Source organism: Flavobacterium sp. TN-1 (assembly GCF_052828645.1).
In genome coordinates, this window is the sequence record NZ_CM128253.1 from 1441787 (window position 1) to 1557129 (window position 115343).

Sequence of the window (115343 nt, forward strand, 5' to 3'; positions counted from 1 at the left end):
ACCCGCATCTGGTTGTAGCATAATGAGACCTATGGGTATAAAAAGGATAGCAAGTCCTAATACTTGATGATTAAAGTTTTTTAAATTAATCTGACTATCACTTAAAAATTTTGCAAGAGCCAAAGCTGTTGCTGACTTAGCAAATTCGGAGGGTTGTAATGTAAAAGACCCTATGGCATACCAACATCTTTGTCCAGCAATGGTTTTACCAGCTATAAATAACCCAATTAAGGAAAGTAATGAAATCCCATAAAGTACACTCGAAAAGCGTTCGTAAAATTTAGCTTCAATAGAAAGTACAACTATGATTACTAGTACGGTAAAGGAGATGAAAATTAATTGTTTTCCATAATTTTGTTTAATGTCAAAAATATAACTTGAATCAGGTGTTACATCAGCTGAATAGATGTTGGCCCAACCTATTAGTACTAATAGAATATAAATTAATACTGTAATCCAGTCAATATTTTTTCCAATACTTTGATTTCTCATTAATTTGTTTTTGTAACTGAGTTAGTATTTTTTTCTAATGAATCCAGCTTTTGTTTTGCTTTGACTCTATTTAAAGAATCTTTGCGTAACTTAATTCTGTACATGGAGTCTATGTATTTTCTAGTAAATTTATTATATTGATGTTGAAGACTTCTGTTTATAATGTTTTCTTCTCTAAATTTATTAGTAATCTTTCCTTTTAGATATTTTTCAATCATTAATGAGGTAATAGGGCCTGCAATGGTAGCTCCATAGCCTCCGTTTTCAACAAAAACAGCCATGGCTATTTTAGGGTTGTTTTTAGGAGCAAAAGCTACAAATATAGAATGGTCTTCTAATTGGACTTTTTTCCCGTTTATTCTTGCAAAATTTTCTGCGGTACCTGTTTTTCCGCATATTTCAATACCTTCTACGCCTAAAAAATAAGCAGTTCCTGTTTTAAAAACCTCTGCCAATCCCTCAATTACTGGAGGGAAATGTTTTTTGTTTATGGTAGTAGTATGTTTGGTTCTGAATTTAGCGTCAATTGGTCGGCCTTTAATTTTTTTAATAATATGAGGTGTATAATAATAGCCTTTATTGGCAACGGTTGCCATCATGTTTGCTAATTGAATTGGGGTCATAAGTATCTCGCCTTGCCCAATAGAATTAGAAACTATCATGGTTGATTTTAAGCTGCCATTAGGGTAATAACGTTCGTATGTTTTAGAGGTAGGGATATTACCTTTTCTTCCCGTAGGTAAATCATATCCCATAAATTGTCCTAATCCAAAACTCTTTAAATGATCACTCCACGAATCAACTCCTTTAGAGGCATTAGGGAACATACCAAGGGTTCTTAGATAAGTTGTTCCAAAGTAAGCATTACAGGATTTAGCAATACCCATGTGTAATTTTCGAACACCACCTCCACAGTGACACCGCATAAATCGTCGACCATAACTAAATCCATGATGACAGCCTACAGCTGTTTCAGTATTTATTGCGCCAGATTGAAGACCAACTAGAGCAGTTAGGATTTTAAAAGGAGATCCTGGAGGGTATTCAGCTAATAAACCTCTGTCGTACAAAGGTTTTGCTAAAGAATCATTGTATAATTTAGTGTAGTTTTTTGAACGCTGACGACCTACTAAAATAGCAGGGTCGTAAGTAGGAGCTGTTACTAAGCATAGTATTTCGCCTGTTTTAGGTTCAATAGCAATAATTCCTCCTCTTTTGTTTTTCATTAATAATTCACCATATTCCTGTAGTTTGGAATCAATGGTTAAGGTGATGTCTTTACCTTGAATGGCAATTGTATCGTATTTGCCTTCTTTATAAAGTCCAATTTCGCGATTAAAACGATCGCGTTGGATATGCTTTACTCCTTTTTGACCTCTTAGTATTTCCTCATACATTTCTTCTACTCCTTGTTTACCCAGTAAGTCACCGCTTTTATAATAAGGGTTTTTGGTAATTGTAGCTTCATTTGCTTGTGTTATAAATCCAAAAATATTAGCTCCATGATGAAATTGATAATCTCGTAAGGAACGTTTTTGAATATAAAAACCATCAAATTTGCGCTCTTTTTCTTGAAAAGCAGCATACTCCATCTTATTTAATTGTCCCATAAAAACAGAAGGTAGTAGAGGAGAATAAACGACCGCTTTTTCTAAACGTTTTAAAAAATCTTTTTTAGTGATATTTAATAGTTTGCAAAATTCAATCGTGTCCAGTTTTTTTACTTCTCTGGGTACGACCATAATGTCATAAGAGGGTTGGTTGGCTACTAGTAAGTTGCCATTACGATCATATATATATCCTCTTTCGGGATAGTCATATTTTATTTTAATAGAGATGTTTTCTGATTTTAGTTTTAGTTCATCATCTATTACTTGTAAATAAAAAAGCCTTGCTATGATTAGAATAGCAGAAACTATAATCATACCAGGTAAAAGAAGCTTTCTCATTTTTTAACGTTTACTAGGCTTAAATAAATAAATAAATATAATGCTTACTATTAATGTAAATAGGGAAGCAAAAAGGGTGCGAATCAGAGCATCTAACATAAATATGAATTTAAAAAATTCAAGTGTAAAAAGAATAATATGATGCGTTATGATTGAAATCAGTATAAAAGTAAATCGTTCGGGTGATAGGCGATCATTTATTCGTATTGTTTGGTATTCATAACTTAATCCAAAAGCAAATTTAAAAAAGCTAGGTCTCAAATAGGCGAGTATTAAACAAGCTGTAGCATGAACACCTCCTGAATTTTCAAAATAATCAATAGAAAGGCCTAATAAAAAACTACTTATTAATAATCCTGCTTGATTTGTATTGACAGGATATAAAAGTATAAAAAGAATATATGGAAAAGGGTTTACAAAACCAAATAGGTTTATTTTGTTGAAAATGATTACCTGAACCGCAACTAGCAGTACAAAACGAACTATATTTGATATAAGAGTATTATTCATCTTTTTTTACTGTTTCAGCTTCCAGTTTATTGATTTCAGTAGCATCTTTATTCTTAATTATATATACGTGGTTTAGGTTCGTCATATCTGTAAATAAACGAACGTCTAAGGTGTAATAATTAGTTTCTGTATCCATATAGATACGGTCAATAATACCTACAGGTATGTTTTCAGGAAAAATAGTTGAACGACCACCTGTTACTATTGTGTCACCTTTTTTAACACTTGCTAATCTAGGTATTTCAATAAGTTGTGCATAACCAGCATTTTTTGCTTTCCAAATTAAAGAACCGAAATGGTTCGTTCTTTTAACTTTGGCGTTTATTTTAGATTTTAAATTCAATACACTAATTACGGTTGAGTAATTGGGAGAAGTTTTTTCAATAACTCCTACTATGCCTTCATTGCTAATTACTCCCATGTCTGGTTTTATTCCTTTTGTTGAACCAGAACTTATGGTTAGATAATTTTCAGTTTTGTTGTATGAATTATTAATAACTCTAGAATTTATTACCTCTAGTTTGTCATATCCTTTAATAGAATCTTTTGGTAGGATTGAAACGCTATCTTTTTTATTGAAAAGGAGTTTTCTTAAATAAGCATTTTCCTTTGCTAATTTGTCATTTTGATTTTGTAGACTAAAGTAGGTTTCTACTTCATTTACTTTTTCGTATACACTTCCTGTAACGGCATTTGCTGAATTTACCATCTGACTTCTATGGTAAGAGTGGGACTGAATGGTAAGTGTTAACGAAATTACCAAAAGCAGCAAAAACAGCAATCGAGTGCTGTTTTTTATAATGAAATTTAGAATTTGCTGCATCGTAAAATAATAGTAAAGGTTGTTATACTATGTTGTGTTTTTAATAAAATAAGATTACGTAATCTTATTTTATTAAAATGCTACGGAATCTATTTAAGTTTTTAAGGGTCATTCCTGTCCCTCTAACGACAGCTCTTAAAGGATCTTCTGCAATAAAAACAGGGAGGTCTGTTTTTTGAGAGATACGTTTGTCTAAACCTCTTAACATTGATCCTCCACCTGCTAAATAAATACCTGTGTTGTATATATCTGCTGCTAATTCAGGAGGAGTTTGGGATAAAGTTTCCATGATGGCATCTTCAATACGTTGAATAGATTTATCTAGGGCTTTGGCTATTTCGCGATATGATACTTCTACTTGTTTAGGTTTACCTGTTAAAAGGTCACGACCTTGAACCGACATATCGTCTGGAGGAGAGTCTAGATTTTCGATTGCTGCTCCTATTTCGATTTTTATTTTTTCGGCTGTTGTTTCTCCTACAAACAAGTTGTGTTGTGTACGCATGTAATAAATGATGTCATTTGTAAACACATCACCAGCAATTTTTACTGATTTGTCACAAACAATTCCTCCTAATGCAATTACGGCAATTTCGGTAGTACCTCCACCTATGTCTACAATCATGTTCCCTTTTGGTTGCATAATGTCTAGACCAATACCTATAGCGGCTGCCATTGGTTCATGAATTAAGTACACTTCTTTGCCGTTTACACGTTCTGCGGATTCTTTTACTGCACGCATCTCTACTTCTGTTATTCCTGATGGAATGCAAATTACCATACGTAAAGCAGGAGTGAATAATTTTTTTTGCAATGCAGGAATACTTCTAATAAGCATTTTGATCATTTGTTCAGAAGCATCAAAATCTGCAATAACTCCATCTTTTAAAGGACGGATTGTTTTTATGTTTTCGTGGGTTTTCCCTTGCATCATATTAGCTTCTTTGCCTACGGCAATAATTTTGCCAGATATACGGTCACGCGCTACTATGGAAGGGCTATCGATAACAACTTTGTCGTTGTGTATAATTAGAGTGTTTGCGGTACCAAGGTCAATTGCAATGTCCTCGGTCATAAAATCAAAAAATCCCATATTTCCTTTTAAGGGTTACTTAGTTTTTATAAAATATACTAAGTTGCAAAAGTATGAAAATATTTTGGTTAATACGAAAATAAAAATTGCGTTAAAATTTTTTTTAACGCAATTTTTATTTTTAATTAGAGAATTGTTTGCTTAACAATCGGGATAGATACTTTGCCGTACTGATTCTGTCGTTTTTAAAAGTTTCTTTTCCTTTTTCCCAGTTAGCAGGACAAACTTCTCCTGTTTCTTGTATGCTTGTATAGCCTTCTATTAATCTCATGAATTCTAATACATTTCTTCCCAGAGACATGTTGTTTAAACTTTGGTGAAATACAATGCCTTTTTCGTTGATTAAATAAGTAGCTCTGTAACTTATATTGTCATTAATGATGATCTCATGGTTATTTTCCATGCTTTTATTTCCATCTAATATACCTAATATATTAGAAAGATTTCTATTTGAATCAGAGATTAAAGGATATGTAATTCCTTTGATTCCTCCTTCAGACGCATCGGTTTGTAGCCAAGCATCATGTGTTTCTACAGTGTCGCATGAAGCTCCAAATAATAGTACATTTCTTTCTTCAAGTTCTTTTGAGATTTCTTGAAAAGCAAATAACTCAGTAGGGCATACGTATGTGAAATCTTTTGGATAGAAAAATAATAATATTTTTTTGTTTTCTTTTTTTGCTAATTCAAAAAGGTTTACTTCTGAAACACCTTTGTTTTTTTGAATTGTTTTTACGGAAATACTAGGGAATTCTTTGTCAATTAATATCATATTGATCTAGTTTTAATGTTTAAAAATGTGAATATTGTTTTTTTTAAATCTTAAATTTGTGATATTTTTTATTAGTATATCTAATATTAATGATGATGTTTATTGTGGAGTTTATTTGTTTGTGCTGTTTATTCGTTTTTCTAAATCTATTATTCTTTTGTTTTGTTCTTCAATTTTCTTGTTTTGTTTTTCAATTTTCTTGTTTTGTTCAATAGAATAAAGAGTTAACTCTTCAATTTTTTGAAGAAGTTTTATTTGAAATTCGCCTATATTTACTCCTTCTTGTTGCATTTGCTTTGCAGAGGCTATTTCGGGTAGATGTTTTTTTGTTTTAATATGTTTTTCTACTTCTTCTAATTTAGGGAGATTATAATTTTCCTCAAATACAAAGTCCGCTGTAGGAGTAGTTGTTATTTTTATTTCTTTTACTTCAAGTCTACCTTGTAAGGCAGTGTCTCCGTTGTTTCGTATTATTGCGCTTTTACCTATTCTTGTTCCTCCTTCAAAATCGCTCATGTAATTAACCCATAATTCATCGTTATTCCCATGTACCAAAGCTCTTTGATCTAATATTTTACCTTGATCCTGACCGTCACTCATTCCTAATTTTAAATCAGCTCCTCCTATAGATGTGTTTCCATAAACTTCAAATTTATTATTTGATGATTTGCCACCAATTCCTACATTACCATTTTCACCTATTAGTAAAGCATCTATATATTTGTGTGGTATTGTTTCGTTGTGTACTCTAAATAAATACCCTCCACCATAGTGTTTTTCATTTGAATTGTCAGAAATGATATTGTCATTTGCATTATGACCAATTTTTATATGTGTATGATTGGATGACTGATTGTCAAAAATAATATTTCCATTAACCTCAAGTTTTTGAGAAGGAGTTAGTGTTCCAATTCCGGTATCTCCATTTGTAAGTATGGATATTCTGGGAGTGTAGCCTGTTATTAAATGGAGGTTGTGGTTACTTTCGGTTCCTAAGAAGCCTCCTCCTCCATGCCAGTTATTGTGTGAAAAGATTCCTGTTTTGTATGTAGCATTCGAGTTGGTAGCTAATATTTTAGAATGATCATTGCCTGCTACATCAAGTACTCTAGCCCAGCCTTGATCATTAGAAGGAGTTAGTGTTCCAATTCCAGTATCTCCATTTGTAAGTATGGATATTCTGGGCGTATAGCCTGTTATTAAATGAAGGTTGTGGTTACTTTCGGTTCCTAAGAAGCCTCCTCCTCCATGCCAGTTATTGTGTGAAAAGATTCCTGTTTTGTATGTAGCATTCGAGTTGGTAACTAATATTTTAGAATGATCATTGCCTGCTACATCAAGTACTCTAGCCCAGCCTTGATCATTGGAAGGGGTTGCTGTGCCTATTCCTATATTACCATTTTCACTTATTAGTAAAGCATCTATATATTTGTGTGGTATTGTTTCGTTGTGTACTCTAAAGAAATATCCTCCGCTATAGTGTTTTTCATTTGAATTGTCAGAAATGATATTGTCATTTGCATCATGACCAATTTTTATATGTGTATGATTGGATGACTGATTGTCAAAAATAGCATTTCCATTAACCTCAAGTTTTTGAGAAGGAGTTAGCGTTCCAATTCCGGTATTTCCTGAAGTAGGAAAAATGTTTTGAGAGTTTGTGTTATTAAAAATAAATAATGTAAAAAGAAGGAGTAATGAATTTCTCATTATAATGATTTGTTTTGTTTAAAAAGTATTATGTTTTTTGTTTGATCTAGATTTTGATAATTAGATTTTTAAAATGTTTAGTATTGTTCTTTAGCTACAATGGTTGGTTTTGTTTGGAATTTTTCCTCTTTTTTAAGGATTTTTTTGTGATTTTTAAGTTATACAAACGAGTATTGTGATATTGATGCTAGTGTATACACGTGTTTAGAAATTGTATTAGACAAATTTCAATGTAAAAATCATTTGAGGTATTTAAGGGCGTTGCAAAAATAAGTTATATAGAGGAAATAACGGTTATTTATGGATATATATATTGTTAGTAAAAAGTTAAAAATGTTATTTTTTTTTAAAACCCTTGTCAATTTAAATTGACAAGGGTAGGATGTTTGTTTTAAAAATTATTTTTAATGTTTAAAATGTCTCGTGCCTGTAAAGACCATGGACATTTTGTTTTCATTGCAGTATGCTATGCTTAATTCATCTTTTATTGATCCGCCTGGTTGGATTACGGATGTAATACCTGCTTTATGGGCAATTTCAACACAGTCAGGAAAAGGAAAGAACGCATCACTTGCCATAACAGCACCTTGTAAATTAAAATTAAATGATTTTGCTTTTTCTATTGCTTGGCATAAGGCATCTACACGTGAAGTTTGTCCTGTGCCTGAGGCATATAATTGTTTGTTTTTAGTTAAAACAATAGTGTTTGATTTGGTGTGTTTACAGATTTTCGAAGCAAATAATAAGTCTTCTATTTCTTTTTCTGTAGGAATAGATGTTGTTACTGTTTTTAAAAATTCTTTAGAATCTGTTATTAAATCTTTTTCTTGAACTAAGGTGCCATTTAAACAGCTTCTTACATTAGTTTTGGGTAAATCAACAGGATTTTGTATTAATATGATTCTGTTTTTCTTTTCTTTTAGTATTTCTATTGCCTCATTGTTGTAAGCAGGGGCTATGATTACTTCGCAGAATAGTTTATTGATTTCGTTTGCAGTTACTACGTCAATTGTGTTGTTGGCTATTAGAACGCCTCCAAAAGCAGAGGTAGGGTCGCCAGCCAAAGCATCTAAATAAGCTTCTTTTATAGTTGTGCGAGTAGCTATGCCGCAAGCATTGTTGTGTTTTAAGATGGCAAATGTAGGAGCGTCATTTTTAAATTCACTTATTAGATTTACTGCTGCATCAATATCTAATAAATTGTTATATGATAATTCTTTGCCATTTAATTTGTTAAACATTTTGTTTAAGTCGCCAAAGAAAAATCCTTTTTGATGAGGGTTTTCCCCATAACGAAGAACTTCTCCTTTGGTGTCACTAATTTTTAAAACAGGTTCTTCGAGATTTTGGTTAAAATAATTAAAAATAACCGAATCATAATGAGAAGAAATATTAAAGGCTTTAATAGCAAATTTTTTGCGTTGTTCTAAAGTGGTTGCTCCGTTTTGATTACTAATAAGTTCTAATAATAAATTGTATTCGCTAATAGAAGGAATGATAACTGTATCTTTGAAGTTTTTAGCAGCTGCTCTTATTAGAGAAATTCCACCAATATCTATTTTTTCAATTATCTCAGCTTCACTAGCTTTTGAAGCAACGGTTTTTTCAAAAGGATAGAGATCTACTATTACTAAGTCAATTTGAGGAATTGCATACTCTTGCATTTGTGCTACATCATTCTCGTTTTCTTGACGGTTTAAGATACCTCCAAAAACTTTAGGATGTAAAGTTTTAACACGACCTCCCAAGATAGAAGGGTACTGAGTTATTTCTTCTACAGGTACAACAGGTATTCCTAAATTTAAGATAAATTCTTCAGTTCCTCCTGTAGAGTAAATTGTAACATTTTGTTCGTGTAATTTTTTTACGATAGGTTCAAGACCCGTCTTGTCGAACACTGAAATCAATGCCGATTGAATTGTTTTAGTAGTATTCATTGTGTTGTTGTGATTAAAGGACAAAAATAGTTTTTTTTGAGAGCTATTCAAAATTAGATTTTAGAATTGTAACAAAAGAGAATAATTTAGTACCAATAAATAAAAACGTTATGATCATATACCTACGATTGCTTCAAGAGAGCTTTAGTTTTGCTGTGAATGCGTTGCGCAATAATAAGTTAAGAACATTACTTTCTTTATTAGGTGTTACCATTGGAATTTTTTCTATTATAACTATTTTATCAGCTGTAGATTCATTGGATCAGAAAATTAAAAAGGATGTGGGGAGTTTAGATAATAGTGCAGTGTATTTATTTAAGTATTCTTTTTCACCTACGGATGTTCCTGATTGGAAAATAGAGCAATTTCCTAAAGTTACCTATGATGAATATCGTTATTTGAAAGAGAATACCTCTAAAATAGAAGGGATTTGTTATCAGTATTTTACCAAACGTGAAACTGTGAAGTTTGAGGATAAAACAATGACTAACGTAGGAATTGTACCTTGTACTTATGAGTATATAGATATTAACAAATTAGATTTTTTAGAAGGACGGTTCTTTAATGAACAAGAGTCTAATTCGAGTACTGGTGGTGTGGTAATTGGAGCTGAAGTAGCACAAACTCTTTTTGATGGTATGTCAGCAATAGGGAAAGAAATTAGAATATACGGACAGCGTTTTAAAGTGTTTGGGGTTTTAAGAAAAGTAGGGAATCGTATGATTAATTTTGGGGAAAATCCAGATGGGAGTGTATATCTTAATTTAAATAAAGTACGAGCTCTTTATAGTGATAATAATGAAAAGTTTATGCCTGTTATTATTATTAAACCCCTTGAAGGAGTAAGTGAAGCGGAAGTGAAAGGTGAAATTGTTCAAAAAATGAGAACTTACAGAGGGTTAAGTCACGGGCAAATCAATAATTTCTTTTTGAATTTTATAAAAGGAGCAACTGATATGTTGGATGGGTTAATTTCGCAGATGAATTTGATAGGTTGGATAATAGCTGGTTTTTCTTTACTAGTTGGTGGTTTTGGTATTGCTAATATTATGTTTGTATCGGTAAAGGAACGTACAAATTTAATAGGAATACAGAAATCCTTGGGAGCTAAAAATCGTTTTATTTTACTGCAATTTTTGTTTGAAGCAATTGTTTTATGTTTAATTGGAGGTGTAATAGGGATTATATTTGTTTGGTTAGTTACTTTAGGGTTGACACAGGTATTAGATTTTGATTTTGTTCTGAGTTTCTCAAATATCTTATTTGGAACATTTTTAGCTATTATTATTGGTTTAATAGCTGGGATATTACCCGCTATTTCGGCCTCAAAATTAGATCCTGTAGAGGCAATTAGAAGTGGAATGTAGTTTTTCTTAGATTTGGTTGATTCTTAAATCTTGTTTTACATCAAGTTTATATTGAAATTAGTTATTTAAAAAAAATATATTGTCGAGGGTCAGCAGTATGTATTACCGTAGCTTTAATATATTTGAAGAAATAAAGGTGTTTTTATACCATTTAAACTTTGAAATACCCTTATAATATTATTTTTTTAACCTTGGGACTGTCTAAAAAGTTCGCAATCTTTCGCCCAAAAGGAGAAATTACATAATGTTGATTGTGGGACTCCTCCTTACGTAGGAGTAACAAACTGCATGTTGATTTAGGTACTATCCTACAAAAGCAATAAGAATTAGTGTTGATTCTCGATGCGCTTCGCACTCGAACTAATGATGATTTCAATTATATACTCAATCGTTTGTTAGGGTTGTTTTAAAATGAAAAAAACATATCGAGAATTTTATTTTTTAATCTAGTATATTTTAAGTTTAAATGGTATTAGAATTAGAGTAGGGAAACACAGATATCTTTAAAAGAAGAATTGTCGTTAAAAAAAATACTTCGTTTGATTCTTTTTATAGATAGAGATTCAAACGAAGTAATAAAGGTGAAGCAAAAAACAGAATGTTGATAATGAACCTTCTTTTGATTATTGAAGATGTAATTAAAAATGTTAAACTGCTTTTTGGATAACTTCTTTAATTATCGTATTTCTTGATTTAAAATCAAATCAATATATAGATTTATTTTGTTTTTAAGATCTTTTCTATGTGAAATAAAATCTAAAAATCCATGGTCTAGTACAAATTCAGATGTTTGAAATCCTTCAGGTAAATCTTTTCCTGTAGTGTCTCGTACTACACGAGGTCCAGCAAAACCTATTAACGCTCCAGGTTCAGCTATGTTAATATCTCCTAACATGGCGTATGATGCAGTGGTTCCACCTGTTGTAGGGTCTGTACATAATGAAATGTAAGGGATTTTTGCGTCTGCCAATTGAGCTAATTTAGCAGATGTTTTGGCTAATTGCATAAGTGAATAAGCAGCCTCCATCATGCGCGCTCCTCCTGATTTTGAAATCATGACAAAAGGGATTCTGTTTTTGATAGCATGGTCAATACCACGTGCAATTTTTTCGCCCACAACAGCTCCCATAGATCCACCAATAAAGGCAAAGTCCATACAACAAACCACAAGATCCTTTCCTTTTGATTTTCCTACTCCTGTGCGTACAGCATCTTTAAGTTGCGTTTTTTTAATGGTATCAACTAAACGATCAGAATATTTTTTAGAATCGACAAAGTTTAAAGGGTCTTTAGCTGTCATATTAGCATCTAACTCAGTAAATTGATTGTTGTCAAATAGTATCTGGAAATATTCAGCACTTCCTATACGTACGTGGAAATCATCTTCAGGACTTACCCATAAATTTCTGGCTAACTCATCAGCGTCTACAATTTTTCCTGTAGGCGATTTGTACCATAAACCTTTAGGCACATCCATTTTTGCCTCAGTAGGAGTCGTAATTCCTTTTTCTTTTCTTTTAAACCAAGCCATAATTAGTTATGAGTTTAAAGTTATAAGTTTGAATTGTTGGTTTAATTCATAACTATAACTGATAATTAAAGAGTATTTATGTTATTTAAGTCGGCAAAAGCCTGTTCTAATCTTTTATTGAAAGTTATTTCGCCTTCACGAACCCATTTACGAGGGTCATAGTGCTTTTTATTTGGAGCATCAGTACCTTCTGGATTACCAATTTGAGTTCGCAAATAGTCAATTTTAGAAATTACATAGTCGCGTATTCCTTCGGTGAATGCAAATTGTAAATCAGTATCGATATTCATTTTAATTACCCCATAAGAAATAGCTTCTCTTATTTCTTCAAGTGTAGAACCTGATCCTCCATGGAAAACAAAGTCTACAGGGTTATTTCCTGTATTGAATTTGTTTTGAACGTATTCTTGTGAATTTTTAAGTATTTTAGGAGTTAGCTTTACATTTCCAGGTTTATATACACCATGTACATTTCCAAAAGCAGCAGCAATTGTAAAGCGGGGCGATATTTTCATTAATTCTTCATACGCATAAGCTACCTCTTCTGGTTGTGTATAAAGTTTTGAGCTATCCACATGCGAATTGTCTACGCCATCTTCTTCACCACCTGTAATACCTAATTCTATTTCAAGAGTCATGCCCATTTTGCTCATTCTAGCTAAATATTCTTTGCATATTTCTATATTTTCTTCTATAGGTTCTTCTGATAGGTCAATCATGTGTGAAGAAAATAAAGGTTTACCTGTTTCTGCAAAATGTTTTTCAGAAGCGTCTAATAAACCATCAATCCAAGGAAGTAAATTTTTAGCGCAATGATCCGTATGTAATATAACGGTAGCTCCGTAAGCTTCTGCTAAAGTGTGAATGTGTTTTGCTCCAGCTACTGCGCCTAAAATGGCGGCTTGTTGTCCGTCATTAGAAAGACCTTTTCCTGCGTTATAAGCAGCACCTCCATTAGAGAATTGAATAATTACAGGGGCTTTTAATTTTGCGGCTGTTTCTATAGTTCCATTAATAGTACTAGAACCTACTACATTCACCGCGGGTAAAGCAAACCCTTTTTCTTTTGCATAGTTAAAAATTTCTTGTACTTGATCACCAGTTGCTACACCTGATTTTATGTTGTGTGTCATTTGTTTGTTTTTTTAAAAGATGGACAAAATTACAAATTTATTTAGAATGGATAATTAATGCCTATATTAAATTGAGATTTATTTATGTTGAATTCTGTTAACCAACGACTTCCTTGATTAAGATTGGGTGAATATGTTTTGAATCCCCAATCTAATCGTAGTATGAAAAAATTAAAATCATAGCGATAGCCTATTCCTGTTCCTAATGCAAGACCTTCTAAAGATTTAATATTTTTAAATACTTTTTCTTCGTCTATTTCGTATGCTTTTCCAATATTGGCATTCCAGATGTTGCCGCAGTCAGCAAATAAAGCGGCATGATGCTGACCTAAAATGTTAAAACGGATTTCAGTGTTAAATGCTAATTTCATATTTGCTTCGTTGAAATCATTTATTGTGTTTGATATTCCTGGGCCTAAACTATATGATTGCCAAGCGCGATTATCATTAGCACCTCCTGCAAAATAACTTCGAGTAAAAGGGATAGAGTTTGAATTTCCATAGGGTATTGCAAGTCCTCCAAAGGCTCTGAAAGCTATATATACATTATTTCTTAAATCCCAGTGTTTAATATATTCTAATTCTCCTTTTATATATTGTGAGTATTCAAGTCCTAATATATTTCGATGTCCATTAGCATTTTTAGGTCTTTTACTTATGTCAGCTATGAAGGACATAATATTTCCTGTTGATTCCAGTTTTGTCTTAATACTGTAAAACTCTTTATCAGAAATATCTGTTTGGGAGGTTTTGTTGTAACTGATGCTACTAGACAGAATGAGATTGTTTTCGGTTAATCTTTTTTTTCTTTCTAGAATACTTTGAATTGTTCGTAAGTCTTGAATATTTTCATTTAGTTCAGGATAAAGCCCTTCAAAAACATATTTCATGAATAAATCAGGTCCTCCATTTTCTATTGATAAATTATTTTGATCGTCGACTATTTCTGGATAATGATTGTATCGTTTAGCAAGCTGATTGAGTTGTTCATAACTTGATGTGTATACATTGAAGTAATTATTGATGTTAACGTTTTTTATATATTGTAAATTCGCTAAATCTAATTTAAAATTAGTTTTAGGAGAAGGAGTCCAACTGTAATTTATAGTTCCTGTAACACTTTCTTTATCCAAACCAATATTAAGTTGTTTTGAAAAACCAGCACTTATAAGAGTACTAGGAAACATAGATTTAGGGATAATGGATTTTGTGTTAAGAGGAAAAAATATTCTAGGAAATGATAATTTTAAATCTGCTCCATATTCTTGAATATTGAAAAATAATTTTTTTGGATTTGCAAAATCTTTAGATGATCCTAGATTTCCTTTTATTCCAATTTCTAAAATTTCAGCCCCTCTAAAAATATTATTTATAAGAACAGATGTGTTTCCTGTAATACCAAAATCTTGTATGTTAGAATGAGTAAAATCAGCACTTGCTCTAAAACTAAATCGTTCTTTAGGGATAAGTGTAATGTTAGTTGTAAGAGTTTTATCTTTAGAATTTTCTGTAAAGATGATATTAGGGAAATTAAATACACGTAGATTGCTTAAAGAACGTAATGTTTGTGTTCTATTAAAATCGCTAAAAACACTATCTTTTTGTATGAAAATAGCATCTGTTATAGCTTTGGCTCTATGTCTAATTTTTTCGTTACTATAAAAATTGTAACTTTTATAGGCTAGACTGTCTTTGATCTCCTTTATAAAAAAACCTTTTTTAGGTTTGTTAATTATATTGATTTTTATATTTCCTATTTTTTTTATTTCATAAGGTTTTGTAATTGTAGAATCTCCTTTTTTTACTTTTCGATCGGTTATTTTTATTGTTACAGGTACTTTGTAATCAGCTGTGTCAATTTCAAATTCAATATTTTGTTGTTGAAAATCATATATGCCATTGTTTTTGAAGTACTGAGTGAGCCTATTTATTTCATTGCTAAAATCACTTTCTTTATACTGTTTTTTTTGTTTAGTATAGGATTTTTGTGTTGTTTTTTTATATAAAGAGTCAATAGATTTATTGATTATGTTTGTATGGATTGTATCTAAAATATAAGGTCTGCCCTTTTTTACGGAATATTCAATAGTTGCTTTTTTGTTTTTTAGATAATTAATTTTATAGGAAGATTTGGCGCGCAGATAACCTTGGTTTTGATACCAAGCTTCTATGTTTTTTGCATTTCTAATTGTTTTAAGAGAATCTACCAAAAAAGGAGGCTCTCCTGTTTTTTTAAGAAAATTATGAATCCCAGAATAAAAAAAAGATTTTCCTAGTCTATGAACCTGCTTTTCGGATAGCCATTTGGATAATCTTTTGTATTTTTTTGGATTATCTAATGTATTTTTTTTAAAAAGAGAGTCTGTATGTTCCTTTGCTAAATTATATAGATGTAATCTTAAATTAAAACCTAAAATAAAGCTGTTAGGTTGTTGATTTATTTGTTCAATAATTCCATCTTCATTAGTTTTGAATTTGATACCATCAACTTCTAAAGTGTTCTTAATTAATAAATGTCTTTTAGCAGGAACTTTTTTTACCGTGCTACATGCGGTATAAAGTACTGCTAATACAATAATTATTGATATTTTTGTAGGGATTTTGTTCAAATCAAAAAAATTAATTCAAAAATACATTTATGCTTAGCAAAAACCAAATAAAACTTGTCTCTAGTTTACAACAAAAAAAATACAGGAAAGAATACGGCTTGTTTTTAGCGGAAGGAATCAAGGTTATTCGTGAACTTTTAGAATCTAAGTTTGAGCTAGAGTATTTGTATATGACAGAAAATTTATTTGAAGAATTGCCTGCTAAATTTAAAATGTTAGTGTCTGTTGCTGAATTAAATAAAATGAGTGCTTTAAGTACAGCAAATAATTGTTTAGCTTTATTTAGAATTCCAAAAGATCAATTGTTGAAAGAAACAGGACTTATAGTAGCACTGGATGATATTAGAGATCCAGGTAACTTGGGTACGATAATTAGACTTTGTGATTGGTTTGGTGTTGCTCAGATTGTATGTACTAAAGAAACGGTAGATTTATATAATCCAAAAGTGGTACAGGCCACCATGGGATCTATAGCTAGAGTTGATGTTCATTATATTGATTTAGAATCATTTTTGAGTACAACAAAACTTCCTATTTATGGGGCTTTTATGGAGGGTAATAATATATATAAAGAAGAGCTTTCTAAGCAAGGTATAATTGTTTTAGGTAATGAAGCAAACGGTATTTCCAAAAAAATAGAAAATAAAGTTTCGCATAAAATAGCAATACCTCAATTTGGCGATTTACAAAAAACGGAAAGTTTGAATGTAGCTACAGCTACTGCAATAGTTTTAAGTGAGTTTAAGAGGACTTTTTAATGAAAAGCAAAATTTATGAAAATACCCCTTGTATTCATACTATCAATATTTCCAGTCCATGGACTATTAGGATTGTTGTCAGGGATTATTTCATTATTAAACCCGAAAATGCCTCTTATAGAAGGTGAAAATTTAAAATATTCAAGATAAATGTCAATACCAGCTCCTAACTCATAGTTATTACTCTGTTTAATCATTCTAAAGCGGTTAGCAAAATTATCATCTAGAGATTCAGCGTTGCTAGATAAATTGATAGATCTAGAAATACCGCCTACTATATAAGGTTTGATATTTCCTGTACGTTTTGATGAAAATTTCAAAAGAAGGGGGAAATGAATGTAAGTTGATTTTGCTTCTCTGAGTTCATCTCGACTTTCTTTCATATTAGGAAAATGAAGATTTCTTTGTCCGTAATGTAATCCTGGTTCAAAACGTAAATCAATATGTTCGTGTAGCCTTAGGTTGGCTATTAGTCCTACATTAAAACCTGTTTGACTATCTACAATAACATCTTGTCCATTTTGCTTTTTGCTGATTTTAAAATCATAATTATTAAATCCTAAGAAAAAACCAAAATGAATTCGCTGTTTATCAAAATTAGCTAGATTGATTAATGGTTTTTTTGCAAACATGTGTTTGGTAAAAGGAGATTGACCTAAAACAGGAAATGCAAATAGTAATAATATTAAATATTGTTTCATTTTTTATTTTTTTGAAGCAGAATAAATTGTCGCAACTCCCATAGTTTGTGGAGCATGCTTTACATCTATAAACCCAATTTTTTGTAAAATATTGTTTAACGTTTCTCCATAAGGAAAAATAGATGCTGAATCTGCTAGATAACGATAAGCTACTTTGTCTTTAGAGAATATTTTTCCTATTAAAGGCATAATCGTTTGAGTGTAAAAATGATAACCTTGTTTAAAAGGGAATTTTTCAGGGACAGAAGTTTCTAGAATAACAAAAATACCTTCTGGTTTTAATACCCTGTAAATTTCGGAAAGACCTTTTTCTAAATTCTCAAAATTTCGAATGCCAAAACTTACTGTTATAGCATCAAAGCTGTTCTCCTCGAAAGGAATATTTTCAGAATCGCCTAATATGAGTTCAATTTGATTAGATAACCCCTTTTTGTTTATTTTTTCTCGACCAACTTCTAGCATTCCTGCAGAAATATCTAAACCTATAATTTTTTCAGCTTTTGTATCTTTCATTAAGATGGCTAAATCCCCTGTTCCTGTAGCTATATCTAGTATTTTTTTAGGACGAATAGTGCTTACTAATTTTACAATATTTTTTCGCCACTGCACATCTATCCCGAATGAGATCACGCGATTTAAGCTGTCGTATTCATGAGATATCGTATCAAACATTTTAGATACTTGTTCTTTTTTGCTTGAGTCAGAATTTTTATAAGGTTTTGTACTAATTGACATAAGAAAATATTTGAAGCAAATATAAAATTTAATTTTGAATGAGGAATAAGGTTGTTGATTGATAAATAAGAGGCGTGAAAATTGAGGCTTATTTATTGTTGTGTTCTTTTGGAGAAGAAAAGTTTTTTGAAATGTTAAACTCAATTAATGTTATTTTGAAATAATACATATTTAACCTAAATTATGAGTAAAGAAGGGGGGAAATAAAATGAAGGAAATTTTTCTTTTGTAGATGTGGTTTTATTATACTAAGGATAAAATAAGAGTGCTTTTTAGGTTCAAAAATTTTTTGTTTGTGATAAATTTTTATCACCTAATACCATCTAACTTTGAAATTTCCTCATAATACTTTTTTACCCCTGAGACTGCCCAAAAAGCTGACAATCTTGTCATTTCGACCAAAGGGAGAAATCACATAATATTGATTATCAAACTCCTCCTTACGCAGGAGTGACAAACCGCATGTTGATTTATACCATCTAACTTTGAAATTTCCTCATAATACTTTTTTACCCCTGAGACTGCCCAAAAAGCTGACAATCTTGTCATTTCGACCAAAGGGAGAAATCACATAATATTGATTATGAGACTCCTCCTCACGCAGGATTACGCAGGAGTGACAAACCGCATGTTGATTTATACTATTTAAACTTTGAAATTTCCTCATCATACTATTTTTTTAACCCTGAAACTGCCCAAAAAGCTGACAATCTTGTCATTTCGACCAAAGGGAGAAATCACACAATGTTGATTATAAGACTCCTCCTCACGTCGGAGTAACAAACCGCATGTTAATTTAGACACTATCCTACAAAAGCAATAAAAATTAGTCTTGATTCTCGATGCGCTTCACGCTCGAACGAACGATGATTTTAATTATATACTCAACCAGAATCCTCCGAAATTTAAGATCAACATCAAAGATTATTTTTTGTAAATTTGACAAAGAAAACAAGTTGAGAACATGAAGGCAAAATACATCAATCCCTTTACGGATTTTGGGTTTAAGAAGATATTTGGGGAAGAAGCCAGTAAAAACCTACTTATCGACTTCCTCAATGCCTTGTTGCCAGAATATGACCAGATCAAAGAACTTTCTTTTAAAAACACCGAGCAACTCGGGCAGAGTGACCTCGACAGAAAAGCCATCTACGACATCTATTGCGAAAACGAAAAAGGCGAAAAATTCATCGTAGAACTCCAAAAAGCCAAGCAAAACTACTTCAAAGAAAGAACCATCTATTACTCCACATTTCCCATTAGAGAACAAGCCGAAAAAGGCGAATGGAACTATAATTTGAAAGCGGTTTATTGCGTAGGTGTTTTAGATTTCACCTTCGACGATTACGAAACAGAACCCGAAAGAAGCGAAGTAGTGCATACCATCAAACTAAAAAACCAAAACGGAAAAGTATTTTACGATAAACTGACCTATATCTACTTAGAAATGCCCAATTTTGACAAACAGGAAAACCAATTAAATTCCCGTTTAGACAAATGGTTATATTTCATCAAAAACTTGGAAGATTTTCAAAATATTCCCACAATTTTCAAAGACGAAGTATTTACCCAAGCCTTTGAAAAAGCAGAATTGGCAAATTTCGGGCAATTAGATTTAGACAAATACGAGAGCAGCCTTAAAGTTTACCGAGATCTAAAAGGCGTTATCGACACTGCTTTCGACGAAGGAAAGATGGAAGGATTAATTGAAGGAAAGATGGAAGGATTAATTGAAGGAGAAATAAAAGGAGAAATAAAAGGAAAAATTGAAGGAAAAATTGAAGGAAAAATTGAAGGAAAAATTGAAGGAAAAATTGAAGGAAAAATTGAAGGAAAAATTGAAGGAAAAATTGAAGGAAAAATTGAAGGAAAAATTGAAGGAAAAATTGAAACGGCTAAATCCTTAAAAAGATTAGGTGTTTCAGTAGAAATCATTACGCAGGCAACAGGCTTAACCAAAGAAGAAATCAACAAATTATAATAAGGCACTACCGCCAACAGCTAAGGTTTCGTTGGGCTCGAAGAGCTAACAATCAAACTCGTGTTGAAAGCAACTGCTTACACTTTCGCTCACTATGGGGATTTATAGGTAAAAATTTAAGAATATACAAGAGGCATAAACGCCTCTTTTTTTGAAGTTATTTTATTTTGTTTTTTTACACCATCTAACTTTGAAATTTCCTCATAATACTATTTTTTTAACCCTGAGACTGCCCAAAAAGTTCGCAATCTTGTCATTTCGACCAAAGGGAGAAATCACATACTATTGATTATAAAACTCCTCCTTACGCAGGAGTACAAACCGCATGTTGATTTATACCATCTAACTTTGAAATTTCTTCATCATACTATTTTTTTAACCCTGAAACTGCCCAAAAAATTCACAATCTTGTCATTTCGACCAAAGGGAGAAATCACATAGTATTGATTATAAGACTCCTCCTCACGCAGGATTAAGCAGGAGAAACAAACCGCATGTTGATTTATACCATCTAACTTTGAAATTTCCTCATAATACTTTTTTACCCCTGAGACTGCCCAAAAAGTTCACAATCTTGTCATTTCGACCAAAGGGAGAAATCACATACTATTGATTATAAAACTCCTCCTTATGCAGGAGAAACAAACCGCATGTTGATTTATACCATCTAACTTTGAAATTTCCTCATAATACTTTTTTACCCCTGAGACTGCCCAAAAAGTTCACAATCTTGTCATTTCGACCAAAGGGAGAAATCACATACTATTGATTATAAAACTCCTCCTTACTGAGTAACAAACCGCATGTTGATTTATACCATCTAACTTTGAAATTTCCTCATCATACTATTTTTTTAACCCTGAAACTGCCCAAAAAGCTGACAATCTTGTCATTTCGACCAAAGGGAGAAATCACATACTATTGATTATAAAACTCCTCCTTGTGTAGGAGTGACAAACCGCATGTTGATTTATACTATTTAAACTTTGAAATTTCCTCATCATACTATTTTTTTAACCTTGAGACTGTCCAAAAAGTTCGCAATCTTGTCATTTCGACCAAAGGGAGAAATCACACAATGTTGATTATAAGACTCCTCCTCACGTCGGAGTAACAAACCGCATGTTAATTTAGACACTATCCTACAAAAGCAATAAAAATTAGTCTTGATTCTCGATGCGCTTCACGCTCGAACGAACGATGATTTTAATTATATACTCAACCAGAATCCTCCGAAATTTAAGATCAACATCAAAGATTATTTTTTGTAAATTTGACAAAGAAAACAAGTTGAGAACATGAAGGCAAAATACATCAATCCCTTTACGGATTTTGGGTTTAAGAAGATATTTGGGGAAGAAGCCAGTAAAAACCTGCTTATCGACTTCCTCAATGCCTTGTTGCCAGAATATGACCAGATCAAAGAACTTTCTTTTAAAAACACCGAGCAACTCGGGCAGAGCGACCTCGACAGAAAAGCCATTTACGACATCTATTGCGAAAACGAAAAAGGCGAAAAATTCATCGTAGAACTCCAAAAAGCCAAGCAAAACTACTTCAAAGAAAGAACCATCTATTACTCCACATTTCCCATTAGAGAACAAGCCGAAAAAGGAGAATGGAACTATAACTTGAAAGCGGTTTATTGCGTAGGTGTTTTAGATTTCACCTTCGACGATTACGAAACAGAACCCGAAAGAAGCGAAGTAGTGCATACCATCAAACTAAAAAACCAAAACGGAAAAGTATTTTACGATAAACTGACTTATATCTACTTAGAAATGCCCAATTTTAACAAACAGGAAAACCAATTAAATTCCCGTTTAGACAAATGGTTATATTTCATCAAAAACTTGGAAGATTTTCAAAATATTCCTACAATTTTCAAAGACGAAGTATTTACCCAAGCCTTTGAAAAAGCAGAATTGGCAAATTTCGGGCAATTAGATTTAGACAAATACGAGAGCAGCCTTAAAGTTTACCGAGATCTAAAAGGCGTTATCGACACTGCTTTCGACGAAGGAAAGATGGAAGGAAAGATGGAAGGAAAGATGGAAGGATTAATTGAAGGAGAAATAAAAGGAAAAATTGAAACGGCTAAATCCTTAAAAAGATTAGGTGTTTCAGTAGAAATCATTACGCAGGCAACAGGCTTAACCAAAGAAGAAATCAACAAATTATAATAAGGCACTACCGCTAACAGCTAAGGTTTCGTTGGGCTCGAAGAACCAATAATGAATTGTAATCACTGAACACAAAAAAACAAATAAAAACAAAGTGAAGTAAACCCGTGTTGAACGCAACTGCTTACACTTCCGCCCACTATGGGGATTTCAAACTAAAATATATTCACTACTGTTATCATCAAAATAAGTGGTTTTTTTATTATAAATATAATACTCATTAGATGCGCCTCTAAAAATCACCTCTTTTTTAGGTGTGATTTCTAGGGCGCAATAACTATGTAAATAGTTTATTCTAAAATCTGGATCATATTTGTATTTTTCATATACATAATACGTGCTTTTGCCACAAGCTATTAATGTCATAAAAGTAAGTAATACAACAATTTTTTTCATTGTGTTATAGTTTTTAAAACGGTAATTTCAACGCCTTTTTCTTGTATGATGCGCCATTGTTTTTGGGTATAGGATTTGCGTTCAAAATCGGGGTTAATATCCGATGAATTTGCTTTTTGGTAATAATCCATATAGTTGTCTAAGGTTTCTGATTGGGTTTTCCAGTTAGGATAAACGACTAAACCATCAGCCGTTTCTTTTTCTGTTTTTAAAACTTTAAGTTTATTTTTTAACTCCTCTTTGGTTTCTGTCTGTATTGCACTCAATTCTTGATTTGAATCTAAATAAAACTGATGGTTTTGTTCGGATATTAATGCGCCTTCATTTTTAGGTTTTTTTTAAGGTTAATACGGTTTATCAACGTGTAATACTTTGCCCGCAAATTTTCTAGGATCTTTAAAATGTGTGTATTTTAACCTACGACATTTCCTTTTAAATTTATTATAGTCTATCTTTTTTACTTTCACTAAATAAGGTGGAAACCAAGGGATATTAGCACTTCTAAAAGCAACTTCACTTTTAATAAAATCGATCACATTATTAGTTTTAGAAAGCACTAATGAATCTTTGTTCTTTTCATCAAATCCATATTTTATATATTGTTTATTCCAATTTTTAGCATTATAGTAATCATTGATTGAGATAGATTGAAATTTGTATTTTTCAGTTTCTATTTCATAAACATCAGGTGAGAAATAAAAACACTCGGAAGGTCTTTGACAAAAATAGATTCCATATTCATCTATCCAAGTAGCTTCTTTATCGCTATATATATATATATATGAACTACTATTATCATCAAAATAAGTGGTTTTTTTATTATAAATATAATACTCATTAGATGCGCCTCTAAAAATCATCTCTTTTTTAGGTGTGATTTCTAGGGCGCAATAACTATGTAAATAGTTTACTCTAAAATCTGGATCATATTTGTATTTTTCATATACATAATACGTGCTTTTGCCACAAGCTATTAATGTCATAAAAGTAAGTAATACAACAATTTTTCTCATTGTGTTATAGTTTTTAAAACGGTAATACGTTCTCCTTTTTCTTGCATGATGCGCCATTGTTTTTGGGTATAGGATTTGCGTTCAAAATCGGGGTTAATATCCGATGAATTTGCTTTTTGGTAATAATCCATATAGTTGTCTAAGGTTTCTGATTGGGTTTTCCAGTTGGGATAAACGACTAAACCATCAGCCGTTTCTTTTTCTGTTTTTAAGACTTTAAGTTTATTTTTTAACTCTTCTTTGGTTTGCGCTTGTGTTGCACTCAATTCTTGACTTGAGTCTAAATAAAACTGATGGTTTTCTTCGGATATTAATGCGCCTTCATTTTTAGGATTTTTTTAAGGTTAATACGGTTTATCAACGTGTAATACTTTGCCCCCAAATTTTCTAGGATCTTTAAAATGTGCGTATTTTAACCTACGACATTTCCTTTTAAATTTATTATAGTCTATCTTTTTTACTTTCACTAAATAAGGTGGAAACCAAGGGATATTCGCTTTTTTAAAACCTATATCTTCTTTAATAAAATTCTTCATCATATTATTATTTAATGCAAAAAGGGTATCCGTTTTAGCATCTCTATACATATAGGATATATATTCTTTATCCCAATTTTTACCATTGTATATATTGTTAATTATAGAGAATCTAAATTTAAATTTTCTAGTATTTATTTGATAATCATCAAGTGAGAAATAATAACAATCAGACTGTCTTCGACAAAAATCTACATCATATTCACTTATATAAGATGCTTCTTTATCGCTATATATATATATATATGAACTACTGTTATCATCAAAATAAGTGGTTTTTTTATCTTTAATTACATATCGTCTAGATGATCCTCTAAAAATCACCTCTTTTTTAGGTGTGATTTCTAGGGCGCAATAACTGTATAAATAATCTTTTCCTGAATCAGGGTCGTAATCATACTCTTCAAAGGCATAATACGTGCTTTTGCCACAGGATATTAACACTGTAAAAATGAGTAAAATAATAATTCTTTTCATTATTGTATAGTTTTTAAAACGGTAATTTCAACGCCTTTTTCTTGCATGATGCGCCATTGTTTTTGGGTATAGGATTTGCGTTCAAAATCGGGGTTAATATCCGATGAATTTGCTTTTTGGTAATAATCCATATAGTTGTCTAAGGTTTCTGATTGGGTTTTCCAGTTAGGATAAACGACTAAATCATCAGCCGTTTCTTTTTCTGTTTTTAAAACTTTAAGTTTATTTTTTAACTCCTCTTTGGTTTGCGCTTGTGTTGCACTCAATTCTTGATTTGAGTCTAAATAAAACTGATGGTTTTGTTCGGATATTAATGCGCCTTCATTTTTAGGGTTTTTTTAAGGTTAATACGGTTTATCAACGTGTAATACTTTGCCCCCAAATTTTCTAGGATCTTTAAAATGTGCGTATTTTAATCTTGAACATTGTTCTTTAAATTTATTATAGTCTATCTTTTTTACTTTCACTAAATAAGGTGGAAACCAAGGGATGTTAGCGTATTTAAGACCTGTATCATTTTTAATAAAATTACTTACACTATTTGCTTTAGAGAGTATAATAGAGTCTTTATTTTTTTCGTCATAGCTATACATTACATATTGCTTATTCCAATTTTTTATATTGTAGAAATCATTAATATCTACTGATTTAAATCTAAATTCATTTGTATTTATTTGAATATCGGTAGGTGAAAAATAAAAACATTCAGAAGATTTTCTACAAAATAATATACCATATTCACCTATATTAGTAGCTTCTTTATCGCTATATATATATATATATTCACTGCTATTATCATCAAAATAAGTGTTTTTTTTGTCTTTAATTATATACCTACTCGATGATCCTCTAAAAATCACCTCTTTTTTAGGTGTGATTTCCAGGGCGCAATAACTATCTAAGTAGTTTATTCTAAAATCTGGATCATATTTGTATTTTTCATATACATAATACGTGCTTTTGCCACAAGACAATAAGATACTAAACGTTAGTAATGCAATAATTTTTCTCATTGTGTTATAGTTTTTAAAACGGTAATTTCAACGCCTTTTTCTTGCATGATGCGCCATTGTTTTTGGGTATAGGATTTGCGTTCAAAATCGGGGTTAATATCCGATGAATTTGCTTTTTGGTAATAATCCATATAGTTGTCTAAGGTTTCTGATTGGGTTTTCCAGTTAGGATAAACGACTAAACCATCAGCCGTTTCTTTTTCTGTTTTTAAAACTTTAAGTTTATTTTTTAATTCCTCTTTGGTTTGCGCTTGTGTTGCACTCAATTCTTGATTTGAGTCTAAATAAAACTGATGGTTTTCTTCGGATATTAATGCGCCTTGTGTTTGCAAATTCCCTAAAATGGCACCTATAAAGTTGTTTTCAAAAGCTTCTCCCATTCGGTTCATCTTAATAGTGATTTTAATCGCATTGTATAAGTGTTGTGCATTAGTTCCTGTTTGCATGGGTTGTATTTCATTTATTGTTTGTAATTTCCCCTCTAACTCTTTAATTTCAGCTTCAATATCTTCTTTATACCGTTTATTCTTGATTCTTTTTTCATAGTTCCCAAGCAATTCTTCAAACGGATGTTCCAATCCTAAACTATGTCCTAGCTCGTGCAGTATCGTCGTAATATTATCAGCGGCTTTAAGCCCTGAATCAAATATATAACATACCCCTGTACCAAGCAAAGAATAGGCCTGTACTAGTCTAGGCAGTACTAAGGTTCCATTGTCATCTGTTTCTATAGTGCTACTATCGCCCCCGCCGTGTATATCTTTACTATAAAACAAATGAAGGGTATTCTGTTTGTTAAGGGGCATTGTACCGCCGCCCTCACTGCTTTGTTGTTTTAGTTTTAGATACTTACTATACTCAGCTTGTACCTTAGGATGGTTCCAAGCTTTAGTAACAATTTTTTCTTGGTGTTTTTTTTGTGCATACACTAAATCTTGGCCTAGTTTATAATCAAATTCTTTGTCAAAAGTTTCCAGTAGCTTAATTTCTTGTTTCTCTATTTGATTTTTTAGTTCTTCGGGATTGCCCGTGCTTATTTTGTTTAACGCACTGGTGTATTTTGACTCGATTAATGAGTTAAACTCTTTTCTTAATTTATCTTTATTGTCTTTTTCTACTTTCCTTCCGTATAACAACCCATTTAGCTCAAACAAATACTGTTGGTCTAAAAATTCCTTTTTGTTAACTATAATTTTTTGGGTTTGGGGGGCTAACTCGCCATAAATATAAGCTTGGTTAAAAGAGTTGTTGTTAAACTTTTTTTCCAGTTCTTTAAAAAGTGGGGCATTGGGTATGCTAACAACATTTAGATTTTCTTGGCTTGAAAAAACAATTTCTACAGGTTGTATAATGGTACTATACCGTTTAGCATTTGCCTTTATAATTAACTGTCCTAATACAAAAACATCGCCTTCTGCAATAGCCGTGATAACCACATCTTTATCAAAAGGTTGTAAACACTCAAGCGTTAAGGCTTGTGGGCTAACATCATTTATTGTAAGGGTCAGGGTGTCATTTCCTACTATTTTTATGGCAGTAGGGTTTGAACTGCTAAAGCGTACTTTGCTAGCATTTTTTAGTTTTGTTTTGGATTCTTTTGCTAGTACATATACAGTTATCGTACTTTTTTTGTTGTCTTGATTGCCTTCTACACCTGGCGGATACATACTGGCGTAGGCACTCAGGTGTATTTTTTCGTCTTTTACAAGTTCCTCTTTAGGAACAGTATGTAGTAAAGGCTGATAGTCTGAATAAGTACCCTCTGCACATACTTGGCTCTCAAATTTGTCAAAGCCAAATTCTCCTTTATAAAACAAGTCTTTGTTGCCATATTTTCCCTCTGAATGCAGTTTTGAACGGTAAAAATGTATACAAGCAGGAAATATACTGGATTCTATTTCTAATTTAGGAGGTTGTTGGGGTTCTCCATATATTGTCCCTTCTTTTGCGTTTTCTATAATTTTACCGTTAGAGTGAAACTCTATACCTTCTTTTGCAAATATCCTATACGTGCCGCCCGTAATCTTAATTAGATTACCGCCTACAATTCTTGTTCTTGACATAATTAATGGGTATTGGTTTTTTCAGCAGCATTCTTTCTTAACCCAGCGTCGCTGTGTAGTTCCGTGTTTTGTTCGCTTTTACTTATTGCTTTTCCTGCCGCTACTTCATTTCTTTCCTTTTTAGATTCGGTATGCACATCCCCTTGAATGACCTCTACTAATTTACCCGTTATATGAGTCATCATATCCATTCCTATATACGTGTTTTTTACACCTCCTATACTTTCTGTAGATGTACCACTTATGGTATCATTTTCGTTCAATGCTACCAGTTTATACAAATTCCCTCCTATGGTTATCGTAACATCATTACCTACCATTATATTAAAGTTTTTAGGGATATTAAGTGTAGCATTGCCTTGTCCATCAAATTGTAAGTAGTTACCATCTGGGGTGCTTTGTTTCCAGCTTCCCTCGGCATCGTTTGCAAGGGTTTCTATACCGCTACGGGTTTTTATGGCTTTTACATCATTGCCGCTAGTATGGTACCCACTGGTTTCGCTTCCGTTATAATGAGTGCCTAGTACGAAAGGTTTTTCCGCATTGCCGCTTTCAAAACCTACAAGGACTTCTTCGCCTATTTCGGGGATAAAATGAAATCCTTTGCCTGCTCCTGAATGGGGTTGTATTAGGCGAATCCATGGGGTTTTTTGGTTTTTTCTTTCTTGCCATGGAAATTGTACGCGTACACGCCCCATGCTCATAGGATCGTTGTTGTCTACTACCCGTGCGGTTTGTTCTTCGCAATTAGGATAGGTGTTGTCGTCAAAATAAGGAGGGGTCCATAAATCGGGAATGGCTACGAACTCGTTGTAATAGCTATTGCCATCATGAAAATGTTGAATTTCTATGATGCGATAGGTTTCCATAGGGCGGTCGTTTATATCAACTAGTTTGGTTAGATCGCCTTGTTTGAGTTGGGGGTCTTTGCTTTTGCCTTTTACGATCATCAGGTTTTCTCTGAGTTCTTTTTGTTTTCGTACGGCATCTTGTAACTCTCTATCGGTTCGGTTGTTGATACCCGTGGGGTTGTGGAGTTTGTTGGGTTTTTTATGGAATACGTTTTTTGAGGCTTTTAGGGCTACTTGTTGATAGGGGTTGACTTTATTTTGTAATTGAGCCGAGGCGCTATCTCGTTGTAGGCTGGTGCCTGATTCTACATCGTAGGTGGTGTAGGTAAATTGTTGTGGTTTTACTGATATTTCAAAGGATACGTGTACTAGGTCTACACTTTCGTCTAGGTTTATGATTTTAGGGCCTACTTTGTTGCCTAACACTAGGCTCTGTCCGTTGTAATACAGGTATTCGCCATAGCGTATGGCAAGTTGTTGTAAAAATTGATAATCTGTTTGGTTGTATTGTACGGTGTAAGGCAACACATTTTGGGTGTTGTTGTTTCGGACAATGGTATGAAGGGTGTCTTTGGGGTATTGGGCGGTTATGTCTTGAAAGATTTCTTCTAGGGTTTTGTTTTCAAAACTTTGGGATTCAAGTCCTTGTTCTAACATAATGGTAGGAGCGTGTCCTGTAATATATAGTCTGCCGTAACCGTCTTTTTTTAAAAGGTTTAAATGGGTTATAATGCCTGTAAAGGTTTGTTTTATTTCTCCAAATCGGTGTAGGTGGATGTGTATGGTTTTTCCTAGGTAGCTTTTAGAATGTTCCATGATGTAGGCTTCTTCGTTGTCTAGGGAATCGGCACGGGTATCTAGGGTAAAGGTGTCGTGTTCGTTGGTTTTTTGATGGAACTGTAGGTTAAAATGGGATTTTTCTAGGAAGGATTTGCCTTCTATGGTAAGGGTGCAGTAGACTAATGGACTGGATTTGTCGGCTAAAAAGTCTTTAAAGGAACGTAATGAGGCGTATTTTGCTATGTCGTCAGGATGGTTGAGTCTTCCATAATCGCTGTTGTAAGTATCCATATCGTTTAGTTATTTGTTACAATTTATTTGATTTGTTTTTTTTGTATTATTTATGTTATTTTTTCATTATTCAAATATAAAAAAAATATATAATATTTGATTTTTTGTTTTTATACTTTTAATCGGGTTCTTGTCATCCCGACACAAGGAGGGTTCTCATAAAGGGCGTGACATTCGGAGGAATAATCAAGAGGCATTTTACTTCGGGTTCTTGTCATCCCGATCTTAGGAAGGATCTCATAAAATGTGTGACATTCGGAGGAATAATCAAGAGGCATTTTACTTCGGGTTCTTGTCATCCCGATCTTAGGAAGGATCTCATAAAGTGTGTGACATTTGGAGGAATAATCAAGAGGCATTTTACTTCGGGTTCTTGTCATCCCGATCTTAGGAAGGATCTCATAAAGTGTGTGACATTTGGAGGAATAATCAAGAGGCATTTTACTTCGGGTTCTTGTCATCCCGACGTAAGGAGGGATCGCATAAAGAGCGTAACATAACGTTTTTTAATTCTGATGAGACTCCTTCTTACCAGAGAGACAAACTGCATGTTGATTTAGACACTATCCTACAAAATCAATAAAAATGGGTGTTGGTTCTCGATGCGCTCCACGCTCGAACTAACGATGATTTCAATTATATACTCAACCCTTTGTTCGAGTTGTTTTAAAATGAAAAAAACAGATCGAGAATTTTATTTTTTAATCCAGTATGTTTTAAGTTTAAATGGTATAATTTAGGATTTAAAGAGAATTGAATTTGAAAAAAACTACCCAAAAAAAGGAGGTAAACATTTTATTTGACTTCGTTGAACAGATTCAATTAAAAAAGTGATAGAACGCTGATAGCGTAATTTATCGTCTTATAGAAGTAAAACTGAATGTTAAAGTATTCCTTTTTTGGATAGTTTTTAAAATATTTAACTATTTGTAATGAAAAGTTTATAGTTTAATTAAGAGATAAAAACTATTTTATGCTAAATAATCCATCAGGTTTATTTTCTAAAGCATTAAAACGATCAATACATTCTTTTATAAGTTTTTGAGCATCATTGATATCACCCCATCCTTGCACATCTACTTCTTTGTTTTCTAGATCTTTGTAAACCTCAAAGAAATGTTCGATTTCTTTTAATAAATGTGGATTTATGTCAGACAAATCATTTAATTTGTTCCAAATAGGGTCAGAAATAGGTACACAAATAATTTTTTCGTCCGATCCTTTATCGTCCGCCATGTTGAAAACACCAATAGGCTTTACTTCTACGACACAACCTGGAAAAGTAGGTTTAGTAACTAAAACTAAAACATCTAGAGGATCACCATCTAAAGCTAGAGTTTCAGGAATAAAACCATAATCTGCTGGATACATCATAGAAGAGTACAGCATACGATCAAAACGCATTCTTTTTAAATCGAAATCATACTCATATTTATTACGGCTTCCTCTAGGAATTTCGACTAACACGTCAAATGTAGTGATTTTATCAGTAGTCATTATTTTATATATTTAATTTTGAGGGTACAAAGGTACGTTAAAATTTGGAATATAGAAATTGGAAATACTAGTTTTTCAATAAATAGTATCTTGTTTGTCTTGAAAACGAGTTAATTAGTGTTGATATGTGGTTTTTATTTTACGTTTTTGAAGATAATAAGACCATATAAAAAAGAGATATAACTTTTATAAGGAAATCATTTTGAGTATATACGATTATTTTTTCTTTTGTTTCTAAGTTCAATACTTTAAGGGTTTTTAGAATGACGATGTTTTCCAAAGGTAAAAGATTTAGATTGTTGAGGTAAAATATCAGGTAAATACAATAGTCCAATAATTAATTTCCTTTAACTGAATCAGTTCTTTTCTAATATCTTTTGTTGATTTGGATGCTAATGTTGTTGTATTATTTTTTATTTATAAAGACTCCTGCTAAATGTTTGATGTATTTTGATTTTTGTTTGCTGATATGGCAATTTCTGAAATTTTTGATAAATTTTCTGGAGTAATACCAATTAAACTTTGAAATTTCCTCATAATACTATTTTTTTAACCTTGAGACTGTTCAAAAAGTTCGCAATCTTTTCATTTCGACTAAAAGGAAAAATTATATAATGTTGATTTAGACACGATCTTACAAAAGCAATAAAAATTGGTGTTGGTTCTCGATGCGCTTCGTGCTGGAACTAACGACGATTTCGATTATATACCAACCGTTTGTTCGAGTTGTTTTAAAAATGGAAAAAAACAGATCGAGAATTTTACTTTTTAATCCAGTATATTTTAAGTTTAAATGGTATGATTTTTCTGAAAGTTTTTTTAATCGCAAAAAAAGTGGCTTTTGCAGCATCAATAGATATTTGTTGTTCTAATACTAAGATAACAAATGTTTTAAATTGGGGAGGTCGGGAAGGCGTTAATTTAGGCAAACCATATTGGTTTGTGATTTGCCTAAAAATAACGTCTTTTTTTGTAAATATTTAAAAGCGAAAGCTATTAAAATTCAGGAAAGAATCCAAAACGTACCCCAAAAGTAGGAGGAGTGTTACCATTAATATCTGTAAATGCTGAACGCCAAATAAAATCAATTCGGATAGGTTTAAAATTTCCTAAGCCAATATTTTCAATTCCAAAACCATATTCTGAATACCCGTTAGTTGGAGCATTGTAGTTTATAGATGATTGATTGATCGATTTGTTGCTTTGTGAAATACTTCCCCAAATCGTTTTGTAAAATAAAACTTCTCTTAATTTTAGTTTTTTAAGCAATGGAATTCGATTGAATAGATAACCGTTAAAATGATGTTCAAAACGTAAAGAAAAATACTGGTCTGTAACTAAATCATAATAATCTAATAAAGAAAATGAGTTAGGAGAAATGGAATATGCTTGATTAACAACAATGGGCGTTAGTAGATTAAGAGGTAGTTTTTGAAAAACTTTAGCTCCTTCTAATGTGGTTCTCAGTACTCCAAAATTACTTAATTGTAAGGGTTTTTCGTATAATAACTGAATTTTGTCATAATTATATTGTCCGTTAAATGCTCCTTTTAGACCATGAGTATATTTAAGAGCAAATGTGCTATATAGTTTTCCTGTATAAGTTTGGTCTACCCCAAAACCATAAACATCTCGTTTAGGTGTATAAAAAAGACCACAGGTGATAGCAAAATCAGTTAATGTGTTTTTGATTTCGCCATTGTAATCGTATGCTAATGAAAATCTATTAATATTGGCAGATTTCATGAAACGATGCACCAAACTTAAGTTGAATTTTAAGTTATTATGAGGTTGATAATCAGTACTTATTACGCTTTTTTCAATATTTGTTAGACTGTAATTTTCACCTCTTGCAATAATTACATTTGTGCTAGGACCTGTTGCAATAAGTTCGGACTCTTCTAAGCCAACACTGCTTAGTTGTAGGTTGTCTTTTAGGAAGCCTAATCCTAATGTAATACGAGGACTACTGTTAAGTAGATAACGTGTGCTAAGACCGAATTTTAAAGCGTGATCTAGTGTTCCATACGCCATATAGCCGTTTACTCTAAAGAGATCATTAGGGCTTGTAAATGTTCTAAAGCCAGCTTTCAATCTAAAACCTTCTATGTTGTTGTTTGAAAAAGTTTGGTATAGAGAGCCGTATTGTATATTTCTGAAAACAGTAAAGTAACCAGAGGTAAGTATTGTAATTAGATTGGTAACTCTTCTTATTCTTTTGTTATTTCCTAAATCTGTAATGATTTTTCTTGTATTGTTTATTCCAGCTTCACGAGTAGTAAGTTTTTTCCAATAGTCATCTTCTTTTTCAAATTGATTGGCTACTGTTTGAACTTCAACTTGATCGTAGAAACTAGTTGTTAATTCTTGATTAAATATATAGTCAGAGTAGAGTATATTTTTTTTCAAATACATACCTTTTTCTCCATCTTCTTTAGAGAAAAAAGTAAAATCACCTTCATAAGTTTCGCGTTCAGGAAGGTACACGTCATTATCTTGTATGGAATAAATTTTTTCGATAGAAAGGTTTCTCACGAAATTTAAATTTACTTTAGGATTATTACGTAGGTAGATTTCTGTGATTGCAAAATTCTTATCGCTTACTTTAAAAGATCCTTGAAAAAGCAAATCTTGATTGTTTTTAGGGAAATAAAAAATTTCATATATTTTTTTGTTTCCATCTTGGATGCTATCTTTTAAAACATATTCATATTGGCTGTATCCGCGTACTGATAAAGGACTCATAAATACCTTGTTTAGTATTACTACATCATCATCATATACGTCAAAGGGTTTTATAAAATTGCCTATTTTTTCCATCATAAAACCTTTGTCTGCTAATCCAGTAGTTCGTTCTCCTTCGATAACTTCTTTATACCTACTGTTAATATTGTCGCCATAAACCTTCTCATTTGTTTCCTTTAAATAAGTGGGGATTATGTAGTTTGTTTGATTTCTTTTTTGTTCAGCAATTTTTATGACACTGTCATAATGATTTCCCAAGACTCTTTTTAAAAAGACACTGTCTAAATTGCTTAAACCATTTGCTATTGAAGTATATTTAGTGTATTGATAAGATTTAGAAGATACTAAACCGTTTTTCTTTTTGTTTTTCCAGATTTGTTGTAAGATTTTATAGGCAGGATTTTCTTCTTTTTTTAAATGTTTTTTAGGTTTAGCAACTACAACAACTTCCTTTAATTGTTTAGTTGTAGACATGACCACCTTTAAGTTGGTTATAATGGCTGTGTTTAGTTCTACCTCTTTATCTTCAAAGCCTGCATATTTAATAATAATTGTTTTATAATCGTTTGGGGATTCAATATTGAAACTCCCATTTACGTCAGAAGAAATACCCGTTTTATTGCCTTTAAAATAAATGTTGGCAAACGGTAATTGTAAGTTTTGGTCATCATATACTATGCCGCTAACTTTGGTTTGAGCGTTTGTAAATAATGTAAAAAACAATATTATAAAAAAACTAACTTTTTTTTGCATATTTTTTAAAATTAATATATATGTAAAAATAAAGCTCCATCATTTTTTCAAAGATGGAGCTTTATAATGTGTAACATGTATATATAGTTATTATTTATATAATACTTTCTTAACTGCTTTGATCACGTCCTGAGCGTTTGGTAACCATTCTTTTAACAAAGTTGGTGAGTAAGGAGCAGGTGTGTCTGCTGTAGTAATTCTTTGAATAGGCGCGTCTAGATAATCAAAAGCTCTTTCTTGAACTATATAAGTAATTTCAGAAGCTACTGATGCAAAAGGCCAAGCTTCTTCTAGTACCACTAATCTGTTTGTTTTTTTGATAGAGCTTAAAATTGTATCATAATCCATAGGGCGAACTGTGCGTAAATCAATAATTTCAACAGAAATACCTTCTTTTGCTAGTTCGTCAGCAGCTGTATAAGCTTCTTTGATGATTTTTCCGAATGATACTATCGTAACATCCGTGCCCTCGCGTTTGATGTCAGCTACTCCAATAGGAATTGTATATTCTCCTTCGGGTACTTCGCCTTTATCTCCGTACATTTGTTCTGATTCCATGAAAATAACAGGATCATTATCACGAATAGCCGATTTTAAAAGACCTTTAGCGTCATAAGGGGTAGAGGGAACAATAACCTTTAAACCTGGGCAGTTGGCAAACCAGTTTTCAAAAGCTTGTGAGTGTGTGGCAGCTAACTGACCTGCCGAAGCAGATGGTCCTCTAAAAACCATTGGCATAGGAAATTGCCCTGCACTCATTTGTCTCATTTTTGCGGCATTGTTAATAACCTGATCTATACCTCCAACAAGACAAAAGTTAAATGTCATATATTCTACAATTGGTCGGCAACCGTTCATAGCACTACCAACCGCTATGCCTGAAAATCCCATTTCAGCAATTGGTGTGTCTATAACGCGTCTAGAACCAAACTCGTCTAACATTCCTTTTGATGCCTTATATGCACCATTATATTCAGCCACTTCTTCACCCATTAAATACACCGACTCATCACGACGCATTTCCTCGCTCATAGCTTCACAAATGGCTTCTCTAAACTGTATCGTTCTCATAAAATTTTATTAGATTCTACAAAATGAATCGCAAAAGTATGAAATTTTAGACCATCATCAATGAAATTAAAAGAGAAACTATCGAAAAAATCATAAAAAAATATTATGCACGCATAATATTTGTATCTATATTTTAGTTATATTTGTAATTCTATAAATTTTAAACCAATTTGATTAACAATGAAAATATTAGTTTGCATCAGTCACGTACCTGATACTACTTCAAAAATTAATTTTACCAATGGTGATTCAGAATTTGATACTAATGGGGTACAATATGTAATTAATCCAAATGATGAATTTGGATTAACTAGAGCGGTAATGTTTCAAGAACAACAAGGTGCTACAGTTACGGTGGTAAATGTAGGTGAAGCTGATACAGAGCCAACTTTAAGAAAAGCATTAGCCATTGGAGCAAATGATGCAATTCGTGTGAACGCAAATCCTACAGATGGTTTGTTTGTTGCAAAACAATTGGCAGAAGTAATTAAAAATGGTGGTTTTGACTTAATAATTGCAGGGAAAGAATCATTAGACTACAACGGAGGAATGGTTCCTGGTATGACAGCTGGCCTATTAGGATATAATTTTATTAATTCATGTATTGACCTAAAAATTGAAGGTAATGCAGTAACAGCCGCTCGCGAAATTGATGGAGGAAAAGAAGTAGTTACTACATCATTACCCCTTATTGTGGGAGGACAAAAAGGATTAGTAGAAGAAAAAGATTTACGTATTCCTAATATGCGTGGAATTATGACTGCCAGAACAAAACCTCTTAGCGTTGTAGAACCTGTAGGAGCAGATGTTGCAACAAAAGCAGTGAAGTTTGAAAAACCAGCACCAAAACAAGAAGTAAAACTAGTAAGTCCAGATAATTTAGATGAACTTATTAATCTATTACACAACGAAGCTAAAGTTATCTAATTTTAAATTTTGAATTTTAAATAGTACTTTATAATGGTGTATTTAAAATTTATAATTCAACGTTCAAATAAAATAGTAAAATATTATGTCAATTTTAATATATGCAGAATCAGCTGAAGGGAAATTCAAAAAAGTAGCATTTGAATTAGCTTCATACGCAAAGAAAATAGCAGAATCTACTGGGACAACAGTGACGGCCTTAACAATTAACGCAGGAGATGTTTCAGAATTAGGTAAATATGGTGTAGATAAAGTATTGAAAGTATCTAATGATAAATTAAATAATTTTAATGCTAAAGTTTATGCAGATGTAATTAAACAAGCAGCGGTAAAAGAGACTTCTAGTGTAGTAGTATTGTCTTCTACTACAGATTCTTTGTATTTAGCACCTCTTGTGGCAGTAAACCTAAGTGCTGGTTACGCTTCTAATGTAGTGGCTCTACCTGTAAGCACATCTCCATTTCAGGTAAAAAGAAATGCTTTTTCTAACAAAGCCTTTAATGTAACACAAATTGATACCGATGTAAAAGTATTAGCTATTGCAAAAAATAGCTTTGGATTAGTAGAGTTAGCGGGTTCTGCTACAGATGAAGATTTTGCTCCAGTTATTTCTGATGCAGATTTTGGAGTACAAACTCAATCAGTAGAAAAAGGATCGGGAAAAGTTACTATTGCAGATGCGGACGTAGTAGTTTCAGGAGGTCGTGGATTAAAAGGACCAGAAAATTGGGGAATGATTGAAGAATTAGCAACCATTTTAGGAGCTGCAACTGCATGTTCTAAACCTGTTTCTGATTTGGGTTGGAGACCTCATAGTGAACACGTTGGACAAACAGGTAAACCTGTAGCTACTAACCTATATATTGCCGTTGGTATTTCAGGAGCAATTCAACACATTGCAGGAGTTAACTCTTCTAAAGTAAAAGTAGCAATTAACTCAGATCCAGAAGCTCCTTTCTTTAAAGTTGCAGATTATGGAGTTGTTGGAGATGCTTTTCAAGTAGTTCCCGCTTTAATTGAAAAATTAAAAGCATTTAAAGCTCAAAATTCATAGTTAGGTCATTTAAAATAATCTTTAAAAGAGCCATATTATGGCTCTTTTTTTATTAACAGTACAAAGTTTTTTGTTACTTTGCAAGATATATTCACAGCCAAAAAAATGAGTTTAGTTAGACTATCTATTAAAGGAATTTCATATAGCCAAACACAAAATGGAGCTTATGCCTTGATTTTAAATGAAGTAGAAGGAGATCGAAAATTGCCTATCGTTATAGGAGCTTTTGAAGCACAGTCAATTGCTATAGCTTTAGAAAAAGAGATTCGGCCTCCAAGACCTCTTACCCATGATTTGTTTAAAAATTTCGCAGATCGGTTTGATATAATCGTCAAACAAGTAATTATACATAAATTAGTAGATGGGGTTTTTTACTCAAGTATGATTTGTGAACGTGATAAAATTGAAGAAATTATAGATGCCAGAACTTCTGATGCTATAGCATTAGCATTGCGATTTGATGCCCCAATTTTTACTTATAAAAATATTTTAGACAAAGCAGGGATTTATTTGAGTACTTCTTCGGAGGAAAATATGGCAACAGATGAAGATGTGCTTTCAACACCTGAAACTTTTGGAGCTTCACAAGAAGAGGATAGAACATCTGCTTATTCAAAGTTGAGTTTAGCGGAGCTAAATGATCTGATGGAAGAAGCTGTTCAAGATGAAGATTATGAAAAAGCAGCTAAAATTCGTGATGAAATAAATAAAAGAGAATCTTAAATAAAAAGAGATTCATTTATGTGAATTAGACTAATAAAAGTATAAATAAATCAAAAATGAAACAATATTTAGATTTAGTTAAACATGTTTTAGAAAACGGGAATCAAAAAGGAGATAGAACAGGAACAGGTACAAAAAGTGTTTTTGGTTATCAGATGCGTTTCGATTTAAATGAAGGATTTCCTATGGTAACAACAAAAAAACTACATCTAAAATCTATAATTTATGAACTCCTTTGGTTTTTAAAAGGGGATACAAATATTCAATACCTAAAAGAAAATGGGGTGCGTATTTGGGATGAATGGGCAGATGAAAAAGGTAATTTGGGTCCCATATACGGTCATCAATGGCGCAATTGGAATAATGAAGAAATAGATCAGATAACAGAGTTGATAGAAACTTTAAAGAAAAATCCTAATAGTAGGAGAATGTTAGTATCAGCTTGGAATCCTTCAGTTTTGCCTGATGATAAAAAAAACTTTGCTGAAAATGTTTCATGCGGAAAAGCGGCCTTGCCTCCTTGTCATGCTTTTTTTCAGTTTTATGTAGCTGATGGTAAGTTGTCTTGCCAGTTATATCAAAGAAGTGCAGATATCTTTTTAGGAGTACCTTTTAATATTGCATCCTATGCTTTGCTAACTATGATGATTGCGCAAGTATGTAACTTACAGGTTGGTGATTTTATTCATACCTTTGGAGATGCTCATATATATAATAATCATTTAGAACAGTTAGAGCTACAACTTTCCAGAGAACCACGTTCATTGCCTAAAATGATTTTGAATCCAGAAATTAATAGCATTTTTGATTTTAAATTAGAAGATTTTACTTTGGTAGATTATAATCCACACCCACATATTAAAGGACAGGTAGCAATTTAAGATAATAACAGATGGATGTTAATCAGTATGAACTATATGAATATGCTCGTTTGAGAATCAAACAAAAAAAACGCTTATATATTCATTTTGTAATATGGTTCACGGTTAGTTTGTTTTTATTGTTTATTAGTTACATATTAAATACATTTTCCAATCCTAATAAAGTCTTTTGGATTATAGTTATTTGGACTTTTTTCTTAGTCTTACATTTTATTCGTGTCTTTATAACAGAGCGTTTTATGAATAAAAAATGGGAACGAGAGCAAATTGAAAAATTAGTTTTTAAACAACAGCGAAAGTTAGAACAACTTCAAAAAGAGATTCAAAAGAATGCCTAAAAAAATTATATTAATTGCAGCAGCAGGAGAAAAAAACGAATTAGGAAAAAATAATAGTTTACTTTGGCATTTGCCAGATGATTTTAAGCATTTTAAAGGGTTAACAAGTGGTCATTATATTATTATGGGACGTAAAACTTTTGAAAGTTTTCCTAAGCCACTTCCTAATAGAACCCATATTATTATCACTCGAAATAAAGAATATATTGTTTCAGAAGAATGTATTGTTGTAAATCATGTTGAAGAAGCATTAAAAACTTGTCCTATAGATCAAGACGTATATGTAATAGGAGGAGGTGAGATTTATAAACAATTTATAGAATTGGCAGATGAAATAGAGTTAACAAGGGTGCATAGTCATTTTTTAGAGGCAGATACGTTTTTTCCAGAAATAGATCAAGATAAATGGGAACTTAAAGAGTCTGTTCTTCATCCTAAAGATGAAAAGCATTTGTATTCTTTTTCTTTTGAAAAGTATATTAGGATTTGAATTTACTTTGATTCTTTTTTTGAAAACGTTTTATATTTTGTTGTTGTGCAATTATCTATAAAAGGGTTGAATTAAACCGTTTTTATAAAAAATCAGAATAAAAAACATAATTCTATTCTGATTTTTAATTGCTTGTAAAAGATGTTAGTTTTTGATATGATGCGTTTTAGAACTAAAATAAGCCGTTAATTTTAGCATCAATTTTATTGATAATCATTCCTAAGTCTTCAGGATTATCAACGAAATTAATATTGTCAACGTCAATGATTAATAAATTTCCTTTATTGTAAGTTTGAATCCAAGCTTCATAACGTTCATTCAATCTACTTAAATAATCAATAGAAATTGAATTTTCGTAATCACGTCCGCGCTTGTGAATTTGTCCAACTAAATTAGGAATAGAGCTTCTTAAATAGATTAACAAATCTGGAGGACCTACTAAATTTTCCATTAATTCAAACAAAGAAGTGTAATTTTCGAAATCACGATTACTCATGAGTCCCATGGCATGTAAATTGGGAGCAAATATATGGGCATCCTCATAAATGGTTCTATCTTGAATGATTTTTTTACCACTTTCCCTGATCTTTAAAATTTGTCGAAAACGGCTATTTAAAAAATAAATTTGAAGATTAAAACTCCATCTGTCCATAGAGTGATAAAAGTCGTCTAGGTAAGGGTTTTCATCTACATCTTCAAAATGGGGTTCCCACTTAAAATGTTTAGATAGAAGTCTGGTTAATGTGGTTTTTCCAGCTCCTATATTTCCAGCAACTGCTATATGCATTAGGGTAAAATGATTTTATAATTGGTAATTCCTTGAGCTGTAAAAATAGCTAATTTTTGGTTTTTGTAATAAAAACTTATGAATGAATTTTGGATATTTTCAATCGGAATTGTTTTTTGTTGTTTAATGTCAAAAAGAAAAAGTTTTTTATTTATTTGATATAGAATTATTTTTTCATCACTGATTGAAATTTTATCATATTCAGGTAATTTGCTTAAAAATGTTTTCTTTCCAAAAATGTTGCATTGATAAAAATTATTTTCTGTGTCTATCCAGAAAAAGAGATTATAAGTAGAAAAATAATTTTTGATTGGTTTTTCAAAAATTACACCAATCGTTTGCGTTGTGTTTGTAGTATAGTTGTAGCGTAATAACTGTTGATTGTTTTGGTTAAAAAGCCAATAATTATTTAGACTGGAGATTCCAATGGCTTGTAAGGTAATTGTGTTATTAATATTGTTAAAGTCTGATTTTAGTACTTCATTAAATTGATTGTCTAAAGCAATAATGGTATTAAAGTTTTCAAAAAAAATAAGAATTTTTAAAGGATTTTGTAAGTCAACTTTAGATATTTTTCCTAATGTTATGTTTTTGTATTGGTATTTTTCTGAATCTTTTATCTTAAATAAGGTGTTGTCTTTAATAAAGTATAAAAAGCCTGTATTGTCTTCGCCGATATATTCTTCTGCTTCAATTAATTTAGAATTTATTAATGATACAGTGATTTTTGAAGATTGTGTAAAAGTGAAAATATTTGATAATAATAGTGTTATACATAGCAGTTTTTTCATACTAGAAAGATATATAAAAATAAACAGCCTTACAACTGTAATTTGCAAGGCTGTCTAATTTTGTATTTAGGTTATTATAAATTAAAAGCAGTTTTAATTTTATCAACGAAATCTAATTTTTCCCAAGTAAATAACTCAACTTCTACTTCTTTAATTTCGCCAGTTGGCGATGTGAAACGTTTAGTAATTATTTCGTTTTTACGTCCCATGTGTCCGTAAGCAGCTGTTTCGCTATAAATAGGAGTTCTTAATTTTAAACGTTGCTCAATCGCATACGGTCTTAAATCAAACAACTCATTAACTTTTTCAGAAATCTGAACATCAGTTAAACCATTTTTAGCTGTTCCGTAAGTATTAATGTACACATTACATGGTTTAGCTACTCCAATAGCGTAAGAAACTTGCACTAAAACTTCGTCAGCTACACCAGCAGCTACTAAGTTTTTAGCAATATGACGAGTGGCATAAGCAGCAGAACGGTCAACCTTTGAAGGGTCTTTACCAGAAAAAGCACCACCACCATGAGCACCTTTACCGCCATAAGTATCTACGATGATTTTTCTTCCAGTTAAACCAGTATCTCCGTGAGGACCTCCAATCACGAATTTTCCAGTAGGATTAATATGATACTCAATTTTATCATTGAATAAATGAGCATATTGCGGATATTTAGTAATAATTCTAGGAATTAAAATCTCAATAATATCTTTCTTGATTTTAGCTAACATTTCTGTTTCTTCAGCAAAATCATCATGTTGTGTAGAAATTACGATAGCATCAATTCGAACCGGTTTGTTGTTGTCATTATATTCTAAAGTTACTTGCGACTTAGCGTCTGGACGTAAGTAAGTAATCGCTGAATTTTCTCTACGTAATTCGGCTAATTCTTGTAATAATTTGTGTGATAAGTCAAGTGCTAATGGCATGAAATCTTCTGTTTCATTCGTGGCATAACCAAACATGATACCTTGGTCGCCAGCCCCTTGTGCGTTCGCTTTAGTTTCAAAATCAGCTTCAGCAGTAATTCTATCTACCCCACGATTGATGTCGTCAGATTGTTCATGAATGGCTGATAAAACACCACAAGAATTAGCCTCAAACATATACTCGCTCTTCGTGTAACCAATTTTTTTAATTACTTCTCGAGCAATATTTTGAACATCTAAATATGTTTTTGATTTTACTTCTCCTGCTAAAATTACTTGACCAGTAGTTACTAAGGTTTCACAAGCTACTTTAGAGGTAGGGTCAAATGCTAAAAAGTTATCAATTAATGCGTCACTGATTTGATCAGCTACCTTATCAGGGTGTCCTTCACTCACTGATTCTGAGGTAAATAAATAGGCCATATACTAGTTTTTTTTTGTAATAATTCGTGAGGAAAATTTTGTAGCGATTGCCTAAAGAGTAGTAGTTACTGCTTTAGCATTTTTTTATGAGGTTGCAATCAGTTCAAATTTTTCCTCTTGTAAACTTGGTACAAATGTATAAAAGGAAATTGAATTCTAAATGATTATTAACTTTTTTTTGGATAAACTATGGTTTTGAGATTTTGTTGTTTTTCAGATTTTTAATTGGCTTATTTAATTTTAATTAGATTTTATTTTTATATAAATATTTTTTATTAATAAAAAACAGAAAAATAAATTATTTATTTTAATTTTATAGAATATTAATCTAATTTTGCTTTGTTTTTGATTTGAGATGAAAAGATATTTTAAGAAGATGATGAATATGATGAGAATAACTTTCTCCAAAGTTACTATTATATAGTGTTATCCACATTTATGAGAGTGCCTCTGCATTTGCAGAGGTTTTTTTTTGAATTAATTTTTTACAATATGATTATTATATATACGACATGAAAATAGAAACTCTTTTAGCTAATTTAACCCAGCACAGTGGTATCAAAGATGCTTATGGTGCTACCCATTTGCCCATATATAACACGGCTACCTTTGATTATAAGCGTCAGCAAGATTCTGATTTTTTATACGATTATTCACGAACAGATAATCCTACGCGCAATGCGTTGGAAGCTATTTTTGCTAAAGCGGAAAATGGTTTTGGGTGTATTTGTACAAATACAGGTATTGCAGCTATAGCTTTATTGTTTGAAACTGTTTTAAAGACAGGAGATAGGGTGTTGGTAGAAAAAGATTGTTATGGAGGTACTTATAGGGTGTTAAATATTTTATTTGAAAAAAATAATATCAGCGTTTTTTATGCGGATTTTACGAATCAAAATGAAGTAGAATTTATTCTAAAACACAATGATATAAAGTTAATATTATGTGAATCTCCCACGAACCCTGGATTAAAAATTGTAGATATAAATTCTATTGCTAATTTATCTAAAAAATATAAATGCGTTTTTGCAGTAGATAACAGTATGGCAACATTTGCTTGTCAAAAACCATTAGATTTAGGTGCTGATTTTTCAGTTTTTTCGGCCACTAAGTATGTATCAGGTCACGGAGCTTGTGTGGCTGGTGCAATTGTTGTAAAAGAAGAATTTTGGTATAAAAAAGTTCATTATTATTCTAATGCACAAGGTCGTGCGCAAAGCCCTTTTGATGTTTTTTTAGTTTCTTTAGGGTTACCTACACTAACCTATAGAATGAAAGCACAAGAACAAAGTGCTTTTCAGATAGTTGAAGAGTTATTAAAGTGCCCAGAGGTAAAATCGGTTAGATTTCCTGGGTTAAAAACACATCCGCAACATAATTTAGTTAAAAAACAAATGAAAATAATACCAGCTATTTTAACAGTTGATTTTGAAAATGAATTTATAACTCAATCAGTAATTGAAAATACAAAATTATTTGGCGAAAAAGTTTCATTTGGAACAACAGATTCAAGAGTAGAAATTCCTTCTAAAATGAGTCATGCAACTTTTTCAGAATCAGCTTTGCAAGCCATAGGTTTAACCAAAAATACGGTACGATTTTCGATTGGTTTAGAAAATACAAAAGATTTAATTCAAGATATAAAACAAGCAATTGCTTGCCCAACTTTAAAAAATATTGGTCATGTATAATTATTTAAAACCTATTTCTTGTGGGAAATCAATACCGTACGATAATCCACATGCTGTTTCAGTTAGTTTACCTACTATTGATGATGTTGTAGGGTATGAAGAAGGAGATGAAAATATTATTGAAAAGATGGAATCTGGGTACCCTCGTTTTTTTCGAAATAGATTAGTACAACGACTAGTTGATTATGTTCAAAAAAAAAATGAACTAACGGAAGAATATTTGATTTTGCCTCTCTCTTCTCAAAAAGCATACGAAATTCTTTGCAAGATGATCCATATAAGATTGGATTTTATACCATTATTAGATTGTGTTTTTTTGAAAATAAAATCAGATCATTATTTGTTAAAAACAATTCATGCTTATATCCGAAATACAGGACTTATTATGAGTTCTAGAAAAGCTGAAAAAATATTATTTGATTTAGGTTTGATTACACATATATATAAAGAAGAAAAAAAGGAATTATTTCAAGCAAATGAAAATATTTATGAAATCTTAAGTAAAGCATATAGAGTGAATTCAGATTGTATTGTTTTAACGAACTCTGGAGCTAATGCCCTTTTTGCAGTTTGTGAAGCTATTATTCAAAAAGGCATTTTAGAAGGGAAAAACGGAGTTGTACAATTAGGTTGGTTGTATCTAGATACAATGGAAGTAATTCAAAAAAGAAGTCCAAATAATTATTGGCAAGTAGATGTGTATGATTTAGAAAACTTAGAACTTTGGTTAAAAGAAAATCATCAAAATATTTCATTGTTAGTAACAGAGGTAGTGTCTAACCCTAAGTTAGATTGTGTAGATGTTAAAAAACTTTATTCTATATGTAAAAGATATAAGGTTAAATTATTACTAGATGTTACACTTATTACACCTTTTAATCTAAATGTTTTAGAATACTGTGATATAGCAGTCGAAAGTTTATCAAAGTTTGCTTGTGGAAATGGAGATCTATTGATGGGAGGAATTGTTTCTAGAGATTTAAAATTGTTGAAAGAAGTAAAAAAATACATAATAAAACCTTTTGTAGGAGAGATAGAGCGATTAGGATTTCAAATATTACAATATCAGGAAAGAATCGAAAAAATGTCTTCATCCACACAGGCTGTAATAGATTTTTTTTCTAATGAGCCTCAAATCAAACAAGTTTTAAGCGTTAATAGTGGAAAAGCATATGAGAATTATAAAAAGATAACTTGTTCCAATAACATTCCAGCATTGGTATCTGTAGTGTTTAACAGAAGATTATCAAATTATTATGATTGTCTAGAATTGGCTAAAGGACCTAGTTTAGGAACGGAATTTACTTTAGTAATGCCTTATGTTTATTTAGCGCATTACGATTTATTAAAAACAAAAGAAGGGCAAAAATATTTGGAAGTGAATGGTTTAGAGAGTGAAATGTTACGTATTTCAGTCGGACTAGAAGTAGTTCAGGATATACTTGTTAAATTTAAAAAAATATTCACATATAATTGTTAAAATAACGTTAAAATAACGTTATTAAAAAATATATCCCTTTAATAAGCGTTTTCTTGGCAGTCAAATTATAACACTTTGTGGTGTTATGGTTTTCTATAGGCTGTATTACAAATAAAGTAAAATACTTTGGTAAATGGGTAAAATTATTTTTGTTTTAAAAGATTTTTATTTTTCAATTTCAGAATTGCCTCCTGTGTTACAATTGGCAATAATTTTGAGTTTCATATTTATATGTGTATACTTTGTGACGTTTCTCAATTTAATTTATTTGAATTGGGAGAAAAAATCAGTTGCAATTCAAAAAAAAACGCTTAATCTAATTTATTTACAAAAAATAAAGGAAATAGTTTATTCGCCTAAAGATTACACATTGGAAGATATTAAGCTTGTTTTTGAAAATAAAAAAGATTTTAAAAAGACACACAAACTACTAATTACAGAAACTATTATTGAGTTAATAGACGAAGATGAGGTATATGATTTACATAATTTTAATGAAATTTTGTACTTTTTTGATTTAAAATCTTTTTGGGAAGAAAGATTATTAAAAGGAAATCTCAAGACAAAATTAGAAGGATTATCACAAATTATAAAATTACGATTAACAATATCGGAATCCGTTATAATATCATTAGTTTATGATAAAAATGAAGCATTGCGTAAAAAAGCAAGAAAAGCATATATTTATTTAAGTAAACATGATCCCTTTCGTTTTTTTAATGAAGATTTTGATAGTGAATTTACAGAATGGGATAAAATTCAAATTCATGAAATTCTTTTAAAAAGATCAAAAGAGTTTATTCCTAATTTTGCTCAATGGATTACGAGAACAGAAAATATAGACTTAAAATGTTTCTTTATATACGAAACATCTTTCTATAAACAACATGAAAATCTTCCCTTTTTATTAACGCTTCTAACGCAAACTACCCATTCTAAAGTTAGAAAAGCCCTTATAGAGGCAATAGGAATTCTTCAAAATAACAATATAGAAGACGCATTAATTGCAAACTATGACTTTGAACCTATATCAGTTCAACATAGTATTATAAAAACAGTAACAGAAACAAAACCTGAGAAAGGATTAGAGTTTTTAAAATCAGCTTTTTATAAAACATTTGATACTAGTTTGAAAATTAGAATAGGACGTGCTATTTACAATTATGATAACGAAGGAGTGAATTTAATTAATGAAATGGAGTCTAAAATTGAAGATGGTTTTGAAAATTTAATATTTAAGCACATCAAAAACCCACTAATAAAAGTTTAAAAAAATAAAATATCTTATAACAACTAACTGTATGTCAAAAAACTACGGAAACTACAACTACTAACATGGCAGATATCTTTCAAAATGTAATTTTTCTTTACGCCTCAATGCTCACCATTATTTATTTTATGCTCATTATTTATGGTTATAAAGAAATAAAAAAGTATAAAGAGAATCAGAGTAAAGAAATGGATGAAAACTTTTTAAAAACGCCCTTTGCTCCAGGAATTTCGATTGTAGCCCCAGCATATAATGAAGAAATGACTATAATTGACAATGTACACTCCATGCTTACTTTAAATTATCCAAAATTTGAAGTAGTTATTGTTAATGATGGGAGTAAGGATAGTACATTAGAATTATTAATAGAAAATTTCGAGCTAGTTGAAACACCATTTGCCTACGTAGAAAAAATAAAAACAAAACCCTTAAAAAGGATTTTAAAATCCACGAATCCAGCTTATTCTAAGTTGACGGTTGTAGATAAAGTAAATGGAGGTACCAAAGCAGATGCCTCTAATGCGGGAATAAATGCGTCTAGTTATCCTTATTTCCTATGTACTGATGTAGATTGTATATTATCTCGTGATGCACTTATAAAAATGATTAAACCCATCTTAATTAATAAAACACAAGTAATAGGAGTAGGAGCCACTTTGCGTATGGCTAACAGTTGTGTAATTCAAAATGGGGTAGTTACACAAGTTAAAGTCCCTAATAGAATTATTCCCCTTTTTCAAGAAGTAGAATATTTAAGAAGTTATCTAATCGGAAAAATGGGATGGTCAAGAATAAATGCCATAGGGAATATATCAGGAGGATTAGGTATGTTTGATAAATCCGTAGTTATTGCCGCTGGAGGATATGACCCTTCATCACATGCAGAAGATATGGACTTAACTACCCGTATCATAGGATATATGTGTAATTTTAATAAAGATTATAAAATTGTTCAAATACCCGATACTTGCTGTTGGACAGAAGGACCTCCTAATATTAAAATATTAAATAGACAAAGGACAAGATGGGCTCGTGGGTTATTGCAAATTTTTACAGTTCACAGAAAATACCTTTTCAATCCTAAATATAAACAATTAGGAATGATTACCTTACCATATACTCTATTTTTCGAATTTTCAGCACCACTTATAGAACTAATAGGATATTTATACACCATATATTTATTAATAACAAGAGGAATAAATTTTTATACAGCAAGTATAATGTTAACCTTTGTTTACTTGTTTGGAATTTGTCTTTCATTAATAACCATTTATTTAGATAAATTAGTACAAGAACAATACAGAACCTTTAATGAATATCTAAAACTATGTTTTTTTACTTTAGTAGAACCTTTTATATATCATCCACTTATCGTTTTTTATAGCTTAAAAGGATACGTAGATTTTTTATCACGTAAAAAATTCGAGTGGGGGCAAATGACCCGTCAAGGTTTTGCACAAAATAAAACAACACCTACTGCTCTAGAAAATCAAGAAGTTGAATAATTGTATTAATAAAAAATGATTTCAAAAAATTACCACTTATTACTAGTTCTTTTCCTATCAATATGCTCCTTAAATGCCCAAGATACAATGGAAGATTATGCCATTATGGCTAAAAAATATTTTAAAAAACAAGAATGGCAAAAAGCCAAAGACATTATAGATGAAGGCTTAAAACAAGACGAAACAGATTCTAATCTCAGAATGCTTTTAGGAAGGTATTACTATATTAAAAAAGACTTTCAAAATGCAAGATATCATTTAGTTAAATCCTTGCAATACGATAAAACAAATTTCGATGCAAAACAATTGCTTGTAAATGTAGAAATGAACTCTAAACACTATTCTAGTGCCATTTGTTACATAAATGAATTATTAGAAGTAAATCCCTATTGGAAACAATTATTGATAAAAAAAATAGAAATATACAGATTACAAGGCAATCTTACTGAAACAACTCGAATGCTGAAAAGATTAAATCAGATATATCCAGAAGATGCGACTGTTCAAAAAGATTATATATACAATACACAACAAGAAATAGCACGCCTTAAAAAAGAAGGAAAACTGAATGAAGCCGTTACTCTAGCAGAAGAATTAGCAAAAATAGATAACCAACAAGTTGATATTTATGTAGATATAATAAATAGCTTATTAACAGCTGGAGACAAAGAAAAGGCCCTTTTGTATGCTGAAAAAGGGAGCCAAAAATTTCCAGAAAATAAAATCTATATAACCAAAAAAGTTGCTATCTTATCTGAAATGAATAGAAATGCAGAAGCATTAGAGTTTTTAAAAAGAAAGATGTCAAAAAAAAATGATTCTCAACTTCAGAAAAGTTATGACGAATTAATAGTAGAATCAGCAAGAACCCAAAGTAATAATGATCCGTACACATTATATGGTAAAATTTTAGAAAAAAACCCAAAGGACGAAGAAGCACTAATATATCTCTTAAATAACGCAATAAGTAAAGGATATTATAATGATGCACTTGATTTTATATCTAAAGCAAAAAAAATAAAAGGAGATACAAAAGAAATTTTATCAAAAGAATATTTTGTTTACAAACAATTAGGAAACGAATCAAAATCAAATCAAATACTACAAAAATTGCATTCAAAATTCCCTAATGATTCCGATATTAGAGATGATTTTACAGCATTTCAGTATAAAACAGCCAAACAACTCATGCTAGAGGGAAGCTATTTAGAGGCTATTGACTTATTACGCACTGTTTCAAATCAAAGAAAACAAAATGATTATTATGAACCCGCAAAATTAGGTCTATTTCAATGTTACCTGAAAACAGGTTTACATGATCAAGCCCTTCTTATTATCAATGAATTTTTAAAAGAAAAACCAAATGATGATGCTAGAAATTTAAAAAAAATAAATGCTTTAGTAGCCTCTGAAGATTATACAAATGCGTTTGATATGTACCTACAACTAATAGAAAAATCTTCCGAACCTAAAAAAACGATATATGCAAATGGTTTCGAAGAGGAAGCATTAACATTCATAAAAAAAGCAATAGAAGAGCAAAATATAGAAGAAGCATACGAAGTAGTCAAAAAAATACTGCTAGTAAAGCCTACTAGTAAATTAGGATTACAATACGCAATCAGTCTTGCTTATCAAATGGAAGACCATTTAGCTATGTTAGATGCCGCAAAACAATCTACAACAATATATCCAGATAACTTGCCATTTAAAGTAAAATTAGCAGAATCCTATACAGCGCAAAAAGAATATGATAAAGCTATTGCCCTTACTTTACCCCTTTTAGAAAAATTTCCACGTAATAAATCACTGGTAAATGTATATACAGAAAATGCACGCATTAAAACCAAAGAACTAGTTAAGAAAAAACAACACAATGACGCGTTACAATTAATAAATTCCGCTCTGTATTTTGATAAAAATAATAAAGATTTAAAATTTGATAAAGGAGTATTGCTAGAAACAAAAAAAGTTTTTGATTCAGCTTATTATTATCAAAAACAATACGAGCCTTCTCTTATGGAATTCTCAGATTTCAAAAAACATTTAGAAGCATTAAAAAATAAAACCTTTAAAAATGAAATAGGAATATATCATTTGAGAAGCAGAATTCAAGGAAGCCAAGAATATTCATCTATTTCTACAATAGAATACGCTCATAAAGAAAATAAAAACACCTATACTTTTCAATTGAATTATTCCGGTCGAGAAGAAGGAACAGGGATCCAACCCATAGTTGAGTGGTACCATCCCTTTAGTGATAAATTTTATGTTAGATTAAATGCAGGATACGGAACAAAATATTTTTCTAAAATTCAAACACAAATATCACTATACAAAGCCTTTGGTAACGACTACGAGGTAGAATTAGGTATAGGTTTTAGACAATTACCAAGCCAGGTTAATATGATTCAAGGAATTTTAGGCTTATCAAAAAATGAGCAAACTATTGGGTGGAATATAAAAGCAGGAATCTTTTCTATAGATAATACAATGTTCTATAACGTCAGTACAGACACTAGGTTTTATGTCTTTAACGAAAAAAAAAGTTGTATACAAGTAGTAGGAGCCGTAGGGACAGTTTCAGACTTACAAACACTAAATTTTAATTTATACAATACTTGGAATGCTTTTAATACAATGGTAGGAGCAGGACCTAAATATATGATAAATTCACATTTTACAGTTGGGTTTCTCGGAAGCTGGAATACAATAAAAATAACGGAAAATAAATATACCAATATGTATAACTTATATTTTCAAACCCAAATTTCGTTTTAAATCACTATTTATATAATACTCTATTAATATGATGAGAGAAATATTTTCCTTTTATATTGCCCTATCTAAACTCTGTTTAGCAATAATTTTCTTTTTTGTATTATGTAGTTGTTCTTTAAAACCTTATACGGATTTAGAAGATGTAAAATTATATTCTGATAAATACAAAATAATCTTTGATTATAAAACTAAATTAGAAAATCTAGAAAAAGATTATTTCTACAATGAATTAAAGACAAGATCTTCAACCCCAGAAATAATATCTAAAGATGAAAACAAAGAAGGATTACTAATAAGAGTAATACTATCTTCACAACAAATATTTGATTATCAGATAAAAATAGAAGAAAAAAAAGAAATTCAATTAATTGCAAACTCAGAAAAAAATCTAAAATGGCTATTTAATCAGTTTTTAAAAAAACTAAGTATCCAAGATGATAGAATCAAAACACAAGATTTATTACCCGCTATTATAACCATAAAAGAAAGCACCGTTAGTTTTCCTTTTGAATACAGAGAACCTCATTTTAGTCCTGTTTTACAACCCAATGCAGATGTACTCTATAATTCTAATAACATTGAAAATGATTGGGGAATTTGGGGACATAATTTAGGGAAATTACTAGCCAATGAAGGAAATATTCAAACATTTGCCTTAGTAGAAAATAAAAGAAATACCACACAACTCTGTTTCTCTTCAGAAGCAACCTATAATTATATAAAAAATTATATAATAGATAATTATGGTATTAATACACATAAAAAATATTCATTTATGCTGGTTCCCAATGATAACAAGTTAGTTTGTTTGGATCCCAAATGCAAACGATTAGGGAATACCCTTTCAAATGCAACACCTTCTGTTGTATATCTAATGGAAAAATTAGCAAAAGAATTTCCACAGTATAATTTTTTTACTACTGCTTATCTTACAACAGAAACACCCCCAGAAAAAGAACTTCCCAAAAACACAGGAGTAATGATCAGTACCATTAATTTTCCAAAAAATGTATATTTTGAAAACAAAACGCAAGTAAACCCGTTTGAAGAAAAAATATTAAAATGGAAAAATAAAGTAAATAAAGTCTATTTATGGGACTATGCTTCTAATTTTGATGATTACCTAACACCATATCCACTTCTTTACAGATTACAAAAACAACTAGAGTATTTCAAAAAAATGGGTATAAAAGGTGTTTTTATAAATGGAAGCGGTTATGATTATACCAGTTTTCAAGGATTAAAAACATTTGTTATCTCTTCATTACTCATGAACTATGATCTAAAAGTAGAAGATTTAATAAAAAAATACTTTAAACAAGAATTTCCTCAAAATCACCAGTTACTATCAGAATATTATATAGATTTTGAAAAATCAGCAGAAAAAGAAAACCTCCCTTGCTCTCCTTATGAAAAAGGAAGTAAAAATATAAACGCATCAAAATTTTTTAATTTTTATAATCAATTAAACCAAGCAATAAACTCTAGTCAACCTAAAGAAAAATCAAAAATAAAAGAATTAATAACCGCCTTAAGTTTTACCTATCTAGAACTTTTATTAGAAAACGAAGAAAACGGTTACTACATAATAGAAGAGAATACAATTACTATAAAACCAGAAGTAATACAAGCATACAATCGTTTGAAAAAATACACAAACTATGAAGGCTTAAAAAACTTTAAAGAACAAGATGGAGCTATTCAAGATTTCTTAAAAGAATTTGAAGAAAAAATTATAAAAAACAAACAACCATTAAATAAATTATTAGGTAAAAAAATTGAAGTACTATCAACCTTAGATGAAGATTATACCAACATTAATATACTAACAGATAATACAATTGGCTTCATCTCTGATTATCATCATGGATGGTTTTTGACAAGTCAAGAAGATTTAGTAGTAAGACTTCCAAGTATAGAAGTTTCTAACGACACTTTAAAAATAAATTTTTTAAATAATCCAAGTCTTAAGATATTCCTCCCAATAAAAATTCAAATTTATAAAAATGGAAACTTATATACCGAATTAACAGACGATTCAGAATCTAAAAACGAAAAAAGAATTGGGGTTTTTAAAACAAAAATATCGATTCAGAAAAAAGATGATGTAATGATAAAAGTAATAACTAATGCTAAAAACAAAAAGACAGCTTGCGATGAAATACAATTATTTTAATCTCTTAAAAACGTGTTTATTTCAAAAAAAACTACTAATTTTTTTATTCCTATTAGTCTTTATTAGCTGTGAAGAAGAAGGGCAAATTACAACTATTGAAGTAAAAGACCCTCAACGACATTATTTCCCAGTCGCACAAGGAGAAAAACTCCATATTATATACCCTATCAAAAATATAGGAAAGAATTTGTTAGAAATAAAAGAAATCCAAACCTCATGTGGATGTATTATAGCAGATGATTCCAATATAAAAAACATAGTGCCACAATCTACAGGCTATTTGCATTTTGAATATGATACCAATAAAAATACAGGATATGTACAACATCAGATTTATGTATATGGTAATTTTCTCCCAAAGTATAAAATAGAACTAAATTTTGATACCCATGTAGTACCAAATAGTTTACATTCAAAAGACTACGAGGAAATTTATAAAGAAATTCAAGATTCTGAATTAGATATAGAAAAGACAAACTATGGGTTAGAGAAACAAAAGAATTATTATACAGGCGATAAACCCGAAGAATAATGTAATTTTTTCGGTAAACTAATTTATTTATAGATAATAAATAATGAAAATAGTTTAATACCTTTAAAGATTATGGAAATAAGATTTAATGTTTTAACTTAAAAAATAAGGTCTTATATTTGCCTACAATTATGAAAACAAATATTAAAAATATCAACTGTTGTATCTGCTGCTCAAAATCTTGAGGAGTAGAATTGTTGTATATTTAAAAAAGATAAAAGCAATAAATAAAACTCCTCACTTCGTGGGGAGTTTTTTTATATCCAAAATTTAGAAAATTTAAAATGAAAAAAAATAATAAAATAGTAGTAAAATTTAATGCAAACACTTCTTGCTGTTGTTGTTGCCAACTTCGGTGGGAGGTCGTGTGTACTATTTATTAATCTTTAGTTATATATATAATTGTACGGGCCTCTTGAATTTCAAGGGGCCTTTTTTATTCTAAAACACTATGACAGAGCAAATAAAAAACTTTTTGAACTACTCAAACGATTTAGGTGAAAGCCTGAAGTTTTTGAGCGAAAATTTTACAGGGAAAATAGTATTCTCAACGAGTTTTGGTATTGAAGACCAAGTAATAACTCATGAAATTTTTACTAACCAATTAAAAAATATAAGTGTTTTCACGCTCGATACAGGAAGGTTATTTGCAGAAACCTACGCCCTGTGGGATAAAACACTTTTGCAGTACAGTAATACTATACAAACATATTATCCAGAGGCACCTACGCTAGAGTTGTATGTAAATCAAAATGGGATTAATGGGTTTTATGGCAGTGTTGAAAATAGAAAAGCGTGTTGCCATATTCGAAAAGTTGTACCGTTACAAAGAGCCTTGGAAGGAGCTAACCTTTGGATAACAGGATTACGAGCAGAACAATCGCAAAACCGTCAACATGTACCGCTGTTAGAATGGGACCAGAATTTTAAATTATTTAAATATAATCCATTGGTGAACTGGTCGTTGGAAGAAGTGATGAGTTATCTCAAACAGCATACAGTTCCTTATAATGTTTTGCACGACAAAGGCTATGTGAGTATTGGTTGTGCTCCTTGTACCCGAGCCATCAAAGAGGGGGAAGATTTTAGAGCAGGAAGATGGTGGTGGGAAGACCAATCAAAAAAAGAATGTGGATTACATAAATAATATAATAACGCCTTAGGCATAAGAAATAAAAAAATGAGTCATACAAACGATTACTTAGAACAATTAGAAAACGAGGCAATTTATATTCTTCGTGAAACAGCTGCTCAGTTTGAAAAACCTGCTTTATTATTTTCAGGAGGTAAAGATTCAATTGTTTTAGTCCATTTAGCATTAAAAGCTTTTCGTCCTGGTAAATTTCCATTCCCTTTGGTACATATAGATACTGGGCATAATTTTCCTGAGGCTATTGAATTCAGAGATAAATTAGTAAACCAAATTGGAGAAAAACTAATCGTAGGTAATGTTGAAGAAAGCATCAAGAAATACAATTTAAAAGAAACTGCAGGTAGATTCCCATCTCGTAATGCTTTACAAACTTATACTTTATTAGATACTATTCAAGAAAATGAATTTGATGCTTGTATAGGAGGAGCTCGACGTGATGAAGAAAAAGCTAGAGCAAAGGAAAGGATATTTTCTGTTCGTGACGATTTCGGAGCCTGGGATCCTAAATTGCAAAGACCTGAATTGTGGAATATCTTAAACGGAAAAATTCAAAAAGGTCACAATGTAAGGGTATTTCCTATTAGTAATTGGACTGAGCTCGATGTGTGGAACTATATCAAGAAATATAATATTGAATTGCCGAGTTTGTATTTTGCTCACTATAGAGAATGCATTCTTCATCAGGATAAATTAGTAGCTACTTCTCAGTTTATCCAACCACAAGAAGGTGATACCGTAGTCGTTGAAAAAGTACGTTATAGAACCGTGGGAGATATGACGTGTACCGCAGCAGTACCATCGCAAGCAGCAACTATTGATGATATCATTAATGATATTATCCAAACCAGAATCAGCGAAAGAGGACAAACTAGATTGGACGACCAACTCTCAGAAGCGGCCATGGAAGACAGAAAAAAGCAAGGATACTTTTAAAGAAGAGAATAGAATATAGAGGATAATTGCAAGACTTTTGACTTTCGACTTTAAAACTTTAAGACATAAAACAATGAACACATTACGATTTATAACAGCAGGAAATGTAGATGATGGTAAAAGTACTTTAATAGGAAGACTTTTATATGATTCTGATAGTATACATACAGACCAATTAGGGGTTTTGCAAAAACAAACCAAACAAGAAGGTGTTGACATCGATTTGTCTTTAATCACTGATGGACTTCGTGCCGAAAGAGAGCAAGGAATTACTATTGATGTAGCGTATAAATATTTCTCCACTTCAAAAAGAAAATTCATTATAGCTGATGCACCTGGCCATGAGCAATATACTCGTAATATGATTACGGGAGCGTCTAACTCTGATTTGATTATAATTTTAGTTGATGCACGAAAAGGAATAACAGAGCAAACAAAACGTCACGCAAGTGTCGGGTCGCTAATGGGAATCAAAAAGGCAATTATTGCCATCAACAAAATTGACCTAGTGAATTATTCGGAATCTGTTTTTAATCAAATTCAATCGGATTTTGAGCAAATTAAATCAGAATTACATTATAACGAAATTATCTACATCCCCGTAAGCGCTTTGGTTGGAGATAATGTAGTAAATACATCTGAAAATACGCCTTGGTATAACGGAAAATCCATCTTGGAAACTTTGGAAAGTATTGAAGTTGAAACGGCAGAAAGTCTAGAGTCACGTTTTCAAGTACAATGGGTAATCCGACCTAAAGACGAGGCGAATCATGATTATCGTGGTTATGCAGGTCCTGTGCTAAGTGGAAGTTATAAAGTAGGCGATAATGTAACCATATTGCCAGCTCGAATAGAAACTACTATTGTTAAAATAGAAAGAAACCAAGAAGAAGTAAATCATGTTGTAGCAGGCGATAATGTAGTGTTGCATTTTGATAACAATATTGATATTAGCCGAGGAGACACTGTGGTACTTAGTCAGGAATTACCAACAGAGTCGAGCTTAATCAAAACATGGATTTCATGGTTGGATAATGCGTCTCTGCAAGTAGGTAAAACATATTTATTACAACACCGTTTTAAAAATGTTAGAGTAAAAGTGCAAGAGGTTAATAACAAATGGAATATTAATCAATGGCAGTTTACCGAAGGAGACTCGATTCAGTTAAATGATATCGCACAGGTTACCCTAAAAACCAATCAGCCCTTATTTTATGATGCTTTTGATAAAAATGCAAAATCAGGAAATGCGATTTTAATCGATGAAACAAGTTATAATACTGTTGGAGCTTTAATGTTTTTGTAATATGTCGTACTCAATTTATTTAAAAAATCAGGAAAGAACCAGAAATCCAATTAACAAGAAAAATGTGGAAGATTGGATAGATGAATTGATTAATTGGTTGTTTGATATCGATCAGGAGTACCATAATTATCGATTTTTTCAAAACAAAGAAAAGTTACTCCAAATAAAGTTGCAAGATATTCTAGCAAAAACTGTAGAGGAAACAAATCAAATAGTAGTGTATTCCAATTATTTTTTTGAACAGATCGAACAATTGCATTATGTTTTGGATAATGATTTAGAAACCATAGTGAATTTTGACCCTGCGGCTAAATCTAAAGAAGAAGTTTTAATTGCTTATCCTGGTTTTTTTGCCATCACGGCGTATAGGATTGCGAATGTGTTTTGGAAATTAAATGTGCCAGTAATTCCGAGAATAATTTCGGAATATGTACACGCAAAAACAGGAATCGATATTCATCCAGGAGCAGAAATTGGTGAAAAATTCTTTATCGATCATGGAACTGGAATTGTTATTGGGGAGACTTCTAAAATTGGTAACAACGTAAAAATTTATCAAGGAGTGACTTTAGGAGCTTTATCGGTTTCTAAAGAAAGTGCTTCGGAAAAACGTCATCCAACGATAGAAAACAATGTGACCATTTATGCGAATGCAACGATCTTAGGAGGAAACACAACTATTGGGGCAAATTCGATTATTGGTGGAAATGTTTGGTTAACTCATTCAGTGCCAGAAAATTCTTTGGTCTATCATAAAAGCGAAATCGAAATCAAGAAAAAAAGTGAATTCCCAGAACCACTTAATTACGTGATTTAACCCGAGACATTTTAATTACGAATTCATAACTCATAACTAAGAAAATGAAAACAAATAATATTTTAGAAACCATAGGAAATACTCCAGTAGTAAAAATCAATAAATTATACGAAAACAAAAACGTATATATCAAATTAGAAAGAACCAATCCAGGTAACAGTATTAAAGATCGTATTGCTTTAGCAATGATTGAAGATGCGGAAGCAAAAGGATTATTAAACCCAGATAGCGTAATCATTGAGCCTACTTCAGGAAATACAGGAATTGGTTTAGCATTAGTAGCAGCAGTAAAAGGCTACAAAGTGATTTTGGTAATGCCTGAATCCATGAGTGTAGAGCGTAGAAAATTAATGGAAATCTATGGTGCTACCTTCGATTTAACTCCTCGCGAAAAAGGAATGAAAGGCGCTATTGAGCGTGCTGCCGAACTAGTTGCTACTACTCCAAACGCTTGGTCGCCTTCACAATTTAACAACCAAGCGAATGTTGAAGTACACAAGCGTACTACAGCTCAAGAAATTTTAGCCGATTTCCCTGACGGATTAGATTATATCATCACAGGAGTAGGAACAGGCGGACATATTACAGGAGTGGCTGAGGTACTAAAAGAAAAATTTCCTAACCTAAAAGTAATTGCGGTTGAGCCTGAATTATCACCTGTATTAAGTGGTGGTAGTCCTTCTCCACACCCGCTACAAGGTATTGGAGCTGGTTTTGTTCCAGAAATTTACCAAGCAGGTTTAATTGATGAGGTAATTCAAGTAAGCAAAGACGAGGCTTTTGAATACGCTAGAAACATCGCTAAAAACGAAGGGATTTTGGTTGGAATTTCTACAGGCGCCTCTTTAGCCGCAGTAGCTAAAAAAGTAGCCACATTACCAGACGATGCAACCATATTAACTTTTAATTACGATACCGGAGAACGATACCTTTCAATTGAAGGATTGTTTTAATCAATAAAATTTTACAAAGTTGTCATTTCGACCAGCGGGAGAAATCACATAACCTAAATCAATTATGTGACTCCTCCTTTGTCGGAGTGACAAACAACAAAAAGTAACTCTCATCGAGGCAAATTTGCCTCGATAGGGATAACTCATACCTAAAACAATGGAAAGAAGTATAAAAAATATAGGAAAAGTAATCTTAGCGGGAGCAGGACCAGGGGATCCAGAGCTCATTAGTTTAAAGGCTTTGAAATACTTGCAAAAGGCGGATGTAGTCTTAACTGACCGACTCGTTTCGCCTGAACTTATTGAGGAATATGCGCGTAAAGACGCAGAAATTGTCTATGTAGGTAAACAATGTTCTAAAGGTGTTTGGACACCGCAACAGGATATTAACGAATTAATTGTGCTTTTTGCCCAACAAGGAAAATTAGTACTTCGTTTAAAAGGTGGCGATTCGACCTTGTTCTCTAATATTTTAGATGAGTTGCAAGTATTGGTTGCCAATAAAATTCCGTATGAAATTATTCCTGGGGTTTCTGCCGCTTTTGGTGCTGCTGCTTATACTGGAATGCCTTTAACAGCAAGAGGATATTCCCGCGGACTTCGTTTCTTGACTTTGTATGAGTTGGAAAATGTGGAAAGTCAACAATGGACCGACTGGGCAACGACGAGTGATACGTTGGTGTTTTATATGAGTGGTCAAAAACTAAAAGTGTTGGCACAAAAATTAATCGAACAAAATATCGATGCTGAAAAAGGTGTCGCAGTCATTCAACAAGCCACTACGCCTAATCAAAAAACAAAGGTATTTAGTTTTGAGGATATTGCCACAAAACCGTTACCTGAATTTGAATATGTGCCAACATTAATTGTGGTGGGTAAAGTGGTGGGACTTCACCAACAATATGCTTGGTTTGCCGAAAAATCTAATACTGAATCTTATTTCGATAATCATAAAACTATTTATCAAAATGCTATCTGAAACTAAAAATATCTTATTACAACAATTGGTGCAGAACGCCACTAATGAAGAGCTGATTTATGCCAATGGTTATTTGGCAGGATATTTAGCCAAGAATTTCGGAATTCAAGCAACAGGGGTAATTCCTCCTGCTCAAAGTGCAGCTGTAGCCGTAAAACCATTAATCGTATATGGTACCGAAACAGGTAATTCTAAAAAAGTAGCTTCACAAATTCAAGCCACTTTCAAAAAGAATAAAATTCAAGCTAAAAGTGTGGATGTTGCCCAATTTGATTTGGCGAAACTCCAAAAAGAAACCTTGGTGTTATTTGTGGTAAGTACACAAGGCGAAGGCGAATTCCCGCAAAATGCCGTTGGTTTTTACGAAGCCATCAAAGCATTCAATGGGAAATTAGATAAATTGTCGTTTGCAATTTTCGGTTTGGGTGATTCTTCGTATCCTTTATTCTGTAATGCAGGTGTTCTATTAGATGAAGTTTTAGCCGAAAAAGGGGCAACACGTTTATTGCCATTGGTGAAAGCCGATGTGGATTATGCCAGTTTAATTCCAACTTGGGAAACTGATTTACAAAATGCATTCGGAAATGCTTCAACGGCAACTCCAACTGTAGCAAAATCGACAGTAGCAACAACATCGCACAAGCAGAATTTTACCGGGCAAATTTCACATAAAGTTATCCTGAATGATAGAGGTTCGAATAAAGAAACCTATCATATCGAAATTACACCTAATGAAGAAGTAGCTTATGAACCTGGAGATGCTTTAGGTTTAATTCCAAAAAATAACGAAACGGAATTACAAAGTATTGCTGCTTATTTTAATGTAACCGATGTGGCTACACTTCAGGATAAAAATATTCGTGGTTTATCTAAAAAATCCTTAGAAAATGTAGCTAAAGTTTTAGATATCGAAATTACAGAAGAAAAAGCCGATTTGGTAGATATTATCCAAAAATACCAACCTAAAAAAGGCACTTTGGAAGAAGTGGTAGCTCTATTACATCCTATTGCGCCTCGTTTGTATTCTATTTCTTCTGCTGTCGAAGCACACGACGGGCAAGTGCATTTAACGGTAAACCTAAATAGTTTTAAAGTGGGTGATGCTATAAAAACAGGATTGACTTCTCAGTTTTTAGCTGATTATCCTTTGGATACCGATTATGATTTCTATATCCACAAAAACAACAATTTCCGTTTACCTGCTGACGATGCTGATATTATTTTAATTGGTCCAGGAACAGGAATTGCACCTTTTAGAAGCTTCTTAGCACAACGCGATGCAACAGGAGCTGAAGGTAAAAACTGGTTATTCTTTGGAGAACAACATTTTGCTTTCGATTTTTATTACCAAACCGAAATTCAGGAATGGTTATCTACAGGGGTGCTAACTAAGTTAAGTACGGCATTTTCCAGAGATCAAGAGCGTAAAATTTATGTACAAGATCGCATCAAAGAAAATGCAAGCCAGTTCAACGAATGGTTAGAAAACGGTGCTTCTATTTACATCTGCGGACAAAAAGATCCTATGAGTAAAGATGTCGAAAACACGATTATAGAAGTAATCGCTTCCCAAAGAAACATCTCAGTAGAAAAAGCAAAAGAAGTGTTAGACCAATTAGAAGAACAAGGAAAATATCAAAAAGACGTGTATTAATCGTACACCTGACAGGTTTTAAAAACCTGTCAGGTGTAAACAACAAGAAAAAGATGAGCGACAAATTATCACCAGTAGAATATATAAAAATCAATAGCGACGGATTAAGAGGGACGCTAAAAGAAAGCATCGATATCGATAACCATACCGGAAATGTACGACCAGACGATGAAACACTAGTAAAGTTTCACGGAATGTATGTACAAGATGATCGTGACCGTAGAGCCGAAAGAGCAGCGAAAAAATTAGACAAATTATATTCGTTTATGATTCGTTTGCGTATTCCAGGCGGTGTTATCAATGCCGAAAAATGGATCGCCTTACATAACATATCAGAACAGTACGGAACAGGAACCTTAAAAATTACCACTCGCCAAACGGTACAGTTACACGGATTATTAAAACACGAACTGCGCCCAACGATTCAAGGATTTAATCTAGCACAATTAGATTCTATTGCAGCGTGTGGCGACGTAAACCGAAATGTAATTGCTAGTTCGCATCCGCAATTGTCTCCGCTACACGCACAAATTCACGCGTATGCCGATAAAATTTCAACCCTTTTGTTGCCTAAAACACAAGCGTATTATGAAGTATTTATCGACGGAGAAAAAATTTACGAGCGTTCGGCAGAAGCTGATCCGTTATATGAAAACAGATACCTGCCTCGTAAATTCAAAATTGCCATTGCAATTCCGCCAAGTAATGATGTTGATTTGTTTACAAACGATTTGGGACTCATTGCCATTATCGAAAACAATGAATTAAAAGGTTTCAATATTGTTGTAGGTGGAGGTTTAGGAACAACCCACGGAAATACTTCGACGTATCCACGTTTAGGTGATGTGTTAGGGTTTACAGATACCGAAGAAAAAACCTTAAAAGCGGTGTATGAAGTATTAACGGTGCAACGTGATTTTGGAAATCGTGTAGAACGTAAATTATCTCGTTTAAAATATACCGTAGATAAAATGACAGTAGAAGGTTTCAAAGCGGAACTAGAAAAACGCATCGGATTTCAATTAGAACCAGCACGTCCTTACACGTTTACTGAGCGTAATGACCGTTACGGTTGGGAACAAAGCGCCGACGAGCAATGGTATTATACCCTTTTTGTAGAACACGGTGTAGTAAAACCTGAGCAAAAAGCCTTTTTGTATGAATTGGCACAATTGAATATAAATAATTTCATTTTTACAGGTAACCAAAACTTGTTATTAGGCGAAATTTCAACGGAAAACAAAGCAAAAGTCGAGGCTTTATTGAGCAAATACGACATAGAGAAAAACGTAAGTAACATTCGTAAAAGTTCCATGGCGTGTGTAGCAATGCCTACTTGTCCGTTAGCGCTTGCCGAAGCACAACGTTATTTACCTGTATTAGTTACTAAAATTGAACTGCTTTTGGCAAAACATGGCTTATCGGAAGATGCATTGACCATACGTATGACAGGCTGTCCTAATGGTTGTGGTCGCCCTTATGTAGCCGAACTAGGTTTCATAGGCACCGGTCCTGAACAATATAACTTTATGCTGGGTGGTGATAGATACGGTTTACGATTAAATAAACTATATAAAGAAAAACAAACTGAAGCGCAAATCTTAGCAGAAATAGATGTCTTGTTAGGACGTTATACCCAAGAAAAACAAGAAGGGGAAACCTTTGGGGATTACGCTAACCGAGTGATATTAAATTAAGAATGAAGCGGGTGTCCGAAAAGCCGCAATCTTGTCATTTCGACCAGCGGGAGAAATCACATAATGCTGATAATGCGACTTCTCCTGTCGTCGAAGTGACAAACTAGATGCTTATTTATTACTTTTCAGACAGCCTCAAAAGAAAAAAATGAAAAAGATTATAATACTACTATTTATACCCACTTTCACTTTTGCGCAAAAGAAAGTAGAAAGCCAACAGTTGTTGTGGTATGGGTATTATAACCAATTAAAATTTAATGCTAATTGGGCACTCCATTCGGAAATACAAGAAAGACAATTTTACAATCCAGCAGCACAACATCAGTTAGTATTTCGAACTAATTTAGATAGGAAATTAATTGATAATATCAATGCTTCGGTGGGAATGGTTCTGTTTTTACAAAGTCCGCATAACCCTGAATCAAATAGTAAATTGATTGTGCCTGAATTGCGTCCTGACATCGGATTTAATGCTAAGAAAAAATATAACTTCTTTTCGATTAGTCATAGGTATAAACTAGAAGCTAGGTTTTTTCATCAAACGAAAAATGAAGAACTAAGAGGCGGATTTGTATTTTCAAATTTTAGATTTAGATACCAATTAGGATTTGATTTTCCATTGGTTAAAAAAGAAAATGAAGAAAAGCTGACTTTTAAAATCAAAGATGAGGTCATGTTTAATTTGGGGAATAAAATTGTGAAAAATGTGTTTGACCAAAACAGAATTTATACCGCATTGAATTATAAATTAAATAAAAGTTTTGCTGTGGAGGTAGGATATATGAATTGGTTCCAACAAAAAACATCAGGTAACGAGTTTTATGATAGGAGTATTATTCGTTTTTCTATTTTTCATAACATCGATTTAAGCAACTAATAATTATGGATACTAACACACTTTTTCCTGTTTTTTTAAAAACTGAAAGCAAACGATTTCTCATCGTAGGCGGTGGTAATGTAGCGTTAGAAAAAATGGAAACATTATTAAAACAAAATCCAAATGTTTCTATCAAATTAGTGGGAAAAGAAATTTTTGATACTACGTTACTAAAACTTAGAAATGAACCTTCTGTTCAATTTGAAGAAAGAAGTTTTCAAGAGACTGATTTAGAAAATATCGATTTTGTGATTGCGGCTACTAATGATAAAGAGGTCAATGCAAGCATTAAAAAGTTGGCAAATGCTCGTCAAATATTAGTCAATGCAGCAGACCAACCCGATTTATGCGACTTTTATTTAGGGTCGATAGTCAATAAAGGGAATATGAAAATAGCGATTTCTACCAATGGGAAATCGCCTGTGTTAGCTCGTAGAATGCGAGAATTTTTTACCGATGTTATTCCAGATTCTATAGAAGAAAATTTAGACAGTTTAAATGCTTTACGAGATTCTTTAAAAGGCGATTTTCAAGAAAAATTAGAGGTGCTAAATCAAGCTACTCAAGCATTAAATCCTAAAAAAGAGAAAAAGGCCAATAAAAAATACCAACGATTAGCGTTCCAACTATCCATTGTGTTTTTTGCCGTTTTTGTAGGCTACGGATTTTCGGGGATTGTTTCTATTCACCAATTGCTTGATTTTACAAGTCAAATACCATTTGCTTTTTATATCATGTTGGCTGTAGGTTTCTTTGCACAATTGGTTGATGGAGCTGTAGGATTAGGCTATGGATTAACTTGTTCAACCAGTATGATGCTGTTTGGGGTGAACTTGACGGCTATAAGTGGAAGTATACATACCGCCGAAATGTTTTCTAGTGGCATCAGCGGATATTCGCACTATCGTTTCGGCAATGTGAATAAACGACTGTTGTTTTGGTTGGCAGTGCCAGGGGTTATAGGAGCTGTAGCTGGAGCTTTGCTATTGGTATATCTAGGGAAGACTTACGAAAAAGAGACCTATATGCTCTTGTCTGCCTATACAATGATAATGGGCTTAAATTTGTTACGACTAGCGTTACGCCGTAAACCTTTAGAACGTAAAAAAAGCGTCGCCACGGGAGTATTAGGGTTTTCTGGAGGATTTTTAGATGCTTTCTCAGGAGGTGGTTGGGGACCTATTGTTACTTCTACCTTGTTGTCATTAGGGAAAAAATCTAAATATGTAATTGGAACCGTAAGTTTAGCGGAGTTTTTTGTGACGCTAGCCGTTTCTGTAACATTCTTTTTAGCGATAGGAGTCAGTCACTGGTATATTATAGCAGGTTTAATTCTTGGAGGTTCTCTAGCTGCACCATTGGCGGCCAAGCTTGTAGGGAAAATTCCGCAACGAACAGCTTTGCTATTAGTGGCTTTATTGGTTATCGTGTGGAGTTTGAAAATTATGATTTCTAAAGTGCATATTTTGGAGGTTTTAGGGATAATTTGTTAATTTCTAGATTGTTTGCTTGTCTAGGGTGAAAACCAAATTCTATAACAATTCTATTTTCTAGTTTTTTAAATGCTCTTTATTTCTTTTTTAAGTAATTAAATCTATTTTAATGATTTTTTTTAACAAAATTTAGAAAAATAATCTGAAAATTTTATTTACACAGAAAAAGCGTCTAAGTTTGTCCTGTGTAAAAAAATAAAAAATAAAATGAGTACAACAATTTGCAATATGGATTTTATGATGTGGAAGTTTCCGCAGGGGTGAGTATTGCATAAGTATTTGTGATTTCTATAACCTCTGCCTCGCAGAGGTTTTTTTGTGCATAATTTAAAAGAATAAGAGATGTTAACAATAAAAAAAGCGATGTGTTGCTACTTTATGATGTGCTGTTGTGCGGCACCTAGCTATTACCAGTATATAAAGACTTAAATCTTGGTTGTTTGTGTTTATAAGTCCTTTTGGTAATACTTTCAAAAGGGCTTTTTTTTATCCGTAAGTAGTGTATTATTTAAACGTAAAACGATTAGTCAAATGTTAAATGAAATTGATGTCTTTAATTATAAATTAGGAATTGGGAAAACCATTCCGTTTCTAAAATTATCCTATCAGGTTTTTGGTCAGCCACTTGGTACAGCGCCCGTTGTGGTGGTCAATCACGCATTAACGGGGAATTCAAATGTTGCTGGTGAACAAGGATGGTGGAAGTCATTAGTGGGGCTAGATAAAGTAATCGATACTCAATTTTTTTCTGTTGTTGCTTTTAATATAATTGGTAATGGGTATCAGCAAGGGAGTTTGATTCAAAATTATAAAGATTTTACTACTCAAGATATTGCAAAATTATTTTGGGAGGGTTTAGAGTCAATAGGTGTTCATGAAGTTTATGCGCTTATAGGTGGGAGTTTAGGAGGTGGTATTGTATGGGAAATGGCTTTTTTGAGGCCTAAGGCCATAAAATATGTAATTCCTATTGCATCTAATTATAAAGCTAATGATTGGTTAATCGCTCAGGTGAAAATTCAAGATGATATATTAAACCATTCTGCTTTTCCTGTTGAAGATGCTCGTAAACTGGCTATGATGCTTTATCGTAGCCCGCTAGCTATCGATTTGAAATTTCAAAAAGAACAAATTAAAGGGATGTATGCTGTCGAAAAGTGGTTGGATTTTCATGGGCAAACATTAGGAATGCGTTTTTCCCTCTCGGCTTATAAATTAATGAATCATTTGTTGAAAACAATTGGGCAATTTGTTGACGATGTTGCTCTTGAATCTTTTTTTAAAGAAACCACTGCGGTGATTCATCAAATAACTATTGATTCTGATGGGCTTTTTATGGCTTATGAAAATATGAATTTGCATCAGCGCTTTAGTACAAAATATGAAAAACTTTTTATTCATACCCTTAATTCCGTTCATGGGCATGATGCTTTTTTGATAGAATATGAACAATTGGGGCAACTTTTATTGCCAATTTTTAATTTAAAAACAACTAAAAATGTCAGTTATCAGAGTTAATGTTATTTTGTTTGGAATAGGAAATGTAGGAAGTACATTCATCCAACAAGTATTAGAAAGTCAGCAGTTTTTTCTACAACAACGTAATATCGATTTACGGATTCCTATAATTACGAATGCTACAGTTGCTTTTTATGAAAAAGAAGGAGTTAGAAATCAATGGGAAGCCGACTTTTCTAAGAATGCAGTCCCTTTTCATTTGGATGCTATTTTTGATTATGTGATAAATAATGAATTGGAAAACTTAATTGTAGTAGACGCAACTGCAAGTTCAGATATTATAAAACGTTATATTCCTTTGGTTCAAAATGGATTTCACATAGTTTCTGCCAATAAAAAGGCAAATACAATTCATTTTGATTTTTATAAAGAATTACGTCGTCAATTAAAGAAATTTGATAGGCTTTTTCTTTATGAAACCAATGTAGGAGCTGGTTTACCAGTCGTTCAAACGATTCAAGATTTGCATTTAGCTGGAGAAAAAATTACTAAAATCAGAGGCGTTTTTTCGGGGACAATTAGCTATGTTTTTAATCGTTTTGGAGTGGAAGACCGTTCTTTTTCGAAAATTTTAATGGACGCTGAACAAGCTGGCTTGACAGAACCTGATTCTCGTGAGGATTTGAGTGGAAATGATGTCGCTCGTAAACTTCTCATTCTTGCTCGTGAGTTGGGCTATGATTTTGAATTTTCAGATATTAAAATTCAATCGCTTGTATCGGAGGAGATGGCAACTTTACCTGTAAAGCATTATAATAAATCAAAAGTGCTTTTGGATGCAGTATTTGAAAATAAAAAAATTGTAGAAAAAGAAGGGAATGTACTGCGTTATGTGGGTGATTTTGATGTTTTGAAAAAAGAATTGTCGGTCAAATTAGTTTCGGTTCCAGCCAGTTCAGCTTTGGGACAATTACGTGGAGCTGATAATTTAATCGAAATCTATTCGGATTCGTATGGAGCTATTCCTATGGTCATACAAGGTGCAGGTGCTGGTAAGCAAGTAACCGCTCGTGGTGTTTTAGCTGATGTACTTAAAGTAGCGGAACAACTCAAAGTAAGAGAGGGCGTTGAGGTTTAGTTTTATGGTTTCAATTTCAATGTGAAAGCGTATGAAGATTTAATGATTTAGGAATACTGATTCGTAAAAAAGAATGTCAATTTGTGTTTTAATTAACTTTTAAACATGAAACGCTTACGGTGTTTTTGCTGTAAATAATTCATGTTTGTTTTTTAATGCTAAAAATTATTTTCTTATAATGTGATTTATTAGAAAATATATAATTAAATTTAAGGATAATTAGTAAAATTCGGAATAATTTTCTTTTTAAAATTGTACGAGTTATCTTTGCCCTGTTCATAAGTTTATTGTTGTTATCAAGAAAGCGGGAGGGAATAGACCCAACGAACGCTTAGCAACCTCCCAATTTGGAAAGGTGCTACATTCTATCTGTATATAATTGATTTAATATATAGAAAAGATAACTTTTGTTTTTTTTCTCCCACTTCAGGATAACATCTTTCATGAGCAATTTTTTGTAGTCAAAATTTCAATGGTATACCATTCAACTAGAATGATAAGAAAGAATATGAGTAATTTTCAACTAGACGCTGTTCCCCCGTTGGGGGCTAGGGGGCTCCTTCAAGATATTTTAAAGCAACGCATCCTTGTGCTCGATGGCGCAATGGGAACCATGTTGCAACGCTATAAATTTGAGGAAGAAGATTTTCGAGGTGATCGTTTCAAGGATTTTCCACATCCGTTAAAAGGAAATAACGATTTACTTTCTTTAACACAGCCAGAAGCCGTTAAAGAGGTACATCGTTTGTATTTTCAGGCAGGAGCTGATATTGTAGAAACCAATACATTCTCTGGAACAACCATCGGAATGGCAGATTATCACATGGAAGATTTAGTGTATGAGCTAAACTACCAGTCGGCAAAGATTGCCCGTGAAGTAGCAGATGAATTTACAGATAAACCAAGGTTTGTTGCAGGTTCCATTGGTCCTACAAACCGTACAGCATCCATGTCGCCTGATGTTAATGATCCTGGTTATAGAGCAGTAACATTTGATGATTTGCGGATAGCTTATAAACAGCAGGTAGAAGCCCTTTTAGATGGAGGATGCGATTTGTTATTAGTAGAAACAATTTTTGATACACTAAACGCTAAAGCAGCTTTATTTGCTATTGAAGAAGTTAAAGAAGAACGTAATATTGAGGTGCCAATCATGGTTTCTGGAACAATCACAGATGCTTCAGGACGAACTTTGTCTGGGCAAACTGTCGAAGCATTTTTGATTTCTGTATCACATATACCGTTATTGAGCGTTGGTTTTAATTGTGCTTTAGGAGCTGACCTGCTAAAACCGTATTTAAAAACACTAGCACACAATACGTCATTCAACGTTTCGGCGCACCCTAATGCTGGATTGCCTAATGCTTTTGGAGAATATGATGAATCGCCAGAACAAACACAAGCATTTATAAAAGAGTATTTAGAAGAAAATTTAGTAAATATAATTGGAGGTTGTTGTGGGACAACTCCAGAACACATCAAGTTAATGGCAGAAATTGCTAAAAATTACAAGCCTAGAACCCCACAAGTAGTAGATTGATACAATGAGTCAGGAAAGAAGAAACTTACTATTGTCAGGATTAGAGCCTTTAATAATTACGCCTACTAGTGTTTTTGTAAACGTGGGGGAACGTACTAACGTAACAGGTTCAAGAAAATTCCTTCGATTAATAAAAGAAGAAAAATACGATGAAGCACTAGAAATTGCCAGACAACAAGTTGAGGGTGGTGCTCAAATCATAGATATTAACATGGATGAAGGAATGCTAGATGGCGTACAAGCCATGACTAGATTCTTGAATCTCATTGCCGCTGAGCCAGATATTTCAAGAGTTCCCATAATGATTGATAGTTCAAAATGGGAAATCATCGAAGCAGGACTTAAAGTGGTTCAAGGCAAGTGTGTGGTAAATTCAATCTCTTTGAAAGAAGGAAAAGATACCTTTGTAGCCCATGCTAAATTGATTAAACGATATGGAGCGGCAGTAATTGTAATGGCTTTTGACGAAATTGGCCAAGCTGATAATTATGAACGTCGTATCGAAATTTGTCAAAGATCGTACGATATATTAGTTAATGAAGTAAAATTTCCACCACAAGACATTATTTTTGATTTGAATATCTTCCCAGTAGCCACAGGAATGGAAGAACATCGATTAAATGCCTTAGATTTTTTTAGAGGCACTAAATGGGTGCGTGAAAATTTACCGCATGCACACATTAGCGGTGGGGTGAGTAATGTATCCTTTTCATTCCGTGGTAATGATGTAGTGCGTGAAGCCATGCATTCTGTTTTCTTGTATCATGCCATTCAACACGGAATGACCATGGGAATTGTAAATCCAGAAATGTTGACCATTTATGATGATATCCCAAAAGATTTACTTGAACACGTCGAAGATGTTATCTTAGATAGAAGAGACGATGCAACAGAGCGTCTCTTGGATTTTGCCGAAAGTGTAAAAGGAGAAGTTAAAACCGCAGAAAGATCAGGACAAGAATGGCGACAAGGTTCTGTTCAGGAACGTTTAACACACTCATTAGTCAAAGGTGTAGATGAATTTATAGAGATTGATGTTGAAGAAGCTCGTTTGACAGTAATTCGTCCTATTGAAGTGATTGAAAATCACTTGATGAACGGAATGAATGTAGTGGGTGATTTATTTGGAAGCGGAAAAATGTTTTTACCACAAGTAGTAAAATCAGCTCGTGTAATGAAAAAAGCCGTTGCCTATTTATTACCTTTTATTGAAGCATCAAAAGATGGAAGTTCTTCATCAGCTGGAAAAGTGTTGATGGCAACAGTAAAAGGCGATGTACATGATATAGGTAAAAATATTGTTTCGGTAGTATTAGCCTGTAATAATTTTGAAATTATCGATTTAGGGGTAATGGTGCCACCAGAAAAAATAATTGAAACTGCTGTTAAAGAGAATGTAGATATTATTGGTTTAAGTGGTTTGATTACCCCTTCGTTAGACGAAATGGTCTATCTAGCGAAAGAACTAGATAAACTAAATATCAAAATTCCAGTCATGATTGGTGGTGCAACAACTTCTCGAGCACATACAGCAGTGAAAATTGCACCAGAGTATAAAGAAACAGTCGTGCATGTAAATGATGCTTCTCGAGCGGTAACTGTGGCGACTAATTTGTTGCAAACGGAGACTAAAGTAAATTATGCTAAATCGTTGCGTGAAGAATACAATATCTTACGAGAAGGATATTTGAACAGAAGTCGGGAGAAGAATTTCTTATCAATTAAAGAGGCGCGCCAAAATAAATTGAAAATCGATTGGAAAGTGTATGAACCTGTTAAACCAAACTTTATAGGTAATAAAACCATTGAAGTGGATTTAGCAGAATTAGTTGATTTTATCGACTGGACACCGTTTTTTCAATCTTGGGAATTGTATGGTAAGTTTCCAGCAATATTAAAAGATGAAGTAGTGGGAGAACAAGCTACAGCATTGTTTGCTGATGCACAAGAAATGCTATCCCAAATTGTAAAGGAAAAATGGTTTGTTGCTAAAGGAATTTTGGGAATTTATCCCGCAAATCAAATCAATGATGACGATATTTTAGTGTCTGATGAAAAAGGGGTACCATTGGTTCAATTTTTAACCCTTCGCCAGCAATCACAAAAAACGGTTGGGGCTCCTAATATAGCCTTAGCTGATTTTATAGCGCCAATTGAAGAAATTCAAGATTATATAGGGTGTTTTTGTGTAACTACGGGTTTTGGTGTTGATGAAAAAGCAGCCGAATTTGAAAAGGAATTAGATGATTACAATGCCATTTTAGTTAAAGCGTTAGGTGATCGTTTTGCCGAGGCTTTTGCAGAATATCTTCATTTGAAAGTTCGTAAAGAAATTTGGGGCTATGATGCAAATGAAAATTTGACTAATGACGAATTAATCAAAGAAAATTATAAAGGAATTCGACCAGCACCAGGATATCCTGCCTGTCCAGATCATCTCGAAAAGCCTATCATTTGGGAGTTGCTAAAAGTAGAAGAAACCATAGGGGTTAAACTCACAGAAAGTATGGCAATGTGGCCTGCTGCATCCGTTTCAGGCTATTATTTTGCAAACCCACAAAGTAAGTATTTTGGGCTTGGTAAAATAAAAGAAGACCAAGTATGCGATTATGCTAAACGACGAGGGATTTCAGTCGAAGAAGCAACGAAATGGTTGGCACCTAATATAGCAGATTAAATTAGTCCAAAGTCAAATGTCTAAAATCATAACGTATAATGTGATTTTCGACTTTCGACTTTCGACTTTAAGACTTAAATTTATGAAAGTAACAGAACATATAGCAAAAGCGAGTGGGAAAACGCAATTTTCCTTTGAAATTTTACCGCCATTAAAAGGACAAAACATTCAATGTATCTTTGATGGGATTGATCCGTTAATGGAATTTAATCCACCTTTTATTGATGTTACCTATCATCGCGAAGAATATGAATATAAGGAGTTAGGCAATGGTTTGTTGCAAAAGAAAATTGTAAAAAAACGTCCAGGAACTGTAGGGATTTGTGCTGGCATACAAAACAAATATAATGTTGATGCTATACCGCATATTTTATGTGGTGGTTTCACAAAAGAAGATACAGAAAATTTATTGATTGACCTTGATTTTTTAGGAATTGATAATGTAGTAGCGTTACGTGGCGATGCCGTGAAAAGCGAAATTTATTTTAAACCAGAAAAGGACGGAAACGGATACGCATCAGAATTGGTAAAACAAATCAGTGATTTGAATAATGGAAAGTATCTCGATGCTGATTTACAAAATACAAATGCCACAGATTTTTGTATAGGAGTGGCGGGATATCCTGAAAAACACATGGAAGCTCCTAGTTTAGATAGTGATATTCATTTTTTAAAACAAAAAATTGCAAATGGGGCAGATTATATCATCACTCAGATGTTTTTTGATAATAAAAAGTTTTTTGATTTTGTGTCAAAATGTAGAAAAGCAGGAATCAATGTTCCTATTATTCCAGGGCTAAAACCTATTGCTACAAAAAAACAATTGAATCTTATCCCGCATCGTTTTAGTTTGGAATTGCCTGATGATTTAATCATGGCGGTCGTGAAAGCAAAAGACAATGAAGCGGTTAAACAAATTGGTATTGAGTGGTGTATTGCTCAAAGTAAAGAGCTCGTAAAAGCTGGAATTCCAGTATTACACTATTATTCTATGGGTAAAGCTGAAAATATTAAGGCAATTGCTAAGGAGGTTTTTTAATTTTTAGGATAAAAAGAAAAAGGATAGATTATAATTAATAATCTATCCTTTTATGGTACATGATTATTTTCTAAGAGTGATTTGATAATTTACACCATTGATTGTTAAGGAAGCTTTATTATCACACTCTCCGTTTCCAAAATCTAGAGTAGCAGCTATTTTGTCTAATTTTGAATAAGAAATAATTCCTTTTACAATATATTGACAATTTAATTTTACAATTAAAGGAGAAGTTATATTGGCTATTCTTACTGTTCCGCTAGGAAACACAGTTTCCCAGTTACCCGTAATTTGGTAAACATTATCGGATAATTCGGGTGTACCTTGTCCTTCAATAATTTCTCTTGTTTTAGTTCCTGTTATTTTTAAAGTTTTACCATTTTCTAAAGTAACTGTTAGGTTTAAGTCAATTTTAAAAATTAAGTGTTCGTTAGGATTGGCTGTTGAGGTACCTCTTGTTATTGTAATCGTTCTGGTACCTTCTACTTTTATACCATTATGATAAAAATTCTCAAAGGAATAGGTAAGTGTATGAGAAGTTGATTTAGGCTGATAGGTAAATTTAATGATGATTTTCCCTTTTAATACGTTGTTATTTGGCATAGTGCAACCTACTGTTCCAAAATCAACGGTTTTGGTAATTACTTGCCCAGGAGTGTAGGGAGCTTGAGGAGATACGCTTATTATAGCACAAGCAGGGGTTTGTCTTTCTGTTGATATTGTTCTTGCTGCTAGATTGAGTTCTCCCAATTGTTCAAGTACAACACTTGAAAGATCTTCAACAGCTGCATCTGTTTTTGCTGAAGCAGACATATCATCCTCAGTAACCTCTGGGGTGTATAAATTTTCATTTTCTTCTTTGTTGCAACTCATTAGTACAGTAAAAGCACTAAATAAGGCAATGATAAAATTTTTAGTTCTCATAATCAAAAGTTTTAGGTTTTATAGGTTAGACCAAATTACTAAAAAAAGGTTTAATTATAGTCTAATAAAAAATCTTTTTTATATACCGAAATTATTTTAATTTTGAAACCTTAAATGGATATTACTTCTCAAATAAAACAACCGATACTTAAGGAAATGGAGCTTTTTGAAAAAAAGTTTCATTCCTCTATGTCTTCTAAAGTAGCATTATTAAACAGAATTACTTACTATATTGTAAATAGGAAGGGAAAACAGATGCGTCCTATGTTTGTTTTTCTTACTGCTAAGATGATTTCAGAAGAAGGGGTTTTAGATCGAACTTATCGAGGAGCATTAGTAATAGAATTGATACATACCGCTACTTTAGTTCATGATGATGTGGTAGATGATAGTAATCGCCGTCGTGGTTTTTTCTCTATAAACGCACTTTGGAAAAATAAAATAGCAGTTTTAGTAGGAGATTACTTATTGTCAAAAGGGTTGTTACTTTCAATAGATAACGGAGATTTTGATTTGTTAAAAATCATTTCAGTTGCGGTTCGTGAAATGAGCGAAGGAGAATTACTTCAAATAGAAAAAGCTCGTCGCTTAGATATAACAGAGGAAATATATTATGAAATTATTAGGCAAAAAACAGCAACTCTAATTGCGGCCTGTTGTTCTTTAGCGGCGTGTTCCGTTAGACCTGATGACTCTGTATTAATAGAAAAAATGAGGAAATTTGGAGAGCTTATAGGGATGGCATTTCAAATAAAAGATGACCTTTTTGATTATTCAGAAGAAGCTATAGGCAAACCAACAGGAATTGATATAAAAGAACAAAAAATGACACTTCCGCTCATTTATGTTCTTAATACATGTAGTTCCAAAGAAAAAAAATGGTTAATTAATTCTATAAAAAACCATAACAAAAATAAAAAGCGTGTAAAAGAAGTTATAACATTCGTGAAAGAAAATAATGGACTTGCATACGCTGAAAAAAAAATGATTGAATTTCAAGAGGAAGCATTAATGTTGCTTGCTGACTTCCCTGAATCAGATTACAAAAAAGCCTTGATCTTAATGGTTAATTATGTAATTGAAAGAAAAAAATAATTTTTTAAAATACAATACAAACTTTTTCAATTTTTTGTCCTCATTATAAATAGACGATAATTGAATCATTACCGCTTTTATGAATCTTAAAAAAAATGAACATAAAGGGAGTTTTGGAGGTTAAATAAGAAAAATAATGGTTAATGAATGTGTTTCTTTTCTCAGAGTAAAAAAAGAGGTCGTATTTCTAGAAGATGAAGCTATAATAGAAGATACATACAATGATATTGAAAGCAAATTATCTGTAGGAGCTATTCAAGTTTTTGATAGACAAATTACCATTAGGATACAGATGGTTTTAATCTTTATGTGATAGACGGATATGAACATCAGGAAATAGCCCAAATGCTAGAGATTACATGAGATGCTCAAAATAAACACAGTTTATTTTGATCAAAGGGAGAAATCACATAATCTTGATTATGAGGCTCCTCCTTACGTAGTGATAAACTGCATGTTGATTTAGAGACTATCCTACAAAAGCAATAAAAATAAGTGTTGGTTCTTGATGCGCTTCGCGTTCGAGCTAACGATGAATCCAATTAATACTCAACCGTTTGTTAGAGTTGTTTTAAAATGAAAAAAAACAGATCGAGAACTTTACTTTTTAATCCAGTATATCTTAAGTTTAAATGGTATAATTTATTACATTTTAAATATGGTTTTTCAGTTCAGTACAATAATTTAAGACCAACAAATAATCGTTTTTTATAGAAGGAGAGCATCAAACGTTTCTGGATAACTTTTCTAAACCAGTAGATGACTCAAGATTTAAAGTCGTAAATTTAGTTTTTCCTCTATATTTAGAGTTAGATTTTTCAAAATCACCCATAATAAATGGAAAAAATATTTTTCACACATAAAAAAGTTTTCGTTTTGAAATAGGAGGATTTTTAAGATTTAATTTAAAAACAAAACATAGGATATAAAGAAAATAACCATAACTGTATTTTAGAAGAGAAAGGCAGTTTTAATGTAAATAAATTTGTTTATAGTTTAGGAACTTATATAGGTTACAAAGAAATTAGTTTATATCTAAAACATGATATAACGCCTTCATTTAAGAATAACATGATTAATCAGAATAATATTTCCTTAGTATTAAGATTTGATTTAAATTAAATTTAGCTTATTTGGTATAATTATTGATAATTTTTCATAGATAAAACATTTTTAAATTATTATTTAACAATTTTTTGTTAATAGAAGGGTTGTTTATTAATAAACTAAAAAGTAGTTTTGTCACTATTTTTTATAGATAAAACCCCAAAAAATGAAAAAAAAGTTATTAAGTGTACTATTATTAGTATTTGCTTCCAGTCAAGCACAAAATGTACAAGGAGTTTATGGTGATTTCAATTGGTTTAATAATTGGACAAATTTTAAGCCTAAGACACAAGATTATGCAGCACCTAGTAGAATATTAAATGGAGAGATAGGGGAAAATACAACTCTTAAAAAAGGAACTTATCTAATAATGGGGTCTGTATATGTAGTTAATGGAGCAACTCTAACCTTAGAGCCAGGTGTAGTGATGCGTGGTGATTTTGACTCTAATGGAACTTTAATTGTTACTAAAGGATCAAAAATAAAGGCAGAAGGAACTGAAACAGATCCTATTGTGTTTACATCAAGTAAAGGAACTTCAGATAGAAAATCAGGAGATTGGGGAGGTATTATTATTTATGGAGATGCACCCGTTAATCGTTATGGAGGTATAGTTTCTTCTATTTATGATCCAAACCCTAAATATAATCTTTTTGGAGGGAATAACGAAAATAGTGATTCAGGTGTTTTGAAATATGTACGTATAGAATTTGCAGGAAAAAAATTAAATGAAAAAACCATGTTAAATGGTTTGACTTTAGGAGCCGTAGGAAAAAAGACTAAAATAGAAAACATCCAAATTAGTATGGCTAAGGATGATGGATTAGAAGTTGTGGGCGGAACCTTTGATATGAATAATATTATCTCATTTCAAAATGCAGATGATGATTTTGACTTTTCTATGGGGGCTATTTGTACAATGAGTAATTCAATAGCCATACGAAATCCTTATATTTCAGATAATACTCGTTCAAGAGTTATGGAAATAGATACTTATGATAAACTAGAAAATTTTGATCCCACTCGTAAAAAAACAGTTATCAAACTCAATAATGTAACAATGGTTAGCAACGAGGATAACGCTATGGGATTAGTAAAAGAAGCTATTTCCGTAAAAACAGATTCATTTGTTGAAATGAATAAATGTGTCATTTCTGGTTTTGCAAGCGTTGTTGCTATGGACGATAAATATTTAGAAAAAGAAAATTATAAACAAATAAAAATAGTCAATTCAGTTATAAATAATTGTACTGAAGTTATTACGAATGAAAATTTGGTAAAAGCAGAAACACCATCAGATTGGTTTACGCAAAAGGACAAAGTAAATAGTATTACAAAAATTAGTAATATCAATATGTTTAAAAGTAATGATGTGCGAAAAAAACCAGATTTTAGATTAAAGTAACAAAAAAGGTGTCCGGAAAAAAAGGACACCTTTTTTTGTTAAAAATACTTAGGTATTATTAGAAACGGTTTTTTATATAAACGATATCCAAAAACAAGGTTTTCTTTTTTATATAGATTCGTTTTATTATATAATAAGACGATCTTTTTTAAAATTGTATATTTGAACCTTTTTTAAAACATTAATCGTGATTTCCAAAAATACAATAGAAACTGTTTTTGAAACCGCTAGAGTAGAAGAGGTTATAGGGGACTTTGTGCAACTAAAAAGAGCAGGTACCAATTTAAAAGGTTTAAGCCCTTTTTCAGATGAAAAATCACCGTCTTTTATGGTGTCTCCAGTAAAACAAATTTGGAAAGATTTTAGCTCAGGAAAAGGAGGAAATGCAGTCACTTTTTTAATGGAACATGAGCATTTTTCTTACCCAGAAGCCATTAGGTATCTAGCAAAAAAGTACAATATAGAAATTGAAGAAACGGAGCAATCTACAGAAGAAGTAGCGGTAGCAAATGAAAAAGAAAGTATGTATCTCGTGTCTGAATTTGCTCAAAAATTTTTTCAAGAAACAATGTTTAATACCAATGAAGGACAAGCAATAGGACTCTCTTATTTTAAAGAAAGAGGATTTACATTAGAAACAATTAAAAAATTTGGTTTAGGATTTTCACCAGAAGGCTGGGATGTTTTTACAAAAGAAGCTTTAGAAAAAGGGTATAAATTAGAATTTTTAGACAAAACGGGGTTGACAATAACAAAAGAAGATGGTAGACATTTTGATCGTTTTAAAGGACGTGTTATGTTTCCAATACAAAGTATGTCCGGTCGTGTTTTAGGTTTTGGTGGGCGTATTTTAACTAACGATAAAAAAGTAGCTAAATATGTCAATTCCCCAGAAAGTGAAATTTATCATAAGTCCAAAGTCTTATACGGAATCTATTATGCTAAGCAAGCTATAGCTAAGCAAGATAATTGTTATTTATGTGAAGGATATACGGATGTAATTCAAATGCATCAAGCAGGTATAGAAAATGTAGTAGCCTCATCTGGTACTGCTCTAACTCCAGATCAAATTCGTTTGATTAATCGTTTGACCAAAAACGTTACTGTTCTTTTTGATGGAGATGCAGCAGGGCTAAGAGCTTCGATCAGAGGAATTGATTTAATACTAGAGGAAGGAATGAACGTAAAAGTATGCACTTTCCCAGATGGAGATGATCCCGATAGTTTTGCAAGAAAAACACCTCATGATGATTTATTGCGCTATCTAGATGAAAATGCTATGGATTTTATACAGTTTAAAGCCTCTCTTCTTATGAAAGAAGCCAAAAATGATCCTATTAAAAAAGCAGACTTAATTCGTGATATGATTATTAGTATAGCCAAGATACCAGATCGAATTAAAAGAGAAGTATACATAAAAGAATGTTCGCGTATTATGGATATTTCAGAAGAAGTATTATTTAATACATTAGCACAATTGATTCAAAAAGATATTACAGAATCAAATAAAAAAATAAAACAAGAACAAAAAGCATTTACGGTTGTAAAAAATGAAGATCAGCAAACCAAAACAAAAGTAGATGTTCAATACCAGCTAGAACGCAAAATAATAGAAATTCTTTTGCTCTACGGAAACGCAGAAGAAGAATTTGCGGATTATCTCTATAAAGCCACTCCAGAAGGAGAGTTAAAAGAAATAAAAGAGTTTAGCAAATACAAAGTTTACCAGCGAATTTATTTAAGCCTTCAAGAAGACGAAGTAGAGTTAGCAAATCCTTTATTTAGAGCAATCTACAATGAAGTGATGAATTATTATCATCAAAATGAAAAATTTGAAATTGAGCATTTCTTGATGCAACTAACACCAGAATTAGCACAAGAGGTAACTTCTATTTTAATGGAAGATGAAAAAATGAGTTTGCATAATTGGGAAGTTAAATTGATTTATGTAAAATTAAAAGATCAAACAATTGGACAATATGTAACCGAAACAATTTTGAGTTTACGATGGTTTTTAGTAAATAAAATTATAGAAGAAGTAAAAGGACAATTATCGCCTGATCCACAGGCTGATAACTCTGAAATTTTATATACGGTAATGGATTATTCTAAATTAGTAGGTAACTTTTCTAGTAAATTAGGACGTGTTATGTCTCGTTATTCTTAATTTTTTAAGAAGGAAACGTCCGAAAAGTAAAAATATTATTTTGTTTATTTTTAATTTAAAGTAATAAATAGCAAGCTTAGTCTATTTAAACAAAAATGGCAAATTTTATTTTAATTAGTGAGATTAAAAGGATAAAATAAAATATGAAATTTTAGACTTTTCGAACATTTTCCTTTATCGGGGAATTTTAAATTTTAACAATATAAACAGCTCCTTCTCCCATTGCAGGTATAAATAAATAGTTGTTATAACTGCTAATATCCGCAGGGCCATTAAGGTATTTTTTTCCTATTTTATTAGTAAGATCTATTAATTCGCTCTTTTGTGTTGTTGGATTATATTTAAAGATAGATCCTACTTCATTTGATCCATTGTAATCTTTACCCCAATCAGATATATATAATTCATTATTGATAAGAGTTATGCCATCTAAACCTCCTGAAGCATTTGGGCTGTTAAGAGCATCAGTATTGTTTTTAGAATTTAGATCTAACTTTTTTAATGACAATCCGTTTGCAAAGGCACAATTCCATAGTGTATTATCCGTTAAAAATAAGCCATTTACAAAGTTGCTTTCACCTATTTTTTCTTTGCTTTTTTCTTTTAAATTAACTTTGTAAATACCGCCATTATTGGTAATACTTGCATATAAAGTATTATTGTCATTTCCTTTAACAAGATCATTTAATCCTGTGCCTCCTTTTATTGTTAAGTCAATTCCTAGATCATTAAAAGAAATTCGATCGGTAAGTTCTCCTGTATTAATATCTATTCCTTTTAGCTCATCTATGTCGTTTATCCATAATGTATTGCCTATAAGAACACTGCCTTTTGGAGCGTTTAAAGAAACTTTACTAATATTTTTAGAAATTAGTTTACCGTTGATATTTACTTTTGTAATCATTCCATCTCCGTCTTTTACGTGAGGAGCTAATTGTGTTCCGATATCTGAAATATAAAAATATTGTTTGCCATCAAAAAGAACGCTTTCAGGATGGCCTAACTCTACTGCTAATTTTCCTGTTGGAAATGTAATTTCGTTGCTACTAGGGCTTGGAGTATTGTTATCTTTTGAACAACCTATTAATAAAGTACTTCCTATAAGAGAAGAAAGTAAAAAACTCTTTTTCATAATTATCTATTTTTGTTAAGACAAATTTATGAATAAGAGTTTTTGTAAGTTTTTTGTGATCGTTCAAAAAGTTATTCTAAAAGTCCAATTTTTAGAATTAGACAATTTCTAAAGTTTTAGCTTTATTGACAAGGTCTACAAGATTGGTTACATTTAACTTGGCTAATAAACGGAGTTTATAAGTGCTAATCGTTTTTTCGTTTAAATTCAAAGCCTCTGCTACTTCTTTGTTTTTTTTACCATTGGATAGATAACGTAATACTTCGATTTCTCGACTTGATAATTTTCTGTAGGGTTGTTCTGGTTTAGATTGCTTTGATATTAAAGCAATATTGCGTTTTACGGCATCGCTAAAAACAACAGATCCTCTGTTAACCTTTATGATTGTTGAGGCAAGATTTTCTAGTTTTTCTGATTTTTCAACAAATGATGAAACTCCTGCTTTTATAGCATTGGGAGCATATATTTGTTCGTTTAAATTAGAAAATAAAACAACTTTAAGTTTTCGGTAATTTTGTAATAAGTTTTTAATATTATTAATACTGTTTAACCCATTTAGCTCCATATCCATGACTAAGATGTCTACCTCTTTTCGTTTTAACATCTCTTCAATCATGTCAAAGTTATCCACGATTCCTACTAATGTAATATCAGAATGTTCTTTGAAATATGATTTAATACCATAATGAACCACTGGATGATTATCCGCAAGACCTATCTTTATCATACATTATTCGTTTAAAATTGTGTAAGTACAAAATTACAAATAAAAATATAAAGGCTTGATTATCAGTTGTAGAAAATATTTTACACTTTTGTAGAAATTATTTGAATTGTTTAGGAATTACACATACAGGTATTGGATTTATTTTATGTTGATTAATGGTGTTTAAGCGTAAGTAAATATTAAAAACCTCTTTTTCTCTGCCTTCAAAATCATTACTCGTTTTTCCGTTCTCTAATTGTTCCATAGCCCATTCTAATTCGTCATAATTGGCTCCTAATTGATCTTCATCACTTCTGTCATCACCAAATAACCCATCAGTAGGTTTTGCATTTAAGATAGATGCCGGTATTTCTAGATAAGTTGCTAGAGCGCGAACATCACTTTTTAGTAAGTCTGCTATAGGACTGATGTCTACACCTCCATCTCCATACTTTGTAAAAAAACCTACCCCAAAATCTTCTACTTTATTTCCTGTTCCTGCGACTAACAAACTGTTTAAACCTGCTAAGTAATACAAAGACACCATTCGTAAACGTGAGCGAGTATTTGCTAAAGCCAAATAAAGCTTGTCTTCGATTTCCGATGTAGGAACCTCTTTTTGAAATGTCTCAAAAATAGGAGTCAAGTTTATTCGTGTATCGGATACGTTTGAAAATCTTGATTTTAATAAATGAATATGCTCGTATGCTCTACTTACATGGCTTTCAGTTTGATGTATAGGCATTTCTACACATAAGGTGGTAAGTCCTGTTTGAGCACATAATGTAGAAGTTAGAGCAGAATCTATTCCGCCTGATATACCTACAACAAAGCCTTTTACTCCTGCTTTTTCAGCATATTCTTTTAACCAATTTACGATATATGTGTTTACTTTTTCTACATTTAGAGTGCTTATTTTTTGCATAGTGAGGATAGTATTAAAAACGAATGTATATTTGCAAAAATAATAAAATTACGTCATAAACCGTTTTGAGGTGATCTTAATACAATTATAGTAAAATGAAGAAACATATAGCATTAACTTTTATAATCCTTTCCCTTTTTTCTTGTAAAAAAAACGAAAAAGTAAAAGATCAAGCAGAAGAAATGAATGTAAATGTTGTGGTAGATCGTTATGATAAAGCCTTTTTTGAATCAAAACCCTCTGATTTACCCAATTTAAAACAAAAATATCCTTTTTTCTTTCCTCCTCAAGTTGATGAACAATTTTTAGCCGAAAAGATGGTAAACCCACAATGGAGAGCACTATATAAGGAAGTGGAAAAGAGATACGATAATTTTGATCTTGAAAAGAAAAATATAGAAACTCTTTTTAAATATATAAAATACTATTTTCCAAAAACCAGAATACCTAAAGTATATACAGTTATTCAAGACATGGATCCTGATTATAAAGTTATTTATGCTCCCGATAAGAATATGTTAATTATTTCTTTAGAATTATATTTAGGTAAATCACATCGTTTTTATGAATACCCTGAATTCTTAAAAAGAAGATTTGAACCCTTACAAATGATGCCTGATATAGTAGACGCATTTGCTCTATATAAAGTTAAACCGCCTACTGATCGTGATTTTTTGTCACAAATGATTTATGAAGGAAAGAAACTTTATTTAAAAGATGTTTTGTTACCTACAACCTTAGATGAAGATAAAATTGCATATACTACAGAAGAGTTAAAATGGTGTGAGGAAAATGATGAAAATATTTGGCGATTTATGATAGAACAAAAAATGTTATATGATACAAACCCTATGTTAGTTCAGAAATTAATAACGCCAGGACCCTTTTCTAAATTTGGACTAGAAAGTGATAATCAAACCCCTGCCCGTATAGGAGCGTGGATTGGTTGGCAGATTGTTCGTACTTATATGGATCAGAATGACACTCCTCTGCAAAAGATGCTTGTTTTAGATGCAAAAGAACTTTTTAAAAAGTCGAAATATAAACCTGTAAAGAGTTAGTCGTTAACTCATTATTTAATGAAATGTTTAATAAGAATTTAGTTAATTAAATTCTAAAATTCTAAAATTTAAAATGCCAATAACAAAAACATCCGATATTAAGTTTGAAATCTCGTTAGATGAAAATCATATTCCTGAAAAATTGCATTGGACAGCAAAAGATGGAGGAGTGGAAAAGCAAGAAGCAAAAGCATTCATGCTGAATATTTGGGACAGCAATGTAAAAGAAACAATGCGTATTGATTTGTGGACAAAAGATATGCCTGTAGATGAAATGAAGATATTCTTTCATCAGACATTGGTAGCTATGGCAGATACTTTTGAACGTGCAACCGCTGATGAAAAAATGAGTGCAACGATGCGCGATTTTTGTGATTATTTTGCTGAAAAATTAGAATTAAATGAATAGGAAAATTATGAAAATCTTGAAAAGAAAGTTATCCTTATTTTACATCTGTTTGTTTTTAGTTTCTTGTAGTAAAGAAAATAATATAGGTGTAGCACCTGATAGTAGTAATGGAAATTGTGAGTCGTCAATACCTTTTTTGAAAACGGGAAAAGAACTTGTATTTGATTTTTTTCAATTTGGAATAAATTCAGGAACAATGAAAATGACTTTTGGTAATTGTAATGGAGAAGGGTTTTTGGTTACAAGAGGATTTTATGACACATTTGGTAAATTACATAGGTCTAGTGTAGATTTAATGAAACAAGAAGGTGATTTTCTTTTGATTGATTCTAATAATGATAAAGATTATTTTTCGAAAAACTATAAAAAAAATGCTAAGTTAAATGAAGAATGGAAATATACTAGATCGGATAAAGCGGTTGTAACACATAAAGTTATAGATATAGATTCTGTGATTACGGTGCCAGCAGGAACATTTCATTGTAAAGTATTTAAGTTTTCCACAACAACAGCTATTAATGATTCTTATGTTTTTTGGAACGATGATATTGGTAATGTTTATGAAGATACAGGATTCTTTAAGATGGAGCTTAAGTCATTTAAATAAAAAAACGATCTGAAAGATAAAAATACTGTTATGTCGGTAAAAGGGAGAAATCACATATCTATATTATGTGATTTCTCCTATTTTAGAAGAGATAGGCTAGATGTTGAGTTTCGATTTTTTGGATCTCTTTTCTATTAGATAAAATTATCATTGTTTTTAAAGATTTCCTGATTTACGTTGTCTATAAACTCTAGAACATCGTCCCGACCTATTGTATCTAATGATGATGTTATAAAATGTTGTGGCATTTCTTCCCAATTGTTAGCTAATAATGCCTTGCGATAAGCAGCAACATTTTGTTCGGTTTTACCTTTGCTTATTTTATCAGCTTTTGTAAAAATAATACAAAAAGGGATTCCAATTTCGCCAAGATATGTAATAAATTCTAAGTCTATTTTCTGAGCCTCATGACGTATATCTATTAATACAAAAGCGCAAACTAATTGCTCTCGTTTTTCAAAATAATCTGTAATGAATTTTTGAAAGACTTCTTTTGTTTTTTTAGAAACTTTTGCATAACCATATCCAGGTAAGTCAACTAAAAACCAATTGTTGTTAATTTTAAAATGATTAATTAGTTGGGTTTTGCCTGGTTTTGAAGATGTTTTTGCTAGATTTTTATGATTGGTTAACATGTTTATTAAAGAAGATTTTCCTACGTTAGATCTTCCTATAAAAGCATATTCAGGTAAACGTTCCTGTGGACATTTACTAACAATCGAGTTACTTATGATAAATTCAGCGGTATTAATTTTCATATATACAAAATAAATCCCCTTATACGAAGGGGAAAGTTATTATTTATGCTCTGCTTTTGTTTCTAGCCATTCTTCTAGAATTCTGTTAAATTCTTTAGGATGTTCCATCATTGCAGCATGTCCACATTGGTCTATCCAGTATAAAGTAGAATTAGGAAGTAGTCTGTGAAATTCTTCTGCTACTTCTGGAGGTGTTACTTTATCTTGTTTACCCCATATAATTCCTGTAGGAACGTGCATTTTAGGTAAATCTTTAGCCATGTTATGACGTATGGCACTTTTGGCAATTGTAAGTGTTTTTAAAAGTTTAATGCGATCGTTTACTGTTGCATATACCTCATCAACAATTTCTTTTGTAGCAACAGCAGGATCGTAAAAAACATCCTCTGATTTTTTTTTAATGTATTCATAATCGCCTCGCTTGGGATAGCTTTCTCCCATAGCACTTTCATATAAACCAGAACTTCCTGTAATGACTAGACCAGAAACTTTTTCAGGAAAAAGTTTTGTGAAATATAAGGCAATATGCCCTCCTAAAGAATTGCCAACAAGGACAACTCGGTCAAAACCTTTGTAATTTATAAAGTTCTTAAGATATACTGCAAATGCTTTTACATTTGTTTTTAATATATTTTGGGTATATAGAGGCAATTCAGGTATTACCACTTTATAACCTTTGTTAGGAAAGTATTCGGCAACTCCACCAAAATTACTAAGACCTCCCATTAATCCATGTAAGATTACAATTGGAGTCCCTTCCCCTGCTTCAAAATATTTATACTTGCCGTCTTCTATTAAGTGCTCCACTTTATTAACTTGTTTTTTATACGACAAATATAGTGGTTAAAAATGAAAAAATAATTTTTATTAATCTTTTGTAGAGGAACTAACTTGGTGGATTAATAGTGTATAGAGGAAAAAATAAAAAAATGTACCATTTAAACTTTGAAAGTTCCTCATAAATACTATTTTTTCAGCCTTGAGGCTGTCTAAAAAGTTCGCAATCTTTTCATTTCGACCAGAGGGAGAAATTACATAATGTTGATTATGAGATTCCTCCTTATCGGAGTGATAAGCCGCATGTTGATTTAGACACTATCCTACAAAAGCAATAAAAATTAGTGTTGGTTCTCGATATGCTTTGGGTTCGAACTAACGATGATTTTAATTATATACTCAACCGTTTGTTCGAGTTGTTTTAAAGTGAAAAAACAGATCGAGAATTTTACTTTTTAATCCAGTGTATTTTAAGTTTAAATGGTATCAGAATGATTTTTATGATGAAGCAAATAATGGTTTAAGCGAAAAGGAGAAGTCATATAATGTTGATAATATGGCTTCTCCTATGCTTGAAATGATAAACTAGATGTTGAATTTTATTTTTTAGATATCTATTCTTTTATTTTAAGATTTAATAATTGTTTGTTTTCTGTCAGGACCTACAGATATAATCATAATAGGCACTTCTAGTTCTTCTTCGATAAACTGAATATAGTTTTTTAATTCTATAGGGAGCTCCTCGAAAGTGCTCATATTTGTTAGGTCTGCCTTCCAACCTTTAAACTCAGTGTAAATAGGAGTAAGGTTTTCTTCTTCAATAGAAAAGGGTAGATGTTTTATTGTTTCTCCTTTGTAGTTGTAAGCGTTACAAACTTTTAGTGTTTCAAAACCAGAAAGGACATCTCCTTTCATCATCATTAACTGGGTTACTCCATTAATTTGAATAGCGTATTTTAAAGCTACTAAATCTAACCATCCACAACGTCTAGCGCGTCCTGTGACAGATCCAAACTCATTTCCTACTTTTGCCATTGTTTCTCCATCTGTACCGAAATCTTCTGTAGGGAATGGACCAGAGCCTACGCGAGTAGTGTAGGCTTTAAAAATCCCAAAAACATCTTTTATTTTATTGGGAGCAATTCCTAGACCTGTACAGGCTCCTGCAGCGGTGGTGTTAGAAGAAGTAACGAAAGGGTAAGTTCCAAAGTCAACATCTAATAAAGAACCTTGAGCTCCTTCACAAAGAATAGATTTGCCTTCTTTTTGAGCTTTAGCTAAAAAATCTTCACTGTCAATAAAAGTTAGTTTTTTTAACTCTTCTATAGCTTCAAAAAACTCTTTTTCCATTTCAGGAAGATTGTATTGAATGTTTACATCGTAGAATTTAATCATCTCCTCGTGCTTATTAGCTAGAGAACGATACTTTTCAATGAAATCAGACATTTCAATATCTCCAACTCTTAAGCCATTACGACCTGTTTTGTCCATATAAGTAGGGCCAATACCTTTTAGAGTGGAACCTATTTTGGCTTTACCTTTAGCTGTTTCAGAAGCTGCGTCTAGTAAACGATGGGTTGGTAAAATAAGATGAGCTTTTCTTGAAATTAATAATTTTGACTTGATATTCATATTGAATTTTTCAAGTCCTTCAATTTCTTTTTGAAAAACAACTGGGTCGATAACAACACCATTTCCTATGATATTTATCGAGTTTTTGTGAAAAATACCAGATGGGATTGTACGTAAAACGTGTTTTATTCCATCAAATTCAAGTGTGTGTCCAGCATTAGGACCTCCTTGAAAACGAGCTATAATGTCATATTTAGAGGTTAATACATCGACAATTTTTCCTTTGCCTTCATCTCCCCATTGTAATCCTAGTAGTAAGTCTACAGTCATTGTGTTGTTGTTTGTAATTTTAAGAATTATTCTTTTTAGTAGCGTAGAAATATAATGAATGATTTTGGATTTCAATTCCAAATAAATCCTCCATAGTTTGTTTGATCGTTTGTATTCTTGGGTCGCAAAACTCAATTACTTCCCCAGTATCAGTCATAATAATATGGTCATGTTGTTTGTCAAAATAAGATTTCTCATAGTGTGCTTGATTCTGACCAAACTGATGTTTACGAACTAAACCACAATCTAATAATAATTCAATAGTATTGTAGAGTGTGGCACGAGACACTCGGTAATTTTTATTTTTCATTTTGATGTAAAGATTTTCTATATCAAAATGTTCTGAATTATCATATATTTCCTGAAGGATTGCATATCGTTCTGGTGTCTTTCGATGTCCATTTTTTTCTAAATAACTAGTAAAAACATTTTTTACCGTTTCTTGATGGCTATTGTTGTCAGATGTAACTTGTGTCATAACGTCACAAAGATAAAATTTTTATTCATATTGTAGATAATAATGGTTTTTTACTTTTATAAGTATTGGTCTATAATAAAAATACACAGACGGTTTTGTCTACTCTTAAAATAAAAATGCTGTTTATGTAAAAACGAATAGAAGACTTACTTCCAGTTTTTTTGACTCTCTTTTGCTATGGTGATACTTATCCGTTTTTTTGAAAAATTTTTATTCATTCAAAATGTCTTAAGCTCTACCATGTCAAATGGCAATATACTAAAAAAACAAATAGATGAATGTTAATTAAGAAGGTTGTTTTTTGAGATGCTTGAGATTTTGCGATGAAAAATAAAAGTATAAATAATATAAAAGGTGTAAAAAAATCGCGTATATGAAGTTTTGCCAAATTGGAGATGAAAAATAGAGCACCTTTCAGATTCAAAGTTCTTTTTGTCTGTGATAAAAGTCTAATGGCAAATCTGAGATTATAAAAATTATAGTTTTCGAGTTTTGTCATGTATTTCTTATAAAATTAAAATTTATAAACAAAGTGGTATTTTGTGGTAAAATGTGGTAAAAATATTTCTATCTTTGTCTTTGTACAGTACAAAGCGTAACTCCTTGAATACCATTGTTGGAACATATGAATGTAAAGCGGATGCTAAGGGCAGGTTGATGTTACCAGTTGCCTTAAAGAGCCAATTGGCTACTTCTTTACAGGAAGGGTTTGTGTTAAAACGTTCTGTTTTTCAACCATGTTTAGAGTTGTATCCAATGAGTGAATGGAATGTTATGATGCAAAAAATCAACAAATTAAATCGTTTTGTAAAGAAGAATAATGATTTTATTCGTCGATTTACTGCGGGAGTAAAAGTGGTAGAGATTGATGCTACGGGACGTCTATTAATACCCAAAGATTTGGCTGTTTTTGCAAATATTACCAATAATGTAGTATTGTCTTCGGCGGTAACTATATTAGAAATTTGGGATAAAGAATTATATGAAAAAGCTATTGATGATTCAGTAATGGATTTTGCTGATTTAGCTGAAGAAGTAATGGGAGATTTAAATTTTGATGACAATGGAATATCATAATCCGGTTTTATTAAAAGAAACAGTGGATGGTTTGAATATCAAACCGGATGGCATATATGTAGATGTAACTTTTGGAGGCGGAGGTCATTCAAGAGAAATAATAGCTCGATTAGGACCTAATGGAAAGTTATTTGCTTTTGATCAAGATGAAGATGCTTGGGCAAATGTAATAGAAGACACACGATTTGTATTAATAAAAGAAAATTTTAGGTACATCAAAAACTTTTTGCGTTTTCATAACGTTCGAAAAGTTGATGGGATTTTGGCAGATTTAGGGGTTTCCTCTCATCAATTTGATGTGCCAGAACGAGGCTTTTCTACTCGTTTTGATGGGGCGCTTGATATGAGAATGAGTCAAAAAAATGAATTGAGTGCTTACACTGTAGTTAATGAGTATGATGATATAAATCTACGTCGTATTTTTTTAGAATATGGAGAACTGAAAAATGCAGCAGCTTTAGCTAGGACAATAATAGAAGCTAGAGAAACAGAACATATTGTTAATACAGAAGATTTAAAACAAGTTTTAAAAAAACATTTACCAGGTCATAAAGCCAATAAAATTTTAGCTCAAATTTATCAAGCTATACGTATTGAAGTAAATCAAGAGATGGAAGTCTTAAAAGAATTTCTAGAACAATCATTAGAAATCTTGAATATAGGAGGGAGGTTAAGCGTTATTTCGTACCATTCTTTAGAAGACCGTTTGGTAAAACGATTTATAAAAAATGGAATGTTTGAGGGAGAACCAGAACGAGATATATTTGGCAGGTTTGAAGTACCCATGAAAGCTATTGATAAACTTATTGTGCCAACAGATGAAGAAATAAAACTAAATAATAGAGCTCGAAGTGCAAAGCTTCGTATAGCTGAAAAAAAATAACAATAAATATTGTCTTTAGGATCTCTAAATAAAAAATGAAAAACAAAATCTTTAATATACTAAAAGCACGCTATCTTCTTAACGAAGATGCCGCAAAGAATTGGATTTTTATCCTTTTCTTATTAGTACTAGCTATCGTAATGATAGCAAATACACATAGTTATGAGAAAAAAGTTTTTCGTATAGCCGAATTAAACAATGAAGTAAAAGAATTACGATCAGAATTTGTAGACCGAAGATCAGAACTAATGAAAATAAAAATGGAGTCAAACGTAGCAGCTCAGATGGCAATATTAGACATTGTACCCTCTTCCGTTCCTCCTAAAAAAATTAAAGTAGCAAAAGAAAAGACAGCTTGGGAAAAGCTATGGCAATAATAAATAGAAACATATTAAATCGTATTTATGGAGTGGCATTACTTATACTTGTAATGTCATCTGCTGTTGCTGTAAAATTAAGTAATATTCAATGGGTTGAAGGAACTTATTATAGACAATTAGCCAAAGAACGTACAATTAAAAATTTTGTAATCCCTGCCAATAGAGGAAATGTTTATTCATCAGATGGAAGTCTTTTAGCAACTTCCATTCCTGAATATACAATCCGTTTCGACGCATTAGCACCTTCGCAAGAAAATTTTGATAAACATATAAAATCGCTTGCAGATTCATTAGCACCTATGCTAAAAAAAACAAGCAGTTTTTTACTAAACGATTTTAGAAAAGCAAGAGCAAATAAAAATCGTTATATGTTAGTTGCACGCAAGTTAAGTTATACAGAGCATGCTAGAATTAAAAAATTTCCTTTACTAAACCTAGGTGCTTATAAAGGAGGAATCATTATAGAACAGCAAACAGTAAGAGAACATCCAATAGGAAAAATAGCAGAAAGAACAATAGGTTATGAACGTTTTAATGATGAAGGAAGTTTGACCCGAGTAGGAATCGAAGGTGCTTTTGGAAAGTATTTGAAAGGAAAAAATGGACAAGTCTTAAAGCAAAAAATAGCAAAAGGACAATGGAAACCTATTCGAGATAATAATGAAGTAGAACCGATAGATGGCTATGATATAGTATCTACGATTGACGTTTATATACAAGATATTGCACATCACGCATTGCTTAAACAGTTAGAACTATATGAAGCAGAACACGGTTGCGCAGTAGTCATGGAAACCAAAACAGGCGATATTAAGGCCATTTCTAACTTGGGGAGAGCTAAGGATGGATCCTATTATGAAACTATTAATTACGCCGTTGCAGAATCACATGAACCAGGTTCCACCTTTAAATTAGTAGATGTTTTAGCACTATTAGAAGATAAAAAAATTGATACTAATAAAATTTACAATACACATGGAGGAGTAGTTGTATATAGAGGACGAAAAGTAAAAGACTCTCATGAGGGAGGATATGGTAAAATCTCATTTGCTAGAGGATTTGAACTTTCTTCTAATACAGTATTAGTTCAAGCAGTGTATGAAAATTATAAAGAAAACCCTCAAGAGTTTGTAGACCATATCAACTATTTAGGACTAAACGCACCTTTAGGACTACCTTTTAAAGGAGAAGGAAAACCTAGAATACCTCAACCAAGAAAAGGAAATTGGAGTCGTATCTCGCTCCCATGGATGGCCTTTGGTTATGGTGTTTCAGTTACGCCATTACAGACACTTACATTATACAATGCAATAGCTAATAATGGTGTAATGGTTAAACCTAAGTTTGTTCAAGAGGTAAAAGAATGGAATAAAGTCATAAAAAAATTTGATACAGAAGTAATTAACTCTAGAATTTGTTCTAATGCTACGCTCTTGAAAATAAAAGCCATGTTGAAAAATGTTGTTAAAAGAGGAACCGCATCTAAATTATATTCAAAAGATTTTTCTATGGCAGGAAAAACAGGAACCGCACAAATAGATTATCATAAAGGAGACACACAAATGTATTATGCCTCTTCCTTTGCAGGCTATTTTCCAGCAGAAGATCCGCAATATTCCTGTATAGTGGTCATTCATAAACCCAATACCTCCAGTAATAATTATTACGGTGCTGATGTAGCAGGTCCTGTTTTTAAAAGAATTGCACAAAAAGTTTTTACAGATGTTCCTTCTACAGATGAAATAAAATCATTAAAAAGAAGAGTTAACAAACAAGAAAAAAGTTATTTGACCTATAATGAAAAACTAAATAAAAAACCATTATATGTGCCAAATACAAAAGGAATGCCAGGAATGGATGCAGTAGCCTTGTTAGAAAATTTAGGTATGAAAGTACAAGTAAACGGATTTGGTAAAGTAAAAAAACAGTCTGTTCAAGCAGGAGAAATTATAAGAAAAAATACAACTATAGTTTTAGAACTATCATAAACAAAATAATACAAGTATTTTATCTTTCAATTAAAAGGAATAAAAAAGAATGAATTTAAAAGATTTATTATACAAAGTACCCATAGAAGAGGTTCAGGGATCTACTACAAAAACCGTGAATCAAATTCATTTCGATTCTCGTAAAATCGAAACAAATGATATTTTTGTAGCAATCCGAGGAACTCTGTCCGATGGGCATCAGTATATTGAAAAAGCAATAAGTTTAGGCGCTACAACTATAATTTGTGAACAACTTCCTAAGACTTGCTTAAAAAATATTACCTATATAAAAGTACAAGATACAAATACAGCTTTAGCACAATTAGCTAATAATTTTTATGAAAAACCATCTAATAAATTAATATTAGTTGGAGTCACAGGTACAAATGGTAAGACCACAATTGCATCTCTACTATATCAAATGTTTAAAAGAGCAGGCTATAAAGTTGGATTATTATCAACCGTGAAAATAATGGTAAACACAACAGAATACAAAGCCACTCATACAACACCCGATTCTTTAACTATCAATTATTTTTTAAATCAAATGGTTCAAGAAGGTTGTGAATATTGCTTTATGGAAGTAAGTTCTCATGGAGTACATCAAAAACGCACCGAAGGTTTATTTTTTGCAGGAGGAGTGTTTACCAACTTATCACACGATCATTTAGATTATCACCCAACATTTGCAGAATACCGTGATGTAAAAAAGATGTTTTTTGATCATTTACCCAAAACTGCTTTTGCATTAACCAATATTGATGATAAAAATGGTTCTGTCATGTTGCAGAACACACAAGCAAGAAAAAAAACCTATGCTCTAAAAACCTATGCTGATTACAAAGCCGTTATATTAGAAAATCAACTGTCTGGACTTCAGTTAAAAATTAATGAACAAGATGTTTGGACACGATTAATAGGTACTTTTAATGCTTACAATCTATTAGCTATTTACGCTGTAGCAGTTGAATTAGGAATAGATAAAATAGAAGCCCTTCGTTTGTTGTCAGAGTTAGAAAGTGTGTCGGGTAGATTTCAGTTTATAGTTTCCAAAGAAAAAATTACGACCATAGTAGATTATGCACACACCCCCGATGCCCTAGAAAATGTATTAAACACTATTAATGATATCCGTACTAAAAACGAACAATTAATCACGATTGTAGGATGTGGAGGAGATAGAGACAGAACAAAGCGACCTGTTATGGCGCGAATTGCAACAGAAATGAGTTCAAAAGTAATTTTGACTTCGGATAATCCCCGCACAGAAAATCCTCAAGCTATTATTGAAGAAATGGAAGCAGGAATTACGGCAGAAAATTTTAAAAAATACGTGTCCATTATAGATCGTAAGCAAGCTATAAAAACAGCTTGTCAAATAGCTGAAAACGGAGATATAATTTTGATCGCTGGCAAAGGACATGAAACCTATCAAGAAGTCAATGGAATACGTCACGATTTTGATGATATGAAAATAGTACAAGAATTATTAAAACAATTAAACAAATAATAATTGATTTAGAAGATAGATTTATGGTTTCAAACTAAAAAATCTAAAATAAAAATCCAAAATCTTATAAAGTATGTTATACTACCTATTTGAATATTTAGATAAAGTTCAGGACGTTCCTGGAACAGGCGTTTTTCAATACATCACCTTCCGATCTGCATTGGCCATCATTATGTCATTATTATTGTCTACTATTTACGGAAAAAAAGTAATAAGCTATCTAAGACGTTTGCAAATAGGTGAGACAGTTCGTGAATTAGGCTTAGAAGGACAAACTCAAAAAGCAGGAACGCCAACTATGGGAGGAATTATCATTATATTTTCTACTCTAATACCAGTTTTATTATTTGCAAGATTAGATAATATTTATGTAATATTATTAATAATATCTATGTTATGGATGGGATTAATAGGCTTTTTAGATGATTATATAAAGGTATTCAAAAAAGACAAAGAAGGACTAAAAGGAATCTTTAAAGTGATAGGTCAAGTAGGATTAGGGTTATTTGTTGGATCAGTTTTATATTTTCATCCACAAGTAACTGTACGTAAAGAGATGGCCCATACAAAAATTGAAATAGATGCTTCTCAAAATACAATTAAACCCATGATGATTGAAGAAAAATCAACAGCCACTACAATACCTTTTTTCAAAAATAATGAGTTTGATTATGCCGAAGTATTATCTTTCATGGGAGAAGGATATGAAAATTATGCTTGGTTAATTTTTATACCAGTAGTTATTTTTATTATTACAGCGGTTTCAAATGGAGCCAATCTTACTGATGGTATTGATGGGCTGGCGGCAGGAACCTCCGCTATATCAGTAATAGGGTTGGGAGTATTTACATTTGTTTCAGGAAATATTATTTTTTCTAAATATTTAAACATAATGTTCATTCCACACTCAGGAGAGATGACCGTTTTTATAGCAGCTTTCATAGGATCATTAGTCGGTTTTTTATGGTATAATAGTTTTCCCGCTGCTGTTTTTATGGGAGATACAGGAAGTTTAACCATAGGAGGTGTGATTGCCGTATTGGCAATTGCCGTTCGTAAAGAAATGCTAATTCCAGTTATTTGTGGAATATTTTTAGCCGAAAATCTCTCAGTAGTATTACAAGTAGCCTATTTTAAATATACAAAAAAGAAATACGGAGAAGGACGTCGTATTTTCTTAATGTCACCATTACACCATCACTATCAAAAGAAAGGATACCACGAAAGTAAAATAGTTACTCGTTTCTGGATTGTAGGAATTTTATTAACTATTGTTTCGGTTGTAACTCTAAAATTAAGATAATCTATGAAGTTAGTTGTTTTAGGAGGAGGAGAAAGCGGTGTAGGTACCGCTATCCTTGGAAAGAAAAAAGGATATGAAGTATTCGTGTCTGATTTTGGGAAAATAAAAGATACATATAAAGAGATATTATTGCTACACAAAATTAAATTTGAAGACGAAAAACACACGGAAGAATTTATCTTGAATGCAGATATGGTAATGAAAAGCCCAGGTATTCCAGATAAAGCACCTATTGTAAAAAAAATAATAGAAAAAAAAATACCAATACTCTCCGAAATTGAATTTACCAACAAGTTTACAGATGCGGTAACGGTAGGGATAACAGGTAGTAATGGAAAGACTACGACCACTATGCTAACCTACCACCTTTTAAAGCAAGGAGGATTAAATGTAGGACTTGCAGGAAATATAGGAAAGAGTTTTGCATGGCAAGTAGCAGATGATAAGTTTGATACTTATGTTTTAGAATTAAGTAGCTTTCAACTAGATGGAGTTGAAAAATATAAACCACATATTGCTATTATAACCAATATTAGTCCAGATCATTTAGATCGGTATGAATATAAATACGAAAATTATATTGCTTCAAAGTTTAGAATAACAATGAATCAAACAACAGAAGATTTTTTGATTTACGATGCAGATGATCAAGATATAAATAATTGGTTGAGTCAAAATACAACCAAAGCGAAATTAATACCCTTCTCCATTTCTAAAAAATTAGATTTTGGAGTTTATTTAGAAAAAGATACAATAAAATTCAATATAACAAACGAAGTATTTGATATGCCAACCAACGAAATATCTTTAGAAGGAAAACATAATGTAAAAAACGCTATGGCAGCAGCAACAGTTGCACAATTGTTAAAAATAAGAAAAGCAACCATTAGAGAAAGTTTGTCAGACTTTCAAGCGGTTGAACATCGTCTTGAAAAAGTATTAAAAATAAACAATGTTCAATATATAAATGATTCTAAAGCAACGAATGTAAATGCTGCATTTTTTGCCCTAGACAGTATGTCTACACCAACTGTATGGATTGTAGGAGGAGTTGATAAAGGGAATGATTATACAGAACTTTTACCGTTGGTAAACGAAAAAGTAAAAGCAATTATTTGTTTAGGAATAGATAATAAAAAGATAATGGAATCGTTTGGAGGTATTGTAGATGAAATGATAGAAGCTAGCTCAATGGCAGAAGCAGTAAAACAAGCTTATCGCCTAGCCGAAAAAGGAGATACCGTTTTATTGTCACCTGCTTGCGCAAGTTTTGATTTATTTCAAAATTACGAAGACAGAGGACGACAGTTTAAACTAGCAGTTCAAAATTTATAAAATCTAGGATTTAAAGTATAAAACCTAAATTCTTAAACTTTAATACAAAATATGAAAAAATTACTACATAATCTAAAAGGAGATAAAGTCATCTGGGCATTTGTTGCGCTACTGGCGTTATTTTCCTTTATGCCCGTATACAGCGCAAGTAGTAATTTAGCTTATCTAGGTAGAGGAACAGGGAATACATTAGGGTATTTACTCAAACATTTTATGCACTTAGGGCTGGGTTTTGCCATCATGTATGGTTCGCATAAAGTACCGTATCATTATTTTAGAAACCTATCAATGGTTTTGCTGCCTTTTGTATGGTTAATGTTACTTTATACCTTATTTAAAGGAACTGTAATAGACGGTGCTAATGCCAGTAGATGGATACAATTGCCAGGAGGTATATCATTTCAACCATCCGCTTTAGCAGCTATGGTCTTATATATGTATGTAGCACGCTATTTGTCTAAGACAGATACAGAAGAAATGACTTTTCAAAAATCATTTGTGTCTTTATGGATACCCGTTTTTGTTACCGTAGGACTAATATTTCCAGCCAATTTCTCTACGGCAGCACTTATTTTTTCAATGGTTTTAATGATCACTTTTGTAGGACAATATCCTATAAAAAATAGTGGTATAATTATTGGAATGGGAATAGGAGCAGCACTGTTTTTTATTTTGTTGGTTAAAGCTTTTCCAGATGCCTTCCCTAATCGTGTAGATACCTGGATGAGTCGTATTGAAAATTTTATATCAGACAAATCAGATCCAGATGAAGATTACCAAATTGAAAAAGCAAAAACGGCTATAGCAACAGGTGGGATTTACGGATTAGGACCAGGTAAAAGCGTACAACGAAATTTCCTTCCGCAATCTTCTTCCGATTTTATTTTTGCGATTATTATTGAAGAGTTTGGATTAATAGGAGGTTTTGCGATTATTTTTCTATACCTCATGTTATTTGTACGTTTTGTAATAGCATCCTATAAAGCACCCACATTATTTGGTAAACTTATAGTAGCAGGTTTAGGATTTCCAATCATCTTCCAAGCTTTTATTAATATGGGAGTAGCAGTAGAATTATTGCCCACTACAGGACAAACTTTACCATTGATAAGTAGCGGAGGTACTTCTATTTGGATGACCTGCGCAGCCATTGGTATCATCCTTAATGTAACAAAAAAAGAAGAGGAAATCGTAAAAGAAAAAGAAGAAAAAGAAGAAAGAGAAACTGCTTTACAGCGTATTATAGACAGAGAAATTGAAGAACAAAATAAAATAGATACGGAACTAGAACAAGATTATTCAATAGAAGATAAAGATAATCCTATGAATGCTGTTTTAAATAAATAAATGATGAAGCAAAATCCCAAAATAATAATTAGTGGAGGCGGTACAGGAGGTCATATTTATCCTGCTATTGCAATTGCAAACGAGATTAAATCACGTTATCCACAAGCTGATATTTTGTTTGTAGGAGCCCGTGATAAGATGGAAATGCAAAAAGTTCCTCAAGCAGGTTATCCTATAAAAGGATTATGGATTGCAGGAATTCAAAGAAAATTAACTTTACAAAACATTATGTTCCCCTTAAAGTTAATATCAAGTTTACTAAAGTCATTTCAAATTATCAAAAAATTTAATCCAGATGTAGTCGTGGGTACAGGAGGTTTCGCTAGTGGAGCAGTATTAAAAATAGCTTCTATATTAGGGATTCCAACAATAATTCAAGAACAAAATTCATATCCAGGAATTACAAATAAAATATTAAGTAAAAAAGCCCAAAAAATTTGTGTAGCGTATGAAAATTTAGAACAATTTTTTCCAAAAGAAAATATAATTCTTACAGGAAATCCAGTTCGTCAAGATATAATCTCTGTTGAAAATAAAAAAGAAGAAGCCTTAACTTATTTTAAGTTAGATCCTTCAAAAAAAAGACTACTAATACTTGGAGGTAGTTTAGGAGCAAGAAGAATTAATCAATTAATAGCAAAAGAAATCAATTGGTTATTAGAACAAGATATTCAGATAATATGGCAGTGTGGAAAATTATATTTTGAAGAATATAAACACTTTAGTGACAAAAAAGGAGTACAAGTCTTTTCTTTTATAGACAGAATGGATTTCGTATATGCAGCAGCCGATTTCATAATTTCCCGCTCAGGAGCTTCGTCTGTTTCCGAATTATGTTTAGTTGGCAAACCTGTTATTTTTATCCCATCACCTAATGTAGCGGAAGATCATCAAACCAAAAATGCACTAGCCATAGTAGAAAAACAAGGAGCTATACTTTTAAAAGAAACTGAATTAGATAATACATTTGAACCCGTTTTTGCAACACTTCTTAATGACAAAGAAAAACAAGAAAATCTAGGGAAAAATATAAAAGCATTAGCATTGCCTAATGCAACAAAACAAATTGTAGAAGAAATAATGAAGAGAGTCAAATAAAAGATGAGCAACAATAAAAAATAATTATTAGAAGACATAAAAAATATCAATAAACATGGTTGCTGAAATTACCATTGAATATTGAAATTACCATTGAACATTGAAAATAAAGATTAAAATGAATATAAATCAAATACATAATGTTTATTTTATAGGTATAGGAGGTATCGGAATGAGTGCTTTAGCACGCTACTTTAAAAATATAGGTAAGCAAGTAATAGGATACGATAAGACACCTACTATGCTAACTAACGATTTAATCACAAGTGGAATTGCTATTCATTTTGAGGACAATACTAATTATATTCCAGATTATTGTACGCCAGAAAATACCCTAGTAGTTTATACACCCGCTATAAAACAACTTTCAGAATGGGATTATTTTAAAGAAAAAGGATTTACTATAAAAAAAAGGGCTGAAGTTTTAGGAATAATAACAAAAGATACATTTTGCTTCGCAGTAGCAGGGACTCATGGTAAAACCACGACCTCTAGTATTTTAGGACACATTTTGCATGAAAGTGGATTAGACGTAACCGCCTTTTTAGGAGGTATAGTAGAAAATTATAATTCTAATTTAATTGGTTCAGGAAAGACAATAACTGTTGTAGAAGCAGATGAATTTGATAGATCTTTTTTACATTTGCACCCGAATATTGCCTGTATAACATCAATGGATGCAGATCATTTAGATATTTATGGAGATGATGAAGCAATAAAAGCTTCATTTAATGAATTTGCAACAAAAATTGGAGATAAGAATAAATTATTTGTAATCAATGGTTTATCTTTAGAAGGAGTAACAGTAGGAGTTAATGATAATTCTCAATTTGTAGCATATAATGTAAGAATTGTTGATGGATGGTATGTTTTTGACGTAAAAACACCAAAAGAAGAAATTAAAGACGTGAGATTTGGATTGCCAGGAAAACATAATTTAACAAATGCTCTATTAGCTTTAGCTATGGCACGTACTTATGGTACCCCTGTGAAGTCTATTGTAAATGCACTAGCTACGTTTAAAGGAGTAAAACGTCGTTTTTCATTTCAAATTCGTAAACCTAATTTTGTGTACATAGACGATTATGCACATCATCCTACTGAAATAAATGCCGTACATCAGGCAGTAAGAGAATTGTATCCAAATAAAAAAGTACTGGCTATATTTCAGCCACATTTGTTCAGTAGAACCAAAGATTTTGTAGAAGATTTTGCTGAAAGTTTAGCACAATTTGATGAAATCTACCTGATGGAAATTTATCCAGCACGTGAATTGCCTATGCAAGGAGTTACATCGCAATGGTTGTTGGATAAAATAAAAAATGAAAATAAAAAATTAGTACAAAAAGAAGAACTAATAAATCTATTAAAATTGTCAGATGCCCCAATAATTGTTACAATTGGAGCAGGTGATATAGGAGAGATGGTTCCGAAAATAAAAAAAGCATTAAATGCGTAAAAATAGGTTAGAAAACATTCAATTAATAATCATTTTTGGAATTGTAATTTTCTTGTATTCTTTTGCTTCAAAAAGAAATAAATCTAGGAAAATAGCAAAAACTCAAGTGGAAATTGTGGATAAAAATAACCCCTTTTTAACACCCGAAACGGTTAATAACTTGTTGATAGAAAATTTTGGAGGCTCTTTTTCCGTTACAAAAGAAGAGCTAGATTTGAACGCTATAGAGGCTTCTATAAACAAACATAAACTAGTTGAAAAATCAGAAGTTTATGTAAGCGTAGATGGAAAGCTTAAAGTTATAGTTACTCAAAAGACCCCAATTGCTCGAGTTTTTAATCATGACGACTCTTATTATATTGATTATAAGGGTGGTAGAATGCCTTTGTCTGATAATTTTAGTGCGCGTGTACCATTAGTTTATGGTGCTACGAAAAATTCCTATAGTAAGGATTTTGTAACACTATTAAAAATAATTCATGATGATGAATTTTTGAAAAAAAATATCATAGGAATGAAAATAAAACCAGATGGAAGTGTAATAATGAAAAATAGAAATTATGGTTATGATATAATTTTTGGAAGAACCATTTATATGGAACGAAAATTTAATAATTATAAAGCTTTTTTTCAAAAAGCAGTGCAGGATACAATTTTAGGTTCATACAAAACCATTAACCTAAAATTTATCAAACAAGTAGTATGCACAAAATAGAAGAGTATGGAAAGAGATAATATAGCAGTAGGGCTTGATATAGGTACGACTAAAATCGTAGCCATGTTAGGCAAGAAAAATGAATATGGTAAGCTTGAAATTTTAGGCGTAGGAAAGTCTAAAAGTCTCGGTGTGGCTCGTGGGGTAGTAAATAATATAACTCAAACCATCCAGTCTATACAAGAAGCTGTTTCCTTAGCAGAAAAAGATTCAGGCTATAAAATAAAAGATGTGGTGGTGGGTATTGCAGGACAACACATTCGAAGTATCCAACACAGCGATTATATATCAAGACCTAATGCCGAAGAAGTAATTAGTGAAAAAGACATTAATATGCTTATTGGACAGGTTCAAAAATTACCGATGTTACCAGGTGAAGAGATAATACATGTATTACCTCAAGAATTTAAAATTGATGGGCAAGAAGGAATAAAGGAACCTATAGGTATGTATGGAGGACGTTTAGAAGCGAGTTTTCATGTTGTACTAGGACAAGCATCTTCTATTCGTAATGTAGGACGTTGTATAAAAAGTGCAGGACTAGATCTGTCGGGATTAACATTAGAACCGTTAGCCTCGGCTGATGCTGTTTTAAGCCAAGAAGAAAAAGAAGCAGGAGTTGCTCTAATAGATATTGGAGGAGGTACAACAGATTTAGCTATTTTTAAAGACGGTATTATTCGTCATACAGCTGTCGTGCCATTTGGAGGTAATGTAATAACAGAAGATATAAAAGAAGGTTGCTCAATTATTGAAAAACAAGCCGAATTATTAAAAACAAAATTTGGTTCTGCTTGGCCAGGAGAAAATAAAGATAACGAAATAGTATCTATTCCAGGATTAAGAGGACGTGAGCCAAAAGAAATTTCATTAAAGAATCTTTCTAAAATTATTCATGCACGCGTAGTAGAAATTATAGAGCAAATTTATAGTGAAATCAGATCGTATGGACATGACGATCCAAGAAAAAAATTAATTGCAGGAATTGTATTGACAGGAGGAGGAGCTCAGTTAAAACATATCAAACAATTAGTAGAATATATAACAGGAATGGATACCCGTATAGGTTATCCAAACGAACATTTAGCAGGTAGTTCCGGCGAAGAAATTTCAAGCCCCTTATATGCTACAGCAGTAGGGCTCGTTATGAATAGTATTCGTAACAATACAATGAGTGCAATCCCTCAAGAAGATTACGTGCCAGAACCTATTTTAGTTCAAAAGCCTACTGAAGCAGAACAAAAAATGATAGAAGAGGAGTTGAAAAAAGAAATTGAGGAAGCCCAAATCCCTGAATCAAAATCAACTGAAAAAACGATTCGTCGTTCCTTTTTTGATAAGTATATAGATAGAATTAAAGATTTTTTAGATAACGCTGAGTAATCTTCGTTATCAATAATAAAAGAAGAAAATATAAATACCAAATAGTATGGAAAGCAACTCAGGATTTGGAAGTATATCATTTGATTTGCCTAAAACGCAAACCAATGTAATAAAAGTAATTGGTGTTGGAGGTGGTGGTAGCAACGCTATCAATCACATGTATAAACAAGGAATCAAAGGTGTTGATTTTATTGTGTGTAATACAGATTCTCAAGCTTTGCAAAATAGTAATGTTCCACATCGTATTCAATTAGGAGCTAATTTAACAGAAGGACTAGGTGCTGGAGCAAACCCAGAAGTAGGACATCAAGCAGCTTTAGAAAGTATAGAAGATATAGAAAAAATGTTAGATACAAACACTAAGATGGTTTTTATCACAGCAGGTATGGGCGGAGGTACAGGTACAGGTGCTGCACCAGTAATAGCCCAATTAGCTAAAGAAAAAGACATCTTAACCGTTGGTATTGTAACAATTCCTTTTCAATTTGAAGGGAAAGTTCGTTCAGAACAAGCTTTACTAGGAGTTGAAAAATTAAGAAAACAAGTAGATTCGTTGATTGTTATTAATAACAATAAACTCCGTGAAGTATACGGTAATTTAGGTTTTAAAGCAGGATTTTCTAAAGCTGATGAAGTCTTAGCTACAGCTTCAAGAGGTATTGCAGAAGTAATTACCCATCACTATACCCAAAATATAGACTTGAAAGATGCTAAAACAGTTCTATCTAATAGTGGTACCGCCATAATGGGATCGGCTACAGCAGAAGGTGAACACAGAGCTAAAGAAGCCATTGTAGCAGCTCTAGACTCCCCATTGTTAAATGATAATAAGATTACAGGTGCTAAAAACGTTTTGTTGCTTATCGTTTCAGGTGCTAATGAAATTACTATTGATGAAATAGGTGAAATTAATGATTATATCCAAGAAGAAGCAGGTTATAATGCTAATATTATCATGGGAGTAGGAGAAGATGAAGAACTTGGAGATAAAATTTCAGTAACAGTTATTGCAACTGGATTTTGTATAGAACAACAAGCGGGTTTTGTAAATACAGAACCTAAAAAAATAATTCATGCTTTAGAAGATGAGCAAAAATTAGTGCAAAATTTAACTCAAAAATTTGAAGCGCAAGGTTTTGATTTTAATACAATCATTACCCCTACTGAACCTGTTGTTTCAGTACCTCCAGTTACACCTATACCCCCTGTAGATTCAAGAATAGTGTATAATTTAGAAGATGAAACTCCTAATAATCCTATATCAACAGCTTCTCTAGAAGTAGATTTTCAAGAACCTGTAGTACATCAAACAGCTGTAAATAATGCTGTTATGTCAGGTTTAGATTTAGTTCCTACTTCTGAATTTATTAAAAATTTAAATGTTACTTTTGAAATTGTTCCACCTAAAGAAATCGTAGCAAATGAATTTTTTATAACAACACCTGAAGTTAAGGCAATGGAAGTAGTAGCACCTGAAGTGATTTCTGTTTCCAATCCCATGGCATTTACTTTTGATTTGCCAGTAGCCAGAAAAGAAGCAATAACGCCTGAGAAAAATGTTTTTGAACTAACAGATGAAATTAAAGATATAAAAGTTAATCAAGCAGTTCAACTCGTACCTATGACAGAAGTTTCACAAGATGGAATTATTCGTCATTCTCTAGAAGAATATATGGAAAATGAAAATCCATTTTTCCAGACCAAAAAAACGGAACCTGTAGTAGAAAAGATTCCAGAGGAATTAAATATTACAATCAAACAAACAGAAGAAACAGTAGTAGAGCAAAATTATGGCTTAAGTTCTAACGAAATTTCACCAGTAGAAATGTCTATTGAAGAATCGTTGCGTTTAAGAGCAGAAGAACGCCGTCGAAAAATGAAAGAATTTAATTATAAATTTCATAACAACGCATCCCGTGTAGAAGAATACGAAAAAGTACCTGCATATAAAAGAATGGGATTGGATGTAACTAATAACCCTATTCAAAATAATCAATCAAGAATGTCTTTAGGTTTAGACAATAATGATGAAATACAATTGCGTTCTAATAATTCTTTTTTACATGATAATGTGGATTAGCTAAAATAAAATTGCTTTTATCTTACCCGAAAAATATGATGATTTTTCGGGTTATTTTTTTAATTTCGCGTCTCGAAAGAAACCTTTTTATTTTTACATAAAAAAGTCAAACAAATCTAAAATTTCAATAATCTAATATAAAATCATTATGAGTTTATCAGCAAAAATTATGGATGAAATGAAAAATGCTATGAAAGCTAAAGATTCAGTAGCATTAGAGGCTTTAAGAGCTATTAAGTCAGCTATTTTATTAGCGCAGACAGAAAGTGGAGCTAAGGAAGAAATTTCAGCTGATGATGAAATAAAATTATTACAACGTCTAGTTAAACAACGCAAGGATTCTGCGGCTATTTATGTTGAGCAAAATCGAGCAGATTTAGCTGAACCTGAATTAGCACAAGTAACAGTAATCGAAAAGTTTTTACCTGCTCAATTATCAGAAGTAGAAGTAGAAGCAGAAGTAGCTAAAATTATTGCAGAAGGAGGTTTCTCAGGAATGGCTGCTATGGGACAAGTAATGGCACAAGCTTCTAAAGTTTTAGCAGGACAAGCAGATGGGAAAACTATTTCAAATATTGTGAAAAAACTTTTAGCTTAAAATAAGTGAAACATAATTAAGGATTTTATCCAGTTCTCTAGTTTGATCGCATAAATAAAATCCTTAATTTTTTTAATTATACTGGCTCTATAGTTCAATTGGATAGAATATCAGATTCCGGTTCTGACGATTTGGGTTCGAATCCCAATAGAGCCTCCATTTTTAACTTACATAGTACATATTGCTGATTTTATACCATTCAAACTTTTAAATTTCCTCATAATACTATTTTTTTAACCTTGAGATTGTCCAAAAAGTTTGCAACCTTGTTCATTTCGACCAAAGGGAGAAATTATATAATGTTGATTATGAGACTCCTCTTTCGGAGTGATAAACTGCATGTTGATTTAGGTACTATCCTACAAAAGCAATAAAAATTAGTGTTGGTTCTCGATGCGCTTCGCGCTCGAACTAACGGTGATTTCAATTATATACTCAACCTTCTATTCAAGTTGATTTAGGTTTAATAGTCAAATTTTTTTTATTTCATGAAAACTTCAAAAAAAAGCGTTGTCTAACCTGCAAAAGCCTCAATACGATAAAGTGTGGAATAAGAGAAAATAAGCAGATACTGTACAAAAAATTCTTTACACACTTTTTTTGTACAGTATCTTTTTCTAATGCGTAATCTGGGTTTAAACTTTAAATCGAAAGAATCAAGTCTAATAAAAAAAATGAGCCCGATAAAATATCGAACTCATTATTATAAAAATTAAGTTTGAATTTGTCTAAAATTTTGGACAGTCTCTTTAGTGCCTTATTTAAGTGCTTTGTTATCTTTAAAAAAGATCTTTAGATATTACATCATTCCTGGCATACCGCCACCCATTGGCATACCACCAGCAGGAACTTCTTCCTTAATGTCAATTAAAGCACACTCGGTCGTTAGAATCATTCCTGAAACCGAAGCAGCGTTTTCTAAAGCTACACGTGTTACTTTTTTAGGGTCAATGATTCCTGCTTCTAACATGTCTACGTATTCATCAGTTTTAGCGTTGTATCCAAAGTTTTCTTTGCCTTCCGCTACTTTAGCCACAATTACAGAGCCTTCTAAACCAGCATTTTCAACTATAGTACGTAATGGCGCTTCAATAGCACGAGAAACAATTTGAATTCCTGTAGCTTCGTCACCATTTTCAGCTTTGATGTCAGCTAAAACCGCTTTGGCTCTTAATAAGGCTACACCACCACCAGCTACAATACCTTCTTCAACCGCAGCACGAGTAGCGTGTAACGCATCATCCACACGGTCTTTCTTCTCTTTCATTTCTACTTCAGAAGCAGCACCCACATATAATACCGCTACACCACCAGCTAATTTAGCCAAACGTTCTTGTAATTTTTCACGGTCGTAGTCAGAAGTTGTTGACTCCATTTGTGCTTTGATTTGGTTTACACGATTTTTAATCATTTCGTTGTCACCTGCACCGTTTACAATGGTAGTGTTATCTTTATCAATAGAAACTTTTTCAGCAGTACCTAACATTTCTAAAGTAGCGTTTTCTAAAGTGTACCCGCTTTCTTCTGAAATTACGGTACCTCCAGTTAAGATAGCAATGTCTTCTAGCATAGCTTTTCTACGGTCACCAAAACCTGGTGCTTTTACCGCAGCAATTTTCAAAGCACCACGTAATTTGTTTACGACCAAAGTAGATAAAGCTTCCCCATCTACATCTTCCGCAATGATTAATAATGGTTTAGAAGATTGCGCAACAGGCTCTAAAATTGGTAATAATTCTTTTAAAGAAGATACTTTTTTGTCGTATAATAAAATGTAAGGTCTTTCTAATTCAACCTCCATTTTTTCTGTGTTTGTAACGAAGTAAGGTGATAAATACCCTCTGTCAAACTGCATACCTTCTACTACGTCTACGTAAGTATCCGTACCTTTTGCTTCCTCTACAGTGATAACTCCTTCTTTGCCTACTTTACCAAAAGCAGTTGCAATTAAATCACCAATAACTTCATCGTTATTAGCTGAAATAGAAGCTACTTGTTTGATTTTATCAGTAGATGAACCTACTTCTTTTGCTTGCTTGCCTAAATCAGTTACGATAGCCTCAACTGCTTTGTCGATACCACGTTTTAAATCCATAGGGTTAGCGCCCGCAGCTACGTTTTTCAAACCTTCCTTAACGATTGCTTGTGCTAATACGGTAGCAGTAGTAGTACCATCACCTGCTAAATCATTGGTTTTAGAAGCTACTTCTTTTACCATTTGCGCACCCATGTTTTCAAGAGTGTCTTTTAATTCTACTTCTTTTGCTACAGAAACACCGTCCTTAGTTACGTGAGGTGCTCCAAAAGATTTAGATATAATTACATTGCGACCTTTAGGTCCTAAAGTTACTTTTACTGCATTTGCTAATGCGTCTACACCACGCTTTAAACCGTCACGTGCTTCAATATCAAATTTTATATCTTTTGCCATTTTAATTTTTTTTTAGTGATTAGTGGTAAGTAATTAGTGAATAGATATTAAATTTTACTTTTCACTATTTACTTTTTACTTTTTACTCCATTTAGATAATCGCAAGAATATCATCCTCACGCATAATTAAATAATCTTTGTTTTCAAATTTTAAATCAGTTCCAGCATATTTTCCATATAAAACAGTATCGCCAACTTGAACAGTCATAGGTTGGTCTTTTTTTCCGTTTCCTACAGCTACCACAATTCCTTTTTGAGGTTTTTCTTTAGCTGTATCAGGGATGATGATGCCAGAAGCTGTTTGAGTTTCAGCAGCGGCTGGCTCCACGATAACGCGGTCTGAAAGTGGTTTAATGTTTAATGCCATAATTATTTTTGGATTTTTAATGTTATTAAATTCTGTAGTGTTTTTGCAGAAATTATGCCAATTTATAAAAGCTGTCAAAAAAGGAAGGTTTGGTAAAAATGAAAATGCCAGCTTGTCAGAGCTGGCATTTTAGAGTATTTTGTTTAAAATTATTTTTTTTCTTCCATACCTGGTTTGGTAGGAGTAGCTGGAGTAGTTGTTTTAGCATCAGTGTTTGAGGCCGCTGGAACCGTAGCTGGAGCACTTGATTCATTAATTAGTTTAGAGCCTGTATCACTATTAGTTCCATTGAAACTTAAGCTAGATAATAAGATAAGCACTAATAAAGCACCTGCTAAATACCAAGTTGATTTATCTAAGAAATCTGTTGTTTTTTGAACACCTCCCATCATTTGTGAACTACCAAAAGTTGAAGATAATCCTCCTCCCTTAGGGTTTTGCACCATAATTACTACCACTAATAAAAAACAAACTATAGTGATTAATACTAAGAAAATTGTAAATGTACTCATTGTTTATCTGTTGTTATTTTGTTGTAAATCTTTTATATCCAAAATTCTGTCTGCAAATAAACTACTTTTTTCTGGATATTTCAAAATTAAAATTTCATAAGCTTGTATTGCTTTTGTGTATTTTTTTTGCTCTAAATAAATTTTTGCCAGAGTTTCAGTCATTAAATAAGGGCTATCATTCTTTTTTGAAATATAGCTTGGAGCTGGAATATTGTCTTTTGGAGGTGAAATTTTAGGGTTGTTATGAATAAATTTATCAATTAGATCCATTTTAGAATTTACTTCAGTATCTTCTTTTTTATTTGTTGTATTTGAAATTTCATTTGTTGTAGAATTTTTAGAAATAGTGTCTGAGATAGAAATTTTGTTAGTTATGTTTTCTTCTGCTGGTTTTGTTATGGGCTCTTCTTTTTCTACAGTAATAATATTTTCGGGTCTTTCAATAGGGGTTGTTTTGGATAGAAGTAACCACTCTTGAAAGGAAAGCGTTTTGTTGTCGTTAAGGATAATAGGTTCGCTAAGATTGATTTCGATTTCATGTTTTTGATCTAAATCAATAATATCTTCTAGCCAAGATACTTTTTCTCTAATTGAGGGTGTATGAGAAGAAGGTATTTCGATTTTATTGTTTATGGATTGGTCTGATTCGGATATAGAAGACAAAATGGATTTTTCTAAAGGATTTTCTAATGAGATAGATTCTTCTGTGATTGTATTGTTGTTAGAATCTTCTATTGTCTCATTGGCAATAATAATTGAATTTAAAACAGATTGTTCTAGTTTTTCTTCATCTGTAACATTAGAATTTTGTATTTCTGTTTCTAAATTGATAGAATCGTTTGAAGATGTATTTTTTTTTGTTAATTCGAGTTCTTCTTTTGTATATGCCTCGTTTATTTGAGAGACAGATTCTATAGCTTCATTAATTTTATCAGATGAAGAAAATTTTGAATGAATTGTTGGCGTAATCACTTCAAAGTTTCGTTCTTGAGCAAAATTTTTATTGGTAATGAAATCAAAAAGAATAGTTCGATCGGTAGTGTGAGCAGCTGTCAGTTTTAAAGCGGCGTTGTATTTAAAACTGTCTTGTATATGTAGCCCTTTCAAATATAAGCTTCTTGCACTCTGAAAATAAGGGTATTCTTTGAGTACAGATTCTAACTCACTACATTGCGAATGAGTGATTATATTAGGGTTTTTTAGTAAAGAGGTAAGTTCTGTTGTATTCATAGACTACCATTTAGCTAAGGTCTCGTTAAACATATCTTGTGTAATTCGTTCAAATATTTCGTCTAAAGCTGTTTGTAATTTGCTTCCCGTTAATTGTTCTGCTGCTGGATAGTCATAGTAGAAAGAAAATTTCTTTTCAAAATTTTCTTCTGATTTGCTTTTATTTGAAAAACGAAGGTTAATAGTAATTGAAAGTCTATTTTGAGCAGCTGTTAGATTAGCAGTTGCCGTCATAGGACTAATGCGATAGTCTACTATTTCGCCTTCATATACGAGGTCTCCATTTGTATTTGTTAGATTTAAATTGGTCTGATTTTGAATTAAATCTTGTAATCGTAAGGTGAATTTTCTTTCAATCCCAGGTTCAATAAGTTCTGAAACATTTTGAAAGGTATTTACTTGAAATGTTTTTGCTTCTATTTTACCTGTACCTGTGAAGTTATAGACACCACAAGAAGATAGTATTAATGAAGAAAAGAGAAAGAATATATGTTTAAATTGTTTCATAATGTTGATAATGAATATCCTTTTTCAAAAATAAAGTTTTTGTATAAACGTTTTTGATAAAGTATAGAAAATTATAAATCGAATTGTTTTATTTTTCGGTATAATGTCCTTTCTGATATACCTAATTCATCAGCTGCGGCTTTTCTTTTTCCTTTGTTTCTTTCCAAAGCTTTTTTAATTAACTCAATTTCTTTTTGATCTAGGCGTAAAGAGTCCTCTTCTTCTTCAATAGTGTGAGCAAAAATGTAATCAGAGTCATCATCGTCATCGAATTCTTCTTGAATATGAGGTGTATTCGGGATGGTTTGTACTCTTGTTTCTTCTTGGAAATAAGGATTGTTTTCCTCTTTTTGTCCGTAAATTCTTTGAATTAATCCTTTATTTGCTTCTTGTACTTTCGTGCTACCATTTTGCATGAGTTCTAGAGTTAACTTTTTAAGGTCGTTTAAGTCTGCTTTCATGTCAAATAGGATTTTGTATAGAATTTCTCTTTCTGATGAAAAATCGTTTTCTGATTTTGGACTTACAATTTGAGGTAGGTTATTTCCTTCGTTTGGGATATAGGAAATAAGTGTATTGGTGGAAATATTACGATTAGTTTCTAAAACGGATATTTGTTCTGCTACGTTACGTAGTTGACGTATGTTACCACTCCATCTGTATTTTATTAAGTGTTGTACAGCACTATCTTCTAATTTTATAGGGGGCATTTTGTATTTTTGTGCAAAATCAGAGGCAAATTTTCTAAATAATAAATGAATATCATCTTTTCGTTCGCGCAAAGCGGGTAGTGCTATTTCAACGGTACTTAATCTATAATAAAGATCTTCTCTAAATTTACCTTTAGAAATAGCTTCTTGCATATTAACATTAGTAGCAGCTACAATACGTACATTAGTTTTTTGAACCTGAGAGGATCCTACTTTTATAAACTCACCGTTTTCTAAGACACGTAGTAGACGGACTTGGGTTGTAAGTGGAAGTTCTCCTACTTCGTCTAAGAAAATAGTTCCACCGTCAGCTACCTCAAAATAGCCTTCACGAGTATTGGTAGCCCCCGTAAAAGCCCCTTTCTCATGACCAAATAATTCAGAGTCTATCGTTCCTTCAGGAATTGCACCGCAGTTTACTGCGATGTATTTTCCATGTTTACGATGTGAAAGAGAATGAATGATTTTAGGAATACTTTCTTTTCCCACACCACTTTCACCAATAACCAAAACCGAAATGTCTGTAGGAGCTACTTGAATTGCTTTTTCAAGAGCTCTATTTAACTTCGGATCATTACCGATGATTTCAAATCGTTGTTTTATGCTTTGTACATTTTCCATAAATTAATCTAAAGAATCTAATAATAAACAACTTTTGTTGATGATGATGTTTTTAATTTTAATGATATGAATTGAAAAATTGCCTTTGTTTTCTTTTACTGTTGCTATTGTTTCTAATTGTATTTTCGATCCTTTTTTTATTATTTCTTTAAATCTTGAAAGTATTTCAGTACTTTGAACTCCTTTTTCATCAACAATTAACATTTCTTCACTGATGATAGAACATTTTTTTATATAAAATTGATTGTTTTTTTTTGTTAACATACCAAAAAAGACATCTGAATTTTCTTCTTGTGTGTTAAAAAATAGTTTCTCTTGGCTAAAGGAATTTATAGCAAATGAGAAAAAAAGAATATGTAGAAACAATCGAAACATAAAAGGATGTGTTTTTTAATCTTGCATAATATTAGAATACGAGATTGCTTCGCCTATTAAGGTGGCAGCAGTACAATCTGTTATTTTTACTAACACGAAATCACCTGGTTTATAATTTTCTTTAGGGAATACTACTACTGTGTTTTGAGAGTTTCTTCCACTCCAGTGCTGATTAGAACGTTTAGAGTCTTTTTCAACTAGAACTTCTACTGTTTGTCCAATAAAACGTTGTGTGCGTTGTAAGCCTAATTTTTGTTGTAAATCAATGATTTCGTTTAAGCGACGTTTTTTGATTTCTTCAGGAACATCATCTTCCATTTTTCGAGCGGCTAATGTTCCTGGTCTTTCAGAATATGCAAACATGAATCCAAAGTCATATTTACAATGTTCCATTAGGCTTAAGGTGTCTTTATGATCTTCTTCTGTTTCAGTTGGGAAACCCGCTATCATATCTTGAGAAAGTGAAATATCAGGAATGATTTCGTAAATTTTATCAACAAGTTTTAAGTATTCTTCACGTGTATGCTGACGATTCATTTCTTTTAATATGCGAGTGCTTCCTGATTGTACTGGTAAGTGAATGTATTTGCATATATTATGGTGTTTGGCCATTGTGTCAATTACTTCTATGTGCATATCTTGTGGATTAGAAGTAGAGAAGCGAAAACGCATTTTAGGAAACTTGGTTGCACATAGGTCTAATAATTGAGCAAAATCTACAGCGGTTGCTTTTTGCATTTCACTCGCTTTTACAAAATCTTTTTTGAGTCCTCCGCCATACCAAAGGTAACTATCTACATTTTGACCTAATAAAGTAACTTCTTTATAGCCTTTGTTCCATAAATCTTGAATTTCTTCTATGATACTTTGTGGTTCCCGACTACGTTCGCGACCACGGGTAAAAGGAACAACACAAAATGTACACATGTTATCACATCCTCTTGTAATAGATACAAAGGCATTTACACCATTACTGTTTAAACGAACAGGTTGAATATCGCCATAGGTTTCCTCCTTTGAAAGTATAACATTAATGGCATCACGACCTTCTTCTACTTCACTTAATAAATTAGGAATATCCTTATAAGCATCAGGTCCTACAACAAGATCTACGATTTTTTCTTCTTCTAAGAACTTTTCTTTTAAACGTTCAGCCATACAACCTAAGACACCTACTTTCATACTAGGGTTGATCTTTTTTATTGCATTATATTGTTCTAAACGTTTACGAACGGTTTGCTCCGCTTTATCTCTAATGGAGCAAGTATTTACTAAAACTAAATCTGCTTCTTCAAGATTTTGCGTAGTATTGTAACCTTGTTCAGTTAAGATAGATGCTACAATTTCACTATCTGAAAAGTTCATCTGACATCCATAACTCTCTATGAACATCTTTTTTGTATTTTTTTGATTTTGCTCTAAAATTAAGCTTGTTCCCTGTTTATTCTCGTCAATTACCTTTTCCATAAAAATGCCATTCGTATTTTTCAGTTAGCAAAGATAATACTAAATTTTTTATTCTGACAGGATGTCATATTTGTTTGTTTAAAAGTTTGTATAGTAATGTTTTTAAAAGTTTTTCATGTTAAAATAAAAGTTGAAGAATAGAAGTACTACTAATGCTTTTGAAAAAAGTTTACGTAATATATAATTCTATAAAAATTGGATTTCAAAAAAAACTTCTACTTTTGCCGAAGAAATAAACGTTACAAATGGCAA

The 115343-nt window shown here is 32.0% G+C and carries 97 protein-coding genes, 1 tRNA gene, 1 pseudogene and 1 riboswitch (2 of these 100 running past the window's edge); of the genes and pseudogenes, 55 read left to right on the forward strand and 44 right to left on the reverse strand.

All coding sequences use genetic code 11. The features are described from left to right. From rodA to purH, 8 genes and pseudogenes are all read right to left on the reverse strand, one after another. Nucleotides 1-492, reverse strand: the 5' portion of a protein-coding gene (gene rodA, locus ACUXZJ_RS06140) for a rod shape-determining protein RodA (RefSeq protein ID WP_060383360.1). The gene continues 765 nt to the left of window position 1, outside the view; 492 of the gene's 1257 nt are visible here — the first part of the coding sequence; the start codon lies at nt 490-492; its stop codon lies beyond the left edge, outside the window. Then, entirely contained in the window at nt 492-2441 is a 1950-nt protein-coding gene (gene mrdA, locus ACUXZJ_RS06145) for a penicillin-binding protein 2 (RefSeq protein ID WP_063743648.1), read from the reverse strand. Before mrdA ends, rodA begins: the two co-directional genes overlap by 1 nt. Before the next feature lie 3 nt (nt 2442-2444). Continuing rightward, nucleotides 2445-2951, reverse strand: a complete 507-nt coding sequence (locus tag ACUXZJ_RS06150; RefSeq protein WP_060383358.1) for a hypothetical protein — start codon at nt 2949-2951, stop codon at nt 2445-2447. Next, a complete protein-coding gene (gene mreC / locus ACUXZJ_RS06155; protein WP_060383357.1) occupies nt 2944-3774 on the reverse strand; it encodes a rod shape-determining protein MreC in 831 nt (276 codons plus the stop codon). The genes ACUXZJ_RS06150 and mreC overlap by 8 nt, the downstream gene beginning before the upstream one ends. A 64-nt stretch (nt 3775-3838) precedes the next feature. After that, nucleotides 3839-4867: a rod shape-determining protein gene (locus ACUXZJ_RS06160; RefSeq protein ID WP_014164948.1), complete on the reverse strand. Its 1029-nt coding sequence runs from the start codon at nt 4865-4867 to the stop codon at nt 3839-3841. A 121-nt stretch (nt 4868-4988) separates the two neighbouring features. Continuing rightward, on the reverse strand, nt 4989-5639 hold the full coding sequence (locus ACUXZJ_RS06165) for a peroxiredoxin (protein WP_060383356.1): 651 nt from the start codon (nt 5637-5639) through the stop codon (nt 4989-4991). Between the two features lie 111 nt (nt 5640-5750). Beyond that, nucleotides 5751-6074, reverse strand: a pseudogene (locus tag ACUXZJ_RS06170) (hypothetical protein); the annotation flags it as partial. A gap of 1679 nt (nt 6075-7753) precedes the next feature. After that, on the reverse strand, nt 7754-9286 hold the full coding sequence (gene purH, locus ACUXZJ_RS06175; RefSeq protein WP_060383354.1) for a bifunctional phosphoribosylaminoimidazolecarboxamide formyltransferase/IMP cyclohydrolase: 1533 nt from the start codon (nt 9284-9286) through the stop codon (nt 7754-7756). Nucleotides 9287-9396: 110 nt separating this feature from the next. On the opposite strand from purH, the gene ACUXZJ_RS06180 reads away from it, so the two are divergent. Further along, nucleotides 9397-10653, forward strand: coding sequence for an ABC transporter permease (locus ACUXZJ_RS06180; RefSeq protein WP_060383353.1), 1257 nt, complete (start codon nt 9397-9399; stop codon nt 10651-10653). A 676-nt stretch (nt 10654-11329) separates the two neighbouring features. Here the strand turns inward: ACUXZJ_RS06180 and accD are convergent. The 3 genes from accD to tamL form a co-directional block, all read right to left on the reverse strand. After that, on the reverse strand, nt 11330-12184 hold the full coding sequence (accD, locus tag ACUXZJ_RS06185) for an acetyl-CoA carboxylase, carboxyltransferase subunit beta (RefSeq protein WP_060383352.1): 855 nt from the start codon (nt 12182-12184) through the stop codon (nt 11330-11332). A gap of 65 nt (nt 12185-12249) precedes the next feature. Beyond that, on the reverse strand, nt 12250-13317 hold the full coding sequence (fbaA, locus tag ACUXZJ_RS06190; RefSeq protein WP_060383351.1) for a class II fructose-bisphosphate aldolase: 1068 nt from the start codon (nt 13315-13317) through the stop codon (nt 12250-12252). A 41-nt stretch (nt 13318-13358) separates the two neighbouring features. Then, complete coding sequence (gene tamL / locus ACUXZJ_RS06195) at nt 13359-15926, reverse strand: translocation and assembly module lipoprotein TamL (RefSeq protein WP_063743651.1); 2568 nt, start codon at nt 15924-15926, stop codon at nt 13359-13361. Nucleotides 15927-15955: 29 nt separating this feature from the next. On the opposite strand from tamL, the gene ACUXZJ_RS06200 reads away from it, so the two are divergent. Next, nucleotides 15956-16684 carry a TrmH family RNA methyltransferase gene (locus ACUXZJ_RS06200; RefSeq protein ID WP_060383349.1) on the forward strand — a complete coding sequence of 243 codons (729 nt, stop codon included), beginning with the start codon at nt 15956-15958 and terminating at the stop codon, nt 16682-16684. Here the strand turns inward: ACUXZJ_RS06200 and porT are convergent. Together porT and ubiE are read right to left on the reverse strand one after the other, a co-directional pair. Then, nucleotides 16681-17385, reverse strand: a complete 705-nt coding sequence (gene porT / locus ACUXZJ_RS06205) for a type IX secretion/gliding motility protein PorT/SprT (RefSeq protein ID WP_060383348.1) — start codon at nt 17383-17385, stop codon at nt 16681-16683. The two genes, ACUXZJ_RS06200 and porT, sit on opposite strands and share 4 nt — an antisense overlap. A gap of 3 nt (nt 17386-17388) precedes the next feature. Further along, on the reverse strand, nt 17389-18120 hold the full coding sequence (gene ubiE, locus ACUXZJ_RS06210; RefSeq protein WP_060383347.1) for a bifunctional demethylmenaquinone methyltransferase/2-methoxy-6-polyprenyl-1,4-benzoquinol methylase UbiE: 732 nt from the start codon (nt 18118-18120) through the stop codon (nt 17389-17391). 964 nt (nt 18121-19084) lie between these two features. Between ubiE and ACUXZJ_RS06215 the strand changes: the two genes are divergently transcribed. Together ACUXZJ_RS06215 and ACUXZJ_RS06220 are read left to right on the forward strand one after the other, a co-directional pair. After that, nucleotides 19085-20101 carry an Rpn family recombination-promoting nuclease/putative transposase gene (locus tag ACUXZJ_RS06215; protein WP_446196042.1) on the forward strand — a complete coding sequence of 339 codons (1017 nt, stop codon included), beginning with the start codon at nt 19085-19087 and terminating at the stop codon, nt 20099-20101. Nucleotides 20102-21399: 1298 nt separating this feature from the next. Continuing rightward, entirely contained in the window at nt 21400-22284 is an 885-nt protein-coding gene (locus ACUXZJ_RS06220; RefSeq protein ID WP_060383345.1) for an Rpn family recombination-promoting nuclease/putative transposase, read from the forward strand. Between the two features lie 150 nt (nt 22285-22434). Here the strand turns inward: ACUXZJ_RS06220 and ACUXZJ_RS06225 are convergent, their stop codons facing one another. The 12 genes from ACUXZJ_RS06225 to ACUXZJ_RS06280 all read right to left on the reverse strand — a co-directional run bounded on the left by ACUXZJ_RS06225 (nt 22435) and on the right by ACUXZJ_RS06280 (nt 35770). Beyond that, entirely contained in the window at nt 22435-22680 is a 246-nt protein-coding gene (locus ACUXZJ_RS06225; RefSeq protein WP_446196044.1) for a hypothetical protein, read from the reverse strand. Further along, complete coding sequence (locus tag ACUXZJ_RS06230) at nt 22677-22946, reverse strand: hypothetical protein (RefSeq protein WP_107317220.1); 270 nt, start codon at nt 22944-22946, stop codon at nt 22677-22679. Before ACUXZJ_RS06230 ends, ACUXZJ_RS06225 begins: the two co-directional genes overlap by 4 nt. A gap of 78 nt (nt 22947-23024) precedes the next feature. Then, on the reverse strand, nt 23025-23693 hold the full coding sequence (locus ACUXZJ_RS06235; RefSeq protein ID WP_446196045.1) for a hypothetical protein: 669 nt from the start codon (nt 23691-23693) through the stop codon (nt 23025-23027). Continuing rightward, nucleotides 23690-23959 (reverse strand): hypothetical protein, encoded by a 270-nt coding sequence (locus ACUXZJ_RS06240; RefSeq protein ID WP_376776995.1) that lies wholly within the window; start codon nt 23957-23959, stop codon nt 23690-23692. The genes ACUXZJ_RS06235 and ACUXZJ_RS06240 overlap by 4 nt, the downstream gene beginning before the upstream one ends. Before the next feature lie 78 nt (nt 23960-24037). After that, entirely contained in the window at nt 24038-24706 is a 669-nt protein-coding gene (locus ACUXZJ_RS06245; protein WP_444670973.1) for a hypothetical protein, read from the reverse strand. Continuing rightward, nucleotides 24706-24972: a hypothetical protein gene (locus tag ACUXZJ_RS06250; RefSeq protein WP_446196048.1), complete on the reverse strand. Its 267-nt coding sequence runs from the start codon at nt 24970-24972 to the stop codon at nt 24706-24708. The genes ACUXZJ_RS06245 and ACUXZJ_RS06250 overlap by 1 nt, the downstream gene beginning before the upstream one ends. A gap of 78 nt (nt 24973-25050) precedes the next feature. Next, nucleotides 25051-25719 carry a hypothetical protein gene (locus ACUXZJ_RS06255; RefSeq protein ID WP_107317223.1) on the reverse strand — a complete coding sequence of 223 codons (669 nt, stop codon included), beginning with the start codon at nt 25717-25719 and terminating at the stop codon, nt 25051-25053. Further along, on the reverse strand, nt 25716-27782 hold the full coding sequence (locus ACUXZJ_RS06260; protein ID WP_446196050.1) for a hypothetical protein: 2067 nt from the start codon (nt 27780-27782) through the stop codon (nt 25716-25718). Before ACUXZJ_RS06260 ends, ACUXZJ_RS06255 begins: the two co-directional genes overlap by 4 nt. 2 nt (nt 27783-27784) lie before the next feature. After that, the gene (locus ACUXZJ_RS06265) at nt 27785-29704 is read right to left on the reverse strand and encodes a type VI secretion system Vgr family protein (protein WP_446196052.1); all 1920 of its coding nucleotides are present in this window, start codon (nt 29702-29704) and stop codon (nt 27785-27787) included. Between the two features lie 966 nt (nt 29705-30670). Beyond that, nucleotides 30671-31201 carry an inorganic diphosphatase gene (locus ACUXZJ_RS06270; protein ID WP_060383331.1) on the reverse strand — a complete coding sequence of 177 codons (531 nt, stop codon included), beginning with the start codon at nt 31199-31201 and terminating at the stop codon, nt 30671-30673. A 996-nt stretch (nt 31202-32197) separates the two neighbouring features. Then, nucleotides 32198-34699, reverse strand: coding sequence for a DUF5686 family protein (locus tag ACUXZJ_RS06275; RefSeq protein WP_063743660.1), 2502 nt, complete (start codon nt 34697-34699; stop codon nt 32198-32200). 90 nt (nt 34700-34789) lie between these two features. Continuing rightward, on the reverse strand, nt 34790-35770 hold the full coding sequence (locus ACUXZJ_RS06280) for a pyruvate dehydrogenase complex E1 component subunit beta (protein ID WP_060383328.1): 981 nt from the start codon (nt 35768-35770) through the stop codon (nt 34790-34792). Nucleotides 35771-35950: 180 nt separating this feature from the next. Between ACUXZJ_RS06280 and ACUXZJ_RS06285 the strand changes: the two genes are divergently transcribed. The 6 genes from ACUXZJ_RS06285 to ACUXZJ_RS06310 all read left to right on the forward strand — a co-directional run bounded on the left by ACUXZJ_RS06285 (nt 35951) and on the right by ACUXZJ_RS06310 (nt 40183). Beyond that, nucleotides 35951-36697, forward strand: coding sequence for an electron transfer flavoprotein subunit beta/FixA family protein (locus ACUXZJ_RS06285; protein WP_060383327.1), 747 nt, complete (start codon nt 35951-35953; stop codon nt 36695-36697). An 85-nt stretch (nt 36698-36782) separates the two neighbouring features. Continuing rightward, nucleotides 36783-37751 (forward strand): electron transfer flavoprotein subunit alpha/FixB family protein, encoded by a 969-nt coding sequence (locus ACUXZJ_RS06290; protein ID WP_063743661.1) that lies wholly within the window; start codon nt 36783-36785, stop codon nt 37749-37751. Between the two features lie 105 nt (nt 37752-37856). Further along, a complete protein-coding gene (locus ACUXZJ_RS06295) occupies nt 37857-38474 on the forward strand; it encodes a bifunctional nuclease family protein (RefSeq protein ID WP_060383325.1) in 618 nt (205 codons plus the stop codon). 56 nt (nt 38475-38530) lie between these two features. Further along, nucleotides 38531-39355 (forward strand): thymidylate synthase, encoded by an 825-nt coding sequence (locus ACUXZJ_RS06300; RefSeq protein ID WP_060383324.1) that lies wholly within the window; start codon nt 38531-38533, stop codon nt 39353-39355. 11 nt (nt 39356-39366) lie between these two features. Beyond that, entirely contained in the window at nt 39367-39693 is a 327-nt protein-coding gene (locus ACUXZJ_RS06305) for a 2TM domain-containing protein (RefSeq protein ID WP_063743662.1), read from the forward strand. Next, nucleotides 39686-40183, forward strand: a complete 498-nt coding sequence (locus tag ACUXZJ_RS06310; protein ID WP_063743663.1) for a dihydrofolate reductase — start codon at nt 39686-39688, stop codon at nt 40181-40183. Before ACUXZJ_RS06305 ends, ACUXZJ_RS06310 begins: the two co-directional genes overlap by 8 nt. A gap of 172 nt (nt 40184-40355) precedes the next feature. On the opposite strand, the gene ACUXZJ_RS06315 is transcribed toward ACUXZJ_RS06310, so the two are convergent. The 3 genes from ACUXZJ_RS06315 to metK all read right to left on the reverse strand — a co-directional run bounded on the left by ACUXZJ_RS06315 (nt 40356) and on the right by metK (nt 43110). Then, complete coding sequence (locus tag ACUXZJ_RS06315; RefSeq protein ID WP_060383322.1) at nt 40356-40970, reverse strand: deoxynucleoside kinase; 615 nt, start codon at nt 40968-40970, stop codon at nt 40356-40358. Then, the gene (locus ACUXZJ_RS06320) at nt 40970-41761 is read right to left on the reverse strand and encodes a hypothetical protein (protein ID WP_060383321.1); all 792 of its coding nucleotides are present in this window, start codon (nt 41759-41761) and stop codon (nt 40970-40972) included. Before ACUXZJ_RS06320 ends, ACUXZJ_RS06315 begins: the two co-directional genes overlap by 1 nt. Nucleotides 41762-41835: 74 nt before the next feature. Next, on the reverse strand, nt 41836-43110 hold the full coding sequence (gene metK / locus ACUXZJ_RS06325) for a methionine adenosyltransferase (RefSeq protein ID WP_089047083.1): 1275 nt from the start codon (nt 43108-43110) through the stop codon (nt 41836-41838). 512 nt (nt 43111-43622) lie between these two features. On the opposite strand from metK, the gene ACUXZJ_RS06330 reads away from it, so the two are divergent. The 22 genes from ACUXZJ_RS06330 (at nt 43623) to metF (ending at nt 74262) form a co-directional block, all read left to right on the forward strand. Continuing rightward, the gene (locus ACUXZJ_RS06330; protein ID WP_060383319.1) at nt 43623-44801 is read left to right on the forward strand and encodes a trans-sulfuration enzyme family protein; all 1179 of its coding nucleotides are present in this window, start codon (nt 43623-43625) and stop codon (nt 44799-44801) included. Then, complete coding sequence (locus ACUXZJ_RS06335; RefSeq protein ID WP_446196059.1) at nt 44794-46281, forward strand: PLP-dependent transferase; 1488 nt, start codon at nt 44794-44796, stop codon at nt 46279-46281. The genes ACUXZJ_RS06330 and ACUXZJ_RS06335 overlap by 8 nt, the downstream gene beginning before the upstream one ends. A gap of 268 nt (nt 46282-46549) precedes the next feature. Next, on the forward strand, nt 46550-47551 hold the full coding sequence (locus ACUXZJ_RS06340) for a hypothetical protein (protein WP_123861968.1): 1002 nt from the start codon (nt 46550-46552) through the stop codon (nt 47549-47551). A gap of 65 nt (nt 47552-47616) precedes the next feature. Beyond that, a complete protein-coding gene (locus ACUXZJ_RS06345; RefSeq protein ID WP_060383316.1) occupies nt 47617-49059 on the forward strand; it encodes a glycosyltransferase family 2 protein in 1443 nt (480 codons plus the stop codon). 15 nt (nt 49060-49074) lie between these two features. Further along, the gene (locus tag ACUXZJ_RS06350) at nt 49075-51840 is read left to right on the forward strand and encodes a tetratricopeptide repeat protein (protein WP_446196062.1); all 2766 of its coding nucleotides are present in this window, start codon (nt 49075-49077) and stop codon (nt 51838-51840) included. A gap of 28 nt (nt 51841-51868) precedes the next feature. After that, complete coding sequence (locus tag ACUXZJ_RS06355) at nt 51869-54016, forward strand: DUF4838 domain-containing protein (protein WP_081248760.1); 2148 nt, start codon at nt 51869-51871, stop codon at nt 54014-54016. Next, nucleotides 53997-54548, forward strand: a complete 552-nt coding sequence (locus ACUXZJ_RS06360) for a DUF1573 domain-containing protein (protein WP_060383313.1) — start codon at nt 53997-53999, stop codon at nt 54546-54548. Before ACUXZJ_RS06355 ends, ACUXZJ_RS06360 begins: the two co-directional genes overlap by 20 nt. 451 nt (nt 54549-54999) lie before the next feature. After that, entirely contained in the window at nt 55000-55695 is a 696-nt protein-coding gene (locus ACUXZJ_RS06365) for a phosphoadenylyl-sulfate reductase (protein ID WP_063743669.1), read from the forward strand. Between the two features lie 33 nt (nt 55696-55728). Beyond that, nucleotides 55729-56634 carry a sulfate adenylyltransferase subunit CysD gene (gene cysD, locus ACUXZJ_RS06370; protein WP_446196065.1) on the forward strand — a complete coding sequence of 302 codons (906 nt, stop codon included), beginning with the start codon at nt 55729-55731 and terminating at the stop codon, nt 56632-56634. 73 nt (nt 56635-56707) lie between these two features. After that, a complete protein-coding gene (locus ACUXZJ_RS06375) occupies nt 56708-57940 on the forward strand; it encodes a sulfate adenylyltransferase subunit 1 (RefSeq protein ID WP_063743671.1) in 1233 nt (410 codons plus the stop codon). 1 nt (nt 57941) lies between these two features. Beyond that, a complete protein-coding gene (epsC, locus tag ACUXZJ_RS06380; protein ID WP_060383309.1) occupies nt 57942-58757 on the forward strand; it encodes a serine O-acetyltransferase EpsC in 816 nt (271 codons plus the stop codon). A 44-nt stretch (nt 58758-58801) separates the two neighbouring features. Continuing rightward, nucleotides 58802-59710: a cysteine synthase A gene (gene cysK / locus ACUXZJ_RS06385; RefSeq protein WP_446196068.1), complete on the forward strand. Its 909-nt coding sequence runs from the start codon at nt 58802-58804 to the stop codon at nt 59708-59710. A gap of 157 nt (nt 59711-59867) precedes the next feature. Then, complete coding sequence (gene cobA / locus ACUXZJ_RS06390) at nt 59868-60689, forward strand: uroporphyrinogen-III C-methyltransferase (protein ID WP_446196070.1); 822 nt, start codon at nt 59868-59870, stop codon at nt 60687-60689. Continuing rightward, a complete protein-coding gene (locus ACUXZJ_RS06395; RefSeq protein ID WP_446196072.1) occupies nt 60679-62343 on the forward strand; it encodes a diflavin oxidoreductase in 1665 nt (554 codons plus the stop codon). Before cobA ends, ACUXZJ_RS06395 begins: the two co-directional genes overlap by 11 nt. 53 nt (nt 62344-62396) lie before the next feature. Then, a complete protein-coding gene (locus ACUXZJ_RS06400; protein ID WP_446196074.1) occupies nt 62397-64040 on the forward strand; it encodes an NADPH-dependent assimilatory sulfite reductase hemoprotein subunit in 1644 nt (547 codons plus the stop codon). A gap of 148 nt (nt 64041-64188) precedes the next feature. After that, the gene (locus ACUXZJ_RS06405; RefSeq protein WP_063743676.1) at nt 64189-64917 is read left to right on the forward strand and encodes a DUF2490 domain-containing protein; all 729 of its coding nucleotides are present in this window, start codon (nt 64189-64191) and stop codon (nt 64915-64917) included. Nucleotides 64918-64922: 5 nt separating this feature from the next. After that, nucleotides 64923-66410 carry a TSUP family transporter gene (locus ACUXZJ_RS06410; protein WP_063743677.1) on the forward strand — a complete coding sequence of 496 codons (1488 nt, stop codon included), beginning with the start codon at nt 64923-64925 and terminating at the stop codon, nt 66408-66410. Nucleotides 66411-66941: 531 nt separating this feature from the next. Further along, on the forward strand, nt 66942-67928 hold the full coding sequence (locus ACUXZJ_RS06415; RefSeq protein ID WP_063743678.1) for an alpha/beta fold hydrolase: 987 nt from the start codon (nt 66942-66944) through the stop codon (nt 67926-67928). After that, a complete protein-coding gene (locus ACUXZJ_RS06420) occupies nt 67909-69006 on the forward strand; it encodes an aspartate kinase (RefSeq protein ID WP_063743679.1) in 1098 nt (365 codons plus the stop codon). The genes ACUXZJ_RS06415 and ACUXZJ_RS06420 overlap by 20 nt, the downstream gene beginning before the upstream one ends. A 290-nt stretch (nt 69007-69296) precedes the next feature. Then, nucleotides 69297-69413: riboswitch (SAM riboswitch) on the forward strand. 197 nt (nt 69414-69610) lie between these two features. Beyond that, nucleotides 69611-70546 (forward strand): homocysteine S-methyltransferase family protein, encoded by a 936-nt coding sequence (locus tag ACUXZJ_RS06425; protein ID WP_145915607.1) that lies wholly within the window; start codon nt 69611-69613, stop codon nt 70544-70546. A 4-nt stretch (nt 70547-70550) separates the two neighbouring features. Next, on the forward strand, nt 70551-73223 hold the full coding sequence (gene metH, locus ACUXZJ_RS06430) for a methionine synthase (RefSeq protein WP_444647864.1): 2673 nt from the start codon (nt 70551-70553) through the stop codon (nt 73221-73223). Between the two features lie 82 nt (nt 73224-73305). Further along, nucleotides 73306-74262, forward strand: a complete 957-nt coding sequence (gene metF / locus ACUXZJ_RS06435) for a methylenetetrahydrofolate reductase [NAD(P)H] (protein ID WP_446196078.1) — start codon at nt 73306-73308, stop codon at nt 74260-74262. 63 nt (nt 74263-74325) lie between these two features. On the opposite strand, the gene ACUXZJ_RS06440 is transcribed toward metF, so the two are convergent. Further along, complete coding sequence (locus tag ACUXZJ_RS06440) at nt 74326-75186, reverse strand: hypothetical protein (RefSeq protein ID WP_063743681.1); 861 nt, start codon at nt 75184-75186, stop codon at nt 74326-74328. Nucleotides 75187-75300: 114 nt separating this feature from the next. On the opposite strand from ACUXZJ_RS06440, the gene ACUXZJ_RS06445 reads away from it, so the two are divergent. The 4 genes from ACUXZJ_RS06445 (at nt 75301) to dnaG (ending at nt 80960) form a co-directional block, all read left to right on the forward strand. Further along, a complete protein-coding gene (locus ACUXZJ_RS06445) occupies nt 75301-76281 on the forward strand; it encodes a polyprenyl synthetase family protein (protein ID WP_060383296.1) in 981 nt (326 codons plus the stop codon). A gap of 136 nt (nt 76282-76417) precedes the next feature. Further along, entirely contained in the window at nt 76418-76594 is a 177-nt protein-coding gene (locus tag ACUXZJ_RS06450; protein ID WP_158447612.1) for a hypothetical protein, read from the forward strand. Nucleotides 76595-77554: 960 nt separating this feature from the next. Then, nucleotides 77555-78793 (forward strand): hypothetical protein, encoded by a 1239-nt coding sequence (locus ACUXZJ_RS06455; RefSeq protein WP_060383295.1) that lies wholly within the window; start codon nt 77555-77557, stop codon nt 78791-78793. Between the two features lie 187 nt (nt 78794-78980). Continuing rightward, a complete protein-coding gene (gene dnaG / locus ACUXZJ_RS06460) occupies nt 78981-80960 on the forward strand; it encodes a DNA primase (RefSeq protein WP_060383294.1) in 1980 nt (659 codons plus the stop codon). A gap of 187 nt (nt 80961-81147) precedes the next feature. Here the strand turns inward: dnaG and ACUXZJ_RS06465 are convergent, their stop codons facing one another. The 3 genes from ACUXZJ_RS06465 to nadE all read right to left on the reverse strand — a co-directional run bounded on the left by ACUXZJ_RS06465 (nt 81148) and on the right by nadE (nt 83723). Then, nucleotides 81148-82092 (reverse strand): hypothetical protein, encoded by a 945-nt coding sequence (locus tag ACUXZJ_RS06465; RefSeq protein WP_063743682.1) that lies wholly within the window; start codon nt 82090-82092, stop codon nt 81148-81150. Nucleotides 82093-82189: 97 nt separating this feature from the next. Next, nucleotides 82190-82819, reverse strand: coding sequence for a response regulator transcription factor (locus ACUXZJ_RS06470; RefSeq protein WP_063743683.1), 630 nt, complete (start codon nt 82817-82819; stop codon nt 82190-82192). Between the two features lie 97 nt (nt 82820-82916). Then, nucleotides 82917-83723, reverse strand: a complete 807-nt coding sequence (gene nadE / locus ACUXZJ_RS06475; protein WP_060383291.1) for an NAD(+) synthase — start codon at nt 83721-83723, stop codon at nt 82917-82919. A 95-nt stretch (nt 83724-83818) separates the two neighbouring features. Here nadE and gldB point away from each other — a divergent pair, with 95 nt between their 5' ends. The 3 genes from gldB to ACUXZJ_RS06490 all read left to right on the forward strand — a co-directional run bounded on the left by gldB (nt 83819) and on the right by ACUXZJ_RS06490 (nt 85800). Then, on the forward strand, nt 83819-84784 hold the full coding sequence (gene gldB / locus ACUXZJ_RS06480) for a gliding motility lipoprotein GldB (protein ID WP_060383290.1): 966 nt from the start codon (nt 83819-83821) through the stop codon (nt 84782-84784). Nucleotides 84785-84857: 73 nt separating this feature from the next. After that, complete coding sequence (gene gldC / locus ACUXZJ_RS06485; RefSeq protein WP_446196084.1) at nt 84858-85193, forward strand: gliding motility protein GldC; 336 nt, start codon at nt 84858-84860, stop codon at nt 85191-85193. Continuing rightward, nucleotides 85186-85800: a hypothetical protein gene (locus ACUXZJ_RS06490; RefSeq protein ID WP_446196086.1), complete on the forward strand. Its 615-nt coding sequence runs from the start codon at nt 85186-85188 to the stop codon at nt 85798-85800. The genes gldC and ACUXZJ_RS06490 overlap by 8 nt, the downstream gene beginning before the upstream one ends. A 134-nt stretch (nt 85801-85934) precedes the next feature. Here ACUXZJ_RS06490 and yihA read toward each other — a convergent pair whose 3' ends face one another. The 4 genes from yihA to ACUXZJ_RS06510 form a co-directional block, all read right to left on the reverse strand. Continuing rightward, entirely contained in the window at nt 85935-86558 is a 624-nt protein-coding gene (gene yihA, locus ACUXZJ_RS06495; RefSeq protein ID WP_060383287.1) for a ribosome biogenesis GTP-binding protein YihA/YsxC, read from the reverse strand. 39 nt (nt 86559-86597) lie between these two features. Next, complete coding sequence (locus tag ACUXZJ_RS06500; protein WP_063744179.1) at nt 86598-87365, reverse strand: alpha/beta fold hydrolase; 768 nt, start codon at nt 87363-87365, stop codon at nt 86598-86600. Nucleotides 87366-87962: 597 nt separating this feature from the next. Next, on the reverse strand, nt 87963-89237 hold the full coding sequence (locus ACUXZJ_RS06505) for an adenylosuccinate synthase (RefSeq protein ID WP_060383892.1): 1275 nt from the start codon (nt 89235-89237) through the stop codon (nt 87963-87965). A gap of 19 nt (nt 89238-89256) precedes the next feature. Then, nucleotides 89257-89715, reverse strand: coding sequence for a Fur family transcriptional regulator (locus tag ACUXZJ_RS06510; protein WP_060383286.1), 459 nt, complete (start codon nt 89713-89715; stop codon nt 89257-89259). Nucleotides 89716-90318: 603 nt separating this feature from the next. Here ACUXZJ_RS06510 and mraZ point away from each other — a divergent pair. From mraZ to ACUXZJ_RS06585, 15 genes are all read left to right on the forward strand, one after another. Further along, a complete protein-coding gene (gene mraZ, locus ACUXZJ_RS06515) occupies nt 90319-90792 on the forward strand; it encodes a division/cell wall cluster transcriptional repressor MraZ (RefSeq protein ID WP_088466424.1) in 474 nt (157 codons plus the stop codon). Then, complete coding sequence (rsmH, locus tag ACUXZJ_RS06520; RefSeq protein ID WP_088418225.1) at nt 90779-91675, forward strand: 16S rRNA (cytosine(1402)-N(4))-methyltransferase RsmH; 897 nt, start codon at nt 90779-90781, stop codon at nt 91673-91675. Before mraZ ends, rsmH begins: the two co-directional genes overlap by 14 nt. A 35-nt stretch (nt 91676-91710) precedes the next feature. Next, nucleotides 91711-92052, forward strand: a complete 342-nt coding sequence (locus tag ACUXZJ_RS06525) for an FtsL-like putative cell division protein (RefSeq protein WP_060383283.1) — start codon at nt 91711-91713, stop codon at nt 92050-92052. After that, nucleotides 92043-94043 (forward strand): penicillin-binding protein, encoded by a 2001-nt coding sequence (locus tag ACUXZJ_RS06530; protein ID WP_060383282.1) that lies wholly within the window; start codon nt 92043-92045, stop codon nt 94041-94043. The genes ACUXZJ_RS06525 and ACUXZJ_RS06530 overlap by 10 nt, the downstream gene beginning before the upstream one ends. 49 nt (nt 94044-94092) lie before the next feature. Next, nucleotides 94093-95553: a UDP-N-acetylmuramoyl-L-alanyl-D-glutamate--2,6-diaminopimelate ligase gene (locus tag ACUXZJ_RS06535; RefSeq protein ID WP_060383281.1), complete on the forward strand. Its 1461-nt coding sequence runs from the start codon at nt 94093-94095 to the stop codon at nt 95551-95553. 73 nt (nt 95554-95626) lie between these two features. Further along, the gene (gene mraY / locus ACUXZJ_RS06540) at nt 95627-96856 is read left to right on the forward strand and encodes a phospho-N-acetylmuramoyl-pentapeptide-transferase (RefSeq protein WP_060383280.1); all 1230 of its coding nucleotides are present in this window, start codon (nt 95627-95629) and stop codon (nt 96854-96856) included. A gap of 3 nt (nt 96857-96859) precedes the next feature. Beyond that, entirely contained in the window at nt 96860-98191 is a 1332-nt protein-coding gene (gene murD, locus ACUXZJ_RS06545; protein WP_060383279.1) for a UDP-N-acetylmuramoyl-L-alanine--D-glutamate ligase, read from the forward strand. Between the two features lie 51 nt (nt 98192-98242). Next, nucleotides 98243-99538: an FtsW/RodA/SpoVE family cell cycle protein gene (locus tag ACUXZJ_RS06550; RefSeq protein ID WP_446196093.1), complete on the forward strand. Its 1296-nt coding sequence runs from the start codon at nt 98243-98245 to the stop codon at nt 99536-99538. A 3-nt stretch (nt 99539-99541) separates the two neighbouring features. Further along, on the forward strand, nt 99542-100636 hold the full coding sequence (murG, locus tag ACUXZJ_RS06555; protein ID WP_081248790.1) for an undecaprenyldiphospho-muramoylpentapeptide beta-N-acetylglucosaminyltransferase: 1095 nt from the start codon (nt 99542-99544) through the stop codon (nt 100634-100636). Between the two features lie 118 nt (nt 100637-100754). Further along, nucleotides 100755-102095, forward strand: a complete 1341-nt coding sequence (gene murC / locus ACUXZJ_RS06560) for a UDP-N-acetylmuramate--L-alanine ligase (RefSeq protein WP_063743687.1) — start codon at nt 100755-100757, stop codon at nt 102093-102095. Then, nucleotides 102088-102810 (forward strand): cell division protein FtsQ/DivIB, encoded by a 723-nt coding sequence (locus ACUXZJ_RS06565; RefSeq protein ID WP_060383275.1) that lies wholly within the window; start codon nt 102088-102090, stop codon nt 102808-102810. Before murC ends, ACUXZJ_RS06565 begins: the two co-directional genes overlap by 8 nt. Before the next feature lie 6 nt (nt 102811-102816). After that, a complete protein-coding gene (gene ftsA / locus ACUXZJ_RS06570; protein WP_060383274.1) occupies nt 102817-104193 on the forward strand; it encodes a cell division protein FtsA in 1377 nt (458 codons plus the stop codon). Between the two features lie 46 nt (nt 104194-104239). Then, complete coding sequence (ftsZ, locus tag ACUXZJ_RS06575) at nt 104240-106273, forward strand: cell division protein FtsZ (RefSeq protein WP_060383273.1); 2034 nt, start codon at nt 104240-104242, stop codon at nt 106271-106273. Between the two features lie 148 nt (nt 106274-106421). After that, nucleotides 106422-106871 (forward strand): GatB/YqeY domain-containing protein, encoded by a 450-nt coding sequence (locus ACUXZJ_RS06580; RefSeq protein WP_060383272.1) that lies wholly within the window; start codon nt 106422-106424, stop codon nt 106869-106871. 83 nt (nt 106872-106954) lie between these two features. Further along, a tRNA-Arg gene (locus ACUXZJ_RS06585) sits at nt 106955-107030 on the forward strand. Nucleotides 107031-107670: 640 nt separating this feature from the next. Here ACUXZJ_RS06585 and groL read toward each other — a convergent pair. The 8 genes from groL to miaB all read right to left on the reverse strand — a co-directional run bounded on the left by groL (nt 107671) and on the right by miaB (nt 115091). Beyond that, the gene (groL, locus tag ACUXZJ_RS06590; RefSeq protein WP_060383271.1) at nt 107671-109302 is read right to left on the reverse strand and encodes a chaperonin GroEL; all 1632 of its coding nucleotides are present in this window, start codon (nt 109300-109302) and stop codon (nt 107671-107673) included. A gap of 91 nt (nt 109303-109393) precedes the next feature. Beyond that, nucleotides 109394-109669, reverse strand: coding sequence for a co-chaperone GroES (locus ACUXZJ_RS06595; RefSeq protein ID WP_060383891.1), 276 nt, complete (start codon nt 109667-109669; stop codon nt 109394-109396). Nucleotides 109670-109818: 149 nt separating this feature from the next. Further along, nucleotides 109819-110181, reverse strand: a complete 363-nt coding sequence (secG, locus tag ACUXZJ_RS06600; protein WP_063743688.1) for a preprotein translocase subunit SecG — start codon at nt 110179-110181, stop codon at nt 109819-109821. 3 nt (nt 110182-110184) lie between these two features. Further along, nucleotides 110185-111411 carry a tetratricopeptide repeat protein gene (locus ACUXZJ_RS06605; protein WP_063743689.1) on the reverse strand — a complete coding sequence of 409 codons (1227 nt, stop codon included), beginning with the start codon at nt 111409-111411 and terminating at the stop codon, nt 110185-110187. 3 nt (nt 111412-111414) lie between these two features. Further along, nucleotides 111415-111918 (reverse strand): LptE family protein, encoded by a 504-nt coding sequence (locus ACUXZJ_RS06610; RefSeq protein ID WP_060383268.1) that lies wholly within the window; start codon nt 111916-111918, stop codon nt 111415-111417. A 71-nt stretch (nt 111919-111989) separates the two neighbouring features. Beyond that, the gene (locus ACUXZJ_RS06615; protein WP_060383267.1) at nt 111990-113249 is read right to left on the reverse strand and encodes a sigma-54 interaction domain-containing protein; all 1260 of its coding nucleotides are present in this window, start codon (nt 113247-113249) and stop codon (nt 111990-111992) included. 3 nt (nt 113250-113252) lie between these two features. After that, nucleotides 113253-113624 (reverse strand): hypothetical protein, encoded by a 372-nt coding sequence (locus ACUXZJ_RS06620; RefSeq protein ID WP_060383266.1) that lies wholly within the window; start codon nt 113622-113624, stop codon nt 113253-113255. A 15-nt stretch (nt 113625-113639) separates the two neighbouring features. Then, nucleotides 113640-115091, reverse strand: coding sequence for a tRNA (N6-isopentenyl adenosine(37)-C2)-methylthiotransferase MiaB (gene miaB / locus ACUXZJ_RS06625; RefSeq protein ID WP_060383265.1), 1452 nt, complete (start codon nt 115089-115091; stop codon nt 113640-113642). A gap of 245 nt (nt 115092-115336) precedes the next feature. On the opposite strand from miaB, the gene topA reads away from it, so the two are divergent. Beyond that, nucleotides 115337-115343, forward strand: the 5' end (the start) of a protein-coding gene (gene topA / locus ACUXZJ_RS06630) for a type I DNA topoisomerase (RefSeq protein ID WP_063743690.1). The gene runs 2498 nt beyond the window's last position; 7 of the gene's 2505 nt are visible here — the first part of the coding sequence; it begins with the start codon at nt 115337-115339; its stop codon lies off the right edge, out of view.

What these genes read in the sequence shown, in the direction of transcription:
- mrdA (WP_063743648.1), bottom strand. Translation starts at nt 2,441, where the DNA reads ATGAGAAAGCTTCTTTTACCTGGTATGATTATAGTTTCTGCTATTCTA.
- ACUXZJ_RS06150 (WP_060383358.1), bottom strand. Translation starts at nt 2,951, where the DNA reads ATGAATAATACTCTTATATCAAATATAGTTCGTTTTGTACTGCTAGTT.
- mreC (WP_060383357.1), bottom strand. Translation starts at nt 3,774, where the DNA reads ATGCAGCAAATTCTAAATTTCATTATAAAAAACAGCACTCGATTGCTG.
- ACUXZJ_RS06160 (WP_014164948.1), bottom strand. Translation starts at nt 4,867, where the DNA reads ATGGGATTTTTTGATTTTATGACCGAGGACATTGCAATTGACCTTGGT.
- ACUXZJ_RS06165 (WP_060383356.1), bottom strand. Translation starts at nt 5,639, where the DNA reads ATGATATTAATTGACAAAGAATTCCCTAGTATTTCCGTAAAAACAATT.
- purH (WP_060383354.1), bottom strand. Translation starts at nt 9,286, where the DNA reads ATGAATACTACTAAAACAATTCAATCGGCATTGATTTCAGTGTTCGAC.
- ACUXZJ_RS06180 (WP_060383353.1), top strand. Translation starts at nt 9,397, where the DNA reads ATGATCATATACCTACGATTGCTTCAAGAGAGCTTTAGTTTTGCTGTG.
- accD (WP_060383352.1), bottom strand. Translation starts at nt 12,184, where the DNA reads ATGGCTTGGTTTAAAAGAAAAGAAAAAGGAATTACGACTCCTACTGAG.
- fbaA (WP_060383351.1), bottom strand. Translation starts at nt 13,317, where the DNA reads ATGACACACAACATAAAATCAGGTGTAGCAACTGGTGATCAAGTACAA.
- ACUXZJ_RS06200 (WP_060383349.1), top strand. Translation starts at nt 15,956, where the DNA reads ATGCTTAGCAAAAACCAAATAAAACTTGTCTCTAGTTTACAACAAAAA.
- porT (WP_060383348.1), bottom strand. Translation starts at nt 17,385, where the DNA reads ATGAAACAATATTTAATATTATTACTATTTGCATTTCCTGTTTTAGGT.
- ubiE (WP_060383347.1), bottom strand. Translation starts at nt 18,120, where the DNA reads ATGTCAATTAGTACAAAACCTTATAAAAATTCTGACTCAAGCAAAAAA.
- ACUXZJ_RS06215 (WP_446196042.1), top strand. Translation starts at nt 19,085, where the DNA reads ATGAAGGCAAAATACATCAATCCCTTTACGGATTTTGGGTTTAAGAAG.
- ACUXZJ_RS06220 (WP_060383345.1), top strand. Translation starts at nt 21,400, where the DNA reads ATGAAGGCAAAATACATCAATCCCTTTACGGATTTTGGGTTTAAGAAG.
- ACUXZJ_RS06225 (WP_446196044.1), bottom strand. Translation starts at nt 22,680, where the DNA reads ATGAAAAAAATTGTTGTATTACTTACTTTTATGACATTAATAGCTTGT.
- ACUXZJ_RS06235 (WP_446196045.1), bottom strand. Translation starts at nt 23,693, where the DNA reads ATGAGAAAAATTGTTGTATTACTTACTTTTATGACATTAATAGCTTGT.
- ACUXZJ_RS06245 (WP_444670973.1), bottom strand. Translation starts at nt 24,706, where the DNA reads ATGAAAAGAATTATTATTTTACTCATTTTTACAGTGTTAATATCCTGT.
- ACUXZJ_RS06255 (WP_107317223.1), bottom strand. Translation starts at nt 25,719, where the DNA reads ATGAGAAAAATTATTGCATTACTAACGTTTAGTATCTTATTGTCTTGT.
- ACUXZJ_RS06260 (WP_446196050.1), bottom strand. Translation starts at nt 27,782, where the DNA reads ATGTCAAGAACAAGAATTGTAGGCGGTAATCTAATTAAGATTACGGGC.
- ACUXZJ_RS06265 (WP_446196052.1), bottom strand. Translation starts at nt 29,704, where the DNA reads ATGGATACTTACAACAGCGATTATGGAAGACTCAACCATCCTGACGAC.
- ACUXZJ_RS06270 (WP_060383331.1), bottom strand. Translation starts at nt 31,201, where the DNA reads ATGACTACTGATAAAATCACTACATTTGACGTGTTAGTCGAAATTCCT.
- ACUXZJ_RS06275 (WP_063743660.1), bottom strand. Translation starts at nt 34,699, where the DNA reads ATGCAAAAAAAAGTTAGTTTTTTTATAATATTGTTTTTTACATTATTT.
- ACUXZJ_RS06280 (WP_060383328.1), bottom strand. Translation starts at nt 35,770, where the DNA reads ATGAGAACGATACAGTTTAGAGAAGCCATTTGTGAAGCTATGAGCGAG.
- ACUXZJ_RS06285 (WP_060383327.1), top strand. Translation starts at nt 35,951, where the DNA reads ATGAAAATATTAGTTTGCATCAGTCACGTACCTGATACTACTTCAAAA.
- ACUXZJ_RS06290 (WP_063743661.1), top strand. Translation starts at nt 36,783, where the DNA reads ATGTCAATTTTAATATATGCAGAATCAGCTGAAGGGAAATTCAAAAAA.
- ACUXZJ_RS06295 (WP_060383325.1), top strand. Translation starts at nt 37,857, where the DNA reads ATGAGTTTAGTTAGACTATCTATTAAAGGAATTTCATATAGCCAAACA.
- ACUXZJ_RS06300 (WP_060383324.1), top strand. Translation starts at nt 38,531, where the DNA reads ATGAAACAATATTTAGATTTAGTTAAACATGTTTTAGAAAACGGGAAT.
- ACUXZJ_RS06305 (WP_063743662.1), top strand. Translation starts at nt 39,367, where the DNA reads ATGGATGTTAATCAGTATGAACTATATGAATATGCTCGTTTGAGAATC.
- ACUXZJ_RS06310 (WP_063743663.1), top strand. Translation starts at nt 39,686, where the DNA reads ATGCCTAAAAAAATTATATTAATTGCAGCAGCAGGAGAAAAAAACGAA.
- ACUXZJ_RS06315 (WP_060383322.1), bottom strand. Translation starts at nt 40,970, where the DNA reads ATGCATATAGCAGTTGCTGGAAATATAGGAGCTGGAAAAACCACATTA.
- ACUXZJ_RS06320 (WP_060383321.1), bottom strand. Translation starts at nt 41,761, where the DNA reads ATGAAAAAACTGCTATGTATAACACTATTATTATCAAATATTTTCACT.
- metK (WP_089047083.1), bottom strand. Translation starts at nt 43,110, where the DNA reads ATGGCCTATTTATTTACCTCAGAATCAGTGAGTGAAGGACACCCTGAT.
- ACUXZJ_RS06330 (WP_060383319.1), top strand. Translation starts at nt 43,623, where the DNA reads ATGAAAATAGAAACTCTTTTAGCTAATTTAACCCAGCACAGTGGTATC.
- ACUXZJ_RS06335 (WP_446196059.1), top strand. Translation starts at nt 44,794, where the DNA reads ATGTATAATTATTTAAAACCTATTTCTTGTGGGAAATCAATACCGTAC.
- ACUXZJ_RS06345 (WP_060383316.1), top strand. Translation starts at nt 47,617, where the DNA reads ATGGCAGATATCTTTCAAAATGTAATTTTTCTTTACGCCTCAATGCTC.
- ACUXZJ_RS06350 (WP_446196062.1), top strand. Translation starts at nt 49,075, where the DNA reads ATGATTTCAAAAAATTACCACTTATTACTAGTTCTTTTCCTATCAATA.
- ACUXZJ_RS06355 (WP_081248760.1), top strand. Translation starts at nt 51,869, where the DNA reads ATGATGAGAGAAATATTTTCCTTTTATATTGCCCTATCTAAACTCTGT.
- ACUXZJ_RS06360 (WP_060383313.1), top strand. Translation starts at nt 53,997, where the DNA reads ATGAAATACAATTATTTTAATCTCTTAAAAACGTGTTTATTTCAAAAA.
- ACUXZJ_RS06365 (WP_063743669.1), top strand. Translation starts at nt 55,000, where the DNA reads ATGACAGAGCAAATAAAAAACTTTTTGAACTACTCAAACGATTTAGGT.
- cysD (WP_446196065.1), top strand. Translation starts at nt 55,729, where the DNA reads ATGAGTCATACAAACGATTACTTAGAACAATTAGAAAACGAGGCAATT.
- ACUXZJ_RS06375 (WP_063743671.1), top strand. Translation starts at nt 56,708, where the DNA reads ATGAACACATTACGATTTATAACAGCAGGAAATGTAGATGATGGTAAA.
- epsC (WP_060383309.1), top strand. Translation starts at nt 57,942, where the DNA reads ATGTCGTACTCAATTTATTTAAAAAATCAGGAAAGAACCAGAAATCCA.
- cysK (WP_446196068.1), top strand. Translation starts at nt 58,802, where the DNA reads ATGAAAACAAATAATATTTTAGAAACCATAGGAAATACTCCAGTAGTA.
- cobA (WP_446196070.1), top strand. Translation starts at nt 59,868, where the DNA reads ATGGAAAGAAGTATAAAAAATATAGGAAAAGTAATCTTAGCGGGAGCA.
- ACUXZJ_RS06395 (WP_446196072.1), top strand. Translation starts at nt 60,679, where the DNA reads ATGCTATCTGAAACTAAAAATATCTTATTACAACAATTGGTGCAGAAC.
- ACUXZJ_RS06400 (WP_446196074.1), top strand. Translation starts at nt 62,397, where the DNA reads ATGAGCGACAAATTATCACCAGTAGAATATATAAAAATCAATAGCGAC.
- ACUXZJ_RS06405 (WP_063743676.1), top strand. Translation starts at nt 64,189, where the DNA reads ATGAAAAAGATTATAATACTACTATTTATACCCACTTTCACTTTTGCG.
- ACUXZJ_RS06410 (WP_063743677.1), top strand. Translation starts at nt 64,923, where the DNA reads ATGGATACTAACACACTTTTTCCTGTTTTTTTAAAAACTGAAAGCAAA.
- ACUXZJ_RS06415 (WP_063743678.1), top strand. Translation starts at nt 66,942, where the DNA reads ATGTTAAATGAAATTGATGTCTTTAATTATAAATTAGGAATTGGGAAA.
- ACUXZJ_RS06420 (WP_063743679.1), top strand. Translation starts at nt 67,909, where the DNA reads ATGTCAGTTATCAGAGTTAATGTTATTTTGTTTGGAATAGGAAATGTA.
- ACUXZJ_RS06425 (WP_145915607.1), top strand. Translation starts at nt 69,611, where the DNA reads ATGGGAACCATGTTGCAACGCTATAAATTTGAGGAAGAAGATTTTCGA.
- metH (WP_444647864.1), top strand. Translation starts at nt 70,551, where the DNA reads ATGAGTCAGGAAAGAAGAAACTTACTATTGTCAGGATTAGAGCCTTTA.
- metF (WP_446196078.1), top strand. Translation starts at nt 73,306, where the DNA reads ATGAAAGTAACAGAACATATAGCAAAAGCGAGTGGGAAAACGCAATTT.
- ACUXZJ_RS06440 (WP_063743681.1), bottom strand. Translation starts at nt 75,186, where the DNA reads ATGAGAACTAAAAATTTTATCATTGCCTTATTTAGTGCTTTTACTGTA.
- ACUXZJ_RS06445 (WP_060383296.1), top strand. Translation starts at nt 75,301, where the DNA reads ATGGATATTACTTCTCAAATAAAACAACCGATACTTAAGGAAATGGAG.
- ACUXZJ_RS06450 (WP_158447612.1), top strand. Translation starts at nt 76,418, where the DNA reads ATGGTTAATGAATGTGTTTCTTTTCTCAGAGTAAAAAAAGAGGTCGTA.
- ACUXZJ_RS06455 (WP_060383295.1), top strand. Translation starts at nt 77,555, where the DNA reads ATGAAAAAAAAGTTATTAAGTGTACTATTATTAGTATTTGCTTCCAGT.
- ACUXZJ_RS06465 (WP_063743682.1), bottom strand. Translation starts at nt 82,092, where the DNA reads ATGAAAAAGAGTTTTTTACTTTCTTCTCTTATAGGAAGTACTTTATTA.
- ACUXZJ_RS06470 (WP_063743683.1), bottom strand. Translation starts at nt 82,819, where the DNA reads ATGATAAAGATAGGTCTTGCGGATAATCATCCAGTGGTTCATTATGGT.
- nadE (WP_060383291.1), bottom strand. Translation starts at nt 83,723, where the DNA reads ATGCAAAAAATAAGCACTCTAAATGTAGAAAAAGTAAACACATATATC.
- gldB (WP_060383290.1), top strand. Translation starts at nt 83,819, where the DNA reads ATGAAGAAACATATAGCATTAACTTTTATAATCCTTTCCCTTTTTTCT.
- gldC (WP_446196084.1), top strand. Translation starts at nt 84,858, where the DNA reads ATGCCAATAACAAAAACATCCGATATTAAGTTTGAAATCTCGTTAGAT.
- ACUXZJ_RS06490 (WP_446196086.1), top strand. Translation starts at nt 85,186, where the DNA reads ATGAATAGGAAAATTATGAAAATCTTGAAAAGAAAGTTATCCTTATTT.
- yihA (WP_060383287.1), bottom strand. Translation starts at nt 86,558, where the DNA reads ATGAAAATTAATACCGCTGAATTTATCATAAGTAACTCGATTGTTAGT.
- ACUXZJ_RS06505 (WP_060383892.1), bottom strand. Translation starts at nt 89,237, where the DNA reads ATGACTGTAGACTTACTACTAGGATTACAATGGGGAGATGAAGGCAAA.
- ACUXZJ_RS06510 (WP_060383286.1), bottom strand. Translation starts at nt 89,715, where the DNA reads ATGACACAAGTTACATCTGACAACAATAGCCATCAAGAAACGGTAAAA.
- rsmH (WP_088418225.1), top strand. Translation starts at nt 90,779, where the DNA reads ATGGAATATCATAATCCGGTTTTATTAAAAGAAACAGTGGATGGTTTG.
- ACUXZJ_RS06525 (WP_060383283.1), top strand. Translation starts at nt 91,711, where the DNA reads ATGAAAAACAAAATCTTTAATATACTAAAAGCACGCTATCTTCTTAAC.
- ACUXZJ_RS06530 (WP_060383282.1), top strand. Translation starts at nt 92,043, where the DNA reads ATGGCAATAATAAATAGAAACATATTAAATCGTATTTATGGAGTGGCA.
- ACUXZJ_RS06535 (WP_060383281.1), top strand. Translation starts at nt 94,093, where the DNA reads ATGAATTTAAAAGATTTATTATACAAAGTACCCATAGAAGAGGTTCAG.
- mraY (WP_060383280.1), top strand. Translation starts at nt 95,627, where the DNA reads ATGTTATACTACCTATTTGAATATTTAGATAAAGTTCAGGACGTTCCT.
- murD (WP_060383279.1), top strand. Translation starts at nt 96,860, where the DNA reads ATGAAGTTAGTTGTTTTAGGAGGAGGAGAAAGCGGTGTAGGTACCGCT.
- ACUXZJ_RS06550 (WP_446196093.1), top strand. Translation starts at nt 98,243, where the DNA reads ATGAAAAAATTACTACATAATCTAAAAGGAGATAAAGTCATCTGGGCA.
- murG (WP_081248790.1), top strand. Translation starts at nt 99,542, where the DNA reads ATGAAGCAAAATCCCAAAATAATAATTAGTGGAGGCGGTACAGGAGGT.
- murC (WP_063743687.1), top strand. Translation starts at nt 100,755, where the DNA reads ATGAATATAAATCAAATACATAATGTTTATTTTATAGGTATAGGAGGT.
- ACUXZJ_RS06565 (WP_060383275.1), top strand. Translation starts at nt 102,088, where the DNA reads ATGCGTAAAAATAGGTTAGAAAACATTCAATTAATAATCATTTTTGGA.
- ftsA (WP_060383274.1), top strand. Translation starts at nt 102,817, where the DNA reads ATGGAAAGAGATAATATAGCAGTAGGGCTTGATATAGGTACGACTAAA.
- ftsZ (WP_060383273.1), top strand. Translation starts at nt 104,240, where the DNA reads ATGGAAAGCAACTCAGGATTTGGAAGTATATCATTTGATTTGCCTAAA.
- ACUXZJ_RS06580 (WP_060383272.1), top strand. Translation starts at nt 106,422, where the DNA reads ATGAGTTTATCAGCAAAAATTATGGATGAAATGAAAAATGCTATGAAA.
- groL (WP_060383271.1), bottom strand. Translation starts at nt 109,302, where the DNA reads ATGGCAAAAGATATAAAATTTGATATTGAAGCACGTGACGGTTTAAAG.
- ACUXZJ_RS06595 (WP_060383891.1), bottom strand. Translation starts at nt 109,669, where the DNA reads ATGGCATTAAACATTAAACCACTTTCAGACCGCGTTATCGTGGAGCCA.
- secG (WP_063743688.1), bottom strand. Translation starts at nt 110,181, where the DNA reads ATGAGTACATTTACAATTTTCTTAGTATTAATCACTATAGTTTGTTTT.
- ACUXZJ_RS06605 (WP_063743689.1), bottom strand. Translation starts at nt 111,411, where the DNA reads ATGAATACAACAGAACTTACCTCTTTACTAAAAAACCCTAATATAATC.
- ACUXZJ_RS06610 (WP_060383268.1), bottom strand. Translation starts at nt 111,918, where the DNA reads ATGAAACAATTTAAACATATATTCTTTCTCTTTTCTTCATTAATACTA.
- ACUXZJ_RS06615 (WP_060383267.1), bottom strand. Translation starts at nt 113,249, where the DNA reads ATGGAAAATGTACAAAGCATAAAACAACGATTTGAAATCATCGGTAAT.
- ACUXZJ_RS06620 (WP_060383266.1), bottom strand. Translation starts at nt 113,624, where the DNA reads ATGTTTCGATTGTTTCTACATATTCTTTTTTTCTCATTTGCTATAAAT.
- miaB (WP_060383265.1), bottom strand. Translation starts at nt 115,091, where the DNA reads ATGGAAAAGGTAATTGACGAGAATAAACAGGGAACAAGCTTAATTTTA.